This is a genomic window from Kitasatospora sp. NPDC057738 (assembly GCF_042798815.1).
Classification (GTDB): Bacteria; Actinomycetota; Actinomycetes; order Streptomycetales; family Streptomycetaceae; genus Kitasatospora; species Kitasatospora lactacystinica.
The window spans coordinates 1-92,067 of record NZ_JBHVJT010000033.1; the positions used below are offsets into that span (position 1 = coordinate 1).

Genomic DNA, 92,067 nt, shown 5'->3' on the forward strand with positions numbered 1-92,067 from the left:
AAGGAACGGACGCTTCCTTCGGACCGCCTTCCAGCGGACCCTCCGGGCTTCGTTCTTTCGTGTTTCCAGCTTATCAGATATTTTCCGCTCCGTTTCCGGGGCTTCGTTCATCCAACTCGCTGGCGTCTTCCGGGGCTTGACGCCCTGTCCGACGTTTCAAACTCTAGCCGATCCCCGCTCCGAAAAGCGAATCCGACCGCAATCCGATAAAACGCGCACGCCGAATAAGCACCAGGTCGGGACGCGAAAAGCGAAAACGACCGGCACGAACCGAGAAGTGGTGTTTCAAAGGATTGGCTGCCCCGGGACCGTCCGCGCAGACGCGTGTCCGGTGCTCCCAGCCAGGCAGCTCGAAGAACTGTACGCGCTTCGGCGGCGGGATGCAAACGTCGTGCAAAGACCGCTGGCCGGACCCCGGGGGGGAGGGGTCCGGCCGGCGGAGCTGTGCGGCTCGGCTGTTGGAGCGGGCGGCTCAGCTGTTGGTGGGGAAGCCCAGGTTGATGCCGCCGTGCGACGGGTCCAGCCAGCGCTGGGTCACGGCCTTGCCCCGGGTGAAGAACTGCACGCCGTCCGGGCCGTACGCGTGGGTGTCGCCGAACAGCGAGGCCTTCCAGCCGCCGAAGGAGTAGTAGGCGACCGGCACCGGGATCGGCACGTTGATGCCGACCATGCCGACCTCCACCTCGAACTGGAAGCGCCGGGCCGCGCCGCCGTCGTTGGTGAAGAGGGCGGTGCCGTTGCCGTACGGGTTGGCGTTGATCAGCGCCAGGCCCTCCTCGTACGAGTCGACGCGCACGACCGAGAGGACCGGGCCGAAGATCTCGTCGTTGTAGACGGACATGCCGGGCTTCACGTGGTCGAACAGCGTGGGGCCGAGCCAGAAGCCGTCGGCCGTCGGGGAGCCGTTGCGGTCCTCGGCGGTGACCGGGTGCTTGCGGCCGTCCACGGCGAGCTCGGCGCCGTCGGCGACGCCGGACTCCACGTAGGAGGTGACCTTGTCCCGGTGCTGGCCGGTGACCAGCGGGCCCATCTCGGAGTCGCCGTTGCAGCCGGGACCGACCTTCAGGGTGGCGATCCGCTGCTTGATCTTCTCGACCAGCTCGTCGCCGATCGGGTCGACCGCGACCAGCACGGACACCGCCATGCAGCGCTCGCCGGCCGCGCCGAAGCCGGCGTTGACGGCGGCGTCGGCGGCGAGGTCGAGGTCGGCGTCCGGCAGGACCAGCATGTGGTTCTTGGCGCCGCCCAGGGCCTGCACGCGCTTGCCGTAGCGGGTGCCGGTCTCGTAGACGTAGCGGGCGATCGGGGTGGAGCCGACGAAGCTGACGGACTTGACGTCCGGGTGCTCCAGCAGGCGGTCGACGGCCACCTTGTCGCCGTGCACGACGTTGAAGACGCCGTCCGGCAGCCCGGCCTCCTTCCACAGCTCGGCGAGGAAGTTGGCGGCGGACGGGTCCTTCTCCGAGGGCTTCACCACGACGGTGTTGCCGGCCGCGATGGCGATCGGGAAGAACCACATCGGCACCATGGCCGGGAAGTTGAACGGCGAGATGATCGCGACCGGGCCGAGCGGCTGGCGGATCGAGTAGACGTCGACACCGGTCGAGGCCTGCTCGGTGAAGCCGCCCTTGATCAGCTGCGGGATGCCGCAGGCGTACTCCACGACCTCCAGGCCGCGGGCGATCTCGCCCAGCGCGTCGGAGTGCACCTTGCCGTGCTCCGCCACGATGATCGAGGCCAGCTCGTCGCGACGGGCGTTCAGCAGCTCGCGGAAGGCGAAGAGCACCGTCGTCCGCTTCGCGATCGAGGCGTTGCGCCACTCGGTGAAGGCCGCGGCGGCGGCGGCCACCGCCTGGTCGACCTCGGCGATCCCGGCGAAGTCGACCTGGCCGGCGACCTGGCCGGTGGCCGGGTCGAAGATCTCACCCCGACGGGGGGCCGCACCGGCGGTGGCGACCGGCTTGCCGCTGATCCAGTGAATGATGTGCTTGCTCAAGGTCCGTCTGCCTCCGAAGTCCCGGGCGGCGTCCTGCCACCGGTCCGGTCTGGCGCCGCCCGCATGGGCCGGGCGCCGGGAAATCACGGGGCTACCGCGTTCGCCTTCCAGTCTGGTGGCCGTTTCGGTCCTGCTCAACGAACAGGCTGACGGGGATCGTGGATTCAGCCTTACAGGTCGTCCGGTCGCTCGGCCGAACGGGCGGCTCCACCGGGCCGGGGCCTCAGGTGTCCCCGTCCTCCGGCTCCTCCAGGTACGGGTCGTGCAGGCCGTCCGCCGCTTCCCGGGTCTCCAGCAGGTCCAGCCGCAGGTCCTGGGCCCAGGCGAGCGCCCACCGCTTCAGCCCGTCGACCTCCCCGGCCGGAACGCCCCGGGCGCGGAACCGCCCGTCCGCCGCGTCGGCGAGCGTCTCCAGTCGGTCGGCCAGCGCCGTGGGCTGGAGGTCCGGGTCCAACTCCCCTGCCAGTGCGATCAGTTCGCCCTCGCGGTAGCAACGGGTGAGGGCGTGGACGTCGATCAGGTCGCGCGGCATGCCCCGGTCCACGAGGAGCGCGGTGGTCAGCGCGGCCGCGTCCTCCAGGGCGACGACCGGCAGCACCACCGGCGGCTCGTCCGGCCCGGGCGCACCGAGGTCGAGGCGGACCGCGCGGTGGCCCAGCGGCTCCTTGCGCAGTTCCACCGAGTGCGACCGCCCGCCGAGCGCCAGCCGGACGGTGAGCTGCTCCAGCCGCGGTGTGCCCGGCCGCTCGACGGCCTCCCCGCCCGCCGCCCGGTACGCCTCGCGCAGCGCAGCGGCCACCTCCGGCAGGTCGGCGCCGCCGGTGGCCAGGGTCAGCCCGTCCTGCGGGCAGGCCGCGACGCCGTGGGCGCGCAGCGCGTGCCCACCGGCCAGCGCGAGGCCGTACCGGTCGCAGACCGGTGCGGCCGCGGCGGCCAGGCGCAGCTGGGCGGGGCCCGGGCGGAGGGACGCGTCGACGGCGTGCGGGACGGTGGTCACGCCTCCAGTCTGACGCGACCGACCGCGCGGCGCGCCACCACCGCCGGGCGCCCCCGCGCATCCCAAAGCGCCGGAACTCCCCCAGGTGCGCCACCACAGCCGGGCCCCGGAGGGCTCACCAGCCGCTGAGCGTCGCCGCCGCCTCGTGCAGGGCGAGCTCCAGCAGCACCGGGTCGTTGAGCCGCCCGGAGCCGTCGGGCGGGACCAGCCAGCGCACGCCCCGGCTGCTGCGCCCGGGGTGCGGCACGACGATCCAGGCGCCCTCCCCCGCACCGCGCACACCGGTGCCGATCCAGCGGGCCGCCGTGCCGACGGGCACCAGGAAGCTGACCTGCTCGCCCCCGAAGTCGGTGAGGACCGGGCCGCGGGTGCGCGGGTCCGTGACCTCCAGGGCCGGATGCCCGAGCCGCCCGGGGACGGAGAGGACGTCCCAGCGTCGGCCGGCCGGCAGCAGCACCAGGCCCAGCCCGGTGCGCTCCCACTGCTCCCGGAAGGACTCCGGGTCCGGTGCCGCCTGGGCGAGCCAGTGCAGTCCGGTGGTCTCCATGTCGTGTCCCCGCTTCTTGCCGTTCGTACTGTTCGGAGACGGCGGGAGGAACGGGACCCGCCGTCACCAAGGAGAGGCGGACGGCGGGTCCCGATTACACGACTATGGGGTGCCCGGTTGGCGGCGGTCGCGCTTCAGCTGTCGAAGCCGAGCCCCAACCGGTCGAGGGTGCGCAGCCAGAGGTTGCGGTGGCCGCCGGTGCGGTCCGCCCGCTCCAGCGACCGGGTGGTGAGTTCGATCCCGGCCCAGCGCACCGGCTCGGGCGGGAACGGCAGCGGCTTGCTGCGCACCATGTCCAGGGAGGTGCGCTCGGTGCGCTCGCCGGCGAGCAGGTCGAGCATCACCTCGGCGCCGAAGCGGGTCGCGCCGACGCCGAGCCCGGTGTAGCCGACCGCGTAGGCGACCTTGCCGCGGTACCCGGTGTCGAAGAACGCCGAGAACCGGCTGCAGGTGTCGATGGCGCCGCCCCAGGCGTTGGTGAAGCGCAGGCCCTCCAGCTGCGGGAAGCAGCGGAAGAAGTGGTTGGCCAGGGTGCGGAAGGTCTCCGGCCGCTGGTCGTACTCGTGCCGGACGTGGCCGCCGAAGTGGTAGACCGCGTCGTAGCCGCCCCAGAGGATCCGGTTGTCGGCGGAGAGCCGGAAGTAGTGGAACTTGTTGGCGCTGTCGCCGAGGCCCTGCCGCCCGCGCCAGCCGATCGAGGCGAGCTGCTCGTCGTCGAGCGGCTCGGTCATCAGGGCGTAGTCGTACACCGGGACGATGTACGGGCGGACCCGCTTGAGCAGCGACGGGAAGACGTTGGTGCCGAGGGCGACCTTGCGGGCGAAGACCCGGCCGTACGGAGTGCGGACGGCCATGCCGCTGCCGTGCTCCCGCAGGTCGGTGGCCCGGGTGTGCTCGAAGATCCGCACGCCCTGGCCCAGGCAGGCGTCCTTGAGGCCCCAGGCGAGTTTGGCGGGGTGGACCATCGCCACGCCCTCCTTGTCCCAGAGGCCGCCGAGGAAGGTCGGCGAGTTCACCTCGGCGCGCAGCTGGTCGGCGTCCAGGACGGTGATGTCGAAGCCGTACCGGGCGACCGCCTCGGCGATCTCGTGGAGCTCCTCGACCTGGTGGGGCTGGGTGGCGACGTCGATCTCGCCGGTGCGCTCCCACTCGGCGTCGATGCCGTAGCGCTTGAGGGTGGCCTCGATGCCGTCGAGGTTGGCGGCACCGAGGCGTTCCAGCTGGGCCAGTTCGGACGGCCAGCGGTCCAGGCCGTTGCCGAAGCCGTGGGTGAGGCTGGCCGCGCAGAATCCGCCGTTGCGCCCGGACGCGGCCCACCCGACCTCGTTGCCCTCGACCAGCACGACGTCCAGCGAGGGGTCGCGTTCCTTGGCGATGAGGGCGGTCCACAGGCCGGAGTAGCCGCCGCCGACGACCAGCAGGTCGCAGGTGGTGTCGCCGACCAGGGCGGGCAGCGCCGCCGGCCGGCCGGGATCCTCCAGCCAGAAGGGGGTGGGCCTGGCGTCACTGAGTGCGCGGGCGGAATCCATGCATTATCAGCCACTTTCTACGAATAGATGACGTATGACGTGCCACCGCTGTCGACCGTACGTCAGGCGGTGGCCTTCCGGCGGTTGCCCAGCCACTGGCCGACGACGGTCAGCACCACGGCGGCGAGGAACATCGCGGTGCCGATGACGTTCACCTGCACCGGGATGCCGCGCTGCGAGGCGCCCCAGACGAACATCGGGAAGGTGACCGTGGTCGGCCCCGAGTTGAACTGGGTGATGATGAAGTCGTCGAAGGAGAGCGCGAAGCTGAGCAGCGCGCCCGCCGCGATGCCGGGCGCCGCCAGCGGCAGGGTGACCCTCAGGAAGGTCTGGGTGGGGGTCGCGTAGAGGTCCTGGGCGGCCTGTTCGAGCCTCGGGTCCATGCTCATCACGCGCGCCTTGACCGCCGTCACCACGAAGCTGAGGCAGAACATGATGTGCGCGATGAGGATGGTGGTGAAGCCGAACGGGATGCGCATGTTGAGGAAGAGCGTCCCGAGCGAGGCGGCCATGACCACCTCGGGCATGGCCATCGGCAGGAAGATCATCGCGGTGGTGGCCGAGCGGCCGCGGAAGCGGTAGCGGGCCAGTGCGAAGGCGACCATGGTGCCGAGCACGGTGGCGCCGATGGTGGCGAGCACCGCGATCTGCAGGCTGAGCGAGAGCGACTGGCACATGTCGGCCACGCCGCAGGGGTTGGTCCAGGCGTCGGTGGAGAACTCGTTCCACTCGTAGTTGAACTTGCCCACCGGCTTGTTGAACGAGAAGGCGAGCACGACCAGGTTGGGCAGCACCAGGTAGGCGAGGGCCAGCAGGCCGGCCAGCACCACCAGGCGGGCGCGGATCCATGTGAACATCCGGGACATCAGACCAGATCCTCCGTCCCGGCCTTGCGCATGTAGACCGTCACCATGCCCAGGATCAGGGCCATCAGGATGAAGCTCAGCGCGGCGGCCGTGGGGTAGTCGAGCACGTTCAGGAACTGCTTCTGGATGCCGTTGCCGACCATCTGCTCGCTCGGCGAGCCCAGCAGCTGGGCGTTGATGTAGTCGCCGGAGGCCGGGATGAAGGTCAGCAGGGTGCCCGCGACCACGCCCGGCAGCGAGATCGGGAAGGTGACCTTGCGGAAGGTGGTGAACGGCCGGGCGTAGAGGTCGCCGGCCGCCTCGTGCAGGCGCGGGTCGATCCGCTCCAGCGAGGTGTACAGCGGCAGGATCATGAACGGCAGGAAGTTGTACGTCAGGCCGCAGACCACCGCGAGCGGCGTGGCCAGCACCCGGTCGCCGTCGGTGAGGCCGAGCAGGTTGGTGACGTCCAGGACGTGCAGCGCGTTCAGCGCGCCGACCACCGGGCCGCCGTCGGACAGGATGGTCTTCCAGGCCAGCGTGCGGATCAGGAAGCTGGTGAAGAACGGCGCGATGACCAGGATCAGGATGACGTTGCGCCAGCGCTTGCTCGCCTTGAAGGCGATCGTGTACGCGAGCGGGTAGCCGACGGCCAGGCAGAGCACGGTGGCGACGGCGGCGTAGGAGAACGAGCGCAGGAAGTGCCACTTGTACTCGACCAGGGCGTCCCAGTAGGTCGAGAAGTGCCAGGTGACCTTGAAGCCCTCTTCGAGGGAGCCGGTCTGCAGCGAGGTCGACCCCTGGTAGAGCATCGGGACGGCGAAGAAGATCACCAGCCAGGCGATGCCGGGCAGCAGCAGCCAGTACGGGGTGAGCTTGCGCTTCGGCCCGCGCTCCGCCGGTTGCGGGGAGCCGCCGTCGGGGGGTATCGCCCGGGACGGCGCGGCCGGGGTGGTGGCGGTCATGCGGCCTCCTCCCCGGTGCCCGCGTCGATCGCCTGTGCGGCGTCCAGGGCGAAGGAGTGCGCCGGGTTCCAGTGCAGCTGGACGGCGGCGCCGGGGACGATGCGGGCGTCGCGCTCCATGTTCTGCTCGAAGACGGTGACCTCCTGGCCGCCGTCGGTGCGCACCACGTACTGGGTGGAGACGCCGATGAAGCTGGAGTCGAGCACCGTGCCGGTCAGCCGGTTGCGGCCGTCGGCGACCTGCTCGGAGGCGTGGGTGATGGTGATCTTCTCCGGGCGCACGCCCAGGTGGACGCGCTTGGCGTCGGTGGTGCAGCGCGCCTTCGGCACGGCGAGGCGGACGCCGGCCGCATTGAGCAGCAGGTCACCGCCCTCGGTGCCGGTGACCTCGGCGGGCAGCAGGTTGGACTGGCCGAGGAAGTTGGCCACGAAGGTGGTGGCGGGGTTCTCGTACAGCTCGGCGGGGGCGCCCAGCTGCTCGACCCGGCCGCCGTTCATCACCGCGATGGTGTCGGCCATGGTCATGGCCTCCTCCTGGTCGTGGGTGACGTGCACGAAGGTGATGCCGACCTCGGTCTGGATCCGCTTGAGTTCCAGCTGCATCTGGCGGCGGAGCTTGAGGTCGAGCGCGCCGAGCGGCTCGTCCAGGAGCAGCACCTGCGGGTGGTTGATCAGCGCGCGGGCGACGGCGACGCGCTGCTGCTGGCCGCCGGAGAGCTGGTGCGGCTTGCGCCGGGCGTACTGGCCGAGCTCGACCAGCTCCAGCATCTCGTCGACCTGCTTCCTGACGTCCTTCCGGCCGCGCCGGCGCAGGCCGAAGGCGACGTTCTCGAAGATGTCCAGGTGCGGGAAGAGCGCGTAGCTCTGGAAGACGGTGTTCACCGGCCGCTTGTACGGGGGCAGGGTGGTGACGTCCTGGCCGCCGATCAGGACGGTGCCGCTGGTGGGCTCCTCCAGGCCGGCGATCATGCGCAGGGTGGTGGTCTTGCCGCAGCCGGAGGCACCGAGCAGGGCGAAGAAGGAGCCCTGGGGGACGGTCAGGTCGAGCGGGTGGACGGCGGTGAAGGAGCCGTAGGTCTTGCCGATTCCGGTGAGCCGGACGTCGCCGCCGACGGCCGCGTCGCGCTGCTGGTCTGTCATGGGGTGGTGTCTTCCTGGGATTCTCTGCCGGGAGGTGGGGTCAGGCGCCGATGAGCTTCGAGAACTTCTGCTCGAAGTCGCTCTCCTCGCTCTCGGAGAGCGTGCGGAACACGTGCGCCTTGACCGCCATCTCGGGGGTGGGTACGACCAGCGGGTTGGCCGCGGTGTCCGGGGCGATGCCGGCGAGCTCGTCCTTCATCCCGGTGACGGCGGAGACGAAGCCGATGCCCGCGACCAGCTGCGCCGCGATCTTCGGCTGATAGTAGAAGTCGATCAGCTTCTCCGCGTTCGCCTTGTGCCGGGCCTTGGCCGGAACCAGCATGTTGTCGGTCGAGGCGATGTAGCCCTTCTCCGGGATGACGAACCCGATGTCCGGATTGTCGGCCTGCAGTTGGATCAGGTCGCCGCCCCAGGCGATGCAGGCCGCGATGTCGCCGGCGGAGAGCTCCTGGCCGTAGTCGTTGCCGGTGAAGCGGCGGATCTGCTTGCTGTCGACGGCCTTCTGCAGCCGGGCGACCGCGCCGTCGTAGTCGTCGGCGGTGAACCTCGCGGTGTCCTTGCCCTGGTCCAGCAGGACCATCCCGATGCTGTCGCGCATCTCGGACAGGAAGGTCACCCGGCCCTTGAGGTCGGGGTCGTCCAGCAGCTGGGAGACGCTGGTGACCTCCTTGCCCCTGGTCGCCTTCCGGTTGTACGCGACGACGGTCTGGATGCCGGCCCACGGGTAGGAGTAGAGCCGCCCCGGGTCCCAGTCGGGGGCGCGGAAGCGCGCCTCGATGTTGGTGATCGCGGTGGTGACGTTCGCCGGGTTGAGCTTCTGCGCCCAGCCGAGCCGGATCAGCCGGGCCGCCATCCAGTCGGTGAGCACCATCAGGTCGCGGCCGGTGTCCTGGCCCGAGGCGAGCTGCGGCTTGACCTTGCCGAAGAACTCGACGTTGTCGTTGACGTCCTCGTTGTACTTGACCTTGATCCCGGTGGCCTCGGTGAAGGCGTCCAGGGTGCCGTGCTTCTCCTTGTCCTTCTCGTCCGTGTCCACGTACAGCGGCCAGTTGGAGAAGGCGACCTCCTTCTGCGTCCCCGAGAGGTCCTCGGCGGCGTTCGCGGTCGAGTCACCGGTCGCCCGGGGAGCCGCCGGGATGCCGCAGGCCGCCAGGGTGCCCGCCCCGGCGGTCAGCGCGGCGGCGCGCAGCAGGGTGCGACGGCCGAGCGCGGCCCGGCCGCTGGTCAGACTGCGTTCCCAGGCCCTGCGGACCGGTTCGGGCAGACCGTCGGTGAGCTCGTTGAACGCCATGGAACGGGCCTCCTGGGGGGAGATGGGGTGTGGGGGCACCCGCTTGGGCCGGGGGTTATCTGTCTCCGAAGACGGTGCGGTGCCAGTCCTTGCGGGCCACCGCGGTGGTGTCGAACATGACGTGCTTCACCTGGGTGTACTCGTCCAGCGAGTACTGGGACATGTCCTTGCCGTAGCCGGACGCCTTGTAGCCGCCGTGCGGCATCTCGCTGATGATCGGGATGTGGTCGTTGACCCAGACGCAGCCGGCCGCGATCTCCCGGGTGGCGCGCAGCGAGCGGTGCACGTTGCTCGTCCAGGCGGAGGCGGCCAGCCCGTACGGGGTGTCGTTGGCCAGCCGCAGGCCCTCGTCGTCGCCGTCGAAGGGCAGCACGACCAGCACCGGGCCGAAGACCTCGCCCTGCACGACCTCGCTGTCCTGGGCCGCGCCGGTGATCAGGGTGGGCGGGTAGTACGCGCCCCGGGTGAGGTCGTGGCCGTCGTGGCCCCGCTCCGGGACCCGGCCGCCGGTGACCACGGTGGCGTACGAGCGGGCGCGCTCCACGAAGCCCGCCACCCGGTCCCGGTGGGCGTACGAGACCAGCGGGCCGAGGTCGGTGCGCGGGTTCAGCGGGTCACCGATCCGGATCGCCGCGAACAGCTCGGCCACCCCGGCCGTGAAGGCGTCGTACAGCGGGCGCTGGACGTAGGCGCGGGTGGCCGCCGTGCAGTCCTGGCCGGCGTTGATCAGCGAGGCCGCGACCGCTCCGTGCACCGCGGCGTCCAGGTCCGCGTCGTCGAAGACCACGAACGGGGCCTTGCCGCCGAGCTCCAGGTGGGTGCGCTTGACGCTCGCGGTGGCGATCTCGGCGACCCGCCTGCCGACGCCGGTGGAGCCGGTGAAGGAGACCATCGCGACGTCCGGGTGCCCGACCAGGTGCTCGCCCGCGGTGCGCCCGGCGCCGGTGACCACGTTGACCACGCCGTCCGGGATGCCCGCCTCGGTGCAGGCCCGGGCGAACATCAGCGAGGTCAGCGGGGTCAGCTCGGCCGGCTTGAGCACGATGGTGTTGCCCGCGGCGATCGCCGGGAGGATCTTCCAGGCGGCCATCTGCAGCGGGTAGTTCCACGGCGAGATCGAGCCGACCACGCCGACCGCCTCGCGCCGCACGTAGGAGGTGTGGTCGCCGGAGTACTCGCCGGCCGCCTTGCCCTCCAGGTTGCGGGCGGCGCCTGCGAAGAAGGCGGCGTTGTCGACGGTGCCGGGCACGTCGAACTCGGTGGCCAGCTTGACCGGCTTGCCGGTCTGCGCCGTCTCCACCCGGGCCAGGTCGTCGGCCGCCCCGGCCAGGACGGCCGCCAGCCGGGTGAGCGCCTCGGAGCGCGCGCCCGGGGTGGCCGAGGACCAGCCGGGCAGGGCGGCCCTGGCGGCGGCGACGGCGGTGTCCACGTCCTCGGCGGTGGCCAGCGCGACCTGCTCGACCACGCTGCCGTCGGCGGGGTTGACGACCTGGAAGGGGTCTCCGCTCCCCCGGGTCGGGCGGCCCGCGATGTACTGCGCGCCCGGGCCGAAGTCGGTCAGGTCCATCTGGTTCCTCCAAGTGCCGTGGTTCGACCGCTGCGGGGTCACGCGTCCGCGGTGGGGGTCTGCGGTCCCGCTGACCTTGCCTGCTGCGGGGTTGGGGTGACAAGGGTCACTTCGACAACCTCGGCACGAAGGGCCTTACAGGGTGCAAGGGTGCGGCCAGGGCAACACCTCGTCGGGGGGATGGATGATTTACCTGACACTCTGATCACCCGGAGCCCCCGCTCCGGCCCCCACCGGCCCCGGAGGCCCGCGATGCTCCCCACCGTCGCCCGAGTCCTCGACCTGGACGTGATGCGGCGCGGCCTGCCCCAGGTGGTGGCCGGCGCCGACCACCTGGAGCGGCCGGTCCGCTGGGTCCACGTCAGCGAGCTGCCCGACGTCGCCGGGATGCTCCGCGGCGGCGAGCTGGTGCTGACCACCGGCATCGCCCTGCCCGAGGACCGCGAGGGCCTGGCCCGCTACGTGCGCGAGCTGGACGAGGTCGGGGTGGCCGGCCTGGTCGTCGAGTTCGGGCGGCGCTACTTCGACTCGCTCCCCCGCGCCCTGGTCAACGCCGCCGAACAGCGCGGCCTGCCACTGATCACGCTCCGCCGCGAGCTGCGCTTCGTCGCCGTCACCGAGGCCGTGCACGCCCTGGTGGTCAACGCCCAGCTGGAGCAGCTGAGGATCTCCGAGTCCGTCCACCAGGTCTTCAACGAGCTCGTGGTGGAGGGCGCCGAAGCGCCCGAGGTGATCCGCCAGGTGGCCCGGATGGCCGGCGCCCCGGTCGTCCTGGAGAACCTGGCCCACCAGGTGCTCGCCCACGACACCGCCGGGCGCCCGGAGGCCGAGGTGCTGGAGGACTGGGAGCGCCGCTCGCGCGGGGTCCGCCCCGCCGGGCGCACCGGCCACGACCCGCGCAGCGGCTGGCTGGTCACCGCCGTCGGCGCCCGCGGCCAGGACTGGGGCCGGCTGGTGCTGGTGCAGGAGCCCGGCCCGCTGCCCGAGGGCGAGGCCCACCCCCACGCCATGCTGCTGGAGCGCGGCGCCTCCGCACTGGCCCTCAACCGGCTGGTGGTGCGCGACCGGGAGAGCCTGGAGCGGCAGACCCACCGCACCCTGCTGTCCGGCATCCTCACCCACGCCCTGACCGTCTCCGAGGCGGCGCTGCGCGCCCAGGCCCTCGGCGTGCCGCTGGAGGGCCGCCGGCTGGTCGGCGTGGTGCTGCGGCAGCGGCGCGGACCGATCCCGGCCGCGCTGGAGGCCCAGGCCCGGCTGCGCGACTTCACCGAGCTGGCCGCCGGCGCGGTCCGGGCCTGCCGGCTGACCGCCCTGGTCGGCGCGCTGGACGACGAGGCCGTCGGCCTGCTGGTCGCGCTCGGCACCCAGCAGGACGAGCACGCCGCGCTGGACGCCCTGTCGGCCGCGCTGCGCCGGATGTCCGCCGAGGCCGGACGGGAGGGCGGCGACCCGGCGGGCCCGGTGGTCGCCGTCGGCTCCTCGGTCGGCTCGGTGCGCGACGCCCGGCGCACCCTGCTGGAGGCCACCCAGGTCGCCGACGCCGCCCTGCACGACGCGCCCGGCGGCCGCAGCTCCTCCTACTACCGGCTGCCGGACGTCCGGCTGCGCGGCCTGCTCCACCTGCTGCGCGACGACGCCCGGCTGCAGACGTACGTGGAGCGGGAGCTGGGCCCGCTGCTGGCCCACGACGCCGAGCACAACGGCCAGTTGGTGCAGATGCTGCGGATCTACCTGGAGCAGGGCCGCAACAAGTCGGCCGCGGCGGACGCGGCGCACCTGTCCCGGCCGTCCTTCTACGACCGGCTGCACAAGGTCGAGCGGATCCTCGGCGTCGACCTCGACCAGGTGGAGTCCTGCCTCTCCCTGCACGTGGCGCTGCTCGCGCTGGACGCCGTCCGGCGCTGAGCGGGGCTGAGCGGGGCGCGCGCCCCGGGGCGGCGCCGGGCCCCGCGCGTCACACCCCGGTGATGCGTCCCCAGACCTTGTGCAGCTCGGGCCGCTCGGCCGAGGTGACGTCGCGCATGGTGTGCAGCCGGGCCCGCATCTCCTCGGTCGGGAACACCAGCGGGTTCTCGGCGAGTTCGGCCTTCTCCTTGTCGCCGCTGGCCGCCAGCACCTCGCGGGCGGCCGGCACCGGGCAGATGTACTGGACGAACGCGGCGAGTTCGGCCGCCACCTCGGGCTGGTAGTAGTAGTCGATCAGCAGCTCGGCGTTGCGCTTGTGGGCGGCCCGGTTGGGGATCATCAGGCTCTCCGCCCACAGCTCGCCGCCCTCCTCCGGCACCACGAACTCGATGTCCGGGTTCTCGGCGGTCAGCTGGACGGCGTCGCCGGAGTAGGCCTGGCAGGCGAGCGCAGCACCGGAGGCGAGGTCGCTGGTGTAGTCGTTGCCGGTGAAGCGCCGGACGTGGCCGCTGTCGACCACCTTCTGCACCAGGTCCATCGCCTTGCGCGCGTCGTCGTCGCCGAACCTCGCGATGTCCGCGCCCTGGGAGAGCATCAGCAGCCCGAGTGCCTCGTCCAGCCCGGCGAACAGCGTGACCCGGCCCTTGAGGTCGGGCGCCCACAGGTCGGCGGTGGACCTGATCTCCCGGCCGAGCGCCTTGCGGTTGTAGGCGATGCCGGTGATCCCGGACTGCCAGGGCACGCTGCGCCTGCGCCCGGGGTCGAAGGCCGGGTCGGCGAGCTGCGGGTCCAGGTTGGCCGCGACGTTGGGCAGGTTGGCCCGGTCCATCGCCTGTACCCAGCCCAGCGAGACGTACCGCCCGGCCATCCAGTCGCTGATCACCATCAGGTCCCGGCCGGGGGCGGCGCCCTGGGTGAGCACCGGGCTGATCTTGCCGAAGAACTCGTCGTTGTCGTTGATGTCCTCGGTGTAGGTGACCTCGATCCCGGTCCTCTCGACGAAGGCGTCCAGGGTCGGGCGCCCGCCCGCGTCGTCGGTGTCGATGTACTGGGTCCAGTTGGAGAAGGCGAGCCGCTTGTCGCTCTCCGAGCGGTCCGGTGCCGAGCGACGGTCCTCGGCCACGTACGCGGACGGGATGCCGCAGCCGGTCAGGGTGCCGGCGCCGAGCAGCGCGGCCCCGCCGAGCACGGAACGTCGGCGGATGCGTGCGGGCCCCTGCGGGCGGTCGGCGACGGAGCGACGGGTCGGGGTGGTGCTGCTGGGCATGAGCGGCCTTCCGGAGCGTGGGACGGCCCCGGGCACACGGGTGCTCGGGGCCGTCCTGGTAGGTACGTCAGACAGTGTGCGCGTCGGTGAGCGACAGCACCTCGTCCAGCACCGCGAGGCCGGTCTTGGCCTCCTCCTCGGTGACGGTGCACGGCGGGACGACGTGGAAGCGGTTCATGTTGACGAACGGCCAGAGCCCGCGCTGCTTGCAGGCGGCGGCCAGCTCGGCCATCGGCGCGTTGCCGGCGCCGGCCGCGTTGTAGGGCACCAGCGGCTCGCGGGTCTCCCGGTCCTTCACCAGGTCGAGCGCCCAGAACACGCCCAGGCCGCGGACCTCGCCGATCGACGGGTGCCGCTCCGCCAGCTCGCGCAGGCCGGGGCCGAGCACGTTCTCGCCGATGTGCCTGGCGTTCTCGACGATGCCCTCCTCCGCCATCGTGTTGATGGTCGCCACCGCCGAGGCGCAGGCCAGCGGGTGGCCGGAGTAGGTGAGCCCGCCGGGGAAGGCCCGCTCGGCGAAGGTGGCCGCGATCTCGGCGCTGATCGCCACGCCGCCCAGCGGCACGTAGCCCGAGTTGACGCCCTTGGCGAAGGTGAGCAGGTCCGGGGTGACGCCCCAGTGGTCGGCGGCGAACCACTCACCGGTGCGGCCGAAGCCGGCCATCACCTCGTCCAGGATGAACACGATCCCGTAGCGGTCGCAGATCTCCCGCACCCCGGCCAGGTAGCCCGCCGGCGGGACCAGGATGCCCGCGGTGCCGACCACGGTCTCCAGGATGACCGCCGCGACGGTGCCGGGCCCCTCGAACGCGATCACCTGCTCCAGGTGCTCCAGCGCGCGCTCGCACTCCTGCGCCTCGTTCTCGGCGTGGAAGTTGGAGCGGTAGGCGTACGGCCCCCAGAAGTGCACCACACCGGAGACGCCGCCCTCGTTGGGCCAGCGCCGCGGGTCGCCGGTGAGGGCGATCGCGTTGGCGGTGGCGCCGTGGTACGAGCGGTAGGTGGACAGCACCTTCTGCCGGCCGGTGTGCAGCCGGGCCAGCCGGATGGCGTTCTCGTTGGCCTCGGCGCCGCCGTTGGTGAAGAAGATCTTGTCCAGGTCACCGGGGGTGCGCTCGGCGATCAGCCGGGCGGCCTCGCTGCGCGACTCGACCGCGAAGCCGGGGGCGATGGTGCAGAGCTTCGCCGCCTGCTCCTGGATCGCCGCGACCACCTTCGGGTGCTGGTGACCGATGTTGGTGTTGACCAGCTGCGAGGAGAAGTCGAGGTAGCGGTTGCCGTCGTAGTCCCAGAAGTACGAGCCCTCGGCGCCGGCCACCGCGAGGGGGTCGATCAGTGCCTGGGCGGACCACGAGTGGAAGACGTGCGCGCGGTCGGCCGCCTTGACGGCCTGGCCGGCGGCTGGGTCAGCGGTGGGAATGCTCATGCCGGTAAGGCTAGGGCGGCCCGTCCCCGAAGGGCAGTTCCATCGTGTCAGCCGGTCGCGCCAACCGCCGACAGGATGCAAAGACACAGGGCCCGGGTCGAGAAGACCCGGGCCCATGGTCGGTTCAGCCGACTTATCAGCGCACTCAGATCGCGGTCATACAGCGCCGACGGTCACGACCCGCTCAGATCGCGGTCATACAGCGCCGACGGTCACGACCCGCTCAGATCGCGGTCATACAGCGCCGACGGTCACGACCCGCTCAGATCGCGGTCATGACGTGCTTCACGCGGGTGTAGTCCTCGAAGCCGTACGCCGACAGGTCCTTGCCGTAGCCGGACTTCTTGAAGCCACCGTGCGGCATCTCGGCGACCAGCGGGATGTGGGTGTTGATCCAGACGCAGCCGAAGTCGAGGCGGCGCGACATCCGCATGGCGCGGGCGTGGTCCTTGGTCCACACCGAGGAGGCCAGCGCGAACTCGACGCCGTTGGCGTACGCGACGGCCTGGTCCTCGTCGGTGAACTTCTGCACGGTGATGACCGGGCCGAAGACCTCGTTCTGGATGATCTCGTCGTCCTGGTTCAGGCCGGAGACGACGGTCGGGGCGTAGAAGTAGCCCTTGTCGCCGACCTGGTGGCCACCGGCCTCGACCTTGGCGTGGGCGGGCAGCCGCTCGATGAAGCCGGAGACCTGCTTCAGCTGGTTGGCGTTGTTCAGCGGGCCGTACAGCACGTCCTCGTCGTCCACGCCGCCGGTCTTGGTCTCGGCCGCGGCCTTGGCCAGCGCCTCGACGAAGGCGTCGTGGATCGACTCGTGCACCAGCACGCGGGTGGCGGCGGTACAGTCCTGGCCGGCGTTGAAGTAGCCCGCGACCGAGATGCCCTCGACGGCCTCGGCGATGTCGGCGTCCTCGAAGACCACGACCGGGGCCTTGCCGCCCAGCTCCAGGTGGACGCGCTTGACGTCCTTGGAGGCGGACTCGGCGACCGAGATGCCGGCGCGCACGGAGCCGGTGATGGAGGCCATCGCCGGGGTCCTGTGCTCGACCATCAGCCTGCCGGTCTCGCGGTCGCCGCAGATGACGTTGAAGATGCCGGCCGGCAGCTCCAGGTCCTTGAGCACGCCGCCGATGATCTCGGCCAGCAGCACGGTGGAGGCCGGGGTGGTGTCGGAGGGCTTCAGCACGACGGTGTTGCCCGCGGCGATGGCCGGGGCGAACTTCCAGACGGCCATCATCATCGGGTAGTTCCACGGCGCGACCTGGGCGCAGACGCCGACCGGCTCGCGGCGGATGATCGAGGTCATCCCGTCCATGTACTCACCCGCGGCCTTGCCCTCCAGCATGCGGGCGGCGCCGGCGAAGAACCGGATCTGGTCCACCATCGGGCCGATCTCCTCGGAGAGGGTCAGCGCGCGGGGCTTGCCGGTGTTGCGCACCTCGGTGTCGACGATCTCGTCGGCGCGGGCCTCGACCGCGTCGGCGATCTTGAGCAGCAGCTTCTGGCGGGTGCTGGGGGTGGCGTCGCGCCAGATCGGGAACGCGGCGTCGGCGGAGGCCATGGCGGCGTCCACGTCAGCGGCGCCGGACAGCGGCGACGTCGCGTACACCTCGCCGGTGGTCGGGTCCACGATGTCGAGCGTGCGGCCGTCGGCCGCGTCGACGAACTCACCGTTGATGTAGTTGCGCAGCGCGCGAAGGTCGCTCACGGATCTCTCCTCGGTCTGGGCCTGCGGCATTGCAGATTCCGGCGCAATGGTACGTCGGCGGATCCGGCGTACGAAGGGTCCCGAGTGGCCGCGACCGGAGCGGCGCGGTCCACTGGTGGCGGTACGCGCAACGGCCCTCGGGGTCGCGCGCGTACCGTGCCAGGGTAGCCGCACGACTGCCGGTATCGACAGGGCGAGCTCGCTTCAGCGATGAAATCCGCATGCGTTTTCCAAGATCACGACGAAATCAGCAGCTTCCACGCTTGCGAACACGGGAGCGATCAGGCACAGTGGCCGCGTGGCCAACCGCGACCGGAACGCCAGCGTTCCCCTCGACGCCGCCTCCAAGGCGATCATCGAGCAACTCCAGGAGGACGGGCGCCGCCCGTACGCCGCCATCGGCAAGGCCGTCGGCCTGTCCGAGGCGGCCGTGCGGCAGCGCGTCCAGAAGCTGCTCGACCAGGGCGTGATGCAGATCGTCGCCGTCACGGACCCGCTCACCGTCGGCTTCACCCGCCAGGCGATGGTCGGGATCCGGGTCGAGGGCGACATCGAGCCCGTCGCCGACGCGTTGGCCGCCCTCGACGAGGTCGACTACGTCGTCTGCACCGCAGGCTCGTTCGACCTCCTGGCCGAACTGGTCTGCGAGGACGACGAGCACCTGCTCGAACTGATCAACAAGCGCATCCGCGCCCTTCCCGGCGTGCGGAGCACCGAGAGCTTCGTTTACCTGAAGCTCCGGAAACAGACCTACACCTGGGGCACCCGATGACAGCCGACCCGGCGCAGAAGGACCTTTCCAAGACCGCCTACGACCACCTGTGGATGCACTTCACCCGCATGTCGTCGTACGAGAACTCCCCCGTGCCGACGATCGTCAAGGGCGAGGGCACCTACGTCTGGGACGACAAGGGACGCAAGTACCTCGACGGCCTCGCCGGCCTGTTCGTCGTCCAGGCCGGCCACGGCCGTGAGGAGCTCGCCGAGGCCGCCGCCAAGCAGGCCAAGGAGCTCGCCTTCTTCCCGGTGTGGAGCTACGCCCACCCGAAGGCCGTCGAGCTGGCCGAGCGCCTGGCCAACTACGCCCCGGGCGACCTGAACAAGGTCTTCTTCTCCACCGGTGGCGGCGAGGCCGTCGAGACCGCCTGGAAGCTCGCCAAGCAGTACTTCAAGCTGACCGGCAAGCCGACCAAGTACAAGGTCATCTCGCGCGCCGTCGCCTACCACGGCACCCCGCAGGGCGCCCTGTCCATCACCGGCCTGCCGGGCCTGAAGGCCCCGTTCGAGCCGCTGGTGCCGGGCACCCACAAGGCCCCGAACACCAACATCTACCGCGCCCCGGCCTTCCTCGAGGGCCCCGACGGCACGGTCGACCCCGAGGCCTACGGCCGCTGGTGCGCCGACGAGATCGAGGTGGCCATCCTCAACGAGGGCGCCGAGACCGTCGCCGCCGTCTTCGTCGAGCCGGTGCAGAACGCCGGTGGCTGCTTCCCGCCGCCGCCCGGGTACTTCCAGCGCCTGCGCGAGATCTGCGACCGCCACGACGTGCTGCTGGTCTCGGACGAGGTCATCTGCGCCTTCGGCCGCCTGGGCACCATGTTCGGCGCCGACAAGTTCGGCTACCAGCCCGACATGATCACCTGCGCCAAGGGCATGACCTCGGGCTACTCCCCGATCGGCGCCACGATCATCTCGGACCGCCTCGCCGAGCCGTTCTACAAGGGTGACAACACCTTCCTGCACGGCTACACCTTCGGCGGCCACCCGGTCTCCTCCGCGGTGGCGCTGGCCAACCTCGACATCTTCGAGCGCGAGGGCCTGAACCAGCGCGTCCTCGACAACGAGGCCGCCTTCCTGGGCACCCTGAACAAGCTGCGCGACCTGCCGATCGTCGGCGACGTCCGCGGCAACGGGTACTTCTACGGCATCGAGCTCGTCAAGGACAAGGTCACCAAGGAGTCGTTCAACGACGACGAGGTGGAGCGCGTGCTCTACGGCTTCCTGTCGAAGGCCCTCTTCGACAACGGCCTGTACTGCCGCGCCGACGACCGTGGCGACCCGGTCATCCAGCTGGCCCCGCCGCTGATCTCCGACCAGTCGACCTTCGACGAGATCGAGCAGATCCTGCGGACCAGCCTCACCGACGCGTGGGCGAAGATCTGATCCCCTGAGCCTTCTTCCCCACCCTCCGCCGAAGGGCGGCCCCGCTCCCCGCGGGGCCGCCCTTCGGCGTGCCCGGCCCGGTTTCCCACCCCCGGAACATCACAGTCGTACGACCAAACATGCCTGAATGCGGGTGATATGCCCGTGATGGACCAGAGCGCCGCCACCGCGACCAGCCCCCGTCGTTCTAATCTGACGACTGTCATATCCCTGCGGCCACCCAGGATGGATCCTCATGTCAGCGGCACCGCCTGACAACGACGTGCTGTGGGCCCGAGGGATCGTCAAGTCCCATGACGGCACCCCCGCCCTGCGCGGCATCTCGATCGGCGTCCGCGAGGGCGAGGTGCTCGCCGTCACCGGCCCGCGCGGCTCCGGCAAGAGCACCCTGCTCGGCTGCCTCTCCGCGCAGCTCCCGGTCGACGAGGGGGAGGTCTGGTTCAACAGCGCCCCCGTGCACACCCTCGCCCGGGCCGGCCGCGAACGGCTGCGCCGCGACCGCTTCGGCTTCGTCGGCTCCGAGCCCCACCTGGTGCCCGAACTGACCGCCCGCGAGAACGTGGCGCTGCCGCTGCTGCTCGCCGGAGCCGGCAACAAGGCCGCCTACACCGCCGCCGACGAGTGGCTGGAACGCCTCGACGTCGGCGACTGCGCCCGGCTGCGGCCCGAGCGCCTGCTCCAGAGCCAGCGCCAGCGGGTCGCCGTCGCCCGCGCCCTGGCCCCGCTGCCGCCCGTCGTCTTCGCCGACGACCCCACCGCCCCGCTGCACCGCGAGGCCGCCGACCAGGTCATGCGGATACTGACCAGCGCGGCCCGGTCCCACCAGCTCACCCTCGTCCTGGCCACCCACGACCCCGAGCTCGTCCGGTTCGCGGACCGCGCCGTCGCCCTCGTCGACGGACGGCTCACCGCCCCCGCCGCACCCGTCCCCCGCGGCATCACCGCCCCCGGGGCCGCCGGAGCGCCCGCCGTCACGGCCACCCGCCGCTGAAAGGGTCGACGTGTTCTACCTCCGTCTGGCCCGGGGCTACCGGGTGCCCGACCTCGGCCGCTGGCTGCTCACCGCAGCGGCCGCCGCCGTGGTCGCCGCCTTCCTGCTGCGCTCCCTCGGCCGGGCGATGAGCGAGCAGATCGGCGGCGCCGACCCGCTGGTCCGGCTGCTCTGGTGCCTGCCCCCGCTCGCCGCCCTCGCCTGGTTCGCGGCCGTCGCCGCCCGCGCGGTGCCCGCCCGCAGGCCCGAGCGGATCGCCGGCCTCACCGCCGCCGGCGCCGGCTCCCGCCGCATCCGGACGCTGATCGCCGGCGAGGTCGCACTCGCCTGCACCCTCGGCAGCGTGCTGACCCTGCTGCTCTTCCTGGTGCTGCGCAACGACGTCGCCGGCCCGGCACTCGCCGCCGACCTCGGCATGGGCGTGCCGCTGCCGCCCGCCGCGCCCCTCGCCCTGCTCGCCCTGGTCCCGCTCACCGCCGCCGGCGCCGCCGCCTGCGCGGTCTCCGTCACCGACACCCTGCCCGGCGGCCGCACCCCCGCCCCGGCCGGCTTCGGCGTCTGGCGGATCGCCCTGGCGACCGGGCTGGGCGTCATCGGCGCCGCGCTCGAACTCATCGCCCTGCGGCCCGGAGCCGCCGTCGACGGCCGTCCGATCCACCTGCCCGCCGGGCTCGGCTCCACCAGCACCGCCGCCCTCTTCGGCTGGGCCGCCAGCGCGCTCGGCCTCGCGCTGCTCACCGGCCCGCTGCTGGCCTGGGCCGGGCGGCTGCTCGCCGTCGGGCGGCCCACCCCGCTGCGGCTGCTGGCCGGGCGCGGCCTCACCGCCCAGGCCCGCCGGCTCGGCGCGCCGCTGGCCGTGCTCACCCTCGTCGTCGCGCTGGTGCTCACCACCGTCCGCTACTGGATCGGCACGCCCGACAGCGCCGACGCGCTGCCCGCCGTCGAGGCCTGCCTGGTCCTCGGCTGCGCGGCCGCCGCGGTGGTCAACCGGCTCGCCGAGGTCCGCACCGACCGCCGCGGGGTCACCCACGCGCTGCTGCGCCTCGGCACCTCGCCCCGACTGCTGTTCGGCGCGGTCGCGCTGCGCACCCTCGCGGTGGGCAGCACGCTGCTGCTGACCGGTGGGGCGACCGCCGCGCTGGCGGCCGCCGGACTCCGGTAGCGCTCTCCCGGAACGGGCCTCAGCCCGCCGCGGCGAGCTGGCCGCAGGCGCCGTCGATCTCCTGGCCACGGGTGTCGCGGACGGTCGTCGGCACGCCGTGCGACTGGAGGCGGCGGACGAACTCGCGCTCGTCCTCCGGCCGGGAGGCCGTCCACTTGGACCCGGGGGTCGGGTTCAGCGGGATCAGGTTGACGTGCACCCGGCGGTTCTTGATCAGCCGGCCGAGCAGGTCCGCCCGCCAGGCCTGGTCGTTGATGTCCTTGATCAGCGCGTACTCGATGGAGATCCGGCGGCCGGACTTCTCCGCGTAGTTCCACGCCGCGTCCAGCACCTCGGCGACCTTCCAGCGGGTGTTCACCGGCACCAGCTCGTCGCGCAGCTCGTCGTCCGGGGCGTGCAGCGACAGCGCCAGACGGCAGCTGAGGCCCTCGTCGGCGAAGCGGTGCATCGCCGGGACGAGACCGACGGTGGAGACCGTGATGCCGCGCTGGGACAGGCCGAAGCCGTCCGGCGCCGGGTCGGTCAGCCGGCGGATCGAGGCCAGCACCCGGTTGTAGTTGGCCAGCGGCTCGCCCATGCCCATGAAGACCACGTTGGACAGCCGCGCCTCGCCGCCCGGGATCTCCCCGGTCTTGAGCGCGCGCATCCCGGCGGCGATCTGCTCGACGATCTCGGCGGTGGACAGGTTGCGGGTCAGACCGGCCTGGCCGGTGGCGCAGAACGGGCAGTTCATGCCGCAGCCGGCCTGCGAACTGATGCACATGGTGACCCGGTCCGGGTAGCGCATCAGCACGGACTCCACGAGCGTGCCGTCGAAGAGCTTCCAGAGCGTCTTGCGGGTGGCGTCGTCGTCGCAGGAGACGTGCCGGACCACCGACATCAGCTCGGGCAGCAGGCTCCCGGTGAGCTTCTCCCGGCTGGCGGCGGGGATGTCCGTCCAGCTCGCCGGGTCGTTCGACATCCGGCCGAAGTAGTGGTTGGAGAGCTGCTTGGCGCGGAACGGCTGCTCGCCCAGCTCGGCGACGGCCTCCTTGCGCTCGGCGGGGCTCAGGTCGGCGAGGTGTCGCGGGGGCTTTGCGCCGCGCGGCGCGACAAAGGTGAGTTCTCCGGGCTTAGGCATGGTTGTTCCAGTGTCGCAGACGCGCGAGGGCCCCGGACGCCAGGCGTCCGGGGCCCTCCCTGGTACGTCTCGTACGCGCCGGTCAGCTGCCGACGAACGCGGCCAGCAGCAGCCAGACCACCGGGGCGGTCGGCAGGAGCGAGTCCAGCCGGTCCATGATGCCGCCGTGGCCGGGCAGCAGCGTGCCCATGTCCTTGATCCCGAGGTCCCGCTTGATCATCGACTCGCCCAGGTCGCCCAGGGTCGCGGTGACCGCCGCGCAGCCGCCCAGGATCAGGCCCTGCCACCAGCTGCCGCCGTCGATCATCAGCTGCATCAGCAGCGCGCCCGCCAGCATCGACAGCGCGATGCCGCCGGCCAGGCCCTCGCGGGTCTTGCCCGGGCTGATCGTCGGGGCCAGCTTGGTCTTCCCGAACTTGTAGCCCACCGCGTACGCGCCGGTGTCGCTGCAGATCGTCACGATCAGGAAGAGCACGATCCGCTGGGGGCCGTCGTCGGCCGCCAGCATCATCGCCACGAAGGTGGCCAGGAACGGCACGTAGAAGGCCGTGAACACGCCTGCCGTTATGTCCCGCAGGTAGTCCTCCGGCGGCTCGGCCATCCGCCAGACCATCACCGCCAGCCCGGTCAGCGCCAGCGCGGCGGCCGCCCACTGGATGCCGGACCAGTAACCGGTGGCGACCATGGCGACGCCGCCCACGACCAGCGGGATCAGCGGCGCCTTGATCTGCTTGCGCTCGGAGAGCCGGCTGGTCAGCTCCCAGACGCCGACCGCGACCGCGGCCATCACGACGACCAGGAACAGCGCCTTCACCACGAACAGCGAGGCGACGATCACCGCGCCCAGGCCGACGCCCACGCCTATGGCGGCCTGGAGGTTACGGCCACCGCGCTGCTTGCGCGGCTGCGGCTGCGGGGCGGACTGGGCGGCCACGGGTGTCTCCTGCCCTGGGTGGGACGACGGCACGAAGTGGGGCTGCCCGGCCGCCAAGTGGTTCGCCGGCGGCGCGGGATGCACCGGTGCCCCCGGGTGCGGCGGGGCGCCGCGGCCGGGGGCGGGAGGGACGTCGTCGGATATCGCGCGCAGCACGACCGTCTCCGTCACGCCCGGCGGCGCCGGCTCGGGCTGATCCTCCCGGAACAGCGGGCCGTTCAGCCGGCCGGACTCCCTGCCCTGCCCCTCGGCGGGCCCGGCCGGGCCACCGGTGGCGGGCCGGCCGTGGGCCGGGGACCGACCGTGGACGGCGGACCGGCCGTGGACGGGCGCGCCGGGCGGCGGACCGGGCTCGGCCGGCACGGGAGGCATGACCTGAGTCTCCTCCGCGTCGCCGCCCCAGTACACCGGAGGCTGCTGCGACTGATCCGAACGGAGGCCCGGCGCCCCGTGGGCGACGCCCGGCGCGCCCGGGGGCACGGCGTGGCCGCCCGGGTGGCCGGGGTGTCCCTGGGCCGGCGCCGGCTGCGCGCCGTACCCCGGCACCGGATGGGCCGGGGTACGGGCGGCCTGCGGGTGCGGCGCCGGGTGGTGGGGCTGGAACTGCTGGTCGGACGGGCCCCAGTAGCCGGGGGCGTCAGGGGCGTCGTTCATCAGACCTCGAGCAGCTCGGCTTCCTTGTGCTTCAGCAGCTCGTCGACCTGGGCCACGTACTTGGCCGTGGTGTCGTCGAGCTCCTTCTCGGCGCGGCGGCCGTCGTCCTCGCCGACCTCGCCGTCCTTCACCAGCTTGTCGATGGCGTCCTTGGCCTTGCGGCGCACCGCGCGGATCGACACCTTGGCGTCCTCGCCCTTGGTGCGGGCGATCTTGATGAACTCCCGGCGGCGCTCCTCGGTCAGCTCGGGCAGCACCACGCGGATGATCGAGCCGTCGTTGGACGGGTTGACGCCCAGGTCGGAGTCGCGGATCGCCTGCTCGATGGCCTTCAGCGCGGTCTTGTCGAACGGCGAGACGACCGCCATCCGCGGCTCCGGCACCGAGAAGGAGGCCAGCTGGTTGATCGGCGTCACGGCGCCGTAGTACTCCGCGACGATCTTGGCGAACATCGCCGGGTGCGCACGGCCGGTACGGATGGCCGCGAGGTCGTCCTTGGCGACGCCGACGGCCTTCTCCATCTTCTCCTCGGCCTCGAGGAGGGTCTCTTCGATCACTGTGGTCTCCCTGTCCGGTTCATCTGCTGTTGTCCCGACCGGTGTCGGCGCGGTGGCCGGCCCCGGCGTCGGCGCCGTCCAGTACGGCTGGTTGCTGCTCAGGCCCGGACAGAATCCTGGCTGATGAGTGTGCCGATCTTCTCACTCTTCACCGCGCGCGCGATATTGCCCTCCGCCAGCAGTTCGAAGACCAGCATCGGAAGGTTGTTGTCCTTGCACAGCGTGATCGCGGTGAGGTCGGCGACCTTGAGGTCGCGCGCGATGACCTCGGAGTACTCCAGCGCGTCGAACTTGACCGCGTCCGGGTTGGTCCGCGGGTCGGAGTCGTAGACGCCGTCCACGCCGTTCTTGCCCATCAGCAGGACGTCGGCGTGGATCTCCAGGGCACGCTGGACGGCCGTGGTGTCGGTGGAGAAGTACGGCATGCCCATACCGGCGCCGAAGATCACCACACGGCCCTTCTCCAGGTGCCGGACGGCCCGCAGCGGCAGGTACGGCTCGGCGACCTGGCCCATGGTGATGGCGGTCTGGACCCGGGTCTCGATGCCCTCCTTGACCAGGAAGTCCTGCAGCGCCAGGCAGTTCATGACGGTGCCGAGCATGCCCATGTAGTCGGAGCGGGCCCGGTCCATGCCGCGGACCTGGAGCTCGGCGCCCCGGAAGAAGTTGCCGCCGCCGATGACCACCGCGACCTCGGTACCGGCACGGACGACGGTGGCGATCTCCCGGGCGATCGCGTGCACGACGTCCGGGTCGACGCCGAGCCCGCCGCCACCGGCGAAGGCTTCACCGGACAGCTTGAGCAGCACCCGGCGGCGCGAGCCGTCCCTGGGGTCCTGCGCGGTCTCCTGCGTCTCCTGCATGGACTTCTCCTTTTTGCACCTACTGGTCACAGGCGCGGGTGTGCGGATGCCCCGCCTGCGCGTACACGAGAGGAGGCCACTGCCGCGGGAACCGGTTCGGTGTCCTGCACGGCAATGGCCTCCTCGTCGTTCATGGTGCCGACGCGAGCCCGCCCGTTGGGGATAGGCGCGGGGTGAGCCCGTTCGGCGTTCCTCCCGCCCCGATCAGCGGGCGGGGGCGGTTCCCAGCGTAAAGGGGCCGGGGACCAGGTGGAACGTGGCTCAGGCGCCGACGCGGAAACGCGCGAAACGCTTGAGGGTGACGCCGTTCTCCTCGAGGACCTTGGCGACGGTCTTCTTGTTGTCCTTCGCGAAGGCCTGCTCCAGGACGGAGAACTCCTTCACGAAGCCGGTGACGCGACCCTCGACGATCTTCGGCAGGGCGGCCTCCGGCTTGCCCTCCTCGCGAGCGGTGGCCTCGGCGACGCGGCGCTCGTTCTCGATGTCCTCGGCCGGGATGTCCTCGCGGGACAGGTACTTCGGGGCGAAGGCGGCGATGTGCTGCGCGACGTCCTTGGCGACCTCGGCGTTCTCCTTGTCCAGCTCGACCAGGACGCCGACGGCCGGCGGCAGATCGGGGCTGGTCTTGTGCAGGTAGACCGCGACGAAGCCGTCACCGTCGAACTGGGCGAAGCGGCGGAAGACGATCTTCTCGCCCAGGGTCGCGTTGGCCTCGTCCACGAACTGCTGGACGGTCTTGCCAGCCTCGATCTCGGAGGCCAGGGCGGCGTCCAGGTCGGCCGGGGCGGTCTTGGCGACGTGGGCGGCGATGGCGTCGGCGACCTTGACGAAGTTGTCACCCTTGGCGACGAAGTCGGTCTCGCAGTTCAGCTCGACCAGGACGCCGGACTTCTTGTCCTCGGCGATCAGCGCGGCGACGGCGCCGTTGGAGGCGTCGCGGCCCTCGCGCTTGGCGACGCCCTTCTGGCCCTTGATGCGCAGGAGCTCGACGGCCTTCTCGACGTTGCCCTCGGCCTCGTCCAGGGCCTTCTTGCAGTCCATCATGCCGGCGCCGGTGAGCTCACGGAGCTTCTTGACGTCCGCGGCGGTGAAGTTCGCCATGGTGTGAATCTCTTCTCGCGTCTCGCGTGTCTGCGTGGAGTGGCGCCGGGACCGATGGTCCGGTCCCGGCGCGGGAGAGAGGGGCACCCGCCGGCTTCGTACCGGCGGGTGCCCCTCACCCTTGGTACGTCAGGCCTGCTCGGCCGGCGCCTCGGCCGCGGGGGCCTCCTCGGCGGGCGCCTCGGCGGCGGGGGCCTCGGCGGCGGCGGGGGCCTCCTCGGCCTTCTTCTCGCCCTCGATGAGGTCCTTCTCCCAGGCGGCCAGCGGCTGGTCGGCACCCGGCTCGGCCTTGGCGTCGCCCTTGGCGACACCGGCGCGGGACTTGAGGCCCTCGGCCACGGCGTCGGCGATCACGCGGGTCAGCAGGGTGACGGAGCGGATCGCGTCGTCGTTGCCCGGGATCTTGTAGTCGACCTCGTCCGGGTCACAGTTGGTGTCGAGGATGGCGACGACCGGGATGTTGAGCTTCCGGGCCTCGCCGACCGCGATGTGCTCCTTCTTGGTGTCCACGATCCAGACGGCGCTGGGAACGCGCTGCATGTCGCGGATACCGCCGAGGGTCTTCTCCAGCTTGTCGTGCTCGCGCTGGAGGACCAGGAGCTCCTTCTTGGTCAGGCCGGAACCGGCCACGTCCGAGAAGTCCAGCTCGCCGAGCTCCTTCAGGCGCTGGAGGCGCTTGTAGACGGTCGAGAAGTTGGTCAGCATGCCGCCGAGCCAGCGCTGGTTCACGTAGGGCATGCCCACGCGGGTGGCCTGCTCGGCGATGGCCTCCTGGGCCTGCTTCTTCGTGCCGACGAAGAGGACGCTGCCGCCGTGGGCAACGGTCTCCTTGATGAACTCGAAGGCGCGGTCGATGTAGTTCAGCGACTGCAGGAGGTCGATGATGTAGATGCCGTTGCGCTCGGTGATGATGAAGCGCTTCATCTTCGGGTTCCAGCGGCGGGTCTGGTGACCGAAGTGGACGCCGCTCTCCAGCAGCTCCCGCATCGTGACGACGGCCATTGCCGTGCTCCTTGGTGTTACGGCCCGGCGGCGGCACTGCCTCGCAGCGATCGCCCACAGCCGGGTCAGGCTCGGTTTGTCCGTGGCGGCCAGGTGACAGCCACGCCTGACGCCCCGAACGTGCCGAGCCGCTTGAACCCTCCCGGCCCGGGGGCCGGTCGAGCTCGGCGGACCGAGCGGCACTCGCACCTGGCGGGGCTGCGGACGAACCGCGTCCGACCGCCGGTGGCGGGGCGTGCGAAGTCGACCCGGCGGACCGGGTCGCGTGTGAAGTGTACGGGAAGCGCCGAGGCGCGAGCGACTCCACGAATGGCCGGGGGCCCGCCGAAGACCTGGGGGGAGCCCGGAGAACGGCCGGGGTGGGCGGGTTTCGGCGGGGGTGCGGCGGGGGTGCGGTGGGGGGTGCGGTGGAGTCCCGTGGGCGTCCGGCGAGGTCCCGGTAGGGGCGCGGCGAGGTCGGTGCGGGGCAGGGCCGGGGCCCACGGGCCGCTGCGGGAGCGGAGCCGGGGGTGGGCGTGCGGCAGGGGCGCGGGGGTGGGGTGCGAGCGGGGGGTGCGAGCGGGGGGCGGAGGTGCGAGCGGGGGCGGGCGCGATGGCGGGTGCGGGCTCGGGGGGCGGGTGCGGGCTCGGGGGCGGGTGCGGCCGGCACGCGGTCCGTCGGCGGCGGGCCGCTTCTACACCGGATGGTGGCGTTCGTACACCCGTCAGGGGGATGGCGGTCGGGCGCGAGGACGGTTTGTCCACAGGAATCCGAATGCGGGTGGTGCCGGGGAGACCGAGCGGCGAGCCTGCGGGCATGACTGGTCGCGGGTGGTTCGGCGGGGTGTCCGTGGTGGTGAAGGTGATGACGGTGGTGCTCGTGCTCGTGCTCGTGCTCGGGCCGTCGGGGGCTTTTGGCGCCGTCGGCGTCTCGGGGACTTCGGGCGCCGTCGGGGATTCGGGCGCCGTCGGGGCTTCGGGACGCACGGGTGCGGCCGACCTCCCGGGCTCGGCCGGCGGGGCCGGGTGGGGTGGAGCGCGCGCCTGGCCGGTGGGCGGGCCGGGTGGGGTGCTGGGCCGCTTCGAGCCGCCGGCGAAGGTCTGGGCCGCCGGGCACCGGGGCGTGGACCTCGCCGCCGAGCCGGGGGTGGAGGTCCGGACGGCGGCTCCCGGAGTGGTCGCCTTCTCCGGGCTGGTGGCAGGACGGCCGGTGGTGACCGTCGCCCATCCCGGTTCGGGCTCTCCCCCGCTGCGGACCACCTACCTGCCCGTCACCGGCACCGTCCCGGTCGGCACCCCGGTGGCCGCCGGACAGCCGATCGGGCTGCTCGCCCCGGACGGGCGCCACTGCGCCGGGCGGGACTGCCTGCACTGGGGGCTGCTGCGCGGAAGCCGCTACCTGGACCCGCTGGCCCTGTTCGGCGCGGGAACGGCGCGACTGCTGCCGTTGAGAGGCACGGACGGGTAGGACCGGAGCCGAGGTCAGGACCGGGGCCGAGGTCGACTCGGGACCGGGCCAGGTTCAGGTTCCGGGGTGGACGAGTCCGTGCAGCACCATCGCGACGGCGGCGTCGGCGATCTCCTCTGGGCTCTCGGTCGCACAGCCGGTGCGACCTCCGGCCGTGGCCTGCTCGGCCCTGCGGGTCGCCGCCTCCACGACGCCCTGGACCAGGGCCGCGGCAAGCCGGGGCTGCGCGTGGCCGAGGTCCTCCAGTGTCCGGCCGACCAGACCGGCCAGCCTGCCGTGCGCGGCCCTGATCCGCTCGCGCGCGGCCTCGTCGAGCTCCAGTGCCGAGATCGCCACCACCGCCCGGTGCCGGGGGTCGGCGGCCAACGCCAGCTGGCCCCGGACGTAGGCCTCGATCCGCTCGACGGCGGTGTCGCAGCTCTCCATCCCGGCCTCGATCTCGGCTGCCCAGAGCGGGAGGTCCACCTCGCAGAGCGCCTCGACCACGGCGGCACGGGAGCGGAAGTACTCGTAGACCGAGGAGCGCGCCAGCCCGGTGCGCGTCGCGAGTGCGGGGAAGGTCAGGGCCTCCATGCCACCCTCGGTGAGCAGGATGCGGGCAGCATCGAGAAGCGCTGCGCGCTGGAGCTGGCGATGCTCGGCCACCGTGGCCGCTCGGATCTTCGGCACGCTCCCACTCTACGGAGCCATACCTCCGGCCGGTACGGCGCCGCGCATCGGGAAGATGCCCGGGCCCCACGAGCGGCTTCCGGCGGCCAGGTGTCGACGCCCGGGGGCCGACGCCCTATCGGATGTCCGACAGCTTGGCGCGCAGCTGGAGGACGGACTTGGTGTGGATCTGGCTCACCCGGCTCTCCGTCACCCCCAGCACCTGTCCGATCTCGGCGAGGGTGAGGCCCTCGTAGTAGTAGAGCGTCACCACCGTCTTCTCCCGCTCGGGGAGGGTGTTGACCGCCTGGGCCAGCAGCCTGCGCAGTTCGCGGTCCTCGGCCACCTCGACCGGGTTGTCCGCGCCGTGGTCCTCCAGGGTGTCCATCAGGCTCAGCCGGTCGCCGCCCTCCCCCACCGGGTGCAGCAGTTCGTCCAGCGCCACCACGTTGGCCAGCGACAGCTGGCTGAAGATGGCGTGCAGGTCCTCGATCGCGATGCCCATCTCGGCCGCGACCTCCGGCTCGTGCGGCGTCCGGCGCAGCCGGGCCTCCAGCGTCGCGTACGTCCGCTCGACCGCCTTCGCCTTCTGCCGTACCGAGCGCGGAATCCAGTCCAGGGCACGCAGCTCGTCGATGATCGCGCCGCGGATGCGGCTGATCGCATAGGTCTCGAACTTGATGGCGCGGCCGATGTCGAACTTCTCGATCGCGTCGATCAGCCCGAAGACCCCCGAGGAGACGAAGTCCGCCTGTTCCACGTTGGAGGGCAGACCGACCCCGACCCGCCCCGCCACGTACTTGACGAGCGGTGAGTAGTGCAGGATCAGCTGCTCGCGCAGCCGCTGGTCCCCGCTCTCCTTGTAGGAGCGCCAGAGTTCCTCGAGCGCGGTGCGGCCCTGGGTCGCGGCCCCCCGGGCGTCCTGCCCCTGGCCTCCGTCCGCCGTCCTCTCCCGGCGGGGCGGCGACACCGGCGAGGCGAGGGCCGGGGAGGCGGCGCTGCTGCCCGACGCACTCCCGGGCGACCGGGGCGCACCGGCCACTCCCGCGCCGGGGGGCACCCCGGCGGGTGCACCGGCGGGCGCGCCGGCGGAGCCTGCCGCGTCCGCGCCCTGGAGCGGCTCGGCACCCCGGGCCGCGTCCGTAGGCTGGGGCGCCACCGCCGGCCGCCCGCCCTGGCGCGACAGGCCGCCCATCGCCCCCGCCGACCTGGCCGGGAAGTCGGGCACGGGGCGCCTCTCGGTCCGCGGCCCTCCCGAGGACCGAGCGCCACCGGTCACTCTGTGTCCGGGAATGTGTGTGGGCATGCGTTGGTCTGCGCCGTTCTGCCGAGTCATGTGCTGATAGGGAAGGCATGTGGAGCGTAGCGTGACCAACTCACTGCAAAGCGCTACCGCCACTCGGTCGTCCCCCGATCCGGTGGCGCTCGCACATCGGATCCGGGCGACGAACAGGAGAACGGATCGGCAGGTCAGCAGGGCGGCTCCGACGTGCGTTCCCTCGACGCGAGCGCGTTCTCCGTTCCGGCGATCACCTCCTGCGCACCACGCGCCAGTGCGCGCCGTGCCGCTCCACGTAGCCGAGCGAGCCCAACTCGTAGAGCCGTTGAAGGACTTCGTCCGGCGGGAGACCGGACTGCCGGGCCAGTCGCTCGACCGGGGCGCCCTCCGGCGTCGCCGGTACGGCTTCCAGCACCCGGGCGACCGCCGGCTCCAGCAGGTCGCGCGGGAGCACCGGACCGCTGCGCTGCGGTGCCAGGTCGTCCCCGATCGCCCCGATCAGCTCGGTGATCTCGGCCGCGTCGGTGACCAGGACGGCGGCTCCGCTGCGGATCAGGGCGTGCACCCCGGCGGAGAAGGCCGAGGTCACCGGGCCCGCGACGCCCATGGTGTGACGGTTGAGGTCCCGCGCCCGTCTGGCCGTGCTCAGGGCGCCGCTTCGCACCGCCGCCTCGACCACCACCGTTCCCCGGGTGAGCGCCGCGATGACCCTGTTGCGCAGGACGAAGCGGAAGCGGTTCGGGTGCTCCCCGGGCGGGAGTTCACTGACCAGCAGACCCTGGACGCCGATCCGCCGGATCAGTTCGGCGTTGCCCTTGGGGTAGGCCACGTCGACGCCGCAGGCGAGCACGGCGGCGGTCATTCCGCCGACCGCGAGTGCCCCGCGGTGTGCGGCCGCGTCGATCCCGTAGGCCGCTCCGGAGACCACCATCCAGCCGCGCTCGGCCAGTTGGGCCGACAGCTCCCCCGCGACGTGGGCGCCGTAGGCGGTGCAGGCGCGGGAGCCCACCAGCGCGACCGAGCGGAGCGCGAGCAGCCGCAGCGAGCCGGTACCCGCCACCCAGAGCCCGACTGGACGTCCGTCACCCAGGTCGTCGAGTTGGCTGGGCCACTCGGTGTCCCCCGGAATGATGAACCGTCCACCGACGTCCCGTACCCGTTTCAGGTCCATCTCCGGGTCCAGGCCCGGGAGCCGCGCCTGGTACCCGGCCAGTCGGGTGGCGTCCAGTCCGGGATGGTCGGGCACCGTCCCGTCCCGGATCGCCTTGACCACGTCGACGGCGGAGAGTTGGCCGAGCCACCGGCCGACCACCGCGTCCCCCGGTTCGCTGAGCCGGCCGATCAGCACCCGGGCGAGGCGCTCGGGCTCGGGCCCGTCGTTGGTCGCGGCACCGGCCCCGGCCTCGGCCGCGCCGGGAATTCGAGGTTGCCTCAGCAGCTGGTTCATGCCTCACCCTTCTGGTTCCGCGAACGGTCGTCGGGCGCCCCGGGCGTCCTGGGCGTCGCGGGTGTCCTGGGCGTCGCGGACCAGCCGTCCTCCGGACTGTCGCGCTGCGCCGGGATTCCGCCGAGCCGGCCGAGGACCCGCTCGGCCAGCGGGAGTCCGTGCTCCACCCCGGTGCGCAGGACCAGCGCGGTGCGCACGTCCCGCTGGTCCGGCCGGTCGCGTCCGGCGAGGTCGGCGACCGTCCAGGCGACCCGGAGCACCCGGTCCAGGCCCCGGGCGGTCAGCAGCCCCCGCTCCAACTGCCGCGCGGCGTCGTTGAGCGCGCCGGGCCCGAGCTGCCAGCGGGTGCGCAGTTCGTGGCCCGGCACCTCCGCGTTGGTCCGCCACGGGGTGTCCGCCAACCGGGCCGCCGCCCGCTCACGCGCGGCCAGCACTCTGGCCGCGACGGTCTCGGTGGTCTCCGCCGTGGTGTCCCGTTCCATGAGCTCGACCCTGGTCACCGGGGCCACCTGGACCTGGAGGTCGACCCGGTCCAGCAGCGGCCCGGAGAGCCGCCCCTGATAGCGGCTGACCATGGCCGGGGTGCACTCGCAGCCCTCGCCCCGCCGCGAGTACCGGCCGCACGGACAGGGGTTGGCCGCCAGGCAGAGCAGGAAGCGGGCCGGGAGCCGCAACGAGCCGGCCGAGCGGGCGATCACCACCTCGCCCGCTTCCAGCGGCTGGCGCAGCGCGTCGAGCACCCGGACCGGGAACTCCGGCGCCTCGTCCAGGAAGAGCACGCCCCGGTGGGCCAGCGAGACCGCCCCCGGTCTCGGCAGACCGCTGCCGCCGCCGACGATGGCCGGCATCGTCGTGGAGTGGTGCGGAGCGCAGTAGGGCGCGGTGTCGATCAGTGGACGCCCGGCCGGGAGCAGCCCGGCCACCGAGTGGACGGCGGTGACCTCCAGTGCCTCCTTCTGGGTCAGCGGCGGAAGCAGCGAGGGCAGCCGCTCCGCCAGCATCGTCTTGCCCGCCCCCGGTGGGCCCTTCAAGTAGAGGTGGTGGCCTCCGGCGGCGGCGATCTCCAGGGCCCGCCGGGCCTCGTACTGGCCGGCCACATCGGCCATGTCGAGCCGGGCCGCCCGGTCGTCGGGCAGGCCCCGCACCCCCGCGCTGGGCAGCATCAGACCGGCCATCAGCGGATCCGGCCGGCCGCCGATCGGGTCGGGCGGCTCCTCCGGTGCCTCCGCGCCGGTCAGGGTGGCGACGAGCTGGCGCAGGCTGCGGACGCCGATCACCGTCACCCCGGGAACGAGCGAGGCCTCGGGCGCGGTCTGCTCGGCGACCACGACCCGCTCGTACCCGGCGTCGGCGGCGGCCAGCACCGACGGCAGCACCCCCCTGACCGGCCGCACCCGGCCGTCCAGCCCCAGCTCGCCGATGATCAGCAGGTCGGCGATGGCGGCGGGGTCGAGCCGTTCCGCGGCGGCCAGCACGGCGCAGGCGACCGCGAGGTCGAAGCCGCTGCCGCTCTTGGGCACCGAGGCGGGGCTGAGGCCGACCGTCAGCTTGCGCTGCGGCCAGGCCTCGCCGCTGTTCACGACCGCGGCACGGACCCGGTCGCGGGCCTCGGTGAGCGCCTTGTCGGGCAGGCCGACCAGGGTGAACGCCGCCACCCCGGGCTCCAGATCGGCCTGGACCTCGACGATCACTCCGTCGACGCCGACCAGCGCGACGGAACAGGTACGGGCGAAGGCCATCTCAGACCACCCCCCGCAGGTGGTCGACCAGGGCCGCACCCCGCGCCCGGTTGACCACCGCGACCAGGTCGATCCGCACCCCGCCCGGTGGGGCGGGCGGCCATTGCGGATCGGTGGGCCCCGGGTCGTAGCCGGGCCCGGCCAACTCCGCGAAGTGACCGGGCCAGCGCTCGGCCATCCAGCGCTCGGCCAGGCGCTGCAGTCGGGCCGCCTTGGCCCGGTCGATGGCCTCGGTGGGCTGCTGGAACCCCCGCTCGGAGCGGGTCTTCACCTCGCAGACCGCCACGGTGTCGCCGTCGAGGGCGACGATGTCCAGCTCGCCCTCGACGCAACGCCAGTTGCGGTCCAGGATGCGGAGCCCGGCCTCGGTGAGGCGGCGGGCGGCGACCCGCTCCCCGTAGCGGCCGAGCCCGTTCTTGGTGCTGCGCTCCGGGATCGCCCGCGGGGCCTTCCCGGCTGCGGCCGTGTCCGGTACGGCCTGGTCCTGCACGACGGTCTGCTGCATGGTGACCACCTCCGCCGAGGAGGCTGCACCATGGCGCGCGCCGGGGCCCGGGAATTCCCTGTCCCTGTGGATAACCCGGGCCTGTGGACAACTTTTGTCACCCGCAGGAGTGAGAAGCCCCGTTCCTCCCGAAATCGGCTGGACAACGCGGGACGGAGTCGTTCAACGTCAGTTCCCGAAGCCGGACTCGTCCGAGGGCAGCTCCAGGTCGCTCTTCGCGAGTTCCTCGATGTTCACGTCCTTGAAGGTCAGCACCCGGACCTTGCGGACGAACCGGGCCGGCCGGTACATGTCCCAGACCCACGCATCCGCCATCGACACCTCGAAGAACACCTCGCCCTGGACCGAGTGCACCTGCAGCTCGTAGTCGTTGGTGAGGTAGAACCGTCGCTCGGTCTCGATCACGTACTTGAACAGGCCGACGACGTCCCGGTACTCCCGGTAGAGCTTGAGCTCCATCTCGGTCTCGTACTTCTCGAGATCTTCGGCACTCATCCAGGCGTCCCCTCAAATTGTCACGTCCACCCATTGTGGACCACCGCACCCACGGTCAGAGCCGTACCGGATCCACCGGCGGGCCCTCGGCCAGCAGCCGCTCCAGGAAGTCCGCCAGACCGGGCGGATAGACCGTCTCGGCGGTCCCCCTCAGTTCCTCGACCGTCCACCAGCGCGCCGCGAGCAACTGGGCGTGCTCGTCGGCGCCCATGCCCGAGTGGTCCAGCCCCGTCTCCGTGGTCCGGGCCAGGTGGAACCACTGCTCCTGCTCGTAGCGCTGTCCCTGAAAGGAGAACGACACCGTGCCGTACGCCACCAAGGGCCCCAGGTCCACACCCCGCAAGCCGGTCTCCTCGGCGAGCTCCCGCTCGGCGGCCCCGCGCACGTCCTCCCCCGGCTCCAAGCCGCCTCCGGGCGTGAACCACCACGTCTCGCCCGGGGTGGCCGGATCGGCCCCCAGGAAGAGGAGGATGCGGTCCAGCCCGTCCAGCAGCAGGATCCGCGCCGCCCTGCGGCGCCGTGCTGTCATGGCAGCGCTCCACGCTCCTTCCGTCCGCATCGGTGGCGCTACCGATCCTGCCACCCGACGCGGCCGTCCGGGGCGATGTTCGGCAGAGCGGCCCGCCGGGCGACGGTCCCGCTCAGGCGCCGCGCCCCCGGAGCCGGCGGGCCAGACCCGCCACCCCGCCCACCACCGAGGTCACGAGGATCAGCGCCGCGCCCGCAACGGCGGCGGCGGCGAGGGGCCCCAGCGGCCCCGGCTTCGAGGCCTTCGGGCCCGCGAAGCCGTCGAAGTCCGTGACCCGGTCGAGCAGGCCCATGCGGCCGAAGGGCAGCACCGTGGCCTCGACCCTGGCCTCGACGGCCTCGGCCGGGACGGTCCCGTCGTCGACCTCCAGGTGGGTGCGGGAGTCGAGCGAGCCCATCCGGTTGTCGCCGAGCAGGAACAGCCGGCCCTGCGGCACCGTCACGCTGAACGAAGCGCCCTGGCGGCCCTGTGTCGCGAGGTAGGGCTCGTCCACCGGCTGCCCGTTGACCGTCAGCCGGTAATCGGCCCCGGTGGTGGCGACGGTGTCCCCGCCGACCGCGACCACCCGCTTGACCATGAGCTCACCGCCCCAGGCCTGGTCCCGGAAGACCACCACGTCGCCCCGCCCGATGTCGCCGCCGCCGACCTTGCGGGCGAGCACGGTGTCCCCGGCGCGCAGGGTCGGGTGCATCGAGGCGGTGGGGATCTTGTACGGCCGGTAGTCGATCGCGATCAGGGCGAAGCCGCCGACCATCAGCACCAGCCCCAGCGCCAGGGCGACGCCCTGGAGCACCGCGGCGGCCCCGCGGCGCCCACGGGCGGGTACCGGAGGGCGGTCGACCGTCTGCTCCACGACACTGCTCATCGACACCGTCCACCTCTGGCCGACCGGAGAACACCACTGGCACGCCGGAGGCACGGGCGGAAAAGCCGACGGGCCGTGGCACGTCCGAGCAGATTACTCGTCGGTACCACGGCCCGCGCAAGAGCCGGGGCCAAGCCGGAACACGATCCGGTGGAGCTCAGGACTCCTTGCGGTGCTCCGCCCGGCCCCGCACCCGACGGACCAGCGGGAGCAGGGCGACGGCCCCCACCGCACCGGCCACGGGGGGCGCCATCGGCGCGGCCGCCGCCAGGCCCTTCTGGTCGAAGGTGTCCGGCACCGGCAGCGTGGACCAGTGGCTGATCGGCCAGGCCACCACGAACGCGCGCCCGATCACGTTGTCCACCGGGACGGTGCCGCCACCCGGCTGGTCCATGTGGAAACGGGAGTCCAGCGAGTTGGCGCGGTGGTCACCCATCACCCAGATCCGGTCCTTGGGCACCTTGACCGGGCCGAAGGGGTGGTCACCGCAGGGGGTGTTGCCCTGGTAGACGTACGGCTCGTTGAGGGCGACGCCGTTGACCTTGACCGGCCCCTCGCCCTCGCACTCGACGGTGTCCCCGCCGACCGCGATGACCCGCTTGATCAGGTCCTTCTCGTTGGCGGAGGGCATCAGACCGACGAAGCTGAGCACGTCCTGCACACCCCGGAGGAAGGCGTTGCTGCTCTGCTGGGCCGGCTCGTCGCTCAGCCAGCCGCCCGGGTCGTGGAACACCACGACCTCACCGCGCTCGGGCTCGGCCCCGAACCACGGGGTCAGCTTGTCCACCAGGACGCGGTCGCCGACCTGCAGCGTGTTCTGCATCGATTCCGACGGAATGGAGAACGCCTGGACGAAGAACGTCTTGATCACCAGCGCGAGGATCAGCGCGATGCCGACCAGGATCGGCAGTTCCTTCCAGAACGAACGCGGCTTGCGCGGCTTGGAGGGAGCCTCCGACTCCGATCCGTCCGCGGGCTCGGCCCCCGCGTGCGAGGAGTCCGGGGAGTCCTCCGAGCCGGCACCCTGCCCGTCAGCGGTCTGCGCCGCCGCGTCCTCGACCGAGGCCGAGGAGGCCGCGGACTCGGCGGACCGGTCCGCCCGACGACCTGGGCCCTCGGGCTCTCCGGCGCCTGATCGGGCGCCGATCACCAAATCCCCCACAACGTCTCCTCCCTGCTGTGCGGACGCCCGCGCGCCCGCGCTCAGAGTGCCGCACAGCGGGCACCACGCTCACCACGACCATGAACGCCTCAGGGCTGCCCACCGCGGACTCCCCCGACACCAGCACGGCCTCGGCACACGGCCGGGACCACTCCCGGCCGCACCTGCACTTCTCTATCACTCCCAGGCATCCGGCTCGCGGTCCCACACGCGAGGCCCGTCCGGTCGACGGCCGGCGCTGCTCACTCCGGAGGCCGCCCCGACCTGCGCGCGACGAACGGAAGGATGCCCAACACACCCATAACGAGCGGGGGTTCCACAGGAACCGGCCCAACGCCCACCGACTCCGCGGCAGTTCCGCCGGCCTGCGGCATCCGGGCGAGAGAGGAGAGTGAACCTGGCGCATCGAGTTGATGGAAGCGGTCCAGCGGCCAGGCGATCACGAACGCGCGGCCGACCACGTCGCTCAACGGGACCGTTCCCTGGCCCGGATTGCCCATGTGGAAACGGGAGTCGGCAGAGACGTCCCGATGGTCGCCCATGACCCACAGCCGTCCCTGTGGCACCTGCACCTTGAAGGTCTGCCGGGACGGCGGGTTGCCGGGCGCGAGGTAGGACTCCTCCACCGGACGACCGTTGACGCTGAGGCGCCCCTGTGCGTCGCAGCACTCGATGGTGTCCCCGCCGACGCCGATCACCCGCTTGATCAGGTCCTGCTCGTTGTCGGAGGGCAGCAGTCCGACGAAGGTCAGCACCTGTTTGGCCCCGCCCAGCACCGGGCCGTCGCCGGACGGCTTCCGGTCGCGCTCCAGCCAGCCGCCCGGGTCCTTGAACACCACGATGTCGCCGCGCTGCGGCTCACTGCCGAACCAGGGGGTCAGCTTGTCGACCAGTACCCGGTCCCCGATCCGGATGGTCTGCTCCATCGAGCCCGAGGGGATCACGAACACCTGGATCAGGAAGGTCTTCATCACCAGCGCCACCAGCAGGGCCACCAGGACGATCAGCGGCACCTCGCGCACCAGCGAGCGCTTGCGCCGACCGGCCGCCTTGCGGGCACTGCGACGGCGCTCGGCCCGGCCGCGCGGCGGCGGGGCACTGGTCGGCGGGGCACCGGTCGGCCCCGAGCCGGCGCCGCCGGCCTGCCCCGGTCCCGCGGTCGCCGCTCCCCCGACGGCCGGACGGTCGGCGAGCCGTCCCCTACCCCTGGTCCCCATGACCACCCGTCCCCGCAGTCGGGGCGAGGGCCGCGGGCCGGTCCAGGCCGGTCCAGCGCGAGAACGGGTAGACCACCCAGTCCGCCCTGCCGATCACCTTCGCCTCGGGCACGAAGCCGCCGCCGGGCTCGCCGAGGTGGTCGCGGGAGTCCCGGGAGGCGCTGCGGTGGTCACCCATCACCCACAGCTTGCCGGCGGGCACGACGATGTCGAAGGCCACGCTCGACGGGTCGTCGCCCGGGGACAGGTAGGAGGTCTCGTCGATCGGCACGCCGTTGACGGTGATCGGCGCGCCCGGGCCGGTGCTGGTCACCCGGTCCCCGCCGACGCCGATCACGCGCTTGACGTAGACGGTGTTCCCGGCCGGGGTCAGACCGAGGTCCTGGGCGAACGATCGCAGGCCGTCCCAGAAGCCGGGCGGCTTCGCCGACTCCCGGAGGAAGGAGCCCGTCCCGTCGAAGACCACGACGTCGCCTCGCCGGGGGTGGCCGCCGAAGGCGTAGGCGAGCTGGTTCGCGACCAGCCGGTCGCCCGGGCGCAGGGTCTCCTCCATCGACCCGGAGGGCACCGAGAACGGACGCGCGACGAAGGCGTTCACCAGCAGCAGGGCTGTCAGGCAGATCCCGGCCACCAACAGCAGGTCGCGCGAACGCGAGTGCCCCGGCTCATCGTCCTGCTCCGGGCCGTCGTCTCCGCAGCCGCCCGTCCGCTCCCCGACGCGTTCAGGGCCCTCGGCCTGCTCCGGTACCTCAGTGCGCTCCGGTACCTCGGCATGCTCCGGCCCCTCGGCATGCTCCGGCCCGCCGGTGGCCGCCGGCCTGTCGGTGGCCACCGGGCCCACAACAGCCTCCGGGCCGTCGACACCATCCGCCGCGGCGCCCCCGTCGTCGACCCCGGCGGAACCGCTCCCGGAAACGACCGCGGACCGCGACAGCGAGTCCGCACCGGTGGGTGCGGGACTGCCGTCGCGGTCCGCGGGTGGTTCGTGCGTGCTCATCGGGGGGTGAGCTTACCTTGCGGTCGTTCGCCCCCCTCGGAACGTTCCGATCCCCGGCGAGGCCGGGGGCCGGTGGATCAGCGGTCGCGCTTCTCCTTGATCTTCGCGGCCTTGCCGCGGAGGTCACGCAGGTAGTACAGCTTGGCGCGGCGAACCGCACCGCGGGTCACGACCTCGATCTTCTCGACGACCGGGGTGTGCACCGGGAAGGTGCGCTCCACGCCGACGTTGAAGCTGACCTTGCGGACGGTGAAGGTCTCACCGATACCGGCGCCGTGGCGGCGGATGACGACGCCCTGGAAGACCTGGACACGGGAGCGGTTGCCCTCGATGACCCGGACGTGAACCTTCAGGGTGTCACCGGCGCGGAAGGCCGGAATGTCGCTACGCAGCGAGGCCGCGTCGACAGCAGCGAGCTTGTTGCTCATGTTGCTCTCCATCGCAGGCGCCACGGGCCGCCCACGGAAAATCGTCACAATGGGGTTTGCTGCGGGCCGCATCGGCTGACGACGATCCCCCCGTGGCGAGGGCGCCGGTCCACGTGTCCCCTACGGAAGGGAACCAGCGACAGACAACAGCCGCCTATTCTTCCACATCACCGGCCACGGACCGAAATCGGCCGAGCCGCTCGTCCCAGGCCAGGCCGAGGATGCTCAGCGCCTCCCGCTCCTTCTTGTCGAAGGCTCCGTACTGCCAGCGCTCGACCAGGTCGGGCCGGTTCGCCAGGGTCCGGGCGAAGGCCTGCTCGCGGCGCCAGCGGGCGATCCTGCCGTGGTTGCCGCTGAGCAGCACGTCCGGCACCGTCCAGCCGCGCCACTCGGCGGGCTTGGTGTAGACCGGGCCCTCCAGCAGGTCGGCCATCGCGCCCGGCGCGAAGGAGTCGTCGCGGTGGGACTCGGCGTTGCCGAGCACCCCCGGCAGCAGCCGGGCGATCGCCTCGACCATCACCAGCACGGCGACCTCGCCGCCGGCCAGCACGTAGTCGCCGATCGAGGCCTCGACCACCGGCATCCGGGTGGCCGCTTCCTCGATCACCCGGCGGTCGATGCCCTCGTACCGGGCGGGGGTGAAGGCCAGCCACGGGCGCCCGGCCAGTTCCTGGGCGAGCTCCTGGGTGAACGGTCGCCCGCTCGGCGTCGGGACGATCAGGGTGGGCACCTGCCCCTCGGGGCCGCCGGCGATCACCGCGTCCAGCGCCTCGCCCCACGGCTCGGGCTTCATCACCATGCCGGGGCCGCCGCCGTACGGACTGTCGTCGACCGTGCGGTGCACGTCGTGGGTCCACTCGCGCAGGTCGTGGACGTGCACGTCCAGCTGGCCGCGGGCGCGGGCCTTGCCGACCAGCGAGACGTCCAGCGGCTCCAGGTACTCGGGGAAGATCGTGACGACGTCGATCCGCATGCCGCTCCGCGCGCCGCCGGACCCCGCGTCGTCCGCCCCGGCGCCGCTCGTGATCGCACCGCTCGTGGCCGCACCGCTCGTGACCGCACTGCTCGACACAGCGCCGTCGGCCGCCGGAACGTCCGCCCCGGTGTTCTCCTCCGCGGTCACTGCGACTCCTCCGAGCCCTCGGCGCCGTCGGCACCCTCAGCGGTCTCGGCGCCGTCGGCACCCTCAGCGGTCTCGGCGCCCTCGGCCGAGGAGGTCCCCGCGACGTCGGCCTGCTCCGGGTCGATCAGCCCGGGCGGCGGGGTGATCACGGCGCGCTGGTTCTCCAGATCGATGGTCGGCACGATCTGGCTGACGAAGGGCACCAGCACCTCCGTCCCGTCGGCCTTCTCGACCGTGAGCAGGTCCTGGTAGGGCAGGTGGAGGACCTCGGTCAGCTCGCCGACCAGGGTGCCGTCCAGCAGCACCACGTCCAGGCCGATCAGCTGGTGGTCGTAGTACTCCTCCGGGTCCTCGGGGCTCTCCTCCGGGTCGACCTCGGAGATGAGCACGGTGCCGCGGAGGGCCTCGGCCGCGTTGCGGTCCTTGACGCCGGCGAAGCGCAGCAGCAGCCGGCCGCTGTGCACCCGGCCCGACTCGACGGTCAGCGGCCCGACCGACGCGGGGTCGGTGAGCACGACGGCACCGGGGCCGAGCCGGAGTTCCGGCTCGTCGGTGCGGACCTCGACACTGACGTCCCCCCTGATGCCGTGGGCACGGCCGATCCTGCCGACGACGAGCTGCACGGTGATCGTTCTCCTGGAGTTCCTGAGCCGAAACGAAAGCGACGGCGACGGGCTGCGAAGCGATGATGCGAGGGAAATGCGGAGGGAAATGCGAAAAGGCCGACCGGGACGACATGCGTCCCGGTCGGCCTCACAAGCCCTGACGGCTGAACGAGCAGCAGCGTCAGCGAATGTTGTCCACGTCGACCAGGTCGACCCGGACGTTGCGACCGCCTAGGGCGCCGACCACGGTGCGCAGAGCGCGCGCCGTACGGCCGCCCCGGCCGATCACCTTGCCGAGGTCATCGGGGTGCACTCGCACCTCGATGGTGTTACCCCGACGCAGGTTGCGCGAGCGCACCTGCACCTCGTCGGGGTGCTCGACGATGCCCTTCACCAGGTGGTCGAGGGCGTCCTCGATCACGATCAGGCCTCGGCGGCGACGTCGGCCTCGGCCTCGGCCTTGTCCGACTTCTTGGCCTTCGGGGTGATGGCGACACCGGTGGTGGCGTCCTCGAAGCCGGCGACGGCCTTCGCGAACAGGTGCGAGAAGTCCTCGACCTTCGGCTCGGCGACCAGCAGCGGCGCCGGAGCCGGCAGGCCCTTGAACTTCTGCCAGTCGCCGGTCAGCTTCAGGATGGCGAGCACCGGCTCGGTCGGCTGGGCGCCGACGGACAGCCAGTACTGGGCGCGGTCGCTGTCGACCTCGATCTTCGAGGGGTTGTAGGTCGGCTGGTAGATGCCGATCTCCTCGATCGCGCGACCGTCACGCTTGGTGCGGGCGTCGGCGACGACGATGCGGTAGTGCGGGGAGCGAATCTTGCCGAGACGCTTCAGCTTGATCTTGACTGCCACGGGAGTGGATTCTCCTGGTGTTGACGTGGGTGAGCGGGCTCGCCATCGCGTGGGGTTGCGCGGCGGACCGTTCAAGGGACACGCCAGCCGTAGGAGAGAGGGGTCCTGCTCGGCTGCCGAGTACTCAGCTGTCCATTCTGCCACATCGGCGAGAACCGGCTGCACGCGGGACCGGGAGCCCGGTCAGGGCTCGACCGGGAGCCCCCGCTCCCGGTCCAACCCGAAGACGTCACCGCTGTCCTGCCGTACCGCTCATTCGGTACCGCTCACTCTGCCGCCTGATGCCGCTCATTCCGGCCGGGCCGCTGCCCGCACAGCAGCCCGCCGGGACGTCGAACGACTAAGCGATCTTGAACGGCTGCTGGCACGCGCCGCAGACGATGGACGCCTGCGCGAGCACCGACGGAACGACCCGGACGTTGCGCCCGCAGCCGCAGACCGCCTTGACCCGCACGCCGCCCCCGGAGGAGCCGTGCCGGGCCGCCGGGCCGCGGAAGGCGCGCGTCGCGCCGTCGCCGGCCACCGCCTCCTGGTGCGCCCCGAGGGCACGGTCCAGGCGCTCGATGGTCTCGGCGTACCGCTCCTGCGTCTCCTTGAGCATGGTCACCTGGGAGAAGCCGCTGCTCGCGTGCGGCTCGACCGGGTGCGCCAGGCCCAGCTCGGAAGCGAGCATCAGGAAGCGCCGGTTGTGGTAGCGGCCGGCCCGCGAGGTGTCCCGGATGTCCCGGGCCGCGGCCAGACCGTGGGCGGCCTCGTGCAGGAGCCGCTCGAAACCGAGCCGTGTCCCGCAGGCCGAGGAGGACTCGCCGATCAGCGCCTCGGGCGAGGCGAGGTCGGGGAGGTCCTGGTGGTAGGCCTGGATGTCACTCCAGGCGGCGGCCAGTTCGGCCGCGAGAACGAGGGGCTGTGTCGTGCTCACGCTAGACCAACGATGGAGTGCGAGCCGATGTTCCGCATGTTCTCGTTCTTGGGAAATTCACAGGGAACTCCCAGGAATGCAAGGCCGCGCGCGAATTGCGCGTTCCGGATCTGACGCAAGACCAACCCCCTGCCGGTTTCGGCCCGTCGCGAGGTCGGCGGGCCTGGTGAATTTCCGTCCGGGGAGCGGGCTGTCGCCACCCAGGACGTACGGCCCGTGGGCCTGCCGGATTGACAGGGCCACGGGCCGTACACCGTACCGCTATTCCGTTAATACCGGGAGTTGACCGGCCAGTAGGGATGTCCACCGCGGGGACGCACCGGAGGAGTTACCGGATTCTTACCCTTCCGCATTCCGGGCAAATGTCGCCGCTGTCGGTCATTACCCGCGGACGACGGACGCCCGGCGGACATCAACAGGACATCCACCGAACACCGAACGCCCGTCGGGGCGCACCCGTGACGGCCGCGCGCCCGGAACGGACGCACGCCCGGGCCGAGCGCGCCCCCGGAGCGGACCCGAACCCGGGACAAGCGGGCCCCGGACGGACGACGGCGCAGCCCGGACGGACGACGGCGCGCCCCGGACGGACGTCAGTACGCCCGGGCGACGATCGCGATGTTGCCCTCCTGGTCGTCCGCCGCCGGCACCGAGCCGTCGGCCGCGACGATGCAGCGCACCGTGACGCCCTGCTCGGCCAGCTTGGCCTCGCCCTCCGCGCCGAGCTCGGCCCAGGAGATCCGGCCCCAGCCGGTCGCGGCGGCCTCGATGGCCTCGTCGATGGTCTTGACGTCGACCGTGCGGGACTCGCGGCGCTCGCGGGACTGGCGCAGCAGCAGCGCCTGGTCCTCCTCCAGCACGCCCGGGACCAGCGCGACGAGGGAGTCGATGGAGACCGGCTCCTTGCCGCCCGGGATGCGGCGGGCCAGCATCGCGGTGCCGTTCTCCAGATCCCGCGGGCCGACCTCGATGCGCAGCGGAACGCCCTTGAGTTCCCAGTCGACGGCGCGGCGGCCGAACGGGGTGTCGGTGCGGTCGTCGACCACGACCCGGATGCCGGCGGCCTCCAGCTGGGCGCCGATCTCGCGGACCTTGGCGATGACCGCGTCGTCGCCCTTGATGGCGAGCACGACGGCCTGGACGGCGGCCAGGCGCGGGGGCACCCGCAGGCCGTTGTCGTCGCCGTGGGACATGATCAGGCCGCCGACCATGCGGGTCGAGACGCCCCAGGAGGTCTGCCAGACGTGCTCGCGCTCGGCGCCCTGCAGCTGGTAGGTGGTGTTGAACGCCTTGGCGAAGTTCTGGCCCAGCTCGTGGCTGGTGCCCATCTGCAGGGCCTTGCCGTCGCCCATCATGCCCTCGAGGGTGAGGGTGTTGATGGCGCCGGCGAAGCGCTCCTTGGCGGTCTTGCGGCCGAGCACGACGTCGATGCCGAGCACGTTGGTCATGAAGTCGCCGTAGACCTGGGTGTGGATCATCGACGCGTAGGCGCGGGCGTCCTCGTAGGTGGCGTGGGCGGTGTGGCCCTCCTGCCAGAGGAACTCGGTGGTGCGCAGGAAGACGCGCGGGCGCAGCTCCCAACGGACCACGTTGGCCCACTGGTTGATCAGCAGGGGCAGGTCCCGGTGGCTCTGCACCCACTTCGAGAAGTACTCGTTGATGATCGTCTCGGAGGTCGGCCGGACGACGACCGGCTCCTCCAGCTGCTTGCCGCCGCCGTGGGTGACCACCGCGAGTTCGGGGGCGAAGCCCTCGACGTGCTCGGCTTCCTTGGTCAGGTAGGACTGCGGGATGAACATCGGGAAGTAGGCGTTCTGCGCGCCGGCCTTCTTGATCCGCGCGTCCATCTCCTGCTGCATCCGCTCCCACAGGCCGTAGCCGTACGGTCGGATGACCATGGTGCCGCGCACCGGACCGTTGTCGGCCAGCTCGGCCTTGTTGATGAGGTCCTGGTACCAGCGCGGGAAGTCTTCCGCCTGAGGGGTGAGAACGGGTGCCTTAGCCATGGGGCGAATGGTACGGGGCCCGGGGCCCCGGTTTCGAATCGGTATCACCGGACGGGGGCGCACCACCGCGACACGCGCGCACCACCCTGCACCCCTCTGGACGCCGGGCCCGACCCGCTGTTCGCTGGTGTGGGGCGGGACTTTGGGGGAGCCGTAGCAGCACACCGAAGGACCGGATGGGAGGCCGCCGTGGCTTCAGCTCGGACGACCGGCACGACCGCACGACCGACGGGCGCACGCCCGCACCACCCGCGGACCGGGGTCGCCCGCCCCGCGCGGGCGCGCGACTGGGCGGAGATCCAGGAACGCATGCTGGTGCCGCTCTACGAGGCGGTCTACGACCGGCTGGAGGTCGGCCCGGCGAGCAGTGTGCTGGGCCTGGGCTGCCGGTCCGGGCTGGCCCTGCTGCTCGCCGCCGGGCGGGGCGCCCAGGTCGCCGGGCAGGAGCCGCGGGAGGAGCTGCGCGAGCTGGCCCACGACCGTCGGCTGCGGGTGTGCGCGGGGGCTCGGACAGCGTCCGCCGTCCCCCGCTCGGCCCATTCGCTGGTAACGGTTTTCGAGCAGCTGCCCGGCGCCGCCGGGTCCGGCCCGGTGGTCGCCGAGGCCGCCCGGCTCGCTCTCCCGGGCGGGCACGTGGTGCTGGCCGCCTGGGGCCCGCCGGAGCGCTGCGAGAGCGCCGCGGTGCTGGACGTGGCCCGGCGGATGGCGGGCCGGACCACCGCGCGGGACCCGTTCGAGCTGAGCGTGCCGGGCGCCCTGGAGGACCTGCTCGCCCCGGCCGGCCTGCGCCCGGCCGGCAGCGGCCGGGTGAGCTGCCCGTTCGCGTACGCCGACCTCGACAGCGCCGTTCGCGGCCTGCTCTCCACCGGTCTGTTCGATCCGGCCGAGGAGTTCTCCGGCGCCTCGCTGGTGGCCAAGGAACTGGAGGAGGCGCTCCAGCCTCACCTGCGCGCGGACGGCACGGTGCGGATGGAGAACCTGTTCCGCTACCTGGTCGCCGAGCGGCCGCGCTAGCAGGGGCGGGGAGACGAAAAAAACCGGGGGCGCTCGCCACTCTGGCGCGCGCCCCCGGCATCGGGCGTCACGCCCGGTCGATCGACTTCCCGTCGGAACCGTCGGAACCGCCGGAAGACCCCGCCGACCCCGTGGAAGGCCCTTCGGAAGACCCCGCCGACCCCGCCGAGCCCTCCGCGCCCGCCGAACCCGCCGAGGCCGCCTCCCGCGGCACCCCCGCCGCCCGGTACGCCGCCTCCTCGTCCAGCGTCTCCGCCTCCAGCAGCGCCGCCGCCAGCGCGTCCAGCCGGTGCCGCTGCTCGTTCAGGATCCGCACCGCGTCGCCGTAGCACTCGGAGACGATCCGCCGGGCCTCCTCGTCCACCGCGTCCAGGGTGGTCGGCGCGGCGGAGAGCCCGTACGCGCCCTGCGGGTCGGAGGGCACCGCGGTGAGCCGGCCGACCCGCTCGCTCATCCCCCAGCGCCCGGCCATCCCGCGGGCGATGTTGGTGACCTGCTCCAGGTCGCTCTCCGCGCCGGTGGTGATCACCCCGTAGACCACCTGCTCGGCCGCCATGCCGCCGAGCGCGCCGATGATCCGGCCGCGCAGGTAGGGCTCGGTGTACGAGTAGCGGTCGTTCTCCGGGGTGGAGAGGGTGACGCCGAGCGCCCGGCCGCGCGGCACGATGGTGATCTTGCGGACCGGGTCCGCGCCGGGCTGGAGCATGCCCAGCAGCGCGTGCCCGCTCTCGTGGTACGCCGTCCGCTCGCGCTCCTCCTGCGGCATCACCAGCGGCCGCACCGCACCGAGCTGGACCTTCTCCAGGGCGTCCGAGAGGTCCCGCTCGTTGACGGCGTCCTGCTCGCGCTTGACGGCCAGCAGCGCTGCCTCGTTGACCAGGTTGGCGAGTTCGGCGCCGGTCATCCCGGGCGTGACCTTGGCCAGTTGGTTGAGGTCGGTGCCGCCGGCCAGCGGGACGCTGCGGCTGTGGATGCGCAGGATCGCGGCACGGCCCTCCCGGTCGGGCGGGCTGACGGTGATCCGCCGGTCGAAGCGGCCGGGGCGCAGCAGCGCCGGGTCGAGCACGTCCGCCCGGTTGGTCGCGGCGATCACGATGACGCCCTCGGAGCCGGTGAAACCGTCCATCTCGGTGAGGATCTGGTTGAGGGTCTGCTCGCGCTCGTCGTGCCCGCCCATGCCGCCGCCGGCGCCGCGCTGGCGGCCGATGGTGTCGATCTCGTCGATGAAGATGATCGCGGGGGCGACCTTGCGGGCCTCGGCGAACAGCTCGCGGACCCGGCTGGCGCCGACGCCGACGATCATCTCGATGAACTCGGAGGCGGAGGCGGAGAAGAACGGCACGTTCGCCTCGCCGGCCACGGCCCGGGCGAGCAGGGTCTTGCCGGTTCCGGGCGGGCCGCTCAGCAGCACGCCGCGCGGCATCTTGGCGCCGAGCCGGCGGTACCGCTCGGGGTTCTTCAAGTAGTCGACGACCTCGGTGAGTTCGGCCTCGACCTCGTCGATGCCGGCCACGTCGGCGAAGGTGGTGCGCTTGCCCTCCTCGGCCATGACCGGCTTGGGCGGGGCCTTGCGGCCGAGCGGTCCGCCGCCGAGTCCGCCGGCCATCCGGCGGGCGAGCAGCACCCAGATGAAGATCAGTAGCAGCATCGGGGCGAGCGAGAGCAGCAGGTTGGTGAGGAAGCTGCGCTGCTGGACGGGCGAGGTGGCGGTCACCTCGACGCCCTGCTGCTGCAGGGTGGCCCAGAGGTTGTCGCCCGCGAAGGAGGGCCGCTGGGTGTCGAACTCGGTGTAGTCGCCCTTGCCGCCGTCCGGTTTGGGCTGGGCGGTCTTGAGGGTGCCCTCGATCGCGTCGCCCTTGGCGTAGATCTTGGTGATGTTGCCCTTGTTCAGCTGGTTGTTGAACTCGGTGTACGAGATCGTGGTGGCGCCGGCGGGGCCGAAGAAGGACAGCAGCAGGTCCGAGATCAGGAACACCACGAGGGCGGTGAGGGCGAGGCCCACCCAGCCGCCGGGCATCCGGCGCTTGGGCGGCGGGGGCGGGGCACCCTCCGAACGCCAGGGCTGTTCGGGGGTCTGACGTGGCGGCACGGGTTCGGTCACCCATCGGACAATACGGACAGCTGCTCGGACGAGCCAATCGCAACGCCGCGCCCGGACCGCCGTACGCCCGTGTCAACCCCTCCCACCAGCGGCTATGCCGTTGCGCCCGGCCACTCCTCGGCGGTCAGGGCGAACCGCTCGTGGTCGCGCCAGTCGCCCTGGAGGAACAGCATCCGCGGCGAGAAGCCCTCGTGCCGGAAGCCCAGCCGCTTGGCCATCGCGACCGAGCGCTCGTTGTCCGGCTGGACGTTGATCTCCAGCCGGTGCAGCCCCAGCCCGTCGGCCGACTGCGGGGTGAAGCAGCGGTCCACGACCAGCCGCATGCCCTCGGTCATCCGGCCGGTGCCGTTGAACGGGAGGTAGGAGTCGTAGCCCAGCGTGGCGTTGCAGAAGCGGCTCATCACGATGTTGGCGACGTTCACCTTGCCGACCAGTCCGCCGGTCTCCCGGTCGAGGATCAGGAAGGTGCGCAGCCCGGAGCCCTGGCGCTTCAGCAGGTCGGGCAGTCCGTCCGGCTCGACCGGGTTCCACCGTCCGATGTGCTCGGCGGACCGCCGGACCGCCTCGGCGTACGCGGCCGTGTCGTCGGCCCTCGGGGCCCTGATCATCACTCGCATGTCCCCATCATCGGACACGCGATCGGCCCGCCGCCCGGAAACACCGGGCGACGGGCCGACCAGAATCGATCAGGACCGACCGCCGTTGATCAACGGATGACCAAAGGCGGCGGCACGTCCAAGGACTACAGCATGTCCTTGAACTCCTTGGGCAGCTCGAAGTCGGCCGGGCCCTTGCCCGCGCCGAGGCCGAACGCGCCGCCGTCCGCCGGACCCTGGCCGGCGCCCGGGCCGAGCGCGCGGCGCTCGGCGGCCGCGGCCTCGTCCTGCGCCCGCTTCAGCGGGTTGCCGCTCTTGCGCTTGCCCTTGGCCTGCGGGGCCTTCTTCGCGGACTTCTTCCCGCCGCCGCCCATGCCGGGGATCCCCGGCATGCCGGGCATGCCCTTGCCGGAGGCCATCGCGGACATCATCTTGCGGGCGTCGAAGAACCGCTCGACCAGGTTCTTCACCTCGCCGACCTGGACGCCCGAACCCTTGGCGATGCGGGCCCGGCGGGAGCCGTTGATCAGCTCCGGCTCGGCGCGCTCGGCCGGGGTCATCGACTTGATGATCGCGCCGACCCGGTTGACGTCCTTGTCGTCGATGTTGTTGATCTGGTCCCGGATCTGGCCCATGCCGGGCAGCATGCCGAGCAGCTTGGAGATCGAGCCCATCTTCTGGACCTGCTCCAGCTGGGACAGGAAGTCGTCCAGGGTGAACTGCTTCGGGCCGCCGCGCAGCTTGGCGGCGATCTTCTCCGCCTCGGCCTGCGAGAAGGTCTGCTCGGCCTTCTCGATCAGCGAGAGGACGTCACCCATGCCGAGGATGCGCGAGGCCATCCGGTCCGGGTGGAAGGCGTCGAAGTCGTCGACCTTCTCGCCGTTGGAGGCGAACATGATCTGCCGGCCGGTGACGTGCGCGACCGACAGGGCGGCACCGCCGCGGGCGTCGCCGTCGAGCTTGGAGAGCACCACACCGGTGAAGTCGACGCCGTCGAGGAAGGCCTGGGCGGTGGTGACCGCGTCCTGGCCGATCATCGCGTCGACGACGAACAGGACCTCGTCCGGGTTCACCGCGGCACGGATGTCGGCGGCCTGCTGCATCAGCTCGGCGTCGATGCCCAGGCGGCCGGCGGTGTCGACGACGACGACGTCGTACTGCTTCTGCTTGGCGTACTCGATCGAGTCCTTGGCCACCTGCACCGGGTCGCCGACGCCGTTGCCCGGCTGCGGGCCGTAGAAGGCCACGCCGGCGCGCTCGGCGACCACCTGGAGCTGGTTGACCGCGTTGGGGCGCTGGAGGTCGCAGGCGACCAGCAGCGGGGTGTGCTTCTGCGTCTTCAGCCAGTGGCCGAGCTTGCCCGCGAGGGTGGTCTTACCGGCACCCTGGAGACCGGCCAGCATGATCACCGTCGGGCCGCTCTTGGCGAACCGCACCCGGCGGGTCTCGCCACCGAGGATCGCGATGAGCTCCTCGTTGACGATCTTGATGATCTGCTGCGCCGGGTTCAGCGCGCCGGAGACCTCGGCACCGAGGGCCCGCTCCTTGACCTGCTTGATGAAGGCCCGGACGACCGGCAGCGCGACGTCCGCCTCCAGCAGCGCGATGCGGATCTCGCGGGCGGTGGCGTCGATGTCCGCCTCGCTCAGGCGGCCCTTGCCCCGGAGGTTCTTGAACGTCGCTGCGAGGCGATCGGAAAGGGTGTCGAACACGTCGTCGCGGGTCCTCTGCGGCATCGGTATCAGTACGGTCGTCGCCCCCCAGGGTATCCGGCCGCCCCGGGTGAGGTCTCCACCCCCGGTCGGAACTCCTGCCCGTACCCGTGGCCGCACCCCTGCCCGCGTCCTTCCGCGAGCCCGGGCGGCCCGGCCCCGACCAGCCCCGACCAGCCCCGACCGGGCCCGGCGCTCAGCCCAGCGCGGCCCGGACCGCCGCCGCCACCTCGCCGGCCCGCCCGGCGGTCAGCGGCCGCCCCGCCTCGTCGGTCAGGTAGAACGAGTCGACGGCCTCCGCGCCCAGCGTGGACACGTGCGCGGTGCGCACCCGCACGCCCGCCCCGTCCAGCGCCCGGCCGATCCGGTGCAGCAGCCCGGGGGCGTCGTGGGCGCGGACCTCCAGCACGGTCGCGGTCGCCGAGGCCACCGCCGGCGCCACCGCGACCAGCGGCGGCGGGGTGGGGATGCCCCGGCGGCGCGGGGCGGCGGCGTCCCGCTCGGCGAGGCGACGGGCGACGTCCAGCGAGCCGTCCAGCGCCCGGCGCAGGTCGGCCCGCAGCCGGGCCGCCTCCGGCAGCTCGCCGTACTCGGCCGCCACCCGCCAGGACAGCACCAGCACCGGCCCGGCGCCCACCGGGTCCAGCTCGCGCAGCCCGGCCGAACGGACGGCCAGCCGGTGCAGCGCGAGCACCCCGGCGGCGGTGCCGAGCAGTCCGGGACGGTCCGGGACCGCCAGGTTCAGCTCGACGCCCATCGGCTCGGCGCCCGGCTCCGCCCCCTCCGACCGGGCCCGCAGCGACAGCGCCGGCTGCCCGGTCCGGGCGGCCTCGACCGCCAGCCGCTCCTGCTCGGCGGTCGGCGCCGCCTCGACCGGCGGGACTCCCGCCCCGGCCAGCCGGTCCGCGACCCGGGCCACCAGCCCGTCCACCAGCGAGGCCCGCCAGCCGCTCCACGCGGCCGGCCCGGTGGCCAGCGCGTCCGCCTCGGTGAGCGCGTGCAGCAGCTCCAGCTCCGGCAGGGTGGTGACCGCCTTGGTGATCGCCTCGACGGTGGCCGGGTCGTCCGGATCGCGCCGGGTCGCGGTGTCCACCAGGGTCAGGTGGTGGCGGACCAGTACCGCCAGGGTCTCGGTGTCCTCGGGGCCGAAGCCCATCCGGGCGCCGAGGTCGCGGACGATCACCTCGCCGGCCGCGCTGTGGTCCCCCGGCCAGCCCTTGCCGATGTCGTGCAGCAGCGCGGCGACCAGCAGCAGGTCCGGCCGGGCCACCCGGCGGGTCATCGCGGCGGCCCGCACCGCCGTCTCCACCAGGTGCCGGTCCACCGTCCAGCGGTGCACCGCGTTGCGCTGCGGACGGCAGCGCACCCGCTCCCAGTCCGGCAGCAGCCGGCGGACCAGCCCCTGCGCCTCCAGCGCCTCCCACACCGGGACGGCCGACTCCCCCGCGCCCAGCAGGGTGACCAGCTGCTCGCGCGCCTCGTCCGGCCAGGGCACCGGCAGCGGGCGGCACTCGGCGGCCAGTCGGCGCACCGTGGCGTACGAGACGGTCAGCCCGTTCTGCGCGGCGGCGGCCGCGGCGCGCAGCGGCAGCACCGGGTCGGCGGCGGGGCGGGCGCCCCGGGCGAGCACCGCCTCGCCGTCCTGTTCGACCACACCCTCGGCGAGCGGCCGCCGCTCGACCGTTCCCCGGGCCACCGCGCCGGTGCCGCGTCCGGAGCCGACGAAGGGGATGCCAGGCCGGCGCACCCGCCGGCCCCGGCCGCCGCGGGCCGCGAGCACCCGGTCCACCGCCCGCCAGGTGACGTCGCCCGCGTACGCGATGGTGCGGGCGGCCTCGTAGACCTGGCGCAGCAGGGCGTCGGCGTCCAGCACCCCGAGCCGCTCGGCGACCTGGTCCTGGTCCTGGAGGCCGAGCCGTTCGGTGGCCCGGCCGGTGACCAGGTGCAGGGCGTCGCGCACGTCGGCCAGCCGCTGTGCGGCGGCGTCCAGGCCTTCCCGGGGCGCGTCGGCCAGCCAGGTGGCGGCGATCGCGTCCAGCGCCACGACGTCGCGCAGGCCGCCGCGGGCCTCCTTGAGGTCGGGCTCCAGCAGGAAGGACAGCTCACCGTGCCGTTCGGCCCGCTCGCGGCCCAGCTCTCGAAGCTCCGGCAGGCGCGCGGGGGCGCTCGCGCGCCAGTCGGTGAGCACCGCGGAGCGCAGGGCGTCGGTGAGCGCCCGGTCCCCGGCGAGGTGACGGGCGTCCAGCAGGCCGAGCTGGACCTTGAGGTCGGCGGCGGCGACCGAGCGGGCCTGGGCGACGGTGCGCACGGCGTGGTCGAGCCTGGCGCCCGAGTCCCAGACCGGGTACCAGATCCGCTCGGGCAGCTCCCGGGGGATCGGGCCGTCGTGCAGCAGCAGGACGTCCAGGTCGCTGCGCGGGGACAGCTCGCCCCGCCCGTACCCGCCGACCGCGACCAGGGCGACGCGGGGCGGGGCGCCGGCGGCCGCGAGCAGGCCGGCCAGCCAGTCGTCGGTGAGCCGGGCGAGCTCCCGGCGGCGGGGGCGGCCGCCCGGGCCGGGGCCGGCCGGCAGCGCGGCCCGGGCGGCGGCCCTGCCCGCGAGGTCGAAGGGGTCGGCGGGGTCGCAGGAGCCGCCCGGGGCGACGGGGTCGGAGGGCTCGGAGGGGCTGGTCTCGGAGGTCATGCGCGTGGTCCCGTCCGTCGTGCTGCTGAGCCGTCGTGCTGGTGAACCGCCGTGCCGCGCGGGCCACCGGGGCGTGCGAACCGTCGAGTCGTGCAGGCCGTCGTGCCGTGCGAACCGTCGAGTCGCGCGGACCGTCGTGCCGCCGCCCCGACCCGCCGGGCGGGCCGTTCGGCCGGCCGGAGGACGCCGTTGGGCCGTCGGGCGGACCCGCGCACCCGGGGGTGGCAGGTCCGCCGTCCGGCGCGGGGCTACAGGGCGTCCGGGCCGCGCTCGCCGGTCCGGACCCTTACGGCGGTGTCGACCGGAACGCTCCACACCTTGCCGTCGCCGATCTTCCCGGTCCGGGCGGCCTTCACCAGGACGTCGATCAGGTCCTCGGCGTCCTCGTCCTCGACCAGGACCTCGATCCTGACCTTCGGCACCAGGTCCACGGTGTACTCGGCCCCCCGGTACACCTCGGTGTGGCCGCGCTGGCGGCCGTAGCCGCTGGCCTCGGTGACGGTCAGGCCGTGCACCCCGAAGGCCTGGAGGGCGGCCTTCACCTCGTCCAGTCGGTACGGCTTGATCACGGCGGTGATGAGCTTCATCGGGCGTCGACCTCGGTCTTCTTCTCGGCGGGCTTCTCGGCGGGAGCCGCGGCGGCGGACCGCTCGGCGACGGGCTCCGCGGCGGCGGACCGTTCTGCGGCGGGCTTCGCGGCAGCGACGGCCAGGCCCGGCAGGGCCCGGGCCAGGCCCGCTCCCACGGCGCTGAAATCGTAGGCGGACTCGGCGTGTTCGGCCTGGTCGATGCCGGCCACCTCGACCTCCCCGGCGACCCGGAAGCCGACCAGCCGGTCGACCGCCTTGGCCAGCAGCCAGGACAGCACGAAGGAGTACGCCGCGACCACCGCCACGCCCATCGCCTGCTTGCCCAGCTGCCCGATCCCGCCCCCGTAGAACAGGCCCTTGACGCCCTGGCCGACCCCGCCGGTGGCGAACAGGCCGACCAGCAGCGAACCGATCGCCCCGCCGACCGCGTGCACGCCCACCACGTCGAGCGAGTCGTCGAAGCCCCAGCGGTACTTGAGCGAGACCGCGGCGCAGCAGACCGCACCCGCCACCAGCCCGATCGCCACCGCGCCGAGCGGGCTCACCGAACCGCAGGCCGGGGTGATCGCGACCAGCCCGGCCACCGCGCCGGAGGCGGCGCCCAGCGTGGTGAAGGCGCCGTGCTTGAACCTCTCGTAGACCAGCCAGCCGACCAGCGCCGCGCCGGTGGCGACCTGGGTGTTGACCATCGCCATCGCGGCGACGCCGTTGGCCGCCAGCGCCGAGCCCGCGTTGAAGCCGAACCAGCCGAACCAGAGCAGCCCGGAGCCGAGCATCACCAGCGGCAGGCTGTGCGGGCGCATCGGGTCCTTCTTGAAGCCGATCCGCTTGCCCAGCACCAGGCAGAGCGCGAGGCCGGCGACGCCCGCGTTGATGTGCACGGCCGTCCCGCCGGCGAAGTCGATCACGCCGTTGCGGTCGCCCAGCCAGCCGCCGTGGCCGCCGTCGAAGAAGAAGACCCAGTGCGCCACCGGGAAGTAGACGATCGTCACCCAGAGCGCGATGAACAGGCCCCAGGCCGCGAATCTGGCGCGGTCCGCGACGGCGCCGCTGATCAGCGCCGGGGTGATGACCGCGAACATCAGCTGGAAGAGCGCGAAGGCGGTGACCGGGATGGAGCCGGTCAGCTCGTTGAGGCCGAGGCCGCGCATCCCGAGGTGGTCCAGGTTGCCGATCAGCCCGGCGAAGGAGTCGGACCCGAAGCTGAGCGAGTAGCCGTACAGGACCCACAGCACGCTGACGATGCCGAGCGAGAGGAAGCTCATCGCCAGCATGTTCAGCGTGCTCTTGGCCCTGACCATGCCCCCGTAGAAGAAGGCCAGCCCAGGGGTCATCAGCATGACCAGGGCCGCACTGATGAGCACGAAGGCGGTGTCGCCCGCGCTGAAGCCGTCCGGCATCGGCGTCTCCTCTGCGTCCAGGCCGACCCGCGCCCGGGGACCCGTCCCGTGGTGCCACCCGGGGTGTCGGCGTTGAGGAGGAGCGTGCCGAAGGCTGGTTTCGGCCAGTGCGACCGGTTGTTTCACCGCCGTGACGTGTGCGACGCAGGGGTTACGGCTGCGTGAACCGCGGCCCCGCATCCCCGCAGTCCGGCCGCGCGCCGTGCCACCGGGCGCCGGACATACCACCGACCGTGGCGGCGGCGGCCGCCACGGTCGGTGGGGCTTCCCTCGGAAGGCCCTCGGCGGGGCCGGGCGGTCCACCGACCGGCGGATCACCGGCCGGGCGGATCACCGACCGGTCAGACCACCGGCCGGGCGGATCACCGACCGGTCAGACCACCGAGACGAACTCCGGGATGTCCTGGACCACCCGCTCCTTGAGCCGGCTCACCGCGTCCACGCCCTTGAACCGGGCCGCCGCGGCCTCCGTGGTCTTGCGCACCCGGGAGTTCAGCCGCTCCGAGCGCACCTTGGTGGCGATGTCCACCGCCTGCTCGGCCATCACCGCGGCCTGCTCGGCCTCCCTCTGCAGCAGGTGGACGCTGGCCATGCCGATCAGGTTGAAGGCGTACGAGCGCACGTGGTCGGCGTCCTGGCGGAACAGGTCGACCGCGCGCTCCATCACCGGCGCGGACATCGAGGCGTAGAGCTGCGCGTTGTCCGAGTGGTACGCGAGGTCGCGGAAGGAGTGCGCGTTCTCGGCGTTCAGCTCGGCCGGCGAGAAGAACTTCAGCCAGTCCGGCTCCTGGTCCCCGTCCCGGATGTCGGTGAAGGTGTCCTCGGCCAGCCGGACCGCCCGGGCGCAGCGGTTGACCTCGCCGATGGTGGCGTAGGCGCGCGCCTCCATCGCGTACAGCAGGGACTGCTGGCGCGGGGTGGCGGTGTCGCGGCTGCCGTACTGGGCCAGGTGGATGAGTTCCAGGGCGTCCTCGCCCCGGTTGAGGTGGATCATCTGGCGGCTCATGTCGGTGAGGATCAGCGCGCCGAACGGGCGGTCGCCCGCTTCCTTGGCCGCGTGCAGGGCGAGCACGTAGTACTTCTGCGCGCTCGGGTGCATCCCGACGTCGTACGACATCCACCCGGCCAGGTGGGCGAGTTCGGCGGTGAGCCGGAACAGCCGCCTGGTGGTGTCCTCGCTGTACGTCTCCTGGAGCAGGTCGGTGACCTCGTGCAGCTGGCCGACGACGGCCTTGCGGCGCAGCCCGCCGCCGTTCTGCGCGTCCCACTGCCGGAACATGACCGTGGTCTGCTCCAGCAGTTCGAGCTCGGGCTCGGAGAGCCGGCCGGTGAACGCCTCGCCGCCGTTGGCCGCGGTGAGGATCGGGGTGGGGACGCCGGTCGGGCCGGGGGTGAGCCAGCGCTGCATCGGCTCGATCAGCGCGGCGCCCGCGGTGAGCGCCAGCGAGGTGCCGAGGAAGCCCCGGCGGTTGAGCATGAGGTCGCTGCGGGAGTAGTCGCTGATCAGCTGGACGGTCTGCGGGCCGCTCCACGGCAGGTCGACGCCGCCGCCCACGGTCGAGACCGGGATCGCGGCGCGCAGGCCGAGGTCCTCGATCGAGACCACCGAGCCGAACCGCTCGGAGAAGAGTTCCGACATGATCTTGGGAATAGGCTCGCGGGGCTGTTCGCCGTCGAGCCAGCGGCGCACCCGAGAGGTGTCGGTGGACACGTGGTGGGCGCCGATCTGCCGGGCCCGGCGGTTGACCTGACGGGCCAACTCGCCCTTGGACCAGCCGCTGCGGGCGAACCACGTGGTCAGCTTCTCATTCGGTTGCTTCTCTGCCATGGGTAACGTCCCCATCCCGCCCGGCCCCTACCGGGGCCCCCGATCGTGACCGCCCGACGGTTGCGGGCTCTTGCCAGACGTGCCGTGCCTGAGGTGCTGCCGTGCCGCGGCGGCGCCGTACCGCAGCGCCCTCGCACTGGTGTGCCATCGTTGCGGACGATCCATCAGATTCCCAACTCCCGCTCCTCGACGGCCCGGGACAGACTCCTCGACGACATCCGCGTGCTGAACGTAATGCCCCGCGAGGGGCCCGCGGGAGCGGCCCTGGCGAAACGCCACCTTTCGCCACCCCCAGGAGTGAACCGAAGCCCGGGGGCACACGCTTCACTTAGGGAGTCCCGACGGCTCGGCATATGCGGGCCGCCAAGTCCCCCGGCGCATCCCGGAGGCCCCGGCGGACCTCGCAACCCACCGCAGCCACAGGCGAGTTCACCGTCCACTCGGGACGGCGACAGCCCCACGCACCCGACGATCCGGCATCGGCGCCGCCCCCACAAGGCGGCGCCCGAGGCGCACCGGCGGAACAGGCGCACACCACGCGCTGCGCGCCGCCACTGCACTACGCACCACAGAGCTGACAGTCGACACACAGTCACCGTCCCGTAACCATCGGCAACGACAACCTGTTGGGGGAGGCATGGACAACCTGTTCGGCGAACTTCGACTGGGGCACCTGCGGCTGGCACCGCTGGGCGCGCGCCGCCGCACCAAGGTCACCGCGTCCCAGGCCGCCGCGGAGTACACCGGCCGCTGGGGCTGGGCGGTCGCCACCGGCGACCCGGTCACCGGTGCCCCGGTCACCGGCGCCACCGCCCCGACCCGCTGTCCCTGCGGCTCCCCCCGCTGCGCCGCGCCCGGCCCGCACCCCGTGCCCGGCCGCGGCGGCCGGGCCCGCGGCGCCCGCGCCGAGGGCTCGGTGCTGTTCCCCACCGGCCGCGCCTTCGACGTCCTGGACGTCCCCGAGCAGGCCGGGCTCCAGGCCCTGGTCCGGCTGGAGCGGATGGGCACCCAGGTGGGCCCGGTGCTCGCCGTCCCCACCGGCCGGCTCCAGTTCCTGGTCGCCGCCGGCACCGCCCGGCGCCTGCCCGACCTGCTGTACCGGATGGGCTGGGACGACGCCGCGCTCGACCTGGTCTGCCACGGCGAGGGCGGCTACGTCGCCGCCCCGCCCACCGTCCTCGGCTCCCTCGGCCCGGTCCGCTGGCTGCGCCGCCCCACCCGCGACAACGCGGGCTGCCCGCCCGAGGCCCGGCTGCTGCTCGGCACCCTCGCCTACGCCTGCCACCGCAGCCGCGAGCGCACCGCCGAGCCGGCCTGGATGGCCTCCTGACCCGAGCGGCCACCGCCGGGCCGCCGCGCCGGGGCCCGCTCCCCGGGCGGCCGTCCGAGCGGCCACCGCCGGGGCCCCGCGCCGGAACCGGCGCCCCGCCCGGATCCGGGCACGCGAAAGGGCCCGCCCCCCCGAGACGGGGAGCGGGCCCTTCCTGCGCTCTTCGTACGCCCTTCGCGCCTTTCCGGCGCGCGCGGGGCGTCAGTCGCCGATCAGCGCGTCCACGAACGCCCCCGGCTCGAACGGAGCCAGGTCGTCCGCGCCCTCGCCCAGGCCGATCAGCTTGACCGGCACGCCCAGCTCGCGCTGGACGGCGACCACGATGCCGCCCTTGGCCGTACCGTCCAGCTTGGTCAGCACGATGCCGGTGATGTCGACCACCTCGGCGAACACCCGGGCCTGGATCAGGCCGTTCTGGCCGGTGGTGGCGTCCAGCACCAGCAGCACCTCGTCCACCGGGCCGTGCTTCTCGACGACCCGCTTGACCTTGCCCAGCTCGTCCATCAGGCCGGTCTTGGTGTGCAGCCGGCCGGCGGTGTCGATCAGCACGGTGTCCACACCCTCGGCGATGCCCTCCTTGACCGCGTCGAAGGCGATCGAGGCCGGGTCCCCGCCCTCCGGGCCGCGCACGGTGCGCGCCCCGACCCGCTCGCCCCAGGTCTGGAGCTGGTCGGCGGCGGCGGCACGGAACGTGTCGGCGGCGCCGAGCACCACGGTGCGGCCGTCGGCGACCAGGACGCGGGCCAGCTTGCCGGTGGTGGTGGTCTTGCCGACGCCGTTGACGCCGACCACCAGGACCACCGCGGGGCCCTCCTCGTGCCTGGTCGAGCGGACGGTGCGGTCGGCGTCCTTGCCGACCAGCTCGACCAGTTCCTCGCGCAGCAGCGCGCGCAGCTCGTCGGGGGTACGGGTGCCGAGCACCTTCACCCGGGTGCGCAGCCGCTCGACCAGCTCCTGGGTGGGGGCGACGCCGACGTCGGCGGTGAGCAGCGTGTCCTCGATCTCCTCCCAGGTGTCCTCGTCCAGGTGCTCCCGGGAGAGCAGCGAGAGCAGTCCCTTGCCGAGCGAGTTCTGCGAGCGGGACAGCCGCGAGCGCAGCCGGACCAGCCGGCCGGCGGTGGGCTCGGGAACCTCGACGGCGGGCGCCGCCTCGGCCTCGGCGGGCACGACGTCGGGGGCCTCGACGGCCTCGGGGGCCTCCGGCGCGCCGGCCTCCGCCGGGAGTTCCACCTCCTCGATGGTGCGGCGGGGTGCCTCGGTCGGCGGCGCGGACTCCTCGCCGACCTGGGGCTCCTGCGGGGTCGGCTTCGGCGCCGTGATGACCGGCGCCTGCGACTTCGGGGGCAGCTGCTGGCGTCGTCTGCCGGAAACGACGAGGCCGGCGATCGCGCCGACGGCGACCACGGCGATGACTACGGCAAGGATCACGTATTCCATAACTGCTCCAGTATCCGCGACCGGAGCCCGGATGGACCGCAGCCGCCCTACACCGACGCGGTTCGTCCGGCTCGCGGCCGGCGCTCCCGGTGCTCTTCGCGCAGCCGCTGGCTGATCACCTGCGAGATGCCGTCGCCCTTCATGGTCACGCCGTAGAGGGCGTCGGCCGACTCCATGGTGAGCTTCTGGTGGGTGATCACGATCAGCTGGGAGCTCTCCCGCAGCTCCTCCATGATCCCGATCAGCCGGCGCAGGTTGGTCTCGTCCAGCGCCGCCTCCACCTCGTCCATCACGTAGAACGGGCTGGGCCGGGCCTTGAAGATCGCCACCAGCAGCGCCACCGCGGTCAGCGAGCGCTCGCCGCCGGACAGCAGCGACAGCCGCTTGACCTTCTTTCCCGGCGGGCGGGCCTCCACCTCGACCCCGGTGGTGAGCATGTTGTCCGGGTCGGTCAGCACCAGCCGGCCCTCCCCGCCGGGGAAGAGCCGGGCGAAGACGCCCTCGAACTGGGCGGCGGTGTCGTGGTAGGCCGAGGTGAACAGCTGCTCGACCCGCTGGTCCACGTCCCGGACGATGTCCAGCAGGTCGCGCCGGCTGCGCTTGAGGTCGTCCAGCTGCTCGCCGAGGAACCGGTGCCGCTCCTCCAGCGCGGCGAACTCCTCCAGCGCCAGCGGGTTGACCTTGCCGAGCTGGAGGTAGGCCTTCTCGGCCGCCCGCAGCCGCTTCTCCTGCTCGGCCCGGACGTACGGGTACGGCTCCCCCGGCTCCTTCCCCTCCTCGGCGGCGACACTGACGGCGACGCCGGCGGCGACATCGGCGGCCGGCGCCGCGGGCGAGGGCGAGGGCGGGACTGGCTTGTCGGGCCCGTACGAGGCGAGCAGTTCGCCGCCGTCGATGCCGAACTCCTCCAGCGCGCGGGCCTCCAGCTGCTCGATCCGCAGCCGCTTCTCGGCCCGCAGCACCTCGTCCCGGTGCCCGGCGTCGACCAGCTTGTCCAGCTCCTCCTTGAGCCCGCGGCCGTGCTCGCGGTGCTCGCGCAGCTCGTGCTCGCGCTCGGCGCGCGCCTGTTCGACGGCCACCCGCCCGGCGTCCGCCCGGGCCAGCGACACCTCCAGGCAGGCCAGCAGTTGCCGGGCGCCCGCCGCGACGGCGTTCGCCACCGAGGCGTCGTGCTCGGCGCGCCGGCGGCGCTCGGCGGCCCGGGCGCGCGCCTCGCGTTCGGCGCGGGCGGCGCGGTCCAGCTGGTCGGCCCGGCCGGCCAGGGCGCGGACCCGTTCCTCGTGGGTGCGCACCGCGAGCCGGGCCTCCAGCTCGGCCTGCCGGGCGGCGCTCGCGGCCGCGGCCAGGCGCTGCTGTTCGGCGGTGTCCGGCTCGTCCTGGCCAGCCCGGGCCGAATCCTCGGCGGCGGCCAGGCGCTGCACCAGTTCCTCGGCTCCGTCGAGCAGTTCGGTCAGCCCCTGCTCGGCCCGCGCGGCGGCGGCCGACAGTCGCTCGGCCTCCCCGGCGGCGGCGCGGGCCTGCCCGCCGAGCCGGCCGAGTGCCCCGGCGACCTGGGCCCGTTCCTTCTCCGCCTGCCGCCGCCGATCGGCCAGTTGCTCGACCTCGGCGGCCGACTCCCGCCGTTGTTCGGCGAGTTCGGCCAGCCGCTCGGCCGACTCGGCGCAGCGGTCGGTGAGTTCCCCGATCGCCCGGGCCGCCTCGTCCACCGCCGCCTGGGTCTCCAGCAGGCTCGGCGCACCGCCGGACCCGCCCTGGGCGAAGCCGGCGCCGAGCCGGTCCCCGTCCGCGGTGACGGCGCAGACTCCGGGCCGCGCGGCGGTCAGCCGCAGCGCCTGGTCCAGGTCCTCGACCACCGCCACCCCGGCCAGCAGCCGCCGGACCGCACCGAGCAACTCCTCGGGGCCGTCCACCAGTTCGGCCGCCCAGCGGGCTCCGTCCGGCAACTCCCACGCCGCCTGGGCCACCTCGGCGGCGCCGGCGATCAGCAGCGCGGCCCGGCCGGCGTCCTCGGCCCGCAGCAGCCGCAGCGCCCCGGCGGCGGCGGACGGCGAGTCGACGGCCACCGCGTCGGCCGCCGCGCCGAGCGCCGAGGCCAGCGGCACCTCGTACCCCGCCTCGATCCGCAGCAGCGCGGCCGCCGGGCCGAGCACCCCGCCCAGCCGCTCCCCGGCCTCCAGCAGCGCGCCGGTGCCGTCCTTGCGGCGCAGCCCGAGGGAGAGCGCCTCGTGCCGCGCGGTGAGGGCGGCCCGCTCGCGCTCGGCGGCGCCGGCCGTCTCCCGGGCCGCGGCCAGCCCCTCCTCCGCGGCGGCCAGCCGCTCGCGCGCCCGCCGGTACCCGGCCTCGGCCTGCTCGTCGTCCCCGGTCGCGCCGTCCACCTGCTGCCGGAGTTCGTCCAGCTCGGCCCGGGCGGACTCGGCGCGCAGCAGCGCCTCGTCCCTGGCCTCGGCGAGCCGGCCGATCTCGGCCTGCGCCGCGGCGGCCCTGGACCGGGCGGCGGCGGCCTGTCCCTGCAGCCGGGCCAGGCCTTCCCGGCGGTCGGCGATGGCCCGGGCGGCGTCTCGCAGCTGGCGTTCCTCGTCGGCCAGTTCCCGCTCCAGCCCGTCCTTGCGCTCGACCGCCTCGGCCAGCGCGTACCGGGCCTCCTCCAGCGCCCCGGTCAGCGCGGCCTCCTCCTCGCGGACCCGTCCGGCCTCCTGTTCCAGGTCCTCGGGGTCGCGCCCGCGCCGCTCCTCGCCGCGGTCCCCGGCGACGGCGTGCCGGGCGCGGGCCTCGGCCAGCCCGATGGTGCCGCGGGTGCGCTCGGCGAGCGCGGAGAGCCGGTACCAGGTCTGCCGGGCGGTCTCCAGGCCGGGTCCGAGCTGCTGGACCTGCGCCTCCAGGACGCTCTCGCGCTGCACCGCGCGGGCCAGTTCCTGCTCGACGGTGGTGCGGCGCAGGCGCAGCGCCAGTTCGTCCGCGATCTCGGCCTCGACGGCCCGGCGGAGCGTGCACAGGTCGTCGGCGAGCAGCCGCAGCCGGGCGTCGCGCAGGTCGGCCTGGATGCCGGCGGCCCGGCGGGCGATCCGGGCCTGCCGGCCGAGCGGCCCGAGCTGGCGGCGCAGTTCGGCGACCAGGTCCTGGACCCGGTTGAGGTTGGCCTGCATCGCGTCCAGTTTCCGCAGCGCCTTCTCCTTGCGCTTGCGGTGCTTGAGGACGCCGGCCGCCTCCTCGATGAAGGCGCGCCGCCCCATCGGGTCGGCGTGCAGCACGGAGTCCAGCTGCCCCTGCCCGACGATGACGTGCATCTCGCGGCCGATGCCGGAGTCGGAGAGCAGTTCCTGGATGTCCAGCAGGCGGCAGGTCTCGCCGTTGAGCGCGTACTCGCTGCCGCCGTTGCGGAACATGGTCCGGGTGATGGTCACTTCGGCGTAGTCGATCGGCAGGGCGCCGTCGCCGTTGTCGATGGTGAGGCTGACCTCGGCGCGGCCGAGCGGGGCGCGCCCGCTGGTCCCGGCGAAGATGACGTCCTCCATCTTGCCGCCGCGCAGCGACTTGACCCCCTGCTCGCCCATCACCCAGGACAGCGCGTCCACCACGTTCGACTTGCCGGAGCCGTTCGGGCCGACGACGCAGGTGATGCCGGGCTCGAAGCGCAGGGTGGTGCTGGAGGCGAAGGACTTGAACCCGCGCAGCGTCAGGCTCTTCAGGTGCACGCGGCCGGTCTCCTCGATCACTCAGGACAGGAACCGACTTTATCCGGCGCCGGACACGACGAAGGGACGCCACATCCGGGCGTCCCTTGCAAGCTGCGTCCCTTTCGGGGCGGCTCAGTGCACAGCGGCGTCGATCTGCGAGGACCGGGCGGGACTCAGGTGAGAGCCGGCTCCCGCTGATCCAGATCGATGCTGTTGAGCAGCGAGTGCTCGTCAGCGACAGCGGTCAGAGCGTCGTTCTCAGCCTGCATCCGAAGGAGCTCGGCTTCAAGGTCCTGGACGCGCTGCTGAAGCCGTCGCATCTCGGAGAGCATTCGCGGGTCGGGGCCGCCGACGTACCCGAGAAGCGCCTTTGCCATGATGAATGGTCCTCCACGCTGAGTGACCGAACCGGAACGGTCCAGGTCTAGGGGGAAGGGGGACGCACGCGCGGCGCGTCACCGGAAGTGCTGGCTGGGCACTACGGCACAACCACCGTGAGCTGGGCTCACGGGGGCATGCGCCTGCCGGGATAACGCGGTCGTGTGCGCGGGCTTCCAGCGTCTCACCAAAGACGGAAAGGGTCAACACGATCACCGCACGCTACCGCGCCCCTGTCACCTGCCCGGCGGTGTCGTCACGCCTGGGGGGTCTCGGGACGGGTCCACCACGTGCTCGTGGATCATCGTTCGATGCGGAGTCAACCACGAGTCTGCCCGGATGGCAACCTCGTGACACCGCCGGTTCCCGATCTTTTCCCGGAACGCCGCGCCCCGCTTCGCCGGAGCTCCGGCCCGGGGCGGCTCAGCGGATCTCGAAACCCTCGTAACCGGGGCCGACGGCCGTCCAGATCTCGGTGACCCCGCTGACGTTCCCCGGGGTCCCCGGGCCGCGCAGCCGGGCCAGCAGCTGCTCGCAGTCGGCCGCGAGTCCCTCGGCCACCACCTGCACCCGGCCGTCGCCGAGGTTGCCGGCGTAGCCGGTCAGGCCGATCTCCAGCGCCCGTGCCCTGGTCCACCAGCGGAACCCGACCTGCTGGACCTTCCCCCGGACCCAGGCGGTCACCCGGACCGGTTCCTCACTGTGGGCGTCGCGACCGTGCATGCCCCTGACCTTAGGACACGCCCCGGCGGCCCGCGCGCCCGGCCACCGCCCGGCCGGCCCGCCCCCGCACGCCGGCCGGGACGAGGACGTCAGCGGCCCCGCCGGTGCTCCGGCGGGGCCGCTGAGTCGGACGGTCGGTGCTGCGGGTTACCAGTCCCCGCCGCCGAAGTCGCCGCCACCGCCGAAGTCGCCACCGCCGCCGAAATCGCCGCCGCCGCTGAAGTCGGCCGGGTTGAAGTCGGCGCCGGTGTAGTCGCCGCCCTCGTACTGGTCCTGGTAGCCGCCGCCCATCATCGGCGCCGCCGCGTAGGCCGGGGAGCTCATCATCGAGCCGAGCATGGTGCCGACCAGCAGGCCGGGCAGCAGGCCGCCGCCGAAGCCGCTGTAGTAGCCGCCCGCGTACGGGGCGTACGCCGGGCCGGCGTTCCAGTACGGCTGCGGGCCCTGGTCGGTGTCGACGGTGCGGATCGCCGGGTCGAGGCCGGCCGCCACGCGGTCCGCGTCGGCCTGGCAGACCGGCACGGAGCGGGGGGAGCCGCCGGCCGGGGCCCAGTCCACGTCCTTGACGGACGGGCCGTGCCGCGGGTCCATGAAGCACGGGGGACGGCGCTCGGGCAGCGGCCGCTTGTCCCGCCGGGCGGCCAGGGTGGCCAGCGAGAAGCGGCCGTCCTCGATCGCCTCGGTGACCTGCTTGACGTCCTCGGGCTTCTTCGCCTCGTCCATCAGCCGCTTGGACTTCTCGTACGAGTCCAGGGCGTGGCTGTAGTCGGTGCGCTGGGCGTCGTCGGCGTCGGCCGGGCTGAAGTCGAGCCGCTCCAGTTCGACGCCGAAGGCGGTGATGTCCTCGTCCACGACCCGGCGCAGCTGCTCCAGCTCGGCCCGGGCCTGCTCCTCCTTGCGCTTCTTGGCGCGGCGGAACAGCAGGAAGACGCCGGTGCCGGCGAGCGCGACCAGCACGAGCGGGATGACCACCCAGGCGATCGAGGTGCTGTGGTTGACCCCGGTGCCCTTGGTCTGCGGGGCGGCCTGGTCGACGAAGGAGTTCAGGGTGGCGTCGATGTCGCCGCCGTTCGACCGGAAGGCCGCCCCGGCGATGCGCTGCGGCTGGCCCGCGCCCATCGCGCCGCGGTCGCCGCCGGCGTCGAACTTGTCGCCGTGCCAGACCGCGTAGACGCCGTCGATGCCCACCAGGGTGCGGAGGTCCTGGAGGTTGCTCTTCGCGTAGGCCGCAGAGTCGGGGATCACCGCGATGAAGATCGGCTTGTCGGCCTTGTCGATCTTCTTGGTCAGGGCGTCGGCCCGGTCCTGGCTGAAGCGGCTCGTCATGGCCGGGTCGACGTAGACCCGGCCCTTCTTCAGGGAGGCCGCGGCGTCGCTCAGTCCGCCGGCCGCCGAGGCCGCGGGCGCCAGCAGGAGCAGCAGCCCGAGCAGCGCCGCCACCAGGGCAAGCGGCCCGGCGCCCCGGGAACGTCGTGCAAGGGTTCTCATGCCCCCGACGCTACCGTGACCGGCCCCGGAGCACGCCATACCCTTCGCATACTGGTACTGACAAGGCTCCCCGCCGTCCGCCGGGGCCGCTCCCCTCCTCGGGGATGATGTTTCCCCCAGCCGTCCCCGAGACGGGGCCCGCGCGGGAACCGGCTGCGGCCCCCGGACGTACGTTCCGGCAGGCCCGGCCCGGTTCCGGGGCACTCCGGGGGGCGTGCCGACCGTACCGTGCGAACGGGCATAGTGGTCCCGAACCACCGGCCCCATTGCCCTTTCTTTACTCAGCCAATCCTTGACTCGACTCCCGATCGGAGCACTCGGTGATCATCGGCCTCGTCACCGCCGTGGCGGCATCCGCCTGCTACGGCACCGGCTCGGTCCTCCAGGCCGTCGGATCCCGCCGCTCCGCCCGGGAGGAGGCCGCCAAGGGCGCCACCACCTCGACCACCGAGCACGGCGGCCCGAGCCTGTCCTCGACCGCGAAGGCCGCCGTCACCTGGGAGTTCATCCTCGGCACGGTGCTCGACCTGATCGGTTTCGGGCTCGGCGCGCTGGCCGCCCGGCTGCTGCCGCTGTTCCTCTCCCAGACCATCATCAGCGCCAACCTGGTGATCACCGCGGTGCTCAGCATCAAGCTGCTGGGCATCCGGCTCAAGCAGCTGGAGTGGGCCTCGATCGCCGTTCTCTGCTCGGCGCTGGTGCTGCTGGCCGTCTCGGCCGGACCGGAGGGCGGCCACCACGTGGCGATGTCCTTCCACTGGTGGCTGCTGATCGTCACCACCGTGCTGCTGGTCGGCGGCAGCCTGCTGGTGCGGCGGATGGGCGCCAACGGCGCGATCGTCGCCGGCCTGCTCTCCGGCCTCGGCTTCGGCGCCCTGGGCGTCGGGGTGCGCATCCTCAACGGCATCGAGCCGTTCGACATCGGTTCGCTGCTCTCCGACCCGGCGCTGTACGCGGTCCTGGTCGGCGGCATCGGCGGGATGTACATCCACACCGTGGCGCTCCAGATCGGCTCGGTCAACGGCGCGACCGCCGCGCTGGTGGTCGGCGAGACGGTGCTGCCCGGCGCGGTCGGCGTGCTCTGGCTCGGCGACTCCTCCAAGGCCGGCCTGGGCTGGCTCGGCGTGATCGGCTTCCTGCTCGCGGTGGTCGCCGCGGTCGGGGTGGCCTACTTCGGCCAGGACACCCACGGCACGCCCGGGGAGCCGGCCGCCGAGGAGCCCGAACTCACCCGCAAGTAGCGCGGGGCCTCAGCCCCCGCCGCTGGTGCGCGGCACGCGCTGGCAGCGGGGGCAGAAGTAGCTGGAGCGGTTCATCCAGGCCGCCCGCCGGATCGGGGTGCCGCAGCGGCGGCAGGGCTCCTGCTCGCGGCCGTAGGCGTCGAGGTCCCGGGAGAAGTAGCCGCTCTCGCCGTTCACGTTGACGTAGAGGCTGTCGAAGCTGGTGCCGCCGACGGCGAGCGCCGCGGTCATCACGTCCCGGGCGGCGGCCAGCAGCAGCAGGGCCTGCGGGCGGGTGAGCGTCGCGGTCGGGCGGTCGTAGTGCAGCCTGGAGCGCCACAGCGCCTCGTCGGCGTAGATGTTGCCGACGCCGCTGATCAGGGTCTGGTCGAGCAGGGCGCGCTTGACGGTGGTCCGCTTGGCGCGCAGCGCGGCCGCGAAGGCGGCGTCGTCGAAGCGCGGGTCGAGCGGGTCGCGGGCGATGTGCGCGATCGAGACCGGGGTGCCCTCGGGGTCCCCGTCCTCGGCCTCCTCGACCGCCAGGCCGCCGAAGGTCCGCTGGTCGACGAAGCGCAGTTCGCGCCCGCCGTCGGCGAAGCGCAGCCGCACCCGCAGGTGCGTCTCGTCGGGTACGGACGGGTCCTGGACGAGGAGTTGGCCGCTCATCCCGAGGTGGCCGATCAGCGAGAATCCCGCCCCGGTGCCGGCCAGCGGCACCCACAGGTACTTGCCGCGCCGCTGCGCGGTGCCGAGGGTGGTGCCGGTCAGCCGGGCGGTGAAGTCGGCCGCGCCGGCCGGCTGGCGGCGCACCGCGCGCGGGTGCAGCACCTCGACGTCGGCGACGGTCCGCCCGGCGACCCAGTTGGCCAGACCACGGCGGACGACCTCGACCTCGGGAAGTTCGGGCACGGGAAGACGCCTCCTGCTCGGTACGGTTCGGCAGGAGTGAAGGCTACTCGGAGGTCACGCCCCGGCGGGCAGCCGGTCGGCGTACTTGTCCTTGATCGCGCGCCAGGCGCTCTCGGCGGCCTTCTGCTCGGCTTCCTTCTTCGAGCGGCCGACGCCGCTGCCGAAGTCCTCGCCGGCCACCCGGGCCGCCGCGGTGAAGGTCTTCTCGTGGTCCGGACCGGATTCCATGACCACGTACTCGGGCACTCCGATGCCCACCGAGGCGGTGAGCTCCTGGAGGCTGGTCTTCCAGTCCAGGCCGGCGCCCAGCTGAGAGGACTCCTCGATCAGCGGGTCGAACAGTCGGTGGACGAACTCGGTGGCCGCGTCCAGGCCCTGGTCCAGGTAGACGGCGCCGATCACGGCCTCGACGGTGTCGGCGAGGATCGACGACTTGTCGCGGCCGCCGGTGCCCTCCTCGCCCTTGCCGAGGCGGATGAACGTGCCGAGCTCCAGGCCGCGGCCGACGTCCGCGAGCGCGCGGGAGTTGACCACCGCGGCGCGCAGTTTGGCGAGCGTGCCCTCCGGGACGTCCGGGTGGACGCGGTAGAGGGTGTCGGTCACCACGAGGCCCAGCACCGAGTCGCCGAGGAACTCCAGGCGCTCGTTGGTGGGCAGCCCGCCGTTCTCGTACGCGTACGAGCGGTGGGTCAGGGCACGCACCAGAAGGGCGCGCTCGAGCGTGTACCCGAGGCGCCCTTCCAGGACGTCGTATTCGGTCGAAGCCGGCCCGCCGGCCTTGCCGCCGCCCGAAGAGGAACCCTTCGGGGCGGTGGACGCCTTGCGGGTGGAGTTACCGTCCGACATCGATCCGTACACCCCGCCGATCAGACCGAGAGGACCTGGCGACGGTTGTACGTGCCGCAGCTCGGGCACGCGATGTGGCCCAGCTTCGGCTCGTGGCAGCGGTCGCACGCCACGAGGGCCGGGACAACGGCCTTCCAGTTGGACCGACGGTGGCGCGTGTTGCTGCGCGACATCTTCCGCTTCGGAACAGCCACGGCTACTTCTCCTGGTTCTCGGCGAGACCCTCACGGGTGTCGCTGTTCTTAGATCCGTCACCCTCGTCGCCGGGGGCGGCGGAGAGTCCCTGCAGAGCCGCCCACCGGGGGTCGACGGCATCGTGGTGGTGCGCCGGGTCGTCGCTCAGGCGCGCTCCGCACTCGGAGCACAGGCCCAGGCAGTCTTCCTGGCACACCGGCTGCAGCGGCAGTGCGAGCACCACCGCGTCACGCAGCACCGGCCGGAGGTCGAAGAAGTCGCCCTCCAGACGGTAAGTCTCATCTTCCGAGTCCTCTTCGAGGTCCTCGGCCCCGGCGGTCCGGGCGCGGTGGCGCTCGTCGGACTCCGGGTAGTAGTACAGCTCCTGGAAGTCCACGTCGATGTCGAACTCGACGGGCTCCAGGCACCGGACGCACTCGCCCTCGACCCGGGTCTCGGCGGTGCCGGTGACCAGCACGCCCTCGACCACGGACTCCAGGCGGAGCTCCAGCTCGATCGGGCTCTTCTCCGGCACGCCGATCACGTCGATGATCCCGAAGCCCTCCGGGGCCTCCAGGGTCCGGCTCACCTTGCGCATCGAGCCCGGACGCCGACCGAGCTCGTGCGTGTCGAACACGAGGGGGTCGCGGTGGTCGAGGCGGTTCACGGTGTCCTGACTTCCATAGGAATCCAACGAAGCGTCCCCATACAAGTCGGCGCTGCGAGGGCAAGCCAACGGCCGGACATGGGGAGGCCGGAGTGGTCAGACTACCGGAGTCTCCCGTCAGGCCCAACTTCGGTCCCGTCGGGAGACTCCCCCGCGGCCGTGCCGGGGCCGGTTCAGCGGCCTCCGAGCTCCCGCAGCCTGGTCATGTCGATCATGCTGGTGTCGAAGAAGCTGGTCTCGTCCAGACCCTGCCCCTGCGCCTGGCCCTGGCCCTGCTGCTGGCCCTGCTGCTGGTGCGGCACGGCCGGCGGGGTGGCCGGAGGCTGGGGGTAGGCGTAGCCCTCGTACGGCTGCGCGGCGTAGCCCTGCTGCTGCTGGGGATATCCGTAGCCGCCCTGCTGCTGGTCCGGGTAGCCCTGCTGCTGGTAGCCGTCCTGCTGTCCGCCCCACTGGGCGTTGTACGGGTCGCCCTGGCCGGCCGGGTCGTAGCCGCCGCCGTACACCTCGGCGTACTGCCCGCCGGGCTGCTGGGAGGCCGCGTACTGGTCGGTGCCGGGGGCCTGCCAGCCGGCCGCGGCCGGGGTCTGCTCCGGCCAGGCCTGCTGCTGCGGGACGTCCTCGCGGTACCAGGCGATGTCCCCGCCGTCGGGGTCGTGGGCGAAGCCCGCCGCCACCGCCTCGGCCCGCTCCTTGGCCTCCTGGGCCTGGTCGGCGGCGGCCAGGTAGGCGCCCAGCTCGTCGATGGGCCGCTTGCCGAGCAGCTTGTCCCGGCCCTTGCCGACCGCCTCCAGGGTGGCGCCGAGCACGTTCTCCAGGGTGGCGAGCTTCACGTCGACGTACTCGTCCACCTCGGGGCTCGGGCTGATCCGCTGCGGGCGGAACTCCTCGCCGTCGCCCTCGCCCTCGGACTCGGTCTCGAAGACGCTGGAGTCGCCGCGCAGCTTGGTGCGGCCGCGGCCGACCGCGCCGAGCGTCTTGGTCAGCACGACCTCGAAGTTGGCGAGCTTGCTGTCCACGTAGTCGTCGGCCTCGGCCCGCTTGGCGTCGACCTCGGCGCGCGCCTCGGCGAGGATCCGGTCGGCCTGGGCCTGGGCCTGGCGGACCACCTCGGTGTCCGAGATCAGCGAGCCGCGCTCGGCGTGCGCGCCCTGGATGATCCGCTCGGCCTCGGCCTGGGCACCCGCCACCACCTGCTCGTGGTCGGCCATCACCGACTGGGCCTGGGCGAGTTCGGCGGGCAGGGCCGACCTGAGGTTGTTGAGCAGGCCGATCAGCTCGGCCCGGTTCACCACGCAGGAGGCCGACATCGGCATCGAGCGGGCGTTCTCGACCGCCGCCACGATCTCGTCGACCTTGTTCTGCACGTCCACGGGGCTTCGTCTTTCCGTGTGCCGCCGACGGTCCGGCGGAGGCAGGCCCGACGCGGTGAACCTCACCGCGGGGCAGGAGTACAGACTGTACGGCCCCTGCCGGGCGGGGTCACAACGCCTGCGCCGAACCGGTCTGCCGCCCGCGGGACAATCCATGACGAACCGGCAGAAGCGGACAGACGGCGCCTACTGCTCGGCCTTGCGCTCCGCGATCCGCTCCACCAGTTGGCGGTGCACCGTCTCCGGCAGCAGGTGCGAGACGTCGCCGCCGTACGAGGCGACCTCCTTGACCAGCGTCGAGGAGAGGAAGCTGTAGGTCGGCGAGGTCGGCACGAACAGCGTCTCCACCCCGGTCAGGCCGTGGTTCATCTGCGCCATCTGGAGCTCGTAGTCGAAGTCGCTGACCGCGCGCAGGCCCTTGATGATCGCGGGGATGTTGCGCTCCCGGCAGAAGTCCACCAGCAGGCCGTGGTGCGACTCGACCACCAGGTTCCCGAAGCCCGCGGTGACCTCCTCGATCAGGCCGATCCGCTCCTCGACGGTGAACATGCCCTGCTTGTTCCGGTTGATCAGGACCGCGACATGCACCACGTCGTACAGCTTCGAGGCCCGCCCGATGATGTCGAGGTGACCGTTGGTGATCGGGTCGAACGAACCAGGACAGACGGCTCGGCGCATGGCGTGTGTGCTCCCTCGTGGGGTGACGGCTGCTGCGGGCCGCGGCCCGCTACTTCTGCTCACCGGCCGCGGCGGCGGCGCGACCGTACCAGAGCGTGCCCTCGCCGTAGCGGCGGGAGCGCAGTTCCTCGAAACCCCCGGGCCAGTCGAACCCACCGCCGCGGGTGCTGCGCTCCACGGTGACGAGTGCGTCGTCCGCGAGCCAGCCCCCGGCCAGGAGTGTGATCAGCATCTCGCGGACCTCCTCGTCCGTCACCACGTACGGCGGGTCGAGGAAGACCAGGTCGTACGGGCTCTGGGGGGGCGGGCCGGCGATCACCTTCTCCGCCCTGGCGGCCCGCACCTCGGCCCCGGGCAGGCCGATCGTCCGGACGTTCTCCCGGATCACCCGGGCCGCCTGGCCGTCCGCCTCGACCAGCAGGACGTGCTCGGCGCCGCGCGACAGCGCCTCCAGTCCGACCGCGCCCGATCCGCCGAACAGGTCCAGCATCCGGATCCCGTGCAGGGTGCCGCGCAGCGCCTCCAGGGTGGAGAACATCGCCTCGCGGGCCTTGTCGGAGGTCGGGCGGGTGCCCCGGCCGGGCGGTACGGCCAGTCGGCGGCCGCCGGCCGCCCCGGCGATCACGCGGGTCATGGTGGTGGGAGGTCCTTTCGTCGCTGCCCGACCACGCTATACGGCGCAGGCCCCGCCGGGCTTACCGGCGGGGCCTGCGGGGAGCACGGGTCAGCTCGCCTCGGAGCCCGCCGCCTGGGGCGGCAGGGCCGCGCCGAGCAGGGCCGGCGAGGCGTAGCGGGACCAGGACAGGCAGCCGTCGGGCGGGCAGAACTCGGGGCGGCGCGGGTCGTGCCCGAGCTCGCGCAGCTTGGTCCGGACGGAGTCGGGCGTGCGGCCGAACCGGGCGGCGATCCGGGCGATCGTCTCGCCGTCGTGGAAGCGCCGGACCAGTTCCTCCTCGTGCTGCGGCACCCAGGGGGCGCCGTGGCCGGGGTACAGCTCGCGCAGCACGTCGCGGTCGGGGATGGGCTCGGAGACGTCGGCGACGATCGCCAGCGCCCGCAGCGCGCGGTTGAGCGCGATCCGCAGCGAGGCGACGTCCTCGACCGGCAGGCGGAGCTTGCCCGAGGCGAGCGGTGCGGCGGCCGCCCCCTCGCGCCAGCCGGTCAGGGTGAGGGTGACCTCGCGGTCGTCGTCGCTGGCGAGTTCGATCCGGAAGACCTTGTCGCCCAGCGGGAGCTCGTTGAGATGACGGAATGCCATGGCATGACCCCCAAGTGTCGTGCCAGGTACGCACCTTGGAGGTGCGTCCTGAACAACTCCATTCTCTCCCGGGGGTCTGACAATCCGACCCTCGAAGGACCGCTCAGCCCTTCTCCATGTAGGCCGCGCGGTCCTCGTCGAGCAGGCTCTCCAGCGCGGTGCGCAGCTCCGGGTGGGCGGCCAGGTCCGGGTCCTCGGCGACCAGCCGGGTGGCCTCGGTGCGGGCGGTGAGGATGACCTCCTCGTCCTCCAGCACCGAGAGCACCTTGAGCGAGGACTTCACCCCGGACTGGGCCTGGCCCAGCACGTCGCCCTCGCGGCGCTGTTCGAGGTCGATCCGGGACAGCTCGAAGCCGTCCAGGGTGCCCGCCACCGCGTCCAGCCGGGCCCGCGCGGCGCTGCCCCCGGGCATGTCGCTGACCAGCAGGCACAGGCCCGGCGCGCTGCCGCGGCCGACCCGGCCGCGCAGCTGGTGGAGCTGGGAGACGCCGAAGCGGTCGGCGTCCATGATGACCATCGCGGTGGAGTTGGGGACGTTGACGCCGACCTCGATCACCGTGGTGGCGACCAGCACGTCCACCTCGCCGGCCGTGAACCGGCGCATCACCTCGTCCTTGGCCTCGGGCGCGAGCCGGCCGTGCAGGATCTCCACCCGCAGGCCGCTCAGCGGGCCCTTCGCCAGCTTCTCGGCCGTCTCCACCACCGAGAGCGGGGGCCGCCGTTCGTCGCTCGCCGCGCCTCCGTCGCCGCCCTCGTCGCCGACCTCCTCGAAGTCCTCTTCCGCGGCCTTGCGGCGCTTCTTCCCCGGGCCCGCCGCCGGCTCCTCGTCCCCGATCCGGGGGCAGACCACGTACGCCTGGTGGCCCTTGGCGACCTCCTCGCGGACCCGCTCCCAGGCCCGGGTGAGGAAGTTGGGCTTCTCCAGCGCCGGGACGACATGGGTGGAGATCGGCGAGCGGCCGGCCGGCAGCTGGTCCAGGACGGAGGTCTCCAGGTCCCCGAAGACCGTCATCGCGACGGTGCGCGGGATCGGGGTGGCCGTCATCACCAGCAGGTGCGGCGGCTGCTCGCCCTTGGCGCGCAGCGCGTCCCGCTGCTCGACGCCGAAGCGGTGCTGCTCGTCCACCACGACCAGGCCGAGGTCCTGGAACTGCACCTTGTCCTCGATCAGCGCGTGGGTGCCGATGGCGATCCCGGCGTCCCCGCAGGCCATGTCGAGCAGCGCCTGCCGGCGGGCGGGGACACCCATCGAGCCGGTCAGCAGCACCACCCGGGTGCCGAGGTCGGAGCCGCCGAGCATACCGCCCTCGGCGAGGTCCCCCATCATCTCGACGATCGAGCGGTGGTGCTGCTGGGCGAGCACCTCGGTGGGCGCCAGCAGCACCGCCTGGCCGCCCGCGTCCACCACGGCGAGCATGGCGCGCAGCGCGACCAGGGTCTTCCCGGAGCCGACCTCGCCCTGGAGCAGCCGGTGCATCGGGTGGTCGGTGGCGAGGTCGGCGGCGATCTCGGCGCAGACGGACCGCTGGCCCTCGGTGAGGGTGAACGGCAGCCGGGCGTCGAAGGCGTCCAGCAGGCCGCCCTCGCGGGCCCGGCGCGGCTTGGCGGGCAGGGCGGAGTCGGCGGCCCGGCGCTGCGCGAGGGCGACCTGGAGCACGAAGGCCTCGTCCCAGCGCAGCCGGCTCTGGGCGCGCTCGCGGTCGGCGTGGCCGCGCGGGCGGTGGATCAGTTCCAGCGCCTCGGGCAGCGGGATCAGGTCGTGCCGCTCGCGCAGTTCGGCGGGCAGCGGCTCGCCGACGTCGCCGAGGTGCTTGGTGAGCGCGGTCTCGATGCAGATCGACAGCTTCCAGCTGGGCATCTGCGCGCTGGCGCCGTACACCGGGATGAGCCGGCCGGCGAACTGCCGCGCGGCGTCCGATCCCGTGTCCTCGTCGAGCAGCTGGTAGTCCGGCGAGACCAGCTGGCGGGTCCGGTTGAAGACCCCGACCTTTCCGGCGAACAGGCCCTGGGCGCCGGCCTTGAGCTCCTTCTGCCGCCAGCCCTGGTTGAAGAAGACCAGCGAGAGCCGGCTGCGGCCGTCGGTGACCACGACCTCCAGCCGGTCGCCCTTGCGGCCGCGGAACGGGATCAGGGTGACCTTCTCGATCCGGGCCAGCACGGTGACGTGCTCGTCGACCTCCAGCTCGTCCAGGCTGGTGAGCTGGCCGCGTTCGACGTAGCGGCGCGGATAGTGGTGCAGCAAGTCCCCGACCGTGCGCAGCTTGAGACTGTCGGCGAGCACCTTCGCGGTGCGGTCGCCGACGAGCTTGGTCAGTGGTTCATCGAGAGCGCCCATCAGGCCCCTGTTTACACCAAGGGGCGGACAGAACGGCGGCTACTCCACCCCGATGAGCAGCGGCGCCGGTTCCTGCCCGCCGTGGAAGACCACCGCGTCCACCTCGGGCCGGCGGTGCCGCACGTGGGCGACCAGCCGCTCGGCCAGCGCCTCCTCGGTGCCCTCGCCGAGGATCAGGGTGACGAGTTCGCCGCCCGCCCCGAGCATCCGGTCCAGCACGCTCTCGCCGACCTCGGCCAGCCCGGCGCCGATCACCGCGACGTCGCCGTCGATCAGCCCGAGCACGTCCCCGGCCTGGCAGACCCCGGCCATCGTCCAGGACTCCCCCTCGGCGACGGCCAGTTCCGCGTACCGGGTGGCCCCGGCGGCGGAGGTCATGGCGACCACGTCCTCGTCGAAGCGGCGGCCGCCCTCGTGCACCGCGAGCGCCGCCAGTCCCTGCACCGGCGAGCGGGTGGGCAGGACGGCGATCCGCACCCCCTCCTCGCGCAGCTGGTCGGCGGCGGCGCCGGCGGCGGCCCGCAGCTCCGGGTCGTTCAGCAGCAGGACGACCTCGCGGGCGGCCGAGCGGCGCACCGCGGCGGCGAGTTCGGCGCTGGCCGGCGGGCGGTCCGGGTCGGCGTGCAGGACGACGGCGCCGGCCTGTTCGCAGAGCTCGGCCAGGCCCTCGCCGGAGACCACCGAGAGCACCGCCCGGGCCCGCTCCTCGCGCTCGCCGGGCTCGGCGACGGTGCCGGAGCGGGCGGCGGCCTCGGCGAAGTGGGTGATCCGGATCTGGTGCGGGCGCCCGGCCCCGACGCCGGCCTCCACGGCGGCGCCCGCGTCGTCCACGTGGACGTGCACGTTCCACAGGCCGTCGCCGCCGCCGACCACCAGGGAGTCGCCGAGCTCGCCGAGCCGCTCGCGCAGCGCGGGCAGCGCCTCGTCGGGGGCGTCCAGCAGGTAGATGACCTCGAAGGCGGGGTGGCCGGGGCCGGGCGGCCGCAGGTGCGTCTCGCAGCTCTCGACGGCCCGGACGTCCCCGCGCAGCGCGACCGGCCCCATCGGCTGCTGCCCGGCGACGGCGTCGGCGAGCGCGCCGAGGACGGCCACCAGGCCGCGCCCGCCGGCGTCCACGACCCCGTTCTCGGCCAGCACGGCGAGCTGCTCGGGGGTGTGCCGCAGTGCGTCCCGGGCGGCCCGGTGGGCGGTGTCGGCGACCTGCGCGAGCCCGTCCCCGGCCCGGACGGCCTCCCGGGCGGCGACCCGGGCGACGGTCAGCAGGGTCCCCTCGACGGGCTCCGCGACGGCCTGGTACGCGGAGTCGGCGGCCCGTTGCAGGGCGGCCCGCAGCTGGTCGGCGCCGCCGCCCTCGGCGAGCGTCTCGGCGGTCCCGCGCAGCCACTGGGCGAGGATCACCCCGGAGTTCCCGCGGGCGCCGACCAGCGCGCCGCGGGCCATCGCCCGGACCGTGTCCGCCAGCCCGGGGGCCGTCCCGACGGCGGGGTCGGCGAAGCGGCTCTCCACCTCGGCGGCGGCGGACTCGACGGTCAGATAGAGGTTGGTGCCGGTGTCGCCGTCCGGGACGGGGTAGACGTTGAGCGCGTCGATCTCCTCGCGGGCCTGGCCGAGCGCCCGCAGGGCGAGCTGGCACCAGGTGCGCACGGCCGGGGCGTCGAGCGTGTGCAGCACCAGGTCTCCTCCGGATGGGACGCCGCGGTGGCCCGAGGGGCGGCGGCGAGGGGTGATACCGGCAGGTTATCGGGGGGCGGGCGGGGCCGTCCGGGCCGACGACCGGAGCGATCACTCGGCCGGTCATGGTAGTTTCGTGGGACGGAAGCAAGCGTTGTATGCTCTTCCGGTTGCCTGGAACCGTCCAGGCTCACCCCCTCGTCCGGTCTGGTCCACGCGAGTGTTCTGGTGGTCGAGCGGGGTTTTCGAAAGTATCTGATCTGAAGTCTTGGAGTGACTCCTGTGGCTGCCAACTGCGACGTCTGCGGCAAGGGGCCGGGCTTCGGCAACAGCATCTCCCACTCTCACCGCCGTACCCCCCGTCGTTGGAACCCCAACATCCAGACGGTGCGCGCTGTGATTGGGCGGACGCCGAAGCGGCTCAACGTCTGCACCTCGTGCATCAAGGCCGGTAAGGTCTCGCGCTGACGCGCAGACCGGCAAGCCGGTCCTCCAGTGAGCCGGTTCATCCTCGGATGAGCCGGCTTCACTGTTTCCGTGGCCGGCTCTGCCGTTTTCCGGACCCACCGACAGTGGGCGGACTCCTCCCAGGAGCCCGCCCACTGTCGTCTTCCGGGGTCCTCAGCGCCAGCGCCAGGCGTGGTCGACCGGGCCGATGCCGGCGCCCAGGGCGAAGCCCCCGGCGATCGCGCCGGTGATGTACTCCTTGGCCGAGGCCACCGCCCGCGGCAGCGGCTCGCCCTTGGCCAGTCCGGCCGCGATCGCGCTGGCCAGGGTGCAGCCGGTGCCGTGGGTGTGCCGGTTGTCGTAGCGGGGCGCCCGGAACCAGTGCACCTCGCCGGGTCCGCCGTACAGCAGGTCGGCGGCCTCGCCCGGCAGGTGGCCGCCCTTGACCAGCGCCCAGCGCGGCCCGAGGTCGACCAGCGCCCTGGCGGCGTCCAGCATCTGCGACTCGTCCTCGACGGTCAGCCCGGTGAGCTGGGTCACCTCGTGCAGGTTGGGGGTGGCCAGGGTGGCGACCGGCAGCAGCTTCTCGCGGACGGTGGCGACGGCCTCGGCGACCAGCAGCGCGTCCCCGTGCTTGGAGACCCCGACCGGGTCGACCACCACCGGGGCGTCCACCCCGGCCAGCAGCTCGGCGACGGTCTCGACGAGTTCGACCGAGGCGAGCATGCCGGTCTTCACGGCCTGCACCCCGATGTCGTCCACCACGCTGCGGAACTGCGCCCGGACCGCTTCCGCGGGCAGCTCCCAGTAGCCCTGGACGCCGAGCGAGTTCTGCGCGGTGACGGCGGTGATCACGCTCATGCCGTGGACGCCGAGGGCGAGCATCGCCTTGAGGTCGGCCTGGATTCCGGCGCCGCCGCCGGAGTCGGAGCCGGCGACGGTGAGCACCCGGGGAGGCGCGAGGCGGGCGGTGGCGTCGGAGGGGCCGTGCGAAGCGCTTCGGCCGGGGGCGGGGGTGGGAGACGGGAGGGCCATGGGCCCCAACCTACCGGCGCGCTCTCAGAGCACCGCCTCGGACTCCGCCCAGCGGTCCTTCGGCACCGTCTTCAGCCTGGTCACCGCGTCGCCGATCGGCAGCAGTTCGATGCCGGTCCGGCGCAGCGCGGTGAAGTGTCCGAACGCCCCCTGCTGGACGGCCTCCACCGCGTGCCAGCCGAACCGGGTGGCGAGCACCCGGTCCCGGGCGGTCGGGGTGCCGCCGCGCTGGACGTGGCCGAGGATGACCGGGCGGGCCTCCTTGCCGAGCAGGTTCTCCAGCTCGTGGGCGAGCCGGTTGCCGATCCCGCCGAAGGTCCGGTGGCCGTACTGGTCGACCTCGCCGTGGTCGAAGCGCATGGTGCCGGGCAGCGGGGAGGCGCCCTCGGCGACGGCGATGATGGCGAACTTCTTGCCGCGCGCGAAGCGGTCCTCGATTATCCGGGCCACCGCCTCGATGTCGAAGGGCTTCTCCGGGATCAGGATGCCGTGCGCACCGCCCGCCATGCCCGCGGTGAGGGTGATCCAGCCGGTGTGCCGGCCCATCAACTCGACCACCATGACGCGCTGGTGGGACTCGGCGGTGGTCTTCAGCCGGTCGATCGCCTCGGTCGCGACGTGCACGGCTGTGTCGAAGCCGAAGGTCACGTCGGTGGCGTCGATGTCGTTGTCGATGGTCTTCGGCACCCCGACCACGGGCAGTCCGGCGTCGCTGAACAGCTTGGCGGCGGTCAGCGTGCCCTCCCCGCCGATCGCGATCAGCGCGTCGATGCCGATCTCCCGGGCCAGCGTCTTGGCGTTCTCGACCGCCCAGGCGATCCGGTCCCGCCGCACCCGGGCCGAGCCCAGGATGGTGCCGCCGAGGGTGAGCAGGCCGGTGACGTCGTCGTGCGAGACCGTCCTGGTGCGGCCCTCGATCAGTCCGAGGAAGCCGTCCAGGATGCCGACGATCTCGTGTCCGTGGACGTCGGTGCCCCGGTGCACCACGGAGCGGATCACCGCGTTGAGGCCGGGGCAGTCGCCGCCGCTGGTCAGTACACCGATGCGCATGTCTGGTGTGCTCCCGCTCGCAGTGGGTCGGGCCACCCGCGCCGTGCGGGTGGGCTGGGGTGTCGCAAGCCTACGCACAACGCACCCTCGACACCCGTTCCCAGCGCACCGGAGCGTCACGCGCCGCCCGCCGTACGGGGATCGGCGCGGACCGCCCGCCGGGGCCCGCCTCCCGGGCCCCCGCCGGGGCCGGCGCGATCCGGGGGCGGGCCCTACTCGGCGAAGTGGTCCCAGCCGCCCACCCGGTCCCAGGGGGCGCCGTCCACCGTGACCCGGCCGCTGCGGCTGCCCGTCGGGCGGCCGGTCACCTCGCCCACCACCCGCCAGCGGGCCGGGAGTTGGACCCCGCGCGGGAAGGTGGCCACGATCGCGTGGTCCTCGCCGCCGGAGAGCACCCAGACCAACGGGTCCACGCCGACCGCCTGGCCGATGTCGGCCATCTGCGCCGGGACGTCGAAGTCGGCGGCCTTCAGGTCGATGTCCACCTCGCTGGCCCGGGCCACGTGGCCGAGGTCGGCGACCAGCCCGTCGCTCACGTCGATCATCGAGGTCGCGCCCAGCTCGGCCGCCGCCGGGCCCGCGTGGTACGGCGGTTCGGGCCGGCGGTGCGCCTCGACGAAGGCGCGCGGGGAGCGGAAGCCGCGCTGGAGCACGGTCAGGCCGGCGGCCGACCAGCCGAGCCAGCCGGTCACCGCGACCACGTCGCCGACCTGCGCACCGGAGCGGGTCACCGCCGCACGCCCCTGGAGGTCCCCGAGCGCCGTGATGGCCAGCATGACGGTGTCGCCGCGCACCACGTCGCCGCCGACCACCGTCGCCCCGGCCACCTGGCACTCGTCGCGCAGCCCGTCCATCAACTCGGTGGCCCAGGTGGTCGGCAGGTCCGCGGGAGTGACCAGACCGAGCAGTATCGCGGTCGGCACCGCCCCCATCGCGGCCACGTCGGCGAGGTTCTGGGCGGCGGCCTTGCGGCCCACGTCGTAGGCGGTGGACCAGTCCCGGCGGAAGTGCCGGTTCTCGATCAGGACGTCCGTGGTCGCCACCACCCGGCCGTCCGGAGCCCGTACCACCGCGGCGTCGTCACCCGGGCCGAGGTCGACCGCGTCGGTGAGCGGTACCCGGGCGGTCAGCTCCCTGATGAGGCCGAACTCGCCGAGCTCGCCCACGGTCCCCTGCATCTGCCGTCCTCTCGCGTTTCCATCCGTCTTCGGCCCCCGTCGCGCTCCCCCGCGCGCAGCGTACGCCCTTCCGGGGCCTCGGGGTCTCCCCTCCCCGGCCCGCTGCGAGGTAGCGTGGTGATCAGACTGCCGGTGAGCCCACCCACCCATGCGCCTGACCGGGCGATCACGGCGGCGATCCCCCCTCAACCGGCCGCCGGGAGGTCCCCGTGGTACAGGCATACATCCTGATCCAGACCGAGGTTGGCAAGGCCACCGCCGTGGCCCGGACCATCGCCGAGGTCCCCGGCGTACTCACCGCCGAGGACGTCACCGGCCCCTACGACGTGATCGTCAAGGCCGAGGCCGAGACGGTGGACGAACTGGGCCGACTGGTGGTGGCCCGGGTCCAGAAGGTCGAGGGCATCACCCGCACCCTCACCTGCCCGGTGGTGCACCTGTAGGCCGGTGCACCGGTGCGCCCGGGCCCCGGTGGCCCGGCGCACCGGCACGTCCGGCCACCCGGGCCCCGGTTACCATCGGCGGGTGGCCAGAGAACTCCGCGTCCCCGAGGCGCTGACCGCCCTGCCGGCCCCGGTCCGCTGGCTGGCCCTGCCCGTCGCCCTGACCTGCACCGTCGTGGCGCTGGTCGGCAGCTGGGGGCCGGCCGACCCGAAGGTCGAGGTCCCGCAGCCGGGCGGCCGGGCGGCCGGGTACTGCCGGTCGCTGGCCGCCGCGCTGCCGGCCGACCTGCTCGGGCACGCCCGCAACGACCCGTCGCCCGCCTCCCCGTACGTGGCCGCCTGGGGCGATTCCCCCCGGACGGTGCTGCGCTGCGGCATCGACCGGCCGGAGGAGCTGGACGGCGACCACGCCGCGGACTGGTCCCCGAGCGTCGACGGCGTCACCTGGTGGTCGCAGAAGCTCGCCGACGGCGGCTACCGCTTCGTGACGACCATGCGCGCCGCCTACGTCGAGGTGACCGTCCCGGCCGGGGCCGCGCAGAACCCCTTCGACCCGGCGGCCGCCCTGACCGGCGCGGTCAAGGCCAACGTCCCGGGCTGAGCCCGGCGGCGGGAGCCGCGCCCCGGGGGACGCACCGAGGGCGGGCCGGGAGCTCCCCGGCCCGCCCTCCGCGGCAGGACCCGCTAGCGCAGCCCGGTCGAGCGGCGCAGCGCCGTCCCGAGCAGCCGGTCGATCAGCTCCGGGTACGCGACCCCGCTGGCCTCCCACATCTTCGGGTAGGCCGAGATCGGGGTGAAGCCGGGCATGGTGTTGATCTCGTTGATCATCCAGGTGCCGTCCTCCAGCAGGAAGAAGTCCACCCGGGCCAGGCCCTCGCAGCCGAGCGCCTCGAAGGCCTCGACCGCCTGGCGCCGGATCTCGGCGAGCTCCTCGGCGGTCAGGTCCGCCGGGATCTTCACGTCCGAGGAGTCGATGTACTTGGCCTCGAAGTCGTAGAAGTCGAAGCCCTCGCCGACCAGGATCTCGCCGGCCACGCTGGCCCGCGGGCCGTCCTCGAACTCCAGCACGCCGCACTCGATCTCGCGGCCGGTCACGCCGGCCTCGATGATGAGCTTGGGGTCGTGCCGGCGGGCCTCCTCGATCGCGGCGTCGAGGTCGGCCAGGTCCTTCACCTTGGTGATGCCGATGCTGGAGCCGGCCCGGCAGGGCTTCACGAACAGCGGCAGACCCAGCTCGGCGGCCCGCTCGCGCACCGCCGCGCGGCCCGCCTCGGACTCCCAGTCGCGCGGCCGCACGATGGTGTAGCGGCCGACGTTCAGGCCGTGCGAGGCCAGGATCCGCTTGGCGAACTCCTTGTCCATGCCGGCCGCGCTCGCCAGCACGCCGTTGCCGACGTACGGGACGCCGGAGAGCTCCAGCAGGCCCTGGAGCGTGCCGTCCTCGCCCCACGGGCCGTGCAGCAGCGGGAACACCACGTCGACCTCGCCGAGGGCCTTGGGGGCGCTGCCCGGCTCGGTCAGGACCACCTCGCGGCTGCCCGGGGAGACCGGCAGCGCGACCTGGCCGTCGACGCCCTCGGCGACGTGCGCCACGTCCGGCAGCCGCCCGTCGGTGATGGCCATCCGGGCCGGCTCGTCGCTGGTCAGCGCCCAGCGGCCCTCGTGCGTGATGCCGATCGGCAGCACGTCGTACTTGTCGCGGTCGATCGCCCTGAGCACACTGCCCGCGGTGGAGACCGAGATCGCGTGCTCGGAGCTGCGCCCGCCGAAGACCAGCGCGACGCGCGGCTTCCGGTCGGGCCGGTTCGGGGAGGACTGTTCGATGCTCATATCGGGTTTGAGACTACCGTGCGAGGCCCTGCCGGAAGGCAGGCACCACCGGGGAGTCGGCGGTCCCGCGGGGGCCGGGCGGGCGCCGCGGCCCCGGGCCGCGGCCCGCCGGACTCAGCGCCGCTCGGCCTTCGCCGAACGCGACATCAGCGTCTGCAGCGCCTCCTGGGTCGGCCGCCCGTTGTGCACCACGTCCACCACGGCCTCGACGATCGGCATGTCGACCCCGTTGCGCCGGGCCAGGTCCAGGACCGACTCGCAGGACTTGACGCCCTCGGCGGTCTGCCGGGTGGCCGCGATGGTCTCCGCGAGCGACATGCCCCGGCCCAGGTTCATCCCGAAGGTGTTGTTGCGCGACAGCGGCGAGGAGCAGGTGGCCACCAGGTCGCCCATCCCGGCGAGTCCGGCGAAGGTGTGCGGGTCCGCGCCCAGCACCTCGCCGAGCCGGGTGGTCTCGGCCAGCCCTCGGGTGATCAGGGTCGCCTTGGTGTTGTCCCCGAGTCCCATGCCGGCCGCCATGCCGACCGCCAGGCCGATCACGTTCTTGACCGCGCCGCCGAGTTCGCAGCCCACCACGTCGGTGTTGGTGTACGGCCGGAAGTACGGCGTGTGGCAGGCCGCCTGGAGCCGCTTGGCGACCGCCTCGTCGGAGCAGGCGACCACGCTGGCCGCGGGCTGCCGGTTGGCGATCTCCTTGGCCAGGTTGGGCCCGCTGACCACCGCGACGCGCTCCGGGCCGACCCCGGTGACCTCGTCGATCACCTCGCTCATCCGCTTGGCGGTGCCGAGTTCGATGCCCTTCATCAGGCTCACCAGCACGGTCTGCGGCTCGATCAGCGGCGTCCAGGCGGCCAGGTTGTCGCGCAGCGTCTGCGAGGGCACCACGAGCACCGCGAAGTCGGCGCCGGCCAGCGCCTCGGCGGCGTCGGTGGTCGCCCGCACGGTGTCGGGCAGCCGGACGCCCGGGAGGTAGTCCGGGTTCTCGTGGGTGGAGTTGACGGCGTCCACCAGCTCCTGGCGGCGGGCCCACAGCACGACCTCGCAGCCCGCGTCGGCGAGCACCAGCGCGAACGCGGTGCCCCAGGAGCCGGTCCCCATCACGGCGCAACGGATCACTTGCCGGCCTCCTCGGTGCCCTTGCCCCGCTCGCCCTTGGCGCGCCGGCGCTCGGCCAGCGCCGCCGCGGCACGCTCCCGGGCGGCCCTGCGCATGTCGTAGCGCTCGGCGGGCGGTTCCTCGCCGCGGACCTCCGCCAGCACGGCGGTGATCGCCGTCATGATGTCCTCGGTGGCGTCGGCGAGCACCTGGGCGGTGAGTTCCTGCCCCCGGTACTTGCTCAGGTCCACCGCGGGCCCGGCCGCGACGGTGACCCGGTGCCGCGGGAACAGGTTGAACCTGCCCTTCCCGAGACCGGGCCGGCCGTACGGCGGGATGATCTCGTGGGCGCCCCAGTGCGCGACCGGGATGACCGGCGCACCGGTCATCAGCGCGACCCGGGCGACACCGCTCTTGCCGGTCATCGGCCACAGGTCCGGGTCCCGGGTGAGCGTGCCCTCCGGGTAGAACTGCACGCACTGGCCGCTGTTGACCGCGTCGATCGCGGCCCGGAACGCCTGCGCGGCGTCGGTGGACTCGCGGAACACGGGAATCTGACCGGTTTTGCGCAGCATGAATCCGATGAAGGGGACCGAGAACAGCGAGGACTTGCCGAGAATGCGCGGCGGACGTCCGCTGTTGTACTGCCAGTGCGCGTAGATCACCGGATCGATGATCGAATTGTGGTTCACCGCGGCGATGAAGCCGCCGTTCTTCGGAATGTGCTCCCAGCCCCGCCAGTCGGGCTTCACCAGGGCGGTCGTCACCGGCTTCACCAGCACGGCCGCGAAGCGGTACCAGATGCCGTAGTCGGCGTTGCCGAACTTGGCGTACGAGCGGCGGGCCACCCCAGCTCCTTCTCATCCGATGCGGCACGGATTACCGCGGTCATGGCGTCCCGGTGCCGCGCACCGATTCCACCGGTGCCCGGGCCACGGGCGCGGAACAGTGTCGCCCGCCCGATCACCGGCTGTCGAGCAACCGCGCCAACCCGCCCGGCGGGCGTGATCAAACGCACGTCCGCACAGCTCGGACGGCCTGGCGAGGGCTCCGGGACCGGCGCCAGAATGACGCCGATGACCCAGGACACCGTACGCCCCAGCGGGGCCGTCGCGCCCCCCGCACCCACCGCCGGCTGGTCGCTGGTGCTTCCGCTCAAGCCGCTCACCATGGCGAAGAGCAGACTGGCGCCGTACGCCGGACCGCACCGGGCCGACCTGGCCCTGTCCTTCGCCCTGGACACCGTCACCGCCGCCCTGGCCACCCCCGGGGTCGGCCGGGTCCTGGTGGTCACCCGCGACGCCGCGGCCGGCGCCCGGCTGACCGCGCTCGGCGCCCTGGTGGTCGCCGACGAGCCCGACGGAGGCCTCAACCGGGCGCTGGCGCACGGCGCCGAGCGCGCCCTGGCCCTGGCCCCGCGGGCCCCGCTGGCGGTGCTCTCGGCGGACCTCCCGGCGCTGCGTCCGGCCGAACTGGCCCGGGTGCTGGGCGCGGTGCCGGCGGACGGCCGGGCCTTCCTGCCTGACACCCCCGGCCTCGGCACCACGCTGCTCGCCTGCGCCCCCGGCCGTCCGCTCTCCCCCGCCTTCGGGGACGGCTCACGGGCCCGGCACGCGGCCGGCGGGGCGCTCGAACTGCGCCTCGCGGACGTGGAGTCGGTGCGCCGGGACGTGGACACCGGGACGGACCTCGGCGAGGCCGCGGCGCTCGGCCTCGGACCGCACACCAGCGCGCTGTTCGCCCGGCTGAGCCTTTCCTGAGCCCTCCCGGCCGCCGCCCGGGCACCGCCCGGAGCCGCCCCGGCGCGTCCCGGCCCGGGCGTCGACCTGCTCCCGGGCCGGGGCCGGCCCGCTCGCTATGCTGCTCGCATGCAGGCCACCTCGTTCACCTTCGACCCCGCCACCCGGGCCGGCTCCGTGCTGCTCGACGACGGGACCCCGGTGCCGTTCGACGCGGCCGCCTTCGACGCCGGCGGCCTGCGGCTGCTGCGCCCCGGCCAGCGGGTGCGGATCCGCACCGAGGGCACCGGCGAGGCCCGCCGGGTGGTCTTCGTGACGCTCCAGACCTTCCCGGACCCCGCCGAGGGCTGACGGCCCCGTCCGGCGCCGTCGGGCCCGGCCGGACCGGCCCGCGGGCCATCCCGCCGCACCGCCCGGAACTCCCCCGCGCCGCCGCACGCCGTCGATTCCTGACTAAGCGCCCGGAAATCGAAAGAGCCGCGGCGACCCGTCTCCGCGAATTCACGGAAGGGGGTGCCGCGGCTCTGAGCCGAAGGCCGTCCTGGGACGGTCGCGCGGGACTTACTTGGCAGAGGTCTTGCGCGCGGTGGTCTTGCGGGTGGCGGTCTTCTTCGCCGGCGCCGTCTTCTTGGCCGTGGCGGTCGCCTTCTTGGCGGTGGCCGTGGTCTTCTTGGCGGCGGCCGTGGTGGTCGCCTTCTTCGCCGCGGCCGTCTTCTTGGTCGCGGCGGCCTTGGTCGCGGTCGCCGTGGTCTTCTTCGCGGCGGTGGTCTTCGCGGCCGTGGTCTTGGCGGCGGTGGCCTTGACGGCCGTGGTCTTCGCGGCGGTCTTCTTGGCGGTCGCCGTGGTCTTCTTGGCGGCGGCCGTGGTGGTCGCCTTCTTGACGGCGGCCGTGGTGGCCGTCTTCTTGGCGGCGGCCTTCTTGGCGGCCGGGGCGGCGGCGGCAGCAGCGGCGGCGCGCTTGGTGGCGGCACGCTTGGCGGCCGGGGTGGCGGCCACGCCGCTCTTGCCCGGGGTGAGGGAGCCCTTGGGGGCCTTCTTCACCGAGGGGCCTTCCTTCGGCAGCTTCTTGCTGCCGCTGACCAGGTCCTTGAAGCCCTGACCCGGACGGAAGCGCGGGACCGAGGTCTTCTTGACCTTGACCCGCTCGCCGGTCTGCGGGTTGCGGGCGAAGCGCGCGGAGCGCTCCACCTTCTCGAAGGTGCCGAACCCGGTGACCGAGACCCGGTCACCGGCCACAACGGCACGGACCATGGTGTCGAGCACTGCGTCGACGGCCTCTGCGGCAGCCTTGCGACCGCCCAGCTGCTCGGCCACCGCTTCGACAAGCTGAGCCTTGTTCACGTCTTCCCCTTCGGAAACGGGCGCCGGATGATTCCATCCGTTCTTTTCGCACGTTAGGTATGTATCTGCGGACTTTCAATTACCAAACGCGCGAATCACCCTAGTGTCGCAATGGATTTGCGCGTCGGCGACCTCAGTCGAGCGGCGGGGGCCGCTCGTCGAGGTCATGTACAAAGCGACTCAACCGCCTTGCCGCCTCCGGAAGATCGCGCTTGGCGGCCTCGGTGACGATGAGGAGTTGACGGGTGAGAGCGGTCTTTGCATCGGCAGACACGTTCAGCGCATGCACGCGGGCGTGAGCTTGCTTCAACCGCTCGGCCACAAGCGCGTAGAGCGCTGCGACTTCCTGGTCGTCCGGCCCCTCAGCTGGTGCGGAGGTGACGTCCGGCCGATCGTCAATTCGGCGTTCGGATGGCCGGCCCATGGAGTCCTCAGCCGCGGGTTCGCCGCCCGCGTACGGAGGTTCATGGTGCCGGTGCATGTACTGATTGTGCCATCTACCCGCAGTTGTACTTGCGCGGGCCCCTCTTCCGCAAAGCCAAATGGGCAATCCGGGGCGGGCCGCGGCGCTAACTCGTGCTCCGGAACGACGGATGGCCCGGCCCCCCCGAGGGGGGCACGGGCCATCCGGTGGATCGTCAGAATGCTTGTTCTGAGGGGAACTCAGGCGACCGGCAGAGTACGGGGCTTGAAGGCCGGACGGGTCTCCTCGAAGGCCGCGATGTCGGCCTCGTTCCGCAGGGTGATGCTGATGTCGTCCAGGCCGTTGAGCAGCCGCCACCGGACGTTGTCGTCCAGTTCGAAGGCCGCGACGACGCCCTCGGCACGCACTTCGCGCGCCTCCAGGTCAACGGTGATCTCGGCCGAAGGGTCACTCTCCGTGAGCGCCCAGAGCCGTTCCACGGTCTCCTGCGGCAGGACGACCGTCAGCAGGCCGTTCTTCAGGGAGTTGCCCCGGAAGATGTCGGCGAAGCGCGACGAGACGACCGCGTGGAAGCCGTAGTTCTGGAGCGCCCAGACGGCGTGCTCCCGGGAGGAGCCGGTGCCGAACTCGGGGCCGGCCACCAGGACCGTGGCGCCCTGCCGCTCGGGCCGGTTGAGGATGAACGACTCGTCCTTGCGCCAGGCCTCGAACAGGCCGCCCTCGAAACCGGATCGGGTGACCTTCTTGAGCCAGTGGGCCGGGATGATCTGGTCGGTGTCCACGTTGCTGCGGCGCAGCGGCACGGCCCGGCCGGTGTGGGTGGTGAACTTCTCCATGGCTCAGGCCTCCACGGCAGCGACGTCGGCGGACAGGTCGGAGGGGGCGGCGAGACGGCCCAGGACGGCGGTCGCGGCGGCGACCTGCGGGGAGACCAGGTGGGTACGGCCGCCCTTGCCCTGCCGGCCCTCGAAGTTGCGGTTCGAGGTGGAGGCGCAGCGCTCCCCCGGGGCGAGCTGGTCGGGGTTCATGCCCAGGCACATCGAGCAGCCCGCGTGGCGCCACTCGGCACCGGCCGCGGTGAACACCTTGTCCAGGCCCTCCTCGACGGCCTGGAGGGCGACCCGGACGGAGCCGGGGACCACCAGCATCCGGACGCCGTCGGCGACCCGGCGGCCCTCCACGACGGCCGCGGCGGCCCGCAGGTCCTCGATCCGGCCGTTGGTGCAGGAGCCGACGAAGACGGCGTCGACCTTCACCTCGCGCAGCGGGGTGCCGGCCTCCAGGCCCATGTACGCCAGGGCGTTCTCGGCGGCCAGGCGCTCCTGCGGGTCGGCGAAGGACGCCGGGTCCGGCACCTCGGCGCCCAGCGGGGCGCCCTGGCCCGGGTTGGTGCCCCAGGTGACGAACGGGGTCAGCTCGCTCGCGTCGATGAAGATCTCGTGGTCGAAGACCGCGTCCTCGTCGGTGCCCAGGGTCCTCCAGTACGCGACGGCGGCGTCCCAGTCCTCGCCCTGCGGGGCGTGCGGGCGGCCCTGGAGGTACGCGAAGGTGGTCTCGTCCGGGGCGATCATGCCCGCCCGGGCGCCGGCCTCGATCGACATGTTGCAGACGGTCATCCGGGCCTCCATGGACAGGCTCCGGATCGCCGAACCGCGGTACTCCAGGACGTAGCCCTGGCCGCCGCCGGTGCCGATCTTCGTGATGACGGCCAGGATCAGGTCCTTGGCGGTGACGCCCTCGGGCAGCTCGCCCTCGACGGTGATCGCCATCGTCCGGAACGGCGCCAGCGGCAGGGTCTGGGTGGCCAGCACGTGCTCGACCTGGCTGGTGCCGATGCCGAACGCCAGTGCGCCGAAAGCGCCGTGGGTCGAGGTGTGGGAGTCACCGCAGACCACGGTCATGCCGGGCTGGGTCAGGCCGAGCTGCGGGCCGACGACGTGCACGACGCCCTGCTCGACGTCGCCGAGCGAGTGGATCCGGACGCCGAACTCGGCGGCGTTCCTGCGCAGGGTCTCCAACTGCACCCTGGAGACCGGGTCGGCGATCGGCTTGTCGATGTCCAGGGTGGGGGTGTTGTGGTCCTCGGTGGCGATCGTCAGATCGGTGCGGCGGACCGTGCGGCCGGCCAGCCGCAGCCCGTCGAAGGCCTGCGGGCTGGTGACCTCGTGGAGCAGGTGCAGGTCGATGAAGAGGAGGTCGGGTTCGCCCTCCGCGCGCCGCACGACGTGGTCGTCCCAGACCTTCTCTGCGAGTGTCCGTCCCATCGGATTCCCTCCAGCCGGCCGCGTTGCCGGCCTTCTCGTGTCGTCGAGGTCAAAGCGTGTGCGCCGCCCTGAGACTCCCGGGCCGCTCCCGTCCAGAGTGGCGCTTTTCGCCGGAGATTGAACTTGTGTCTCGCGGAGTGAGACCGCAGTCTTAGCGCATGGACAGCGCTCCGCCCCCGTCCGCCGCCGGGCGGCAGGACCCCGCGGAAAGCCCGAAGGGCCCCGTGGAAAGCCGGAAGGGCCCCGCTCGGAACGGAGCGGGGCCCTTCGGGGCATTTCCGGGGAAAGCAAAAAGACCCCGGGGACCGGGGTCTTTCCAATTTCTGGCTGGGGTACCAGGACTCGAACCTAGACTAAATGAACCAGAATCACTCGTGCTGCCAATTACACCATACCCCAACACAAAGCAAGGGCCGATGGGCGAGCCCACCGGCTTCCTGCTCTGAAGTACCCCCGACCGGATTCGAACCGGCGCTACTGCCGTGAGAGGGCAGCGTGCTAGGCCGCTACACAACGGGGGCTTCCTGGCGATCCCTTGCGGGATCAGTACCCCCGACCGGATTCGAACCGGCGCTACTGCCGTGAGAGGGCAGCGTGCTAGGCCGCTACACAACGGGGGCTTTCCAGGTGATCCCTTGCGGGATCAGTACCCCCGACCGGATTCGAACCGGCGCTACTGCCGTGAGAGGGCAGCGTGCTAGGCCGCTACACAACGGGGGCTTGATCTTCTTTTGTGGTGCTGTACTCACGTACTGCGCTGGGGTACCAGGACTCGAACCTAGACTAAATGAACCAGAATCACTCGTGCTGCCAATTACACCATACCCCACCAGAGTTGAACCCTCGCGGGCCCTTCTCAGGCGTTGCGCCTCTCGGTCGGTCCCTTCCGAGGGGCTTTCGTTCCCTCGTCCGTTCCCTCCCGGGCGGCGCAGAAAGAACATTACCCGACGTCGGCCCCGGGTCCAAAATCGATAACCCCAGGCAGCGGCCGGGAGGCCTGCGGACGGCCTCCGGGTACGCCGCGGGGCCGGCACGAAAACGGGCCCCCCGCCCTCTCCGCGCCCCCCCCCAGCGGACCGCCGGGCGTCCCGGGTGGCCCCCCGCCCCCACCACGTCTCCCGGTTTCCCCACAACTCCCTCGACCCTA

The 92,067-nt window shown here is 72.8% G+C and carries 81 protein-coding genes, 5 tRNA genes and 1 pseudogene; 14 read left to right on the forward strand and 73 right to left on the reverse strand.

All coding sequences use genetic code 11. The features are described 5' to 3' along the window. Positions 1 to 472: 472 nt before the first annotated feature. The 9 genes from ACFVGO_RS19275 to ACFVGO_RS19315 form a co-directional block, all read right to left on the reverse strand. Entirely contained in the window at positions 473 to 1,996 is a 1,524-nt protein-coding gene (locus tag ACFVGO_RS19275; RefSeq protein WP_359900672.1) for a CoA-acylating methylmalonate-semialdehyde dehydrogenase, read from the reverse strand. Positions 1,997 to 2,219: 223 nt separating this feature from the next. Next, complete coding sequence (locus ACFVGO_RS19280; protein WP_380633047.1) at positions 2,220 to 2,993, reverse strand: hypothetical protein; 774 nt, start codon at positions 2,991 to 2,993, stop codon at positions 2,220 to 2,222. 115 nt (positions 2,994 to 3,108) lie between these two features. After that, complete coding sequence (locus tag ACFVGO_RS19285; RefSeq protein WP_380633049.1) at positions 3,109 to 3,540, reverse strand: hypothetical protein; 432 nt, start codon at positions 3,538 to 3,540, stop codon at positions 3,109 to 3,111. A 134-nt stretch (positions 3,541 to 3,674) separates the two neighbouring features. Further along, positions 3,675 to 5,069: an FAD-dependent oxidoreductase gene (locus tag ACFVGO_RS19290; RefSeq protein WP_359900663.1), complete on the reverse strand. Its 1,395-nt coding sequence runs from the start codon at positions 5,067 to 5,069 to the stop codon at positions 3,675 to 3,677. Positions 5,070 to 5,131: 62 nt separating this feature from the next. After that, on the reverse strand, positions 5,132 to 5,935 hold the full coding sequence (locus ACFVGO_RS19295; RefSeq protein ID WP_380357026.1) for an ABC transporter permease: 804 nt from the start codon (positions 5,933 to 5,935) through the stop codon (positions 5,132 to 5,134). Continuing rightward, entirely contained in the window at positions 5,935 to 6,879 is a 945-nt protein-coding gene (locus ACFVGO_RS19300) for an ABC transporter permease (protein WP_359900658.1), read from the reverse strand. Before ACFVGO_RS19300 ends, ACFVGO_RS19295 begins: the two co-directional genes overlap by 1 nt. Next, positions 6,876 to 8,018 (reverse strand): ABC transporter ATP-binding protein, encoded by a 1,143-nt coding sequence (locus ACFVGO_RS19305; protein WP_380633052.1) that lies wholly within the window; start codon positions 8,016 to 8,018, stop codon positions 6,876 to 6,878. The genes ACFVGO_RS19300 and ACFVGO_RS19305 overlap by 4 nt, the downstream gene beginning before the upstream one ends. 40 nt (positions 8,019 to 8,058) lie before the next feature. After that, the gene (locus ACFVGO_RS19310; RefSeq protein ID WP_359900653.1) at positions 8,059 to 9,309 is read right to left on the reverse strand and encodes a spermidine/putrescine ABC transporter substrate-binding protein; all 1,251 of its coding nucleotides are present in this window, start codon (positions 9,307 to 9,309) and stop codon (positions 8,059 to 8,061) included. A 55-nt stretch (positions 9,310 to 9,364) separates the two neighbouring features. Further along, on the reverse strand, positions 9,365 to 10,876 hold the full coding sequence (locus ACFVGO_RS19315) for a gamma-aminobutyraldehyde dehydrogenase (protein WP_359900650.1): 1,512 nt from the start codon (positions 10,874 to 10,876) through the stop codon (positions 9,365 to 9,367). A gap of 252 nt (positions 10,877 to 11,128) precedes the next feature. On the opposite strand from ACFVGO_RS19315, the gene ACFVGO_RS19320 reads away from it, so the two are divergent. Next, on the forward strand, positions 11,129 to 12,781 hold the full coding sequence (locus ACFVGO_RS19320; RefSeq protein ID WP_359900647.1) for a PucR family transcriptional regulator: 1,653 nt from the start codon (positions 11,129 to 11,131) through the stop codon (positions 12,779 to 12,781). Between the two features lie 49 nt (positions 12,782 to 12,830). On the opposite strand, the gene ACFVGO_RS19325 is transcribed toward ACFVGO_RS19320, so the two are convergent. From ACFVGO_RS19325 to ACFVGO_RS19335, 3 genes are all read right to left on the reverse strand, one after another. Beyond that, complete coding sequence (locus ACFVGO_RS19325; protein WP_380633055.1) at positions 12,831 to 14,048, reverse strand: spermidine/putrescine ABC transporter substrate-binding protein; 1,218 nt, start codon at positions 14,046 to 14,048, stop codon at positions 12,831 to 12,833. A gap of 67 nt (positions 14,049 to 14,115) precedes the next feature. Beyond that, positions 14,116 to 15,474, reverse strand: coding sequence for an aspartate aminotransferase family protein (locus ACFVGO_RS19330; protein ID WP_359900643.1), 1,359 nt, complete (start codon positions 15,472 to 15,474; stop codon positions 14,116 to 14,118). Between the two features lie 262 nt (positions 15,475 to 15,736). Further along, positions 15,737 to 17,182 (reverse strand): gamma-aminobutyraldehyde dehydrogenase, encoded by a 1,446-nt coding sequence (locus ACFVGO_RS19335; protein ID WP_380552098.1) that lies wholly within the window; start codon positions 17,180 to 17,182, stop codon positions 15,737 to 15,739. A gap of 298 nt (positions 17,183 to 17,480) precedes the next feature. Between ACFVGO_RS19335 and ACFVGO_RS19340 the strand changes: the two genes are divergently transcribed. The 4 genes from ACFVGO_RS19340 to ACFVGO_RS19355 all read left to right on the forward strand — a co-directional run bounded on the left by ACFVGO_RS19340 (position 17,481) and on the right by ACFVGO_RS19355 (position 21,498). Next, positions 17,481 to 17,954 carry an Lrp/AsnC family transcriptional regulator gene (locus ACFVGO_RS19340; RefSeq protein WP_030243538.1) on the forward strand — a complete coding sequence of 158 codons (474 nt, stop codon included), beginning with the start codon at positions 17,481 to 17,483 and terminating at the stop codon, positions 17,952 to 17,954. Next, positions 17,951 to 19,345, forward strand: a complete 1,395-nt coding sequence (locus ACFVGO_RS19345) for an aspartate aminotransferase family protein (protein ID WP_359900638.1) — start codon at positions 17,951 to 17,953, stop codon at positions 19,343 to 19,345. Before ACFVGO_RS19340 ends, ACFVGO_RS19345 begins: the two co-directional genes overlap by 4 nt. Before the next feature lie 235 nt (positions 19,346 to 19,580). Further along, positions 19,581 to 20,336: an ATP-binding cassette domain-containing protein gene (locus ACFVGO_RS19350; protein ID WP_359900636.1), complete on the forward strand. Its 756-nt coding sequence runs from the start codon at positions 19,581 to 19,583 to the stop codon at positions 20,334 to 20,336. 10 nt (positions 20,337 to 20,346) lie between these two features. Next, positions 20,347 to 21,498 (forward strand): hypothetical protein, encoded by a 1,152-nt coding sequence (locus tag ACFVGO_RS19355; protein ID WP_380633058.1) that lies wholly within the window; start codon positions 20,347 to 20,349, stop codon positions 21,496 to 21,498. A 19-nt stretch (positions 21,499 to 21,517) separates the two neighbouring features. Here ACFVGO_RS19355 and rlmN read toward each other — a convergent pair whose 3' ends face one another. From rlmN to rpsB, 6 genes are all read right to left on the reverse strand, one after another. Next, entirely contained in the window at positions 21,518 to 22,618 is a 1,101-nt protein-coding gene (rlmN, locus tag ACFVGO_RS19360; RefSeq protein ID WP_359900630.1) for a 23S rRNA (adenine(2503)-C(2))-methyltransferase RlmN, read from the reverse strand. A gap of 82 nt (positions 22,619 to 22,700) precedes the next feature. Then, complete coding sequence (locus ACFVGO_RS19365) at positions 22,701 to 24,206, reverse strand: phosphatidate cytidylyltransferase (RefSeq protein WP_380633061.1); 1,506 nt, start codon at positions 24,204 to 24,206, stop codon at positions 22,701 to 22,703. Next, positions 24,206 to 24,763 carry a ribosome recycling factor gene (gene frr / locus ACFVGO_RS19370; RefSeq protein ID WP_359900627.1) on the reverse strand — a complete coding sequence of 186 codons (558 nt, stop codon included), beginning with the start codon at positions 24,761 to 24,763 and terminating at the stop codon, positions 24,206 to 24,208. The genes ACFVGO_RS19365 and frr overlap by 1 nt, the downstream gene beginning before the upstream one ends. Before the next feature lie 98 nt (positions 24,764 to 24,861). After that, positions 24,862 to 25,626: a UMP kinase gene (pyrH, locus tag ACFVGO_RS19375; protein WP_329929692.1), complete on the reverse strand. Its 765-nt coding sequence runs from the start codon at positions 25,624 to 25,626 to the stop codon at positions 24,862 to 24,864. A 261-nt stretch (positions 25,627 to 25,887) separates the two neighbouring features. Then, positions 25,888 to 26,727 (reverse strand): translation elongation factor Ts, encoded by an 840-nt coding sequence (tsf, locus tag ACFVGO_RS19380; protein ID WP_189923571.1) that lies wholly within the window; start codon positions 26,725 to 26,727, stop codon positions 25,888 to 25,890. 129 nt (positions 26,728 to 26,856) lie between these two features. Beyond that, on the reverse strand, positions 26,857 to 27,729 hold the full coding sequence (gene rpsB / locus ACFVGO_RS19385; RefSeq protein ID WP_359900624.1) for a 30S ribosomal protein S2: 873 nt from the start codon (positions 27,727 to 27,729) through the stop codon (positions 26,857 to 26,859). 796 nt (positions 27,730 to 28,525) lie between these two features. On the opposite strand from rpsB, the gene ACFVGO_RS19390 reads away from it, so the two are divergent. Further along, positions 28,526 to 29,176, forward strand: coding sequence for a M23 family metallopeptidase (locus ACFVGO_RS19390; protein ID WP_359900621.1), 651 nt, complete (start codon positions 28,526 to 28,528; stop codon positions 29,174 to 29,176). A 54-nt stretch (positions 29,177 to 29,230) separates the two neighbouring features. On the opposite strand, the gene ACFVGO_RS19395 is transcribed toward ACFVGO_RS19390, so the two are convergent. The 18 genes and pseudogenes from ACFVGO_RS19395 to proS all read right to left on the reverse strand — a co-directional run bounded on the left by ACFVGO_RS19395 (position 29,231) and on the right by proS (position 45,992). Continuing rightward, positions 29,231 to 29,821, reverse strand: a complete 591-nt coding sequence (locus ACFVGO_RS19395) for a TetR/AcrR family transcriptional regulator (RefSeq protein WP_359900692.1) — start codon at positions 29,819 to 29,821, stop codon at positions 29,231 to 29,233. Between the two features lie 139 nt (positions 29,822 to 29,960). Further along, positions 29,961 to 30,756: pseudogene (whiG, locus tag ACFVGO_RS19400) on the reverse strand (RNA polymerase sigma factor WhiG); the annotation flags it as partial. A 597-nt stretch (positions 30,757 to 31,353) separates the two neighbouring features. Further along, positions 31,354 to 32,550, reverse strand: a complete 1,197-nt coding sequence (gene dprA / locus ACFVGO_RS19405; RefSeq protein WP_380633065.1) for a DNA-processing protein DprA — start codon at positions 32,548 to 32,550, stop codon at positions 31,354 to 31,356. Then, complete coding sequence (locus tag ACFVGO_RS19410; RefSeq protein ID WP_359900615.1) at positions 32,547 to 34,289, reverse strand: YifB family Mg chelatase-like AAA ATPase; 1,743 nt, start codon at positions 34,287 to 34,289, stop codon at positions 32,547 to 32,549. Before ACFVGO_RS19410 ends, dprA begins: the two co-directional genes overlap by 4 nt. Before the next feature lies 1 nt (position 34,290). Then, positions 34,291 to 34,794 (reverse strand): YraN family protein, encoded by a 504-nt coding sequence (locus tag ACFVGO_RS19415; protein WP_359900612.1) that lies wholly within the window; start codon positions 34,792 to 34,794, stop codon positions 34,291 to 34,293. A 168-nt stretch (positions 34,795 to 34,962) separates the two neighbouring features. Beyond that, entirely contained in the window at positions 34,963 to 35,289 is a 327-nt protein-coding gene (locus ACFVGO_RS19420; RefSeq protein ID WP_030056781.1) for a DUF2469 domain-containing protein, read from the reverse strand. 55 nt (positions 35,290 to 35,344) lie between these two features. Further along, on the reverse strand, positions 35,345 to 35,818 hold the full coding sequence (locus tag ACFVGO_RS19425; RefSeq protein ID WP_380543377.1) for an NUDIX hydrolase: 474 nt from the start codon (positions 35,816 to 35,818) through the stop codon (positions 35,345 to 35,347). A gap of 112 nt (positions 35,819 to 35,930) precedes the next feature. After that, positions 35,931 to 36,683: a signal peptidase I gene (gene lepB / locus ACFVGO_RS19430; RefSeq protein ID WP_380633069.1), complete on the reverse strand. Its 753-nt coding sequence runs from the start codon at positions 36,681 to 36,683 to the stop codon at positions 35,931 to 35,933. Positions 36,684 to 36,840: 157 nt separating this feature from the next. Next, positions 36,841 to 37,845, reverse strand: a complete 1,005-nt coding sequence (gene lepB, locus ACFVGO_RS19435) for a signal peptidase I (RefSeq protein WP_380633071.1) — start codon at positions 37,843 to 37,845, stop codon at positions 36,841 to 36,843. Between the two features lie 242 nt (positions 37,846 to 38,087). Next, positions 38,088 to 38,858 carry a signal peptidase I gene (gene lepB, locus ACFVGO_RS19440; protein ID WP_380633073.1) on the reverse strand — a complete coding sequence of 257 codons (771 nt, stop codon included), beginning with the start codon at positions 38,856 to 38,858 and terminating at the stop codon, positions 38,088 to 38,090. A gap of 187 nt (positions 38,859 to 39,045) precedes the next feature. Then, the gene (gene lepB / locus ACFVGO_RS19445) at positions 39,046 to 39,894 is read right to left on the reverse strand and encodes a signal peptidase I (protein WP_359900686.1); all 849 of its coding nucleotides are present in this window, start codon (positions 39,892 to 39,894) and stop codon (positions 39,046 to 39,048) included. A gap of 242 nt (positions 39,895 to 40,136) precedes the next feature. Then, entirely contained in the window at positions 40,137 to 40,487 is a 351-nt protein-coding gene (rplS, locus tag ACFVGO_RS19450) for a 50S ribosomal protein L19 (RefSeq protein WP_030306736.1), read from the reverse strand. Between the two features lie 154 nt (positions 40,488 to 40,641). Beyond that, on the reverse strand, positions 40,642 to 41,460 hold the full coding sequence (trmD, locus tag ACFVGO_RS19455) for a tRNA (guanosine(37)-N1)-methyltransferase TrmD (RefSeq protein WP_380633100.1): 819 nt from the start codon (positions 41,458 to 41,460) through the stop codon (positions 40,642 to 40,644). Between the two features lie 146 nt (positions 41,461 to 41,606). Next, positions 41,607 to 42,233, reverse strand: coding sequence for a ribosome maturation factor RimM (rimM, locus tag ACFVGO_RS19460; protein ID WP_359900603.1), 627 nt, complete (start codon positions 42,231 to 42,233; stop codon positions 41,607 to 41,609). A 163-nt stretch (positions 42,234 to 42,396) separates the two neighbouring features. After that, positions 42,397 to 42,636 carry an RNA-binding protein gene (locus tag ACFVGO_RS19465; RefSeq protein WP_030056773.1) on the reverse strand — a complete coding sequence of 80 codons (240 nt, stop codon included), beginning with the start codon at positions 42,634 to 42,636 and terminating at the stop codon, positions 42,397 to 42,399. A 2-nt stretch (positions 42,637 to 42,638) separates the two neighbouring features. After that, the gene (rpsP, locus tag ACFVGO_RS19470) at positions 42,639 to 43,067 is read right to left on the reverse strand and encodes a 30S ribosomal protein S16 (RefSeq protein ID WP_359900600.1); all 429 of its coding nucleotides are present in this window, start codon (positions 43,065 to 43,067) and stop codon (positions 42,639 to 42,641) included. Between the two features lie 340 nt (positions 43,068 to 43,407). Then, positions 43,408 to 43,986, reverse strand: a complete 579-nt coding sequence (locus tag ACFVGO_RS19475) for a hypothetical protein (protein ID WP_049650398.1) — start codon at positions 43,984 to 43,986, stop codon at positions 43,408 to 43,410. Between the two features lie 593 nt (positions 43,987 to 44,579). Continuing rightward, positions 44,580 to 45,992, reverse strand: coding sequence for a proline--tRNA ligase (gene proS / locus ACFVGO_RS19480; RefSeq protein WP_359900597.1), 1,413 nt, complete (start codon positions 45,990 to 45,992; stop codon positions 44,580 to 44,582). A 189-nt stretch (positions 45,993 to 46,181) separates the two neighbouring features. Between proS and ACFVGO_RS19485 the strand changes: the two genes are divergently transcribed. Continuing rightward, positions 46,182 to 47,006 (forward strand): class I SAM-dependent methyltransferase, encoded by an 825-nt coding sequence (locus ACFVGO_RS19485; protein WP_380354234.1) that lies wholly within the window; start codon positions 46,182 to 46,184, stop codon positions 47,004 to 47,006. Between the two features lie 67 nt (positions 47,007 to 47,073). On the opposite strand, the gene ftsH is transcribed toward ACFVGO_RS19485, so the two are convergent. The 7 genes from ftsH to ACFVGO_RS19520 all read right to left on the reverse strand — a co-directional run bounded on the left by ftsH (position 47,074) and on the right by ACFVGO_RS19520 (position 57,916). Continuing rightward, complete coding sequence (gene ftsH / locus ACFVGO_RS19490; protein ID WP_380633077.1) at positions 47,074 to 49,107, reverse strand: ATP-dependent zinc metalloprotease FtsH; 2,034 nt, start codon at positions 49,105 to 49,107, stop codon at positions 47,074 to 47,076. Positions 49,108 to 49,199: 92 nt separating this feature from the next. Next, positions 49,200 to 49,724, reverse strand: a complete 525-nt coding sequence (locus ACFVGO_RS19495; protein WP_380633079.1) for a GNAT family N-acetyltransferase — start codon at positions 49,722 to 49,724, stop codon at positions 49,200 to 49,202. A 125-nt stretch (positions 49,725 to 49,849) separates the two neighbouring features. Further along, on the reverse strand, positions 49,850 to 51,415 hold the full coding sequence (ffh, locus tag ACFVGO_RS19500) for a signal recognition particle protein (RefSeq protein ID WP_380354239.1): 1,566 nt from the start codon (positions 51,413 to 51,415) through the stop codon (positions 49,850 to 49,852). Positions 51,416 to 51,611: 196 nt separating this feature from the next. Further along, positions 51,612 to 54,098: a [protein-PII] uridylyltransferase gene (locus ACFVGO_RS19505; RefSeq protein ID WP_380633081.1), complete on the reverse strand. Its 2,487-nt coding sequence runs from the start codon at positions 54,096 to 54,098 to the stop codon at positions 51,612 to 51,614. 248 nt (positions 54,099 to 54,346) lie between these two features. Beyond that, positions 54,347 to 54,685, reverse strand: coding sequence for a P-II family nitrogen regulator (locus ACFVGO_RS19510; RefSeq protein WP_359829808.1), 339 nt, complete (start codon positions 54,683 to 54,685; stop codon positions 54,347 to 54,349). Beyond that, entirely contained in the window at positions 54,682 to 56,088 is a 1,407-nt protein-coding gene (locus ACFVGO_RS19515; RefSeq protein WP_359900585.1) for an ammonium transporter, read from the reverse strand. The genes ACFVGO_RS19510 and ACFVGO_RS19515 overlap by 4 nt, the downstream gene beginning before the upstream one ends. A 373-nt stretch (positions 56,089 to 56,461) precedes the next feature. Further along, positions 56,462 to 57,916: a hypothetical protein gene (locus tag ACFVGO_RS19520; protein ID WP_380354225.1), complete on the reverse strand. Its 1,455-nt coding sequence runs from the start codon at positions 57,914 to 57,916 to the stop codon at positions 56,462 to 56,464. Between the two features lie 637 nt (positions 57,917 to 58,553). Here ACFVGO_RS19520 and ACFVGO_RS19525 point away from each other — a divergent pair. Next, a complete protein-coding gene (locus ACFVGO_RS19525) occupies positions 58,554 to 59,246 on the forward strand; it encodes a bifunctional DNA primase/polymerase (protein WP_380354222.1) in 693 nt (230 codons plus the stop codon). A 201-nt stretch (positions 59,247 to 59,447) separates the two neighbouring features. Here the strand turns inward: ACFVGO_RS19525 and ftsY are convergent, their stop codons facing one another. The 5 genes from ftsY to ACFVGO_RS19550 all read right to left on the reverse strand — a co-directional run bounded on the left by ftsY (position 59,448) and on the right by ACFVGO_RS19550 (position 66,946). Next, positions 59,448 to 60,683, reverse strand: a complete 1,236-nt coding sequence (gene ftsY, locus ACFVGO_RS19530) for a signal recognition particle-docking protein FtsY (RefSeq protein ID WP_359900579.1) — start codon at positions 60,681 to 60,683, stop codon at positions 59,448 to 59,450. Between the two features lie 47 nt (positions 60,684 to 60,730). Next, positions 60,731 to 64,375: a chromosome segregation protein SMC gene (gene smc, locus ACFVGO_RS19535; RefSeq protein WP_380633084.1), complete on the reverse strand. Its 3,645-nt coding sequence runs from the start codon at positions 64,373 to 64,375 to the stop codon at positions 60,731 to 60,733. A 155-nt stretch (positions 64,376 to 64,530) separates the two neighbouring features. Continuing rightward, the gene (locus tag ACFVGO_RS19540) at positions 64,531 to 64,734 is read right to left on the reverse strand and encodes a hypothetical protein (protein ID WP_045702518.1); all 204 of its coding nucleotides are present in this window, start codon (positions 64,732 to 64,734) and stop codon (positions 64,531 to 64,533) included. Positions 64,735 to 65,158: 424 nt separating this feature from the next. Next, positions 65,159 to 65,458 carry an acylphosphatase gene (locus ACFVGO_RS19545; protein ID WP_359900575.1) on the reverse strand — a complete coding sequence of 100 codons (300 nt, stop codon included), beginning with the start codon at positions 65,456 to 65,458 and terminating at the stop codon, positions 65,159 to 65,161. Between the two features lie 147 nt (positions 65,459 to 65,605). Continuing rightward, on the reverse strand, positions 65,606 to 66,946 hold the full coding sequence (locus ACFVGO_RS19550) for a hypothetical protein (RefSeq protein ID WP_380633086.1): 1,341 nt from the start codon (positions 66,944 to 66,946) through the stop codon (positions 65,606 to 65,608). Between the two features lie 320 nt (positions 66,947 to 67,266). Between ACFVGO_RS19550 and ACFVGO_RS19555 the strand changes: the two genes are divergently transcribed. After that, complete coding sequence (locus ACFVGO_RS19555) at positions 67,267 to 68,187, forward strand: hypothetical protein (RefSeq protein WP_359900571.1); 921 nt, start codon at positions 67,267 to 67,269, stop codon at positions 68,185 to 68,187. 9 nt (positions 68,188 to 68,196) lie between these two features. On the opposite strand, the gene mutM is transcribed toward ACFVGO_RS19555, so the two are convergent. From mutM to ACFVGO_RS19605, 10 genes are all read right to left on the reverse strand, one after another. Further along, a complete protein-coding gene (gene mutM / locus ACFVGO_RS19560; protein ID WP_359900569.1) occupies positions 68,197 to 69,075 on the reverse strand; it encodes a bifunctional DNA-formamidopyrimidine glycosylase/DNA-(apurinic or apyrimidinic site) lyase in 879 nt (292 codons plus the stop codon). A gap of 54 nt (positions 69,076 to 69,129) precedes the next feature. Next, complete coding sequence (gene rnc, locus ACFVGO_RS19565; RefSeq protein WP_359900567.1) at positions 69,130 to 69,921, reverse strand: ribonuclease III; 792 nt, start codon at positions 69,919 to 69,921, stop codon at positions 69,130 to 69,132. Positions 69,922 to 69,941: 20 nt separating this feature from the next. Further along, entirely contained in the window at positions 69,942 to 70,115 is a 174-nt protein-coding gene (gene rpmF, locus ACFVGO_RS19570; protein ID WP_030056747.1) for a 50S ribosomal protein L32, read from the reverse strand. A gap of 2 nt (positions 70,116 to 70,117) precedes the next feature. Continuing rightward, positions 70,118 to 70,762 (reverse strand): YceD family protein, encoded by a 645-nt coding sequence (locus tag ACFVGO_RS19575; RefSeq protein ID WP_380633089.1) that lies wholly within the window; start codon positions 70,760 to 70,762, stop codon positions 70,118 to 70,120. 173 nt (positions 70,763 to 70,935) lie between these two features. Further along, complete coding sequence (locus ACFVGO_RS19580; RefSeq protein ID WP_380633091.1) at positions 70,936 to 72,132, reverse strand: ATP synthase F0 subunit B; 1,197 nt, start codon at positions 72,130 to 72,132, stop codon at positions 70,936 to 70,938. Between the two features lie 186 nt (positions 72,133 to 72,318). After that, positions 72,319 to 72,810: a pantetheine-phosphate adenylyltransferase gene (gene coaD, locus ACFVGO_RS19585; RefSeq protein ID WP_359900561.1), complete on the reverse strand. Its 492-nt coding sequence runs from the start codon at positions 72,808 to 72,810 to the stop codon at positions 72,319 to 72,321. A 49-nt stretch (positions 72,811 to 72,859) separates the two neighbouring features. Beyond that, positions 72,860 to 73,444 (reverse strand): 16S rRNA (guanine(966)-N(2))-methyltransferase RsmD, encoded by a 585-nt coding sequence (gene rsmD / locus ACFVGO_RS19590; RefSeq protein ID WP_359900559.1) that lies wholly within the window; start codon positions 73,442 to 73,444, stop codon positions 72,860 to 72,862. 90 nt (positions 73,445 to 73,534) lie between these two features. Further along, positions 73,535 to 74,068 (reverse strand): hypothetical protein, encoded by a 534-nt coding sequence (locus ACFVGO_RS19595; RefSeq protein WP_359900557.1) that lies wholly within the window; start codon positions 74,066 to 74,068, stop codon positions 73,535 to 73,537. Between the two features lie 103 nt (positions 74,069 to 74,171). After that, a complete protein-coding gene (recG, locus tag ACFVGO_RS19600) occupies positions 74,172 to 76,403 on the reverse strand; it encodes an ATP-dependent DNA helicase RecG (protein ID WP_380633093.1) in 2,232 nt (743 codons plus the stop codon). 39 nt (positions 76,404 to 76,442) lie between these two features. Continuing rightward, positions 76,443 to 78,074, reverse strand: coding sequence for a DAK2 domain-containing protein (locus tag ACFVGO_RS19605; protein WP_359900553.1), 1,632 nt, complete (start codon positions 78,072 to 78,074; stop codon positions 76,443 to 76,445). 282 nt (positions 78,075 to 78,356) lie between these two features. On the opposite strand from ACFVGO_RS19605, the gene rpmB reads away from it, so the two are divergent. Continuing rightward, on the forward strand, positions 78,357 to 78,542 hold the full coding sequence (rpmB, locus tag ACFVGO_RS19610) for a 50S ribosomal protein L28 (protein ID WP_014138233.1): 186 nt from the start codon (positions 78,357 to 78,359) through the stop codon (positions 78,540 to 78,542). Between the two features lie 153 nt (positions 78,543 to 78,695). On the opposite strand, the gene thiD is transcribed toward rpmB, so the two are convergent. The 3 genes from thiD to ACFVGO_RS19625 all read right to left on the reverse strand — a co-directional run bounded on the left by thiD (position 78,696) and on the right by ACFVGO_RS19625 (position 81,784). Further along, complete coding sequence (thiD, locus tag ACFVGO_RS19615; protein ID WP_380354206.1) at positions 78,696 to 79,556, reverse strand: bifunctional hydroxymethylpyrimidine kinase/phosphomethylpyrimidine kinase; 861 nt, start codon at positions 79,554 to 79,556, stop codon at positions 78,696 to 78,698. A gap of 24 nt (positions 79,557 to 79,580) precedes the next feature. Then, positions 79,581 to 80,606, reverse strand: a complete 1,026-nt coding sequence (locus ACFVGO_RS19620; protein ID WP_359900549.1) for an ATP-dependent 6-phosphofructokinase — start codon at positions 80,604 to 80,606, stop codon at positions 79,581 to 79,583. A gap of 212 nt (positions 80,607 to 80,818) precedes the next feature. Beyond that, on the reverse strand, positions 80,819 to 81,784 hold the full coding sequence (locus ACFVGO_RS19625; RefSeq protein WP_359900547.1) for a thiamine-phosphate kinase: 966 nt from the start codon (positions 81,782 to 81,784) through the stop codon (positions 80,819 to 80,821). 209 nt (positions 81,785 to 81,993) lie between these two features. Here ACFVGO_RS19625 and ACFVGO_RS19630 point away from each other — a divergent pair, with 209 nt between their 5' ends. Together ACFVGO_RS19630 and ACFVGO_RS19635 are read left to right on the forward strand one after the other, a co-directional pair. Then, entirely contained in the window at positions 81,994 to 82,227 is a 234-nt protein-coding gene (locus ACFVGO_RS19630; protein ID WP_359900545.1) for an Lrp/AsnC ligand binding domain-containing protein, read from the forward strand. 82 nt (positions 82,228 to 82,309) lie between these two features. Next, positions 82,310 to 82,828: a DUF3515 family protein gene (locus ACFVGO_RS19635; RefSeq protein WP_359900543.1), complete on the forward strand. Its 519-nt coding sequence runs from the start codon at positions 82,310 to 82,312 to the stop codon at positions 82,826 to 82,828. An 83-nt stretch (positions 82,829 to 82,911) separates the two neighbouring features. Here ACFVGO_RS19635 and ACFVGO_RS19640 read toward each other — a convergent pair whose 3' ends face one another. The 3 genes from ACFVGO_RS19640 to ACFVGO_RS19650 all read right to left on the reverse strand — a co-directional run bounded on the left by ACFVGO_RS19640 (position 82,912) and on the right by ACFVGO_RS19650 (position 86,000). Next, positions 82,912 to 84,057, reverse strand: a complete 1,146-nt coding sequence (locus ACFVGO_RS19640) for a D-alanine--D-alanine ligase family protein (protein WP_359900542.1) — start codon at positions 84,055 to 84,057, stop codon at positions 82,912 to 82,914. Positions 84,058 to 84,171: 114 nt separating this feature from the next. Beyond that, positions 84,172 to 85,155: an NAD(P)H-dependent glycerol-3-phosphate dehydrogenase gene (locus ACFVGO_RS19645; protein WP_359900678.1), complete on the reverse strand. Its 984-nt coding sequence runs from the start codon at positions 85,153 to 85,155 to the stop codon at positions 84,172 to 84,174. Between the two features lie 14 nt (positions 85,156 to 85,169). Then, the gene (locus ACFVGO_RS19650) at positions 85,170 to 86,000 is read right to left on the reverse strand and encodes a lysophospholipid acyltransferase family protein (RefSeq protein WP_359900540.1); all 831 of its coding nucleotides are present in this window, start codon (positions 85,998 to 86,000) and stop codon (positions 85,170 to 85,172) included. 228 nt (positions 86,001 to 86,228) lie between these two features. Here ACFVGO_RS19650 and cofC point away from each other — a divergent pair, with 228 nt between their 5' ends. Both cofC and ACFVGO_RS19660 read left to right on the forward strand, forming a co-directional pair. Next, positions 86,229 to 86,912: a 2-phospho-L-lactate guanylyltransferase gene (cofC, locus tag ACFVGO_RS19655; protein WP_359900538.1), complete on the forward strand. Its 684-nt coding sequence runs from the start codon at positions 86,229 to 86,231 to the stop codon at positions 86,910 to 86,912. Positions 86,913 to 87,020: 108 nt separating this feature from the next. Continuing rightward, complete coding sequence (locus ACFVGO_RS19660; RefSeq protein ID WP_359900536.1) at positions 87,021 to 87,242, forward strand: hypothetical protein; 222 nt, start codon at positions 87,021 to 87,023, stop codon at positions 87,240 to 87,242. A gap of 210 nt (positions 87,243 to 87,452) precedes the next feature. On the opposite strand, the gene ACFVGO_RS19665 is transcribed toward ACFVGO_RS19660, so the two are convergent. The 9 genes from ACFVGO_RS19665 to ACFVGO_RS19705 all read right to left on the reverse strand — a co-directional run bounded on the left by ACFVGO_RS19665 (position 87,453) and on the right by ACFVGO_RS19705 (position 91,749). After that, the gene (locus ACFVGO_RS19665; protein ID WP_359900534.1) at positions 87,453 to 88,232 is read right to left on the reverse strand and encodes an HU family DNA-binding protein; all 780 of its coding nucleotides are present in this window, start codon (positions 88,230 to 88,232) and stop codon (positions 87,453 to 87,455) included. A 133-nt stretch (positions 88,233 to 88,365) separates the two neighbouring features. Next, a complete protein-coding gene (locus tag ACFVGO_RS19670) occupies positions 88,366 to 88,713 on the reverse strand; it encodes a hypothetical protein (RefSeq protein WP_380354200.1) in 348 nt (115 codons plus the stop codon). Between the two features lie 182 nt (positions 88,714 to 88,895). Beyond that, on the reverse strand, positions 88,896 to 89,492 hold the full coding sequence (gene leuD, locus ACFVGO_RS19675) for a 3-isopropylmalate dehydratase small subunit (RefSeq protein WP_359900532.1): 597 nt from the start codon (positions 89,490 to 89,492) through the stop codon (positions 88,896 to 88,898). Positions 89,493 to 89,495: 3 nt separating this feature from the next. Next, positions 89,496 to 90,920, reverse strand: coding sequence for a 3-isopropylmalate dehydratase large subunit (gene leuC / locus ACFVGO_RS19680; protein ID WP_359900530.1), 1,425 nt, complete (start codon positions 90,918 to 90,920; stop codon positions 89,496 to 89,498). 324 nt (positions 90,921 to 91,244) lie between these two features. Further along, positions 91,245 to 91,319: transfer RNA gene (locus tag ACFVGO_RS19685), tRNA-Gln, on the reverse strand. 49 nt (positions 91,320 to 91,368) lie between these two features. Beyond that, positions 91,369 to 91,441, reverse strand: a tRNA-Glu gene (locus ACFVGO_RS19690). A gap of 26 nt (positions 91,442 to 91,467) precedes the next feature. Next, positions 91,468 to 91,540 (reverse strand) — tRNA-Glu (locus ACFVGO_RS19695). 27 nt (positions 91,541 to 91,567) lie between these two features. Continuing rightward, positions 91,568 to 91,640, reverse strand: a tRNA-Glu gene (locus ACFVGO_RS19700). A gap of 37 nt (positions 91,641 to 91,677) precedes the next feature. Next, a tRNA-Gln gene (locus ACFVGO_RS19705) sits at positions 91,678 to 91,749 on the reverse strand. Between the last annotated feature and the right edge of the window lie 318 nt (positions 91,750 to 92,067).

Excerpts from the sequence above, each read along its gene's own strand:
- ACFVGO_RS19285 (WP_380633049.1), bottom strand. The coding sequence starts at position 3,540 with ATGGAGACCACCGGACTGCACTGGCTCGCCCAGGCGGCACCGGACCCG.
- ACFVGO_RS19290 (WP_359900663.1), bottom strand. The coding sequence starts at position 5,069 with ATGGATTCCGCCCGCGCACTCAGTGACGCCAGGCCCACCCCCTTCTGG.
- ACFVGO_RS19295 (WP_380357026.1), bottom strand. The coding sequence starts at position 5,935 with ATGTCCCGGATGTTCACATGGATCCGCGCCCGCCTGGTGGTGCTGGCC.
- ACFVGO_RS19300 (WP_359900658.1), bottom strand. The coding sequence starts at position 6,879 with ATGACCGCCACCACCCCGGCCGCGCCGTCCCGGGCGATACCCCCCGAC.
- ACFVGO_RS19305 (WP_380633052.1), bottom strand. The coding sequence starts at position 8,018 with ATGACAGACCAGCAGCGCGACGCGGCCGTCGGCGGCGACGTCCGGCTC.
- ACFVGO_RS19310 (WP_359900653.1), bottom strand. The coding sequence starts at position 9,309 with ATGGCGTTCAACGAGCTCACCGACGGTCTGCCCGAACCGGTCCGCAGG.
- ACFVGO_RS19315 (WP_359900650.1), bottom strand. The coding sequence starts at position 10,876 with ATGGACCTGACCGACTTCGGCCCGGGCGCGCAGTACATCGCGGGCCGC.
- ACFVGO_RS19320 (WP_359900647.1), top strand. The coding sequence starts at position 11,129 with ATGCTCCCCACCGTCGCCCGAGTCCTCGACCTGGACGTGATGCGGCGC.
- ACFVGO_RS19325 (WP_380633055.1), bottom strand. The coding sequence starts at position 14,048 with ATGCCCAGCAGCACCACCCCGACCCGTCGCTCCGTCGCCGACCGCCCG.
- ACFVGO_RS19330 (WP_359900643.1), bottom strand. The coding sequence starts at position 15,474 with ATGAGCATTCCCACCGCTGACCCAGCCGCCGGCCAGGCCGTCAAGGCG.
- ACFVGO_RS19345 (WP_359900638.1), top strand. The coding sequence starts at position 17,951 with ATGACAGCCGACCCGGCGCAGAAGGACCTTTCCAAGACCGCCTACGAC.
- ACFVGO_RS19350 (WP_359900636.1), top strand. The coding sequence starts at position 19,581 with ATGTCAGCGGCACCGCCTGACAACGACGTGCTGTGGGCCCGAGGGATC.
- rlmN (WP_359900630.1), bottom strand. The coding sequence starts at position 22,618 with ATGCCTAAGCCCGGAGAACTCACCTTTGTCGCGCCGCGCGGCGCAAAG.
- ACFVGO_RS19365 (WP_380633061.1), bottom strand. The coding sequence starts at position 24,206 with ATGAACGACGCCCCTGACGCCCCCGGCTACTGGGGCCCGTCCGACCAG.
- pyrH (WP_329929692.1), bottom strand. The coding sequence starts at position 25,626 with ATGCAGGAGACGCAGGAGACCGCGCAGGACCCCAGGGACGGCTCGCGC.
- tsf (WP_189923571.1), bottom strand. The coding sequence starts at position 26,727 with ATGGCGAACTTCACCGCCGCGGACGTCAAGAAGCTCCGTGAGCTCACC.
- rpsB (WP_359900624.1), bottom strand. The coding sequence starts at position 27,729 with ATGGCCGTCGTCACGATGCGGGAGCTGCTGGAGAGCGGCGTCCACTTC.
- ACFVGO_RS19390 (WP_359900621.1), top strand. The coding sequence starts at position 28,526 with ATGACTGGTCGCGGGTGGTTCGGCGGGGTGTCCGTGGTGGTGAAGGTG.
- dprA (WP_380633065.1), bottom strand. The coding sequence starts at position 32,550 with ATGAACCAGCTGCTGAGGCAACCTCGAATTCCCGGCGCGGCCGAGGCC.
- ACFVGO_RS19410 (WP_359900615.1), bottom strand. The coding sequence starts at position 34,289 with ATGGCCTTCGCCCGTACCTGTTCCGTCGCGCTGGTCGGCGTCGACGGA.
- ACFVGO_RS19415 (WP_359900612.1), bottom strand. The coding sequence starts at position 34,794 with ATGCAGCAGACCGTCGTGCAGGACCAGGCCGTACCGGACACGGCCGCA.
- ACFVGO_RS19420 (WP_030056781.1), bottom strand. The coding sequence starts at position 35,289 with ATGAGTGCCGAAGATCTCGAGAAGTACGAGACCGAGATGGAGCTCAAG.
- ACFVGO_RS19425 (WP_380543377.1), bottom strand. The coding sequence starts at position 35,818 with ATGACAGCACGGCGCCGCAGGGCGGCGCGGATCCTGCTGCTGGACGGG.
- lepB (WP_380633069.1), bottom strand. The coding sequence starts at position 36,683 with ATGAGCAGTGTCGTGGAGCAGACGGTCGACCGCCCTCCGGTACCCGCC.
- rplS (WP_030306736.1), bottom strand. The coding sequence starts at position 40,487 with ATGAGCAACAAGCTCGCTGCTGTCGACGCGGCCTCGCTGCGTAGCGAC.
- trmD (WP_380633100.1), bottom strand. The coding sequence starts at position 41,460 with ATGCGGATCGACGTCGTCACGATCTTCCCCGAGTACCTGGAGCCGCTG.
- proS (WP_359900597.1), bottom strand. The coding sequence starts at position 45,992 with ATGGCTAAGGCACCCGTTCTCACCCCTCAGGCGGAAGACTTCCCGCGC.
- ACFVGO_RS19495 (WP_380633079.1), bottom strand. The coding sequence starts at position 49,724 with ATGCGAGTGATGATCAGGGCCCCGAGGGCCGACGACACGGCCGCGTAC.
- ACFVGO_RS19505 (WP_380633081.1), bottom strand. The coding sequence starts at position 54,098 with ATGACCTCCGAGACCAGCCCCTCCGAGCCCTCCGACCCCGTCGCCCCG.
- ACFVGO_RS19510 (WP_359829808.1), bottom strand. The coding sequence starts at position 54,685 with ATGAAGCTCATCACCGCCGTGATCAAGCCGTACCGACTGGACGAGGTG.
- ACFVGO_RS19515 (WP_359900585.1), bottom strand. The coding sequence starts at position 56,088 with ATGCCGGACGGCTTCAGCGCGGGCGACACCGCCTTCGTGCTCATCAGT.
- ACFVGO_RS19520 (WP_380354225.1), bottom strand. The coding sequence starts at position 57,916 with ATGGCAGAGAAGCAACCGAATGAGAAGCTGACCACGTGGTTCGCCCGC.
- ACFVGO_RS19525 (WP_380354222.1), top strand. The coding sequence starts at position 58,554 with ATGGACAACCTGTTCGGCGAACTTCGACTGGGGCACCTGCGGCTGGCA.
- ftsY (WP_359900579.1), bottom strand. The coding sequence starts at position 60,683 with ATGGAATACGTGATCCTTGCCGTAGTCATCGCCGTGGTCGCCGTCGGC.
- ACFVGO_RS19540 (WP_045702518.1), bottom strand. The coding sequence starts at position 64,734 with ATGGCAAAGGCGCTTCTCGGGTACGTCGGCGGCCCCGACCCGCGAATG.
- ACFVGO_RS19545 (WP_359900575.1), bottom strand. The coding sequence starts at position 65,458 with ATGCACGGTCGCGACGCCCACAGTGAGGAACCGGTCCGGGTGACCGCC.
- ACFVGO_RS19550 (WP_380633086.1), bottom strand. The coding sequence starts at position 66,946 with ATGAGAACCCTTGCACGACGTTCCCGGGGCGCCGGGCCGCTTGCCCTG.
- rnc (WP_359900567.1), bottom strand. The coding sequence starts at position 69,921 with ATGTCGGACGGTAACTCCACCCGCAAGGCGTCCACCGCCCCGAAGGGT.
- coaD (WP_359900561.1), bottom strand. The coding sequence starts at position 72,810 with ATGCGCCGAGCCGTCTGTCCTGGTTCGTTCGACCCGATCACCAACGGT.
- rsmD (WP_359900559.1), bottom strand. The coding sequence starts at position 73,444 with ATGACCCGCGTGATCGCCGGGGCGGCCGGCGGCCGCCGACTGGCCGTA.
- ACFVGO_RS19595 (WP_359900557.1), bottom strand. The coding sequence starts at position 74,068 with ATGGCATTCCGTCATCTCAACGAGCTCCCGCTGGGCGACAAGGTCTTC.
- recG (WP_380633093.1), bottom strand. The coding sequence starts at position 76,403 with ATGGGCGCTCTCGATGAACCACTGACCAAGCTCGTCGGCGACCGCACC.
- thiD (WP_380354206.1), bottom strand. The coding sequence starts at position 79,556 with ATGGCCCTCCCGTCTCCCACCCCCGCCCCCGGCCGAAGCGCTTCGCAC.
- ACFVGO_RS19620 (WP_359900549.1), bottom strand. The coding sequence starts at position 80,606 with ATGCGCATCGGTGTACTGACCAGCGGCGGCGACTGCCCCGGCCTCAAC.
- ACFVGO_RS19625 (WP_359900547.1), bottom strand. The coding sequence starts at position 81,784 with ATGCAGGGGACCGTGGGCGAGCTCGGCGAGTTCGGCCTCATCAGGGAG.
- ACFVGO_RS19640 (WP_359900542.1), bottom strand. The coding sequence starts at position 84,057 with ATGAGCATCGAACAGTCCTCCCCGAACCGGCCCGACCGGAAGCCGCGC.
- ACFVGO_RS19645 (WP_359900678.1), bottom strand. The coding sequence starts at position 85,155 with ATGGGGACCGGCTCCTGGGGCACCGCGTTCGCGCTGGTGCTCGCCGAC.
- cofC (WP_359900538.1), top strand. The coding sequence starts at position 86,229 with ATGACCCAGGACACCGTACGCCCCAGCGGGGCCGTCGCGCCCCCCGCA.
- ACFVGO_RS19660 (WP_359900536.1), top strand. The coding sequence starts at position 87,021 with ATGCAGGCCACCTCGTTCACCTTCGACCCCGCCACCCGGGCCGGCTCC.
- ACFVGO_RS19670 (WP_380354200.1), bottom strand. The coding sequence starts at position 88,713 with ATGCACCGGCACCATGAACCTCCGTACGCGGGCGGCGAACCCGCGGCT.
- leuD (WP_359900532.1), bottom strand. The coding sequence starts at position 89,492 with ATGGAGAAGTTCACCACCCACACCGGCCGGGCCGTGCCGCTGCGCCGC.
- leuC (WP_359900530.1), bottom strand. The coding sequence starts at position 90,920 with ATGGGACGGACACTCGCAGAGAAGGTCTGGGACGACCACGTCGTGCGG.